Source organism: Phenylobacterium montanum, assembly GCF_018135625.1.
In the GTDB taxonomy this organism is placed as follows: Bacteria; Pseudomonadota; Alphaproteobacteria; order Caulobacterales; family Caulobacteraceae; genus Poindextera; species Poindextera montana.
On sequence record NZ_CP073078.1, the window covers coordinates 3,702,522 to 3,814,182 of the forward strand.

Annotated in this window: 109 protein-coding genes and 1 pseudogene (2 of these 110 only partly in view); 58 read left to right on the forward strand and 52 right to left on the reverse strand. The window is 68.1% G+C overall.

Annotated elements, in window-relative coordinates; genetic code table 11:
- Both KCG34_RS16725 and KCG34_RS16730 read right to left on the reverse strand, forming a co-directional pair.
- On the reverse strand, positions 1-807 hold the 5' portion of the coding sequence (locus KCG34_RS16725) for a pyridoxamine 5'-phosphate oxidase family protein (RefSeq protein ID WP_211936764.1). 108 nt of this gene lie to the left of the window's left edge; 807 of the gene's 915 nt are visible here — the first part of the coding sequence; the start codon lies at positions 805-807; its stop codon lies off the left edge, out of view.
- Between the two features lie 9 nt (positions 808-816).
- Positions 817-1,437 (reverse strand): glutathione S-transferase family protein, encoded by a 621-nt coding sequence (locus KCG34_RS16730; protein ID WP_211936765.1) that lies wholly within the window; start codon positions 1,435-1,437, stop codon positions 817-819.
- Positions 1,438-1,539: 102 nt separating this feature from the next.
- Here KCG34_RS16730 and KCG34_RS16735 point away from each other — a divergent pair, with 102 nt between their 5' ends.
- Positions 1,540-2,436, forward strand: a complete 897-nt coding sequence (locus KCG34_RS16735) for a LysR family transcriptional regulator (RefSeq protein WP_211936766.1) — start codon at positions 1,540-1,542, stop codon at positions 2,434-2,436.
- A 4-nt stretch (positions 2,437-2,440) separates the two neighbouring features.
- Here the strand turns inward: KCG34_RS16735 and KCG34_RS16740 are convergent, their stop codons facing one another.
- Positions 2,441-3,094: a glutathione S-transferase family protein gene (locus KCG34_RS16740; RefSeq protein WP_211936767.1), complete on the reverse strand. Its 654-nt coding sequence runs from the start codon at positions 3,092-3,094 to the stop codon at positions 2,441-2,443.
- Positions 3,095-3,215: 121 nt separating this feature from the next.
- Between KCG34_RS16740 and KCG34_RS16745 the strand changes: the two genes are divergently transcribed.
- The 3 genes from KCG34_RS16745 (at position 3,216) to bfr (ending at position 5,104) form a co-directional block, all read left to right on the forward strand.
- Positions 3,216-4,250, forward strand: a complete 1,035-nt coding sequence (locus tag KCG34_RS16745) for a ribonucleotide-diphosphate reductase subunit beta (protein WP_211936768.1) — start codon at positions 3,216-3,218, stop codon at positions 4,248-4,250.
- Positions 4,251-4,425: 175 nt separating this feature from the next.
- Complete coding sequence (locus KCG34_RS16750; protein ID WP_211936769.1) at positions 4,426-4,611, forward strand: (2Fe-2S)-binding protein; 186 nt, start codon at positions 4,426-4,428, stop codon at positions 4,609-4,611.
- A 10-nt stretch (positions 4,612-4,621) separates the two neighbouring features.
- The gene (gene bfr / locus KCG34_RS16755; protein ID WP_211936770.1) at positions 4,622-5,104 is read left to right on the forward strand and encodes a bacterioferritin; all 483 of its coding nucleotides are present in this window, start codon (positions 4,622-4,624) and stop codon (positions 5,102-5,104) included.
- On the opposite strand, the gene KCG34_RS16760 is transcribed toward bfr, so the two are convergent.
- The 3 genes from KCG34_RS16760 to KCG34_RS16770 form a co-directional block, all read right to left on the reverse strand.
- Positions 5,101-5,298: a DUF6898 family protein gene (locus KCG34_RS16760; protein WP_211936771.1), complete on the reverse strand. Its 198-nt coding sequence runs from the start codon at positions 5,296-5,298 to the stop codon at positions 5,101-5,103. The two genes, bfr and KCG34_RS16760, sit on opposite strands and share 4 nt — an antisense overlap.
- A 4-nt stretch (positions 5,299-5,302) precedes the next feature.
- Positions 5,303-6,508, reverse strand: coding sequence for a hypothetical protein (locus tag KCG34_RS16765; protein ID WP_211936772.1), 1,206 nt, complete (start codon positions 6,506-6,508; stop codon positions 5,303-5,305).
- A 283-nt stretch (positions 6,509-6,791) separates the two neighbouring features.
- Positions 6,792-7,631 (reverse strand): alpha/beta fold hydrolase, encoded by an 840-nt coding sequence (locus tag KCG34_RS16770; RefSeq protein ID WP_211936773.1) that lies wholly within the window; start codon positions 7,629-7,631, stop codon positions 6,792-6,794.
- Between KCG34_RS16770 and KCG34_RS16775 the strand changes: the two genes are divergently transcribed.
- Positions 7,630-8,409, forward strand: a complete 780-nt coding sequence (locus tag KCG34_RS16775) for a tyrosine-protein phosphatase (RefSeq protein WP_211936774.1) — start codon at positions 7,630-7,632, stop codon at positions 8,407-8,409. The genes KCG34_RS16770 and KCG34_RS16775 overlap by 2 nt on opposite strands.
- Positions 8,410-8,541: 132 nt before the next feature.
- On the opposite strand, the gene KCG34_RS16780 is transcribed toward KCG34_RS16775, so the two are convergent.
- The 3 genes from KCG34_RS16780 to KCG34_RS16790 all read right to left on the reverse strand — a co-directional run bounded on the left by KCG34_RS16780 (position 8,542) and on the right by KCG34_RS16790 (position 10,021).
- Positions 8,542-9,240: a glutamine amidotransferase-related protein gene (locus tag KCG34_RS16780; protein WP_211936775.1), complete on the reverse strand. Its 699-nt coding sequence runs from the start codon at positions 9,238-9,240 to the stop codon at positions 8,542-8,544.
- A 39-nt stretch (positions 9,241-9,279) separates the two neighbouring features.
- Positions 9,280-9,729: a hypothetical protein gene (locus KCG34_RS16785; protein ID WP_211936776.1), complete on the reverse strand. Its 450-nt coding sequence runs from the start codon at positions 9,727-9,729 to the stop codon at positions 9,280-9,282.
- Positions 9,730-9,856: 127 nt separating this feature from the next.
- Positions 9,857-10,021, reverse strand: coding sequence for a hypothetical protein (locus KCG34_RS16790; RefSeq protein ID WP_211936777.1), 165 nt, complete (start codon positions 10,019-10,021; stop codon positions 9,857-9,859).
- A 58-nt stretch (positions 10,022-10,079) separates the two neighbouring features.
- Between KCG34_RS16790 and KCG34_RS16795 the strand changes: the two genes are divergently transcribed.
- Positions 10,080-10,262, forward strand: coding sequence for a hypothetical protein (locus KCG34_RS16795; RefSeq protein WP_211936778.1), 183 nt, complete (start codon positions 10,080-10,082; stop codon positions 10,260-10,262).
- 69 nt (positions 10,263-10,331) lie between these two features.
- Positions 10,332-10,673, forward strand: a complete 342-nt coding sequence (locus KCG34_RS16800) for a hypothetical protein (protein ID WP_211936779.1) — start codon at positions 10,332-10,334, stop codon at positions 10,671-10,673.
- On the opposite strand, the gene KCG34_RS16805 is transcribed toward KCG34_RS16800, so the two are convergent.
- A complete protein-coding gene (locus tag KCG34_RS16805) occupies positions 10,670-11,623 on the reverse strand; it encodes a hypothetical protein (RefSeq protein WP_211936780.1) in 954 nt (317 codons plus the stop codon). The two genes, KCG34_RS16800 and KCG34_RS16805, sit on opposite strands and share 4 nt — an antisense overlap.
- A gap of 105 nt (positions 11,624-11,728) precedes the next feature.
- Between KCG34_RS16805 and KCG34_RS16810 the strand changes: the two genes are divergently transcribed.
- A complete protein-coding gene (locus KCG34_RS16810; protein ID WP_211936781.1) occupies positions 11,729-12,748 on the forward strand; it encodes an NADP-dependent oxidoreductase in 1,020 nt (339 codons plus the stop codon).
- On the opposite strand, the gene KCG34_RS16815 is transcribed toward KCG34_RS16810, so the two are convergent.
- Positions 12,734-14,200: an alpha-L-fucosidase gene (locus KCG34_RS16815; protein WP_211936782.1), complete on the reverse strand. Its 1,467-nt coding sequence runs from the start codon at positions 14,198-14,200 to the stop codon at positions 12,734-12,736. The two genes, KCG34_RS16810 and KCG34_RS16815, sit on opposite strands and share 15 nt — an antisense overlap.
- Before the next feature lie 138 nt (positions 14,201-14,338).
- Here KCG34_RS16815 and KCG34_RS16820 point away from each other — a divergent pair, with 138 nt between their 5' ends.
- The 4 genes from KCG34_RS16820 to KCG34_RS16835 all read left to right on the forward strand — a co-directional run bounded on the left by KCG34_RS16820 (position 14,339) and on the right by KCG34_RS16835 (position 20,794).
- A complete protein-coding gene (locus KCG34_RS16820; RefSeq protein ID WP_211936783.1) occupies positions 14,339-16,042 on the forward strand; it encodes an alpha/beta hydrolase in 1,704 nt (567 codons plus the stop codon).
- A 168-nt stretch (positions 16,043-16,210) separates the two neighbouring features.
- Positions 16,211-17,170 (forward strand): dihydrodipicolinate synthase family protein, encoded by a 960-nt coding sequence (locus tag KCG34_RS16825; RefSeq protein WP_211936784.1) that lies wholly within the window; start codon positions 16,211-16,213, stop codon positions 17,168-17,170.
- 110 nt (positions 17,171-17,280) lie between these two features.
- Positions 17,281-19,329, forward strand: coding sequence for a pyrroloquinoline quinone-dependent dehydrogenase (locus KCG34_RS16830; protein ID WP_211936785.1), 2,049 nt, complete (start codon positions 17,281-17,283; stop codon positions 19,327-19,329).
- A gap of 10 nt (positions 19,330-19,339) precedes the next feature.
- Positions 19,340-20,794, forward strand: coding sequence for a c-type cytochrome (locus tag KCG34_RS16835; RefSeq protein WP_211936786.1), 1,455 nt, complete (start codon positions 19,340-19,342; stop codon positions 20,792-20,794).
- Positions 20,795-20,803: 9 nt separating this feature from the next.
- Here the strand turns inward: KCG34_RS16835 and ahpD are convergent, their stop codons facing one another.
- Positions 20,804-21,337, reverse strand: a complete 534-nt coding sequence (gene ahpD / locus KCG34_RS16840) for an alkylhydroperoxidase, AhpD family (protein ID WP_211936787.1) — start codon at positions 21,335-21,337, stop codon at positions 20,804-20,806.
- A gap of 190 nt (positions 21,338-21,527) precedes the next feature.
- Entirely contained in the window at positions 21,528-22,085 is a 558-nt protein-coding gene (locus tag KCG34_RS16845) for a peroxiredoxin (protein ID WP_211936788.1), read from the reverse strand.
- A 139-nt stretch (positions 22,086-22,224) separates the two neighbouring features.
- Here KCG34_RS16845 and KCG34_RS16850 point away from each other — a divergent pair, with 139 nt between their 5' ends.
- Positions 22,225-23,118 carry a hydrogen peroxide-inducible genes activator gene (locus KCG34_RS16850; protein WP_211936789.1) on the forward strand — a complete coding sequence of 298 codons (894 nt, stop codon included), beginning with the start codon at positions 22,225-22,227 and terminating at the stop codon, positions 23,116-23,118.
- A gap of 6 nt (positions 23,119-23,124) precedes the next feature.
- Here the strand turns inward: KCG34_RS16850 and KCG34_RS16855 are convergent, their stop codons facing one another.
- The 3 genes from KCG34_RS16855 to cysQ all read right to left on the reverse strand — a co-directional run bounded on the left by KCG34_RS16855 (position 23,125) and on the right by cysQ (position 26,342).
- Positions 23,125-23,808: a fumarylacetoacetate hydrolase family protein gene (locus KCG34_RS16855; RefSeq protein WP_211936790.1), complete on the reverse strand. Its 684-nt coding sequence runs from the start codon at positions 23,806-23,808 to the stop codon at positions 23,125-23,127.
- Between the two features lie 22 nt (positions 23,809-23,830).
- The gene (locus KCG34_RS16860) at positions 23,831-25,504 is read right to left on the reverse strand and encodes an MFS transporter (protein ID WP_376788199.1); all 1,674 of its coding nucleotides are present in this window, start codon (positions 25,502-25,504) and stop codon (positions 23,831-23,833) included.
- Between the two features lie 67 nt (positions 25,505-25,571).
- Positions 25,572-26,342, reverse strand: coding sequence for a 3'(2'),5'-bisphosphate nucleotidase CysQ (gene cysQ, locus KCG34_RS16865; protein WP_211936791.1), 771 nt, complete (start codon positions 26,340-26,342; stop codon positions 25,572-25,574).
- A gap of 90 nt (positions 26,343-26,432) precedes the next feature.
- On the opposite strand from cysQ, the gene chpT reads away from it, so the two are divergent.
- The 3 genes from chpT (at position 26,433) to KCG34_RS16880 (ending at position 28,500) form a co-directional block, all read left to right on the forward strand.
- Positions 26,433-27,134, forward strand: a complete 702-nt coding sequence (chpT, locus tag KCG34_RS16870; protein ID WP_305825976.1) for a histidine phosphotransferase ChpT — start codon at positions 26,433-26,435, stop codon at positions 27,132-27,134.
- Between the two features lie 170 nt (positions 27,135-27,304).
- Entirely contained in the window at positions 27,305-27,685 is a 381-nt protein-coding gene (locus tag KCG34_RS16875) for a response regulator (RefSeq protein WP_211936793.1), read from the forward strand.
- Complete coding sequence (locus KCG34_RS16880) at positions 27,682-28,500, forward strand: CheR family methyltransferase (RefSeq protein WP_211936794.1); 819 nt, start codon at positions 27,682-27,684, stop codon at positions 28,498-28,500. The genes KCG34_RS16875 and KCG34_RS16880 overlap by 4 nt, the downstream gene beginning before the upstream one ends.
- Before the next feature lie 43 nt (positions 28,501-28,543).
- On the opposite strand, the gene KCG34_RS16885 is transcribed toward KCG34_RS16880, so the two are convergent.
- The 7 genes and pseudogenes from KCG34_RS16885 to cpaB form a co-directional block, all read right to left on the reverse strand.
- Positions 28,544-29,545, reverse strand: coding sequence for a type II secretion system F family protein (locus KCG34_RS16885; protein ID WP_211936795.1), 1,002 nt, complete (start codon positions 29,543-29,545; stop codon positions 28,544-28,546).
- 13 nt (positions 29,546-29,558) lie between these two features.
- Positions 29,559-30,536: a type II secretion system F family protein gene (locus KCG34_RS16890; protein ID WP_211940864.1), complete on the reverse strand. Its 978-nt coding sequence runs from the start codon at positions 30,534-30,536 to the stop codon at positions 29,559-29,561.
- A 9-nt stretch (positions 30,537-30,545) separates the two neighbouring features.
- Positions 30,546-32,144 (reverse strand): TadA family conjugal transfer-associated ATPase, encoded by a 1,599-nt coding sequence (locus tag KCG34_RS16895; RefSeq protein ID WP_211936796.1) that lies wholly within the window; start codon positions 32,142-32,144, stop codon positions 30,546-30,548.
- 9 nt (positions 32,145-32,153) lie between these two features.
- Complete coding sequence (locus KCG34_RS16900) at positions 32,154-34,058, reverse strand: CpaE/TadZ family protein (RefSeq protein WP_376788200.1); 1,905 nt, start codon at positions 34,056-34,058, stop codon at positions 32,154-32,156.
- 11 nt (positions 34,059-34,069) lie between these two features.
- Positions 34,070-34,768 carry a CpaD family pilus assembly protein gene (locus KCG34_RS16905; RefSeq protein ID WP_211936797.1) on the reverse strand — a complete coding sequence of 233 codons (699 nt, stop codon included), beginning with the start codon at positions 34,766-34,768 and terminating at the stop codon, positions 34,070-34,072.
- Positions 34,769-34,982: 214 nt separating this feature from the next.
- A pseudogene (locus KCG34_RS16910) lies at positions 34,983-36,311 on the reverse strand (type II and III secretion system protein family protein); the annotation flags it as partial.
- Positions 36,308-37,159, reverse strand: coding sequence for a Flp pilus assembly protein CpaB (gene cpaB / locus KCG34_RS16915; protein ID WP_249138353.1), 852 nt, complete (start codon positions 37,157-37,159; stop codon positions 36,308-36,310). The pseudogene KCG34_RS16910 and the gene cpaB, both read right to left, overlap by 4 nt.
- Between cpaB and KCG34_RS25945 the strand changes: the two genes are divergently transcribed.
- Entirely contained in the window at positions 37,068-37,286 is a 219-nt protein-coding gene (locus KCG34_RS25945; RefSeq protein WP_249138394.1) for a hypothetical protein, read from the forward strand. The two genes, cpaB and KCG34_RS25945, sit on opposite strands and share 92 nt — an antisense overlap.
- Before the next feature lie 180 nt (positions 37,287-37,466).
- On the opposite strand, the gene KCG34_RS16920 is transcribed toward KCG34_RS25945, so the two are convergent.
- Complete coding sequence (locus KCG34_RS16920) at positions 37,467-37,982, reverse strand: A24 family peptidase (protein ID WP_211936800.1); 516 nt, start codon at positions 37,980-37,982, stop codon at positions 37,467-37,469.
- A gap of 157 nt (positions 37,983-38,139) precedes the next feature.
- Positions 38,140-38,304, reverse strand: coding sequence for a Flp family type IVb pilin (locus tag KCG34_RS16925; RefSeq protein WP_211936801.1), 165 nt, complete (start codon positions 38,302-38,304; stop codon positions 38,140-38,142).
- Positions 38,305-38,620: 316 nt separating this feature from the next.
- Here KCG34_RS16925 and KCG34_RS16930 point away from each other — a divergent pair, with 316 nt between their 5' ends.
- The 3 genes from KCG34_RS16930 (at position 38,621) to KCG34_RS16940 (ending at position 40,306) form a co-directional block, all read left to right on the forward strand.
- Positions 38,621-39,100 (forward strand): pilus assembly protein N-terminal domain-containing protein, encoded by a 480-nt coding sequence (locus KCG34_RS16930; RefSeq protein WP_211936802.1) that lies wholly within the window; start codon positions 38,621-38,623, stop codon positions 39,098-39,100.
- A gap of 118 nt (positions 39,101-39,218) precedes the next feature.
- Positions 39,219-39,746: a TadE/TadG family type IV pilus assembly protein gene (locus KCG34_RS16935; protein WP_211936803.1), complete on the forward strand. Its 528-nt coding sequence runs from the start codon at positions 39,219-39,221 to the stop codon at positions 39,744-39,746.
- On the forward strand, positions 39,743-40,306 hold the full coding sequence (locus KCG34_RS16940) for a TadE/TadG family type IV pilus assembly protein (RefSeq protein ID WP_211936804.1): 564 nt from the start codon (positions 39,743-39,745) through the stop codon (positions 40,304-40,306). Before KCG34_RS16935 ends, KCG34_RS16940 begins: the two co-directional genes overlap by 4 nt.
- 1 nt (position 40,307) lies before the next feature.
- Here the strand turns inward: KCG34_RS16940 and KCG34_RS16945 are convergent, their stop codons facing one another.
- The 4 genes from KCG34_RS16945 to KCG34_RS16960 form a co-directional block, all read right to left on the reverse strand.
- A complete protein-coding gene (locus tag KCG34_RS16945; RefSeq protein WP_211936805.1) occupies positions 40,308-41,099 on the reverse strand; it encodes an aminotransferase class IV in 792 nt (263 codons plus the stop codon).
- 13 nt (positions 41,100-41,112) lie between these two features.
- Positions 41,113-42,552: an MFS transporter gene (locus tag KCG34_RS16950; RefSeq protein ID WP_249138058.1), complete on the reverse strand. Its 1,440-nt coding sequence runs from the start codon at positions 42,550-42,552 to the stop codon at positions 41,113-41,115.
- 77 nt (positions 42,553-42,629) lie between these two features.
- Complete coding sequence (locus KCG34_RS16955) at positions 42,630-43,895, reverse strand: glycosyltransferase family 87 protein (RefSeq protein ID WP_211936806.1); 1,266 nt, start codon at positions 43,893-43,895, stop codon at positions 42,630-42,632.
- Between the two features lie 340 nt (positions 43,896-44,235).
- A complete protein-coding gene (locus KCG34_RS16960; protein WP_211936807.1) occupies positions 44,236-45,150 on the reverse strand; it encodes a LysR family transcriptional regulator in 915 nt (304 codons plus the stop codon).
- 128 nt (positions 45,151-45,278) lie between these two features.
- On the opposite strand from KCG34_RS16960, the gene KCG34_RS16965 reads away from it, so the two are divergent.
- The 3 genes from KCG34_RS16965 to KCG34_RS16975 all read left to right on the forward strand — a co-directional run bounded on the left by KCG34_RS16965 (position 45,279) and on the right by KCG34_RS16975 (position 47,729).
- Positions 45,279-46,085, forward strand: a complete 807-nt coding sequence (locus KCG34_RS16965; protein WP_211936808.1) for an alpha/beta fold hydrolase — start codon at positions 45,279-45,281, stop codon at positions 46,083-46,085.
- Positions 46,086-46,134: 49 nt separating this feature from the next.
- Positions 46,135-46,899, forward strand: a complete 765-nt coding sequence (locus tag KCG34_RS16970; RefSeq protein WP_211936809.1) for an alpha/beta fold hydrolase — start codon at positions 46,135-46,137, stop codon at positions 46,897-46,899.
- Positions 46,900-46,967: 68 nt separating this feature from the next.
- Positions 46,968-47,729, forward strand: a complete 762-nt coding sequence (locus KCG34_RS16975) for an MBL fold metallo-hydrolase (protein ID WP_211936810.1) — start codon at positions 46,968-46,970, stop codon at positions 47,727-47,729.
- A gap of 205 nt (positions 47,730-47,934) precedes the next feature.
- On the opposite strand, the gene KCG34_RS16980 is transcribed toward KCG34_RS16975, so the two are convergent.
- On the reverse strand, positions 47,935-50,223 hold the full coding sequence (locus KCG34_RS16980) for a GumC family protein (protein WP_211936811.1): 2,289 nt from the start codon (positions 50,221-50,223) through the stop codon (positions 47,935-47,937).
- A gap of 320 nt (positions 50,224-50,543) precedes the next feature.
- Here KCG34_RS16980 and KCG34_RS16985 point away from each other — a divergent pair, with 320 nt between their 5' ends.
- The 3 genes from KCG34_RS16985 to galE are packed head-to-tail and all read left to right on the forward strand — an operon-like array spanning position 50,544 to position 53,932.
- Positions 50,544-52,046: a phosphomannomutase/phosphoglucomutase gene (locus KCG34_RS16985; protein ID WP_211936812.1), complete on the forward strand. Its 1,503-nt coding sequence runs from the start codon at positions 50,544-50,546 to the stop codon at positions 52,044-52,046.
- Between the two features lie 7 nt (positions 52,047-52,053).
- Positions 52,054-52,929 (forward strand): UTP--glucose-1-phosphate uridylyltransferase, encoded by an 876-nt coding sequence (locus KCG34_RS16990; protein WP_211936813.1) that lies wholly within the window; start codon positions 52,054-52,056, stop codon positions 52,927-52,929.
- A 22-nt stretch (positions 52,930-52,951) separates the two neighbouring features.
- The gene (gene galE / locus KCG34_RS16995) at positions 52,952-53,932 is read left to right on the forward strand and encodes a UDP-glucose 4-epimerase GalE (protein ID WP_249138059.1); all 981 of its coding nucleotides are present in this window, start codon (positions 52,952-52,954) and stop codon (positions 53,930-53,932) included.
- A gap of 30 nt (positions 53,933-53,962) precedes the next feature.
- Here galE and KCG34_RS17000 read toward each other — a convergent pair whose 3' ends face one another.
- The 4 genes from KCG34_RS17000 to KCG34_RS17015 form a co-directional block, all read right to left on the reverse strand.
- On the reverse strand, positions 53,963-54,184 hold the full coding sequence (locus KCG34_RS17000; protein ID WP_211936814.1) for a hypothetical protein: 222 nt from the start codon (positions 54,182-54,184) through the stop codon (positions 53,963-53,965).
- Positions 54,185-54,404: 220 nt separating this feature from the next.
- On the reverse strand, positions 54,405-54,800 hold the full coding sequence (locus tag KCG34_RS17005) for a hypothetical protein (RefSeq protein ID WP_211936815.1): 396 nt from the start codon (positions 54,798-54,800) through the stop codon (positions 54,405-54,407).
- 22 nt (positions 54,801-54,822) lie between these two features.
- Positions 54,823-55,755 carry an aspartyl protease family protein gene (locus KCG34_RS17010; RefSeq protein ID WP_211936816.1) on the reverse strand — a complete coding sequence of 311 codons (933 nt, stop codon included), beginning with the start codon at positions 55,753-55,755 and terminating at the stop codon, positions 54,823-54,825.
- Between the two features lie 275 nt (positions 55,756-56,030).
- Positions 56,031-59,027, reverse strand: coding sequence for a TonB-dependent receptor domain-containing protein (locus KCG34_RS17015; protein ID WP_211936817.1), 2,997 nt, complete (start codon positions 59,025-59,027; stop codon positions 56,031-56,033).
- A 123-nt stretch (positions 59,028-59,150) separates the two neighbouring features.
- Between KCG34_RS17015 and KCG34_RS17020 the strand changes: the two genes are divergently transcribed.
- Positions 59,151-59,885: a hypothetical protein gene (locus KCG34_RS17020; protein WP_211936818.1), complete on the forward strand. Its 735-nt coding sequence runs from the start codon at positions 59,151-59,153 to the stop codon at positions 59,883-59,885.
- Positions 59,886-59,891: 6 nt separating this feature from the next.
- Here KCG34_RS17020 and KCG34_RS17025 read toward each other — a convergent pair whose 3' ends face one another.
- The 4 genes from KCG34_RS17025 to ykgO all read right to left on the reverse strand — a co-directional run bounded on the left by KCG34_RS17025 (position 59,892) and on the right by ykgO (position 61,317).
- Entirely contained in the window at positions 59,892-60,203 is a 312-nt protein-coding gene (locus KCG34_RS17025) for a hypothetical protein (RefSeq protein ID WP_211936819.1), read from the reverse strand.
- Entirely contained in the window at positions 60,200-60,466 is a 267-nt protein-coding gene (gene gapR / locus KCG34_RS17030) for a nucleoid-associated protein GapR (protein WP_211936820.1), read from the reverse strand. Before gapR ends, KCG34_RS17025 begins: the two co-directional genes overlap by 4 nt.
- Positions 60,467-60,560: 94 nt before the next feature.
- A complete protein-coding gene (locus tag KCG34_RS17035) occupies positions 60,561-61,172 on the reverse strand; it encodes an HAD family hydrolase (protein WP_367576005.1) in 612 nt (203 codons plus the stop codon).
- A 19-nt stretch (positions 61,173-61,191) separates the two neighbouring features.
- Entirely contained in the window at positions 61,192-61,317 is a 126-nt protein-coding gene (ykgO, locus tag KCG34_RS17040; RefSeq protein ID WP_012523667.1) for a type B 50S ribosomal protein L36, read from the reverse strand.
- Positions 61,318-61,500: 183 nt separating this feature from the next.
- Between ykgO and KCG34_RS17045 the strand changes: the two genes are divergently transcribed.
- Entirely contained in the window at positions 61,501-62,766 is a 1,266-nt protein-coding gene (locus tag KCG34_RS17045; protein WP_367576006.1) for a lytic murein transglycosylase, read from the forward strand.
- Here the strand turns inward: KCG34_RS17045 and KCG34_RS17050 are convergent.
- Positions 62,763-64,136 carry an MFS transporter gene (locus KCG34_RS17050; RefSeq protein ID WP_211936823.1) on the reverse strand — a complete coding sequence of 458 codons (1,374 nt, stop codon included), beginning with the start codon at positions 64,134-64,136 and terminating at the stop codon, positions 62,763-62,765. The genes KCG34_RS17045 and KCG34_RS17050 overlap by 4 nt on opposite strands.
- Before the next feature lie 126 nt (positions 64,137-64,262).
- On the opposite strand from KCG34_RS17050, the gene motA reads away from it, so the two are divergent.
- The 7 genes from motA (at position 64,263) to pseC (ending at position 70,991) form a co-directional block, all read left to right on the forward strand.
- The gene (gene motA / locus KCG34_RS17055) at positions 64,263-65,132 is read left to right on the forward strand and encodes a flagellar motor stator protein MotA (RefSeq protein WP_211936824.1); all 870 of its coding nucleotides are present in this window, start codon (positions 64,263-64,265) and stop codon (positions 65,130-65,132) included.
- Positions 65,133-65,428: 296 nt separating this feature from the next.
- A complete protein-coding gene (locus KCG34_RS17060) occupies positions 65,429-65,659 on the forward strand; it encodes a hypothetical protein (protein WP_211936825.1) in 231 nt (76 codons plus the stop codon).
- A gap of 89 nt (positions 65,660-65,748) precedes the next feature.
- Positions 65,749-65,982: a hypothetical protein gene (locus tag KCG34_RS17065; protein ID WP_249138060.1), complete on the forward strand. Its 234-nt coding sequence runs from the start codon at positions 65,749-65,751 to the stop codon at positions 65,980-65,982.
- 92 nt (positions 65,983-66,074) lie between these two features.
- Complete coding sequence (gene mnmC / locus KCG34_RS17070; RefSeq protein ID WP_211936827.1) at positions 66,075-67,892, forward strand: bifunctional tRNA (5-methylaminomethyl-2-thiouridine)(34)-methyltransferase MnmC2/FAD-dependent 5-carboxymethylaminomethyl-2-thiouridine(34) oxidoreductase MnmC1; 1,818 nt, start codon at positions 66,075-66,077, stop codon at positions 67,890-67,892.
- 48 nt (positions 67,893-67,940) lie between these two features.
- Positions 67,941-68,567 (forward strand): glutathione S-transferase family protein, encoded by a 627-nt coding sequence (locus KCG34_RS17075; RefSeq protein ID WP_211936828.1) that lies wholly within the window; start codon positions 67,941-67,943, stop codon positions 68,565-68,567.
- 194 nt (positions 68,568-68,761) lie between these two features.
- Positions 68,762-69,793, forward strand: a complete 1,032-nt coding sequence (gene pseB / locus KCG34_RS17080; RefSeq protein ID WP_211940868.1) for a UDP-N-acetylglucosamine 4,6-dehydratase (inverting) — start codon at positions 68,762-68,764, stop codon at positions 69,791-69,793.
- A complete protein-coding gene (gene pseC, locus KCG34_RS17085) occupies positions 69,786-70,991 on the forward strand; it encodes a UDP-4-amino-4,6-dideoxy-N-acetyl-beta-L-altrosamine transaminase (RefSeq protein WP_211936829.1) in 1,206 nt (401 codons plus the stop codon). Before pseB ends, pseC begins: the two co-directional genes overlap by 8 nt.
- 120 nt (positions 70,992-71,111) lie before the next feature.
- On the opposite strand, the gene KCG34_RS17090 is transcribed toward pseC, so the two are convergent.
- The 3 genes from KCG34_RS17090 to KCG34_RS17100 all read right to left on the reverse strand — a co-directional run bounded on the left by KCG34_RS17090 (position 71,112) and on the right by KCG34_RS17100 (position 73,620).
- Positions 71,112-71,759, reverse strand: coding sequence for a glutathione S-transferase family protein (locus KCG34_RS17090; protein WP_211936830.1), 648 nt, complete (start codon positions 71,757-71,759; stop codon positions 71,112-71,114).
- 81 nt (positions 71,760-71,840) lie between these two features.
- Positions 71,841-72,758 (reverse strand): bifunctional helix-turn-helix transcriptional regulator/GNAT family N-acetyltransferase, encoded by a 918-nt coding sequence (locus KCG34_RS17095; protein WP_211936831.1) that lies wholly within the window; start codon positions 72,756-72,758, stop codon positions 71,841-71,843.
- A gap of 52 nt (positions 72,759-72,810) precedes the next feature.
- Positions 72,811-73,620: a helix-turn-helix transcriptional regulator gene (locus KCG34_RS17100; RefSeq protein ID WP_211936832.1), complete on the reverse strand. Its 810-nt coding sequence runs from the start codon at positions 73,618-73,620 to the stop codon at positions 72,811-72,813.
- 72 nt (positions 73,621-73,692) lie between these two features.
- Here KCG34_RS17100 and KCG34_RS17105 point away from each other — a divergent pair, with 72 nt between their 5' ends.
- On the forward strand, positions 73,693-74,778 hold the full coding sequence (locus KCG34_RS17105; RefSeq protein WP_211936833.1) for a zinc-binding dehydrogenase: 1,086 nt from the start codon (positions 73,693-73,695) through the stop codon (positions 74,776-74,778).
- A gap of 10 nt (positions 74,779-74,788) precedes the next feature.
- Here KCG34_RS17105 and KCG34_RS17110 read toward each other — a convergent pair whose 3' ends face one another.
- Entirely contained in the window at positions 74,789-76,255 is a 1,467-nt protein-coding gene (locus KCG34_RS17110) for a sigma-54-dependent transcriptional regulator (protein WP_211936834.1), read from the reverse strand.
- Between the two features lie 150 nt (positions 76,256-76,405).
- Between KCG34_RS17110 and KCG34_RS17115 the strand changes: the two genes are divergently transcribed.
- Together KCG34_RS17115 and KCG34_RS17120 are read left to right on the forward strand one after the other, a co-directional pair.
- The gene (locus tag KCG34_RS17115; protein WP_211936835.1) at positions 76,406-78,211 is read left to right on the forward strand and encodes a M3 family oligoendopeptidase; all 1,806 of its coding nucleotides are present in this window, start codon (positions 76,406-76,408) and stop codon (positions 78,209-78,211) included.
- A gap of 88 nt (positions 78,212-78,299) precedes the next feature.
- On the forward strand, positions 78,300-78,965 hold the full coding sequence (locus tag KCG34_RS17120; RefSeq protein WP_211936836.1) for a sulfotransferase family protein: 666 nt from the start codon (positions 78,300-78,302) through the stop codon (positions 78,963-78,965).
- 3 nt (positions 78,966-78,968) lie between these two features.
- On the opposite strand, the gene KCG34_RS17125 is transcribed toward KCG34_RS17120, so the two are convergent.
- A complete protein-coding gene (locus KCG34_RS17125) occupies positions 78,969-80,636 on the reverse strand; it encodes an amidohydrolase (RefSeq protein WP_211936837.1) in 1,668 nt (555 codons plus the stop codon).
- A 148-nt stretch (positions 80,637-80,784) separates the two neighbouring features.
- Here KCG34_RS17125 and KCG34_RS17130 point away from each other — a divergent pair, with 148 nt between their 5' ends.
- From KCG34_RS17130 to KCG34_RS17155, 6 genes are all read left to right on the forward strand, one after another.
- Entirely contained in the window at positions 80,785-81,738 is a 954-nt protein-coding gene (locus KCG34_RS17130) for an alpha/beta fold hydrolase (protein WP_211936838.1), read from the forward strand.
- A 177-nt stretch (positions 81,739-81,915) separates the two neighbouring features.
- The gene (locus KCG34_RS17135) at positions 81,916-82,143 is read left to right on the forward strand and encodes an aa3-type cytochrome c oxidase subunit IV (RefSeq protein ID WP_211936839.1); all 228 of its coding nucleotides are present in this window, start codon (positions 81,916-81,918) and stop codon (positions 82,141-82,143) included.
- A gap of 255 nt (positions 82,144-82,398) precedes the next feature.
- On the forward strand, positions 82,399-83,535 hold the full coding sequence (locus tag KCG34_RS17140; RefSeq protein ID WP_211936840.1) for a Re/Si-specific NAD(P)(+) transhydrogenase subunit alpha: 1,137 nt from the start codon (positions 82,399-82,401) through the stop codon (positions 83,533-83,535).
- Positions 83,536-83,554: 19 nt separating this feature from the next.
- Positions 83,555-83,881, forward strand: a complete 327-nt coding sequence (locus KCG34_RS17145; RefSeq protein WP_211936841.1) for a proton-translocating transhydrogenase family protein — start codon at positions 83,555-83,557, stop codon at positions 83,879-83,881.
- 25 nt (positions 83,882-83,906) lie between these two features.
- On the forward strand, positions 83,907-84,272 hold the full coding sequence (locus tag KCG34_RS17150) for a hypothetical protein (protein ID WP_211936842.1): 366 nt from the start codon (positions 83,907-83,909) through the stop codon (positions 84,270-84,272).
- Complete coding sequence (locus KCG34_RS17155) at positions 84,269-85,681, forward strand: NAD(P)(+) transhydrogenase (Re/Si-specific) subunit beta (RefSeq protein WP_211936843.1); 1,413 nt, start codon at positions 84,269-84,271, stop codon at positions 85,679-85,681. Before KCG34_RS17150 ends, KCG34_RS17155 begins: the two co-directional genes overlap by 4 nt.
- Positions 85,682-85,720: 39 nt before the next feature.
- Here KCG34_RS17155 and typA read toward each other — a convergent pair whose 3' ends face one another.
- The 3 genes from typA to mdh all read right to left on the reverse strand — a co-directional run bounded on the left by typA (position 85,721) and on the right by mdh (position 89,447).
- The gene (typA, locus tag KCG34_RS17160) at positions 85,721-87,553 is read right to left on the reverse strand and encodes a translational GTPase TypA (RefSeq protein ID WP_211936844.1); all 1,833 of its coding nucleotides are present in this window, start codon (positions 87,551-87,553) and stop codon (positions 85,721-85,723) included.
- A gap of 383 nt (positions 87,554-87,936) precedes the next feature.
- A complete protein-coding gene (locus tag KCG34_RS17165; protein ID WP_211936845.1) occupies positions 87,937-88,428 on the reverse strand; it encodes a GNAT family N-acetyltransferase in 492 nt (163 codons plus the stop codon).
- Between the two features lie 56 nt (positions 88,429-88,484).
- Positions 88,485-89,447, reverse strand: coding sequence for a malate dehydrogenase (mdh, locus tag KCG34_RS17170; protein ID WP_211936846.1), 963 nt, complete (start codon positions 89,445-89,447; stop codon positions 88,485-88,487).
- A 208-nt stretch (positions 89,448-89,655) separates the two neighbouring features.
- Between mdh and KCG34_RS17175 the strand changes: the two genes are divergently transcribed.
- A complete protein-coding gene (locus tag KCG34_RS17175) occupies positions 89,656-90,099 on the forward strand; it encodes an HIT domain-containing protein (RefSeq protein ID WP_211936847.1) in 444 nt (147 codons plus the stop codon).
- Between the two features lie 64 nt (positions 90,100-90,163).
- Here the strand turns inward: KCG34_RS17175 and KCG34_RS17180 are convergent, their stop codons facing one another.
- Entirely contained in the window at positions 90,164-91,057 is an 894-nt protein-coding gene (locus KCG34_RS17180; protein WP_211936848.1) for a LysR family transcriptional regulator, read from the reverse strand.
- Between the two features lie 94 nt (positions 91,058-91,151).
- Between KCG34_RS17180 and KCG34_RS17185 the strand changes: the two genes are divergently transcribed.
- Positions 91,152-92,144 (forward strand): aldo/keto reductase, encoded by a 993-nt coding sequence (locus KCG34_RS17185; protein ID WP_211936849.1) that lies wholly within the window; start codon positions 91,152-91,154, stop codon positions 92,142-92,144.
- A 7-nt stretch (positions 92,145-92,151) separates the two neighbouring features.
- Here the strand turns inward: KCG34_RS17185 and KCG34_RS17190 are convergent, their stop codons facing one another.
- Both KCG34_RS17190 and KCG34_RS17195 read right to left on the reverse strand, forming a co-directional pair.
- A complete protein-coding gene (locus tag KCG34_RS17190) occupies positions 92,152-92,736 on the reverse strand; it encodes a hypothetical protein (protein ID WP_211936850.1) in 585 nt (194 codons plus the stop codon).
- Complete coding sequence (locus KCG34_RS17195; RefSeq protein WP_211936851.1) at positions 92,736-93,614, reverse strand: HpcH/HpaI aldolase/citrate lyase family protein; 879 nt, start codon at positions 93,612-93,614, stop codon at positions 92,736-92,738. Before KCG34_RS17195 ends, KCG34_RS17190 begins: the two co-directional genes overlap by 1 nt.
- Before the next feature lie 182 nt (positions 93,615-93,796).
- Here KCG34_RS17195 and KCG34_RS17200 point away from each other — a divergent pair, with 182 nt between their 5' ends.
- From KCG34_RS17200 to lpdA, 9 genes are all read left to right on the forward strand, one after another.
- Positions 93,797-97,249: a trifunctional glycoside hydrolase family 18/polysaccharide deacetylase/glycosyltransferase family 2 protein gene (locus tag KCG34_RS17200; protein WP_211936852.1), complete on the forward strand. Its 3,453-nt coding sequence runs from the start codon at positions 93,797-93,799 to the stop codon at positions 97,247-97,249.
- A gap of 143 nt (positions 97,250-97,392) precedes the next feature.
- Positions 97,393-98,562: an ADP-forming succinate--CoA ligase subunit beta gene (gene sucC / locus KCG34_RS17205; RefSeq protein WP_211936853.1), complete on the forward strand. Its 1,170-nt coding sequence runs from the start codon at positions 97,393-97,395 to the stop codon at positions 98,560-98,562.
- A 5-nt stretch (positions 98,563-98,567) separates the two neighbouring features.
- Complete coding sequence (gene sucD, locus KCG34_RS17210) at positions 98,568-99,446, forward strand: succinate--CoA ligase subunit alpha (RefSeq protein ID WP_211936854.1); 879 nt, start codon at positions 98,568-98,570, stop codon at positions 99,444-99,446.
- A gap of 76 nt (positions 99,447-99,522) precedes the next feature.
- Positions 99,523-102,489: a 2-oxoglutarate dehydrogenase E1 component gene (locus KCG34_RS17215; RefSeq protein ID WP_211936855.1), complete on the forward strand. Its 2,967-nt coding sequence runs from the start codon at positions 99,523-99,525 to the stop codon at positions 102,487-102,489.
- A 73-nt stretch (positions 102,490-102,562) separates the two neighbouring features.
- Complete coding sequence (gene odhB / locus KCG34_RS17220) at positions 102,563-103,804, forward strand: 2-oxoglutarate dehydrogenase complex dihydrolipoyllysine-residue succinyltransferase (protein ID WP_211936856.1); 1,242 nt, start codon at positions 102,563-102,565, stop codon at positions 103,802-103,804.
- A 19-nt stretch (positions 103,805-103,823) separates the two neighbouring features.
- Entirely contained in the window at positions 103,824-104,300 is a 477-nt protein-coding gene (locus tag KCG34_RS17225; RefSeq protein ID WP_211936857.1) for a hypothetical protein, read from the forward strand.
- A 55-nt stretch (positions 104,301-104,355) separates the two neighbouring features.
- Positions 104,356-104,652 carry an antitoxin gene (locus KCG34_RS17230; protein ID WP_211936858.1) on the forward strand — a complete coding sequence of 99 codons (297 nt, stop codon included), beginning with the start codon at positions 104,356-104,358 and terminating at the stop codon, positions 104,650-104,652.
- Positions 104,646-105,059, forward strand: coding sequence for a type II toxin-antitoxin system VapC family toxin (locus KCG34_RS17235; RefSeq protein ID WP_211936859.1), 414 nt, complete (start codon positions 104,646-104,648; stop codon positions 105,057-105,059). Before KCG34_RS17230 ends, KCG34_RS17235 begins: the two co-directional genes overlap by 7 nt.
- Positions 105,060-105,154: 95 nt before the next feature.
- Entirely contained in the window at positions 105,155-106,552 is a 1,398-nt protein-coding gene (gene lpdA, locus KCG34_RS17240) for a dihydrolipoyl dehydrogenase (RefSeq protein WP_211936860.1), read from the forward strand.
- A gap of 4 nt (positions 106,553-106,556) precedes the next feature.
- Here lpdA and KCG34_RS17245 read toward each other — a convergent pair whose 3' ends face one another.
- Together KCG34_RS17245 and KCG34_RS17250 are read right to left on the reverse strand one after the other, a co-directional pair.
- Entirely contained in the window at positions 106,557-107,486 is a 930-nt protein-coding gene (locus tag KCG34_RS17245) for a tyrosine recombinase XerC (protein WP_211936861.1), read from the reverse strand.
- Positions 107,471-108,178: a DUF484 family protein gene (locus KCG34_RS17250; RefSeq protein ID WP_367576007.1), complete on the reverse strand. Its 708-nt coding sequence runs from the start codon at positions 108,176-108,178 to the stop codon at positions 107,471-107,473. Before KCG34_RS17250 ends, KCG34_RS17245 begins: the two co-directional genes overlap by 16 nt.
- 125 nt (positions 108,179-108,303) lie before the next feature.
- On the opposite strand from KCG34_RS17250, the gene KCG34_RS17255 reads away from it, so the two are divergent.
- From KCG34_RS17255 to atpA, 3 genes are all read left to right on the forward strand, one after another.
- Positions 108,304-110,463 carry a primosomal protein N' gene (locus KCG34_RS17255; RefSeq protein ID WP_211936862.1) on the forward strand — a complete coding sequence of 720 codons (2,160 nt, stop codon included), beginning with the start codon at positions 108,304-108,306 and terminating at the stop codon, positions 110,461-110,463.
- A 230-nt stretch (positions 110,464-110,693) separates the two neighbouring features.
- Positions 110,694-111,248, forward strand: coding sequence for a F0F1 ATP synthase subunit delta (locus KCG34_RS17260; protein WP_211936863.1), 555 nt, complete (start codon positions 110,694-110,696; stop codon positions 111,246-111,248).
- A gap of 4 nt (positions 111,249-111,252) precedes the next feature.
- Positions 111,253-111,661, forward strand: partial view of a F0F1 ATP synthase subunit alpha gene (gene atpA, locus KCG34_RS17265; protein WP_211936864.1) — the 5' end (the start) only. It continues 1,127 nt past the right edge of the window; only the first 409 of its 1,536 coding nucleotides appear in the window; it begins with the start codon at positions 111,253-111,255; its stop codon lies beyond the right edge, outside the window.

Genomic DNA, 111,661 nt, shown 5'->3' on the forward strand with positions numbered 1-111,661 from the left:
AGGCAGGGCCGCGACGCGAGCCGGATCGAAATCGAGCTGGACGCGGCCGGTCAGCTGCAGCAGGTCGCCGGTCGCGAAGTCCGGGACCAGCAAGCCGGCGCGCGGGTCGAGGGTCAGGTTGCCCAGGGTGTTGAAGAAGGAATTGCCGACATATTCCGGCACGACCAGGGCGCCGTCATCGCCGATCGCGACAAAGCCCGGCCGGCCGCCGCGGTGGGACACGTCCGGCAGCTGACCCTCGCCCGGCGAGGAGGCGATGAACAGGGCGTCGGCGGCGCCGATCAGCCGCCGCTCGGCCGCACCGATCCGCGTGACCGGCTCGACCGCGGAGGGCGCGGCAGCTTCGACCGGGCGATAGTCGCGCCGGGCGATGTATTTTGGGCAGTTGCCGAAGCTCTGCTCCACGTGGAGCACGAAGCCTTCCTCGCCCGCGGCGACGACGCGGCCGTTGGCGCGGTTTCGGCGGCGAGTCGGAAGTTCGATCCCGAGAAGGCCGAGAGCCGCGCCGGGGCGCAGGGCCTCGGCCAGTGGATCGCCCGCTATCGGTCGGGCGCGCACGGCCAGGGTCACCGGATCGGGGCTGTCGATGAAGCCTGGCGGCCCGGCCAGGAGCGAGGCCCAGACCTGGCCCGTCGCGTCGGCCGAACCGACCAGAACGAACGGCAGCTGGGCGAAGAAGGCGCGGTGCTGGTCGGGCATGAAGGGCCTGAGCGCCATCCGTCCGACCGGGTCCATCCGCTCGACCACGCCGAAGCGGGCCTGAACGGCCAACTCGCCGGCGTGCCAGGGTGAGGCCGAGAGGTCCATGGCGGCCGCCTAGAGGCTCGTCGGCATGGGAATGAAGCGGGGCAGGGCCTCCACCCGCTCCAGCCAGGCGCGGATCGCCGGATAGGGCTCCAGCGAGACCTCGCCCTCTGGCGCGACCTTGACGTAGCTGTAGATGGCGACGTCCGCCGCCGTCGCCGCATCGGCGGCCAGGAAGGCGCGGCCGGCCAGCTCAGCGTCCAGCACCGGCAGGAAGGCGTCCGCCGCAGCCACCGCACGGGCGTGGTCGTCCGCCGTCCCGCCGAAGCGCTTGATCACCCGTGCCCGCGCCGGCCCCGCCCACACCGGCCCCTGGGCGATGGAGAACCAGCGCTGCACCCTGGCCGCCGCCAGCGGGTCGGTGGGCAGCCAGCGCCGTTCGGGATCATAGCGCTGGGCCAGATAGGCCAGGATCGCCACTGAATCGGGGATCGCCACGCCCTCGTCGACCAGCACCGGCACGGCGCCCAGGCTGTTCAAGGCCAGGAAGGCCGGCCCCTTCTGTTCTTGCTGCGTCAGGTCCACGTGGCGGAAGCCATAGTCCAGGCCCAGAAGGCTGAGCATCAGCTCGGCCCGATGCGAATGGCCGGACAGCCGGAAGCCGTGCAGCACCAGGGCGGGTTCGGTCGGCATGGGTTGGATCTCCTTTGATCGCCGGCCCAAGCTAAACCCGCGCCCAAGTCGGGATAATCTGTGATATGTTGGAATCTCTATTGCGGATTTCGGGATAATGTCATGGACCGGCTGGATGCGGTCGCCACCTTCGTCGCAGTCGCCGAGGAAGGCAGTTTCGTCGCTGGCGCGCGCCGGCTCGGGCGATCGGCCACCGCGGTCAGCCGCGCGGTGGCGGCGCTGGAGGACCGATTGGCCACGCGCCTGCTGACCCGGACCACCCGCGCCGTGGCCCTGACCGAGTTCGGCGAACGCTATCTGGACCAAGCTCGCCGCGCCGTGGCCGAGTTCGACCGGCTGGAGCGCGCCGGCGCCGCCGAGCGGGCCGAGATCGCCGGCCCCATCACGCTGACGGCGCCGGAGATGTTCGGCCGCCTGCACATCCTGCCGGTGGTGCTGGCCTATATGCGCGCCTATCCCAAGGTCGAGGTGACCCTGCTGCTGCTGAACCGGGTCGTCTCGTTCGTCGACGAGGGGATCGACCTTGGCCTGCGCATCGCCCAGCTGCCGGATTCCGGCCTGGTGGCGCGGCGGATCGGGGCCACGCGGCGGGTGATCTGCGCCAGCCCCGACTATCTGGATCGTTTCGGCGCGCCGGCGCGGCCCGAGGACCTGGCCGATCACCAGACCATCGCCCTGATCCGCGACCGCGCCACCGCCCAGGCCTGGCGGTTCGCCGGCCCGGACGGCCCGGTTTCGGTCCAGATCCGCCCGCGGCTGGCGGTGAATACGGTGCAGGCCGGCCTGGACGCCGCCGCGGCCGGCGGCGGCCTGATCCGCGCCATGTGCTACCAGACAGAGGCGCTGGAGGCCGAGGGGCGGCTGGTGCGGGTGCTGGCCGGCCTCGAGCCGCCGCCCCTGCCGATCCAGCTGGTCTATCCCAGCGGCCGCTATCTGCCGCAGAAGCTGCGCCTGTTCATCGACATGGCGGCGGACGCCCTGGCCGGCCGGTTCGCTTGACGGCCTACCCCTCCCAGCCCTCGACGAACGGGAACCGTTCCACCCACAGCGCCTTCAGCCGCGGGTCCTTGTCGACCCGGCGCACCACCTCGCTCATCTTCGGCGCGACCTCGTAGAAGCGCTTGCGGCGCGGGCCCCAGCGCGACAGCACCGTGACATAGAGGTCCAGCACCTCCAGCTGGTCGCTGAGGATATAGCGGCCGGGGCTGACCTGGGCGTCCATCTTGGCCCAGCATTCGGCGATGCGATCGGCGGTGCGGGCCTTGATCAGCGCCTGCTGTTCCGGGTCGGGGGTGAGGCGCGAGGGATCGTCGCGAATCCAGAACAGCGCATAGATGGCCGAGGAGACGAACGTCATCCAGCGCAGGAAGGCCGGCCGGCGGCGGTCCAGCACGTCGGGCGCCAGGCGCATGGCGGGGAACCGGTCGGCGATCCAGATCAGAATCGCCGCGCTCTCGGTCATCAGCTCACCGTCGGGCAGCAGCATGGCCGGCACCTGGCCCAGCGGATTGACCTTGAAGATCGCCTCGTCCGCGGCGACCTCGGCCAGGGGCGCACGCTCGACAATCTGATAGGGCTGGCGCAGCAGGGTCAGGGCCGCTTCAATGGGGATCGAGCCCGATCCCCTGGCGCCGTAGATCACAAAGGGTTTGTCCACAGCCAGCCTCCATGTTGTGAATTGCGGCCGAATGGCACACTATATGTAGTAGCCAGCCTTGCCGGAGCTGTTACCTTTCGACTCCACCTTAACCCCGGATGCGATTCGAGACGCAGGTTCCATGAGCGCCCACGCCAAACTGCCCGGTCTGATGCTCCCCTCGGCCTACAAGCCGTTCCGCTATCCGTGGGCCTACGAGTTCTGGAAGAAGCAGCAGCAGGTCCACTGGATGCCCGAGGAGATCCCCCTCGGCGAGGACTGCAAGGACTGGGCGACCAAGCTGAACGACAGCGAACGCAACCTGCTGACCCAGATCTTCCGCTTCTTCACCCAGTCGGACATCGAGGTCGCCGACAACTACATGGAGCGGTATGGCCGCATCTTCAAACCCACCGAGGTGAAGATGATGCTGAGCAGCTTCGCCAATATGGAGACCATCCATATCGCGGCCTACGCGCTGCTGCTCGAAACCATTGGCATGCCGGAGAGCGAGTTCGCGGCGTTCCTGGAATACGAGGCGATGAAGGCCAAGTGCGACTACATGCACACCTTCGGCGTCGAGACTAATGCGGACATCGCCCGTACGCTGGCCATGTTCGGCGGCTTCACCGAAGGCCTGCAGCTGTTCGCCAGCTTCGCCATGCTGATGAACTTCCCGCGCTTCAACAAGATGAAGGGCATGGGCCAGATCGTCTCGTGGAGCGTGCGCGACGAGAGCCTGCACTGCGAAGGCGTCATCAAGCTCTACCACACGTTCCGCAAGGAGACCGGCTGCGTGACCAAGGCGGTGGCCGACGACATCGTCGACTGCTGCAAGACGGTGGTGGGCCTGGAGGACAAGTTCATCGACCTGGCCTTCGAGATGGGCCCGGTCCAGGGCATGACCCCGGACGACATCAAGACCTATATCCGCTTCATCGCCGACTGGCGGCTGAAGCAGCTGGAGCTGCCAGCGGTCTATGGCGTCACCGAGAACCCGCTGCCCTGGCTGCAGGTGCTGCTGTCGGGCGTCGAGCACGCCAACTTCTTCGAGGCCCGCGCCACCGAATACTCCAAGGCCGCCACCCGCGGCCGCTGGGACGGGCCGGAGGGCGTCTGGTCGGCCTTCGACCAGATGATGTCCAAGCGCTCCGAAAACCAGCTGCCGGCGGAATAGGGAAACCCCGCAAGGCTTGATCTGCCGCAAGGACGCTGCTCGCCGCGCCCCGCATAAAGGTCTCGATCCTGATGCGGGGCGATGGCCATGCGCCCTGCGGCATATTTGCGAATGAGTTGCAAAAGCGTGCGGGATCGCCTAGATCACGGCCAGGGCATGGCTCGCGGAGCGATCGGTGTACGTCTGCAATTGCAATGGCATTCGCGAGCGCGAGGTCCGCGCGGCCATCGACCAGGGCGCCAGCCGCCCGGCCGAGGTGTTCCGTCATTGCCAGACCCGGCCGCAATGCGCCAAATGCGTCTGCGACATGCGGCGGATGATCGAGGCCCAGAAAGAGGCCTTGCGCTACGCCGCCGAATAGGAGGCGCGCCATGCAGGGCGACCGCGAGATCATCAAGCTCCTGAACAGCGTGCTGACCAACGAGCTGACCTCGGTCAACCAGTACTTCCTGCACGCACGTATGTTCGAGAACTGGGGCTTTCGCCGTCTCGGCAAGCTGATCTACGATGAATCCATCGGCGAGATGAAGCACGCCGACAAGCTGATCAAGCGCGTCCTGTTCCTGGAGGGTTTGCCCAACCTGCAGGACCTGAAGAAGCTCTCCATCGGCGAGACCGTCGAGGAGGCCCTGGGCGCGGACCTGGCCCTGGAAAAGGCCGGTCGCGAGACCCTGGTCCCTGGCGTCATCCAGTGTGAAAAGGCCAAGGACTTCGTCAGCCGCGAACTTCTGGTCGAGATCCTCAGCGACACCGAGGAGCACATCGACTTCCTGGAGACCCAGCTGGCCTTGCTGAAGAGCCTGGGCGAGGCCAACTACCTGCAGAGCGCAGCGGGCGAGCTGGGCGAATCCTAGCCCTTCCGGCTCGCCAGCACATAGGCGAGCTTGTTCAGCGCCATCTGTTTCAGCACGTGCTCGCCCGCGGAGATCGGCCCGGCCAGGCTGACCTCGGTCCCGGTGTCCACATGGATCGCGCTGACCTTCACCGACCGGCCGATCGGGCGCAGCTCGAAGAGGATTTCGCCGGTGGGCGGCGGGATTGCAGCCATGGCCTCAGGCCGAAATCCACGGCAGGTCGGCCGGCGGGCAGTCCTCGGCGCCGACCGGCTTGCGTAGAGGCCCGCACACCGCATAGCCGCTGACGAAGGAGATCGGCTGCTTCAGGCAGTCGGTCAGTTCGGCCTTGGTGCAGACATTGGTGTAGGCGGCGCTGATCTGCAGCCGCTTGAAGGTCGGGCGCTTTTCCGCAAACCGCCGGATCGCCTGCGAGCGGACCATCTCGTTGCCGTCCGGCAGGCGCAGGGTGACGGTGTTGACCGCGCCCGCGGGCACGTTTTCCAGGTCGAAGCCCGGGTCGTTGATCTGCAGGTCGATCTGGGAAAAGTGCGGGTCCAGCATGTCGCGCAGGTTCACGAAGGCGTGGCGCCCGGGCATGCGCGGCACGTCATAGACCGCCGCCACCAGCTGGTAGCGCTTCTCGCGCGGCAGGCGGGCGAAGCCGGCCATGTAGGTGTCGCGCGTCGCCGGGCGCAGCACCGCGACGAAGCTGACCGGCACGAACAGGGCCCCGCTCCAGGGGCGCCCGGACAGGTGGTCGGCGGCGACCTTCAGGCAGGCCATGTCGAACTCGACGGCGGCTTCGCCCGGCAGTTGGTCGGCGTCGCCGAACAGGTTGAAATCCTCGACGGAGGAGGTGATCGGCGCCGAGACCCCGCTGCCGACGAAGCACTGGCTGACCTTGAAATAGACCCCGTGGAACCGCGGCCCGCCGCGGCGCCGGCGCCCCAGCGAGCCGCCGGCCCCCGGCTCGTTGTCGATCCGCTCCCAGCCGAGGTCGGCGCCGGAGCCGGCGAAGGCGGTGCTGAGCTTCAGCACCCGCCCGGCGAAGGGCAGGGGCTGGGACGGGTCGATCGTCACCCGACGCAGGGTCTGGTGGTCGATGGTCACGAACCGGGCGGTCGCGGATTCGTCGCCGTCGTGCAGCAGAAGGGTGACTTCGCCGGTGTCGCTGGAGCCGAACAGCTGCTGCTTCAGCTCGGCCGCCAATTGCTGCAGCCGCATGACGTCCAGCTCATGGGTCTGCGGGTCGGTCAGCATGAAGGAATAGGGGGTCAGGACCACGAACCGCTTAGGCGGCGCCCAGCGGGCCTGCAGGAAGGCGTTGGTGACCCGGGTGACCAGCGGCCCCAGGGCGTCGAGCCGGGCCAGCTTTTCGTCGCTGATGTCCAACAGGATACGCAGGCACGCCGACGCCGCCACTGACGATCCCTCCACTGGGGTCGCCCATCACCCGCAAAGTCGCCGTGCGGCCTATTCTTTGGCGGGGCTGAGCGAGTCCCGATCTAGCGCAGTCACCCCTTCTAGCTGAGTCTGCGAATGCTGATATCTGCTTAATACTGCGACCTGATCGCACGCCTTGTCTGCCTGATCCGGGCTTTCGGCTGGCCAAGCCGGAGTAGAGGCGCTCCGGCACAACCTGAAATACTGCGAAATACCCTTCCGGCGATAGTGTACCGCGTTCAGTTGCTCGGGCCCGGAAACCTCACGCGCGCAGGAAGTCGGTGATCGCCGCCGCCAGGCTGGGATCGGCCACGGCCGAGATGTGATCGCCCCGGACGATCTTCGCCTGGCCATGGGGCAGCAGCGCGGCCAGGTCTTCGGCCGAGCCGTTGTCGTGGTCCTCGGCCCCGCTGACCACCAGCGTCGGGACCGCCACGCCGGCGATGTCCTCGGCCGATGTGGCGACGAAGGACGCCAGCACCCCCAGCATGGCTGCGGGCTTCAGGCCGCGTTGCTGCATCATCGCCTGGACCCGGCGCCCGGAGCGGGGGTCGGCGGCGTCCGGGCCGTTGCGGATGGCGTCCTCGAACATGGCCGCCCGGGCGCCGGCCTCCATTACCCCGCTGGCCCCCATGCCGCCCAGCACCGCCTTGGCCGGCCGCGCGCCACGCACCATCATCCTCACCGCTGTGCGTGCGCCCAGCGAATAGCCGACGAGGTCGTAGTCAGTCAGGCCGAGTTCGGCGACCAGCGCCTCCTGGTCGCGCGCCAGCACGTCCGGCGGCCAGCCGTCCGCCGCCTCCGGCGCCGCAGAGGCGCCATGGCCGCGCAGGTCCGGGGCGATCACCTGGCGGCCCAGGCCAGCTACGGCCGCCGCCAATCCCGGCAGGAACCAGTTCAGTTCGGCGTCGGCCAGAAAGCCGTGGATCATCAGGGTCGGCCGGCCCTCGCCGAGGACGTGATAGGCGATCGGCTGGCGATCGAAACTGGCGAAGCTGCGCTGGACGGAATCGCTCAAGATCGTCTCGCCTTCGTGGAAGATCGGCGCCTCGCGCACCGCGACCTGGATTCTGTCACGTTCCGGCGCTAACCGGAAAGGCATGACCGATCGTATCCTCCCCCTCGAAGGCGTGCTCAACTTCCGTGACTATGGCGGCTACGCCACCACGTCCGGCGGGACCCTGCGCCGCGGCCGCCTCTACCGCTCCGCCCACCACGGCCGCGCCACCGACGCCGACCTCGCGGCCATGGCCGACCTCGGCATCGCCGTGATCGTCGATCTGCGCCGCCCGAACGAGCGTCGCCGCGAGCCCTCGCGCCGGCCGCAGGGCTTCGACGGCCAGGTCATCGAGAGCGATCTCGGCGATGTGGACGACGATCCCTGGTGGAGCTTTGTGCGCCAGTCGGACCTCAGCGAAGAGGCGTTCCGCCAATATCTGATGGACTACTATCGCAACGCCCCGTTCGAGCCGCGCCACGTCGACCTCTACGCCCGCTATTTCCAGGCCCTAGGCGAGGCGGACGGCGCCGTGCTGATCCACTGCGCCGCAGGCAAGGACCGCACCGGCCTGCTGGCCGCCCTCACCCACCACCTGACGGGGGTGAGCCGGGAGGATCTGATCGCCGATTACCTCCTGACCAATGTGGCGATCAGTTTCGAGCAACGCATGCCGCTGATGGTCCAGGCGATCTCGGAAGGCGCCGGGCGCGAGCCCTCGGAGGCCGCCGTGCGCGTGGCCATGGGGGTGGACGAAGCCTATCTGTTGCAGGCCCTGGCCGCGATCGAGGCTGCGCACGGCGACCTCGACGCCTATCTCGAGGCGGTGCTGGGGGTCGATCAGGCCCTGCGCGAGCGGATCAGCGCGCGGCTGGTGGGGTAGAGCGGGATGAGGAAAAGTGCGAAGCGGTTTTCCGCCCGCATCCCGCTCCAAACTTTCAGAATTGATCACGTTTCATGAATTCGAATCGATTCGATCCGAATTCATCGTGATCTAGGCGACGGCTTCCCGCGCCTAACCCGCCTGCAGCAGGAACTTCAGGATCCAGTCGCCGACCCGCTGGCGGTCGTTGGGCCGCGACAGGCTTTCGAGGCCGGCGTCGGCGGTCTCGTCGTCATAGGTCTTGCCGCGGCGCGCCTGGATCAGGGCGGCGGCATAGGCCGGGTCGAACTCCGGGTGACCCTGGAACGAGATCGAGCGGCCGTCGTCATAGGAAAGGCCCGCATAGGGGGTGAAGCCCGAGGCCAGGCTGACCCTGGCGCCGGGCGGCAGGCGCACGACCTGGTCCTGGTGCGAGGCGGGGATGGCGATGGTCGGGGCCTGGTCCATCCACGGCTCCGGCTCGGCCACATCGTAGCGATTGAGGCCGATCGCCCAGCCCTTGGGCGACTTGACCACCTGGCCGCCGAAGGCCTGGGCCATGGCCTGGTGGCCGAAGCAGATGCCGACCATGGGCGCCTGTCCCTTGGCCTCGCGCAGGAATTCCATCATCGGCCCGATCCAGGGCAGGGGATCATAGACCCCGGCCGCCGAGCCGGTGACCAGCCACGCCTGCTGTTCGCCCGCCGACTTCGGCAGGGCGCCGCGGGTCACGTCATAGGCGGTGACCTGCACGGTTTCGCCCAAGAGGCTGGCGAACATCGACGGATAGTCGCCGAACTGCTCGCGCAGCTTTTCGGGGGGCGCGCCGGTTTCGAGGATGCCGAGTTTCATGAGGCCTCCGATATCACGCCTCAGATAGGGGGGTGAGGCTCAGAACGGTAGCGGTTGCAGATTCGGCTCCACCCAGCCGCGCCGGGCCCCGACCGAGAACAGCAGATCCTTGGACCAGTAGGCCAGGATCCAGTCCGGCCGGCCGAGCGGGGTGAGCAGCATGGCGTTAACCGCCTCGTGCAGCGGGACACTGGACGAGAGGCCGTCCAGAAAGGCGCGGGTGGCGCGGACCGAGGCCTGGGTGATGGTCTCGTGATAGCCCTCCGTGTCAGTGTTCCTCCCCCCGCGGGATTCGTTGTAGGCCGCGATCAGCCGGGGCATGTCGCGGGCGGCGTCCAGGTCCGGGCGTCGGCGGATGATCCAGGCCGCCGTGGCGAAATGGGCCGCATGGGTCCACTTCTCCTTGGGCAGCACGCAGGCGATCATGCCCTCGGCCAGCTCGGCGATCTCGGCCTCGCTGTCGAAATGGGCGCTGTAGTCCTTGGTCATGTCGAACTCCTTTTCGGGTTGGGGTCCGGCGGGGCGCGCAATGCAAAGACCCCGCCGAAGGGGGCGGGGCTTGGCCTTGCGTTGAACTCGGTGATGGAACTGAACGGCGCCGGTCTGCGCGCCTGGCTCACCCCACCCCGACCGCATGCGCCAGCACCGCCAGGACCCGTTGGTCCTGTTGCTGCTGGGTTACGGTCATGGTGCGGGTTGCGGCCATGGGCGATGCATAGCGCAGGTCGGCTGCGACGGGAAGCCAGGCCCGGGCGGGTGACAGGCTGAAGCGAGGCGACACAAATCGCGCATGATCCCCAGTCGGCGCGAACCGCCGACCTTCACCGCCGGGGGCGGCCGTGACGGCGGGCGGGAGCGGTTATCGCCGGGGCGAGTGGGACTGCGAACAGCGGGTCGAGATCGAGATGACCGCCGATGCGGCCGCCTTCCATATCCGCGAGCGCCTGACCGCGCTGAAGGCCGGCGCGGTGGTGTTCGATCGCGAGCGGCGGGACACGGTTCCTCGCACGATCATGGAGTGACCTCGGTCATAGAGCCCGTCACAGCCCCGTGCGATCTCGCAGCGTCGCCGGCCGTCGGGGAACGCCGTCATGTTTCGCCATTTCGCAGCCACCGCCCTCGCATTAACCACCGGCCTTGCGGCGCCCGCAGCGGCCCAGACGGCCGTATCCTGCGGCGCCAAGGCCCCGGCCGCCGGCGCCCTGGTGCGCGGGCCGGTGCTGCAGGTGATCGACGCCCGGACCCTGTGCGTCGCGCTGGGCCCCCTGCCCCAGGAATGGCTGCGGTTGAAACTGAGGCCCGCCAATGGCCCTCATGGCGGCGCCCAGGCCCTGTTCGCCCAGACGGTCTCCTGCCGTGTCGCCGCCCACGAAGCGGGCGCGCCATTGGCCGCCTGCGACGTCGTGGAGTCGAACGGAGCGACCCGCTTTTAGCCGCCGTACAGCGCCGCGTGTTCCTCCGCATAGGGCGCGTAGGATTCCTTCATCGACGCCCCGTTCAGCAGCATCGTCGCCAGCACCCGATCGCTCCCTGGCGCATAGAGCCGGGTCTTGACCCACAGGCTCTCTGTGCGGCGGCTGCCGGACAGGGCGACGATCTCGCGCTCCAGTTCGTAGGCCTCGGCGACGAACAGCGGCCCTTCGACCAGACGGATCTCCTGGTCGGCGAACAGGCCCACCACCGGCCCGCGGGTCGGAAAGCCGTCCTGCCGAGCGGTGTGCTGGAGCAGTACGCTGATCATCTCCATCGGGATGATCGGCCGGCCGAAGGGCGAGCCCTCGCCGGTAGCGTAGAGCGGCGAAGGTTCGGTGATCACCTTCAGCTTGTCGGCCAGGCTGAAGGGGTAGAGGGCGCCCATGTGCTGGTCCATGCCCATGGCGACGCTCTGGCGCCCGGTCTTCATGCCGACGTGGACTTCGCGCAGGATCACCGGGTCGGCCAGGGGCTCCAGGCCCGCCAGCCGCACCTCCAGAGCGGTCGGCGCGGCGTCGGGGCCGACCGACGCCGTGCCGCGCAAAACCTCGGTCCCGTCGCGCTTTTCCATGCGGATCGCCACGTGGGCCGCGCCGGCCCGAGGCTTTTCCAGGATGGCGCGCACCTCTTCGCCCTCGAACACGGCGTTGCGATAGTGGGCCGAGATGCAGCCCTGCTCGAACCAGCGCTGGCCCCAGGCCGCCTCGCCCAAGGGCGCGAACTGGCTGAAATGGGTCGGCCCCTCGATCGTGCCGCCCTTGAAGCCCAGCTTCTGCGCCGTGGCGTCGTCATGGATCGAAGCGTGGTGGTCGTATTCCTGGGCCGCCAGCATCTGCCGCGGCGCCCGCCACGGCCCGGCCAGGGCCTCGCCCAGATCCTCGATGGCGCTGTCGAAATGGGTCTGGGTCATAGGTTTCTCCGTCGGGCAGGCAGGGACTTCATTCATTGTCCTTGATGCTGACGCAAGGGCGCCGGCTATGGTTCCGCAAAAGCCGGCCGACAGGAGAGACGCGCCATGAGCCTGACCAACCACCGCTGGGTGCTGCGCCATCGGCCGCACGGCGAGATCAAGCCCACCGACCTCGACTATGTGGCCGAGCCGGTGCGCGACCTGGCCGAGGGCGAGGTCTTGATCCGCAACGTCTATCTGTCGCTGGATCCGACCAACCGGATCTGGATGAGCGACATGGAGCAGTACATGCCGCCGGTGGAGATCGGCTCTCCCATGCGCGGCGGGACCATCGGGGTGGTCGAGGCCTCGCGCTCGGCCCACTTCAAGCCGGGCGACATCGCCTCGCCCGGCCTCGGCGCCTGGGAGGCCTACACCATCGCCCATGAAACCATGGCGCGGCCCATGGCCCCGCCGCCCGGCGCGCCCCTGACCGCCATGATGAGCGTTCTCGGCCTGACCGGGCTCACCGCCTATTGCGGCACGGTGTTCATCGGTGATCCCAAGCCCGGCGAGACCATGGTGGTCTCGGCCGCCGCCGGGGCGGTGGGCTCGATCGCAGGCCAGATCGGCAAGCTGCGCGGCGCGCGGGTGATCGGAATCGCCGGCGGGCCGAAGAAGTGCGCCTGGCTGACCGAGGAGCTCGGCTTCGATGGCGCCATCGACTACAAGGCCGGCGATGTCGGCGCGGCCCTCGACCGGCTGTGCCCGAATGGCGTCGACGTCAATTTCGAGAACGTCGGCGGCGAGATCATGGACGCGGTGTTCTCGCGCATGAACAAGTTCGGCCGCATGGCCCTTTGCGGCATGATCTCGGGCTACAATAGCCGGGAGACCATGCCGGGGCCGAGCGATTTCGGGCGCATCCTGATGCGCAGCCTGACGGTGAAGGGCTTCATCGTCATCGACTACATGCCGCGGTTCGGCGAAGCGATCGCCGAGCTGGCTCCGTGGGTGCTGCAGGGGCGCATCAAGTGGAAGGCGCACGTGGTCGACGGGCTGGAGAACGCGCTATCGGCCCTGAACCGGCTGTTCACCGGCGACCACGACGGCAAGCTTCTGGTGCGGATCTCACCCGAGCCCTGAGGCCACCGCGCCCCTGATCCGCATCACCGGAGCGAAGGCGCCGTCCAGCGGGCGGGCGAAGTCGAGCGCCAGGTCCGGCCCGGCCTGGACCAGTCGAACCGGCGCGCCGCTGTCCAGGCGCCTGACCTCGCCGGCCAGGGTCAGGTCGCGGATCAGGATGCGTTCGCCGGTCGGACGGCCGAGCAGGGTCAGGTAGAGGTCGCCGCTCTTGACCGTGAACCGGACCGGCATGCCCTGGTCGGTCACCGCCTCGGCCCGGACCCAGGGCTGCGAGCCATAGATCGCCTCGCCGTGCGCGCCCAGCCAGTCGCCGAAGGCCTTCAGCCGCCGCGCCTGGGGTTCCGGGATGGTCCCATCGGCCATCGGGCCGACGTTCAGCAGCAGGTTGCCGTTCTTGGCCACCCCGTCGATGAAGTCACTGATCAGGGTCTCGGACGAGGCGTAGTCGTCCTCGGTGTCGTTGCGGTTGAAGCCGAAGGAATGGCTCATGCCGCGCGTCGCCTCCCACTTCTTGGCCTGGATGTCGGGGAAGCGCGCATATTCCGGCGTGCGGAAGTCGCTGTGCGGCACGGGCGGGGGAATGATCCCCTGAACCGCGTCGGGACTTTCCAGCATCCTCTTCTTGATCCGAGCGTCCAGCGCCCGCCGCGCCGGCTTCAGGCGGAGCGCCAGGCTGGCCAGGTCGGCGGCGCGCCAGCGGTCGTTCACCACGCCCTCGGGGACGGCGTTGTAGTAGTCGGCGAACAGGGCGTTCAGCCGGGCCTGGTCGGTGGGCCAGGCGATGTCGTTCCACAGCACGCTGGGCTCGTAGCGCTCGATCAGCTCGCGGGTCTGCGCCTCGGCATAGGCCGGATAGCGGCCGCCGGGCAGAGAGCCCATGAAATCGGCCAGGGTCAGGATCGGGCGGCGGTTGAAGGTCCAGTCGATGCCGCCGGAATAATAGACCCCGAACCGCATCCCCTGGGCGCGGACCGCCGCGGCCAGCTCCCCGACGATGTCGCGCGTCGTGCTCCAGCCTGTCTGCTTGGGATTGCGCACGCCGCTGGGCCAGAGGCAGAAGCCGTCATGGTGCTTGGTCACCAGCACCACATAGAGCGCGCCGGCGTTCCGGAAGCTCTCGGCCCAGGCGGCCGGGTCCCACGCCTTCAGCCCCTCGATGAACGGCTCCCGGAACGCCTCGTAGGGCGCCGCGCCATAGGTCTTTGCATGGAACTCGGCCGAGGGCGTGCCGGGCACCTTGATCGCGTTGGCGTACCACTCGGTATAGGGGGTCATGGCCACCGCGCGGTCGTAGTCGGTCTTGAACGCGTCGGAGATCGAACCCAGCCTGGCGGCGAAGGCCGGAATGGCCCACAGGCCCCAGTGGATGAAGATCCCGAACTTGGCCTGGTCGTACCAGGCCGGCAGCGGCCGCGCGTTCAGCGACTCGAGCGTCGGCGCCCAAGGCCCCATTCTTCCCTCCCTTGCCCGTTCTCGGCCGCGTGAGGGGATTTCCCGCCGCGACGCATTGTGATCATCTGTAATCTTGCCGCCGCGGGGCCGAAAACGGGACCCCAGATCAAAAATGAGCGGCGCGGGGGAGGGGCGGTGATGAAGCGATCCTGGGCGCTGTTTCTGGCCGGCTGCGCGGCGATCCTGTCGGGCTGCTTTCTGGCCCATTTCACCCAGACCGCCGGCGGGGTGCGCATCGAGGACGTGCGCTTCACCGGGACCGGCGGCGCGCCGATGAGCGCCCTGCTCTACATCCCGCCCAACGCCACGCCGAAGACCCCGGCGCCAGGCGTCCTAGCGGTGCACGGCTACATCAATTCGCGCGAGACCCAAGATGGCTTCGCCATCGAGTTCGCCCGCCGCGGCTATGTGGTGCTGGCGCTAGACCAGACCGGCCACGGCTACAGCGGCGGCTTCGCCGGCCAGAACGGCTTCGGTGGGCCGGATGGGCTGAAATACCTGCGCGGGCTCGATGTCGTCGATCCAGCCAATATCGGGCTGGAAGGCCATTCGATGGGCGGCTGGACCATCCTCGCCGCCGCCAAGGCCATGCCGGACGGCTATCGCGCCGCGGTGCTGGAGGGCTCCTCGACCGGCCTGCCCTTCGCCGCCCCCGGAACGCCCGGCTGGCCGCGCAACCTGGCTGTGGTGTTCAGCCGCTATGACGAGTTCGGCTGGCTGATGTGGAACACCCTGCAGCCCGGCCGTGTCGGCGAAAGCCCCAAGCTGATGCAGCTGTTCGGGGCTACAGCGCCGGTTATCACAGGCCGTGACTATGGCGATCTGGCCGCCGGAACCGCGCGACGGCTCTACCAGCCCCGGACCACCCATCCGGGCGACCACTTCTCGCCCGAGGCGATCGGCGACGCCACCGACTGGTTCGCCCATACCCTGAAGGGCGGGACCCCGCGTCCGGCCAGCGACCAGATCTGGCTGTTGAAAGAGATCGGGACGGGAATCGCCCTTCTCGGCGTCGTCGCCCTGATGCTGGGGGCCTTCGACCTGCTCCTGGGCCTGCCGGCCTTCGCCGTCTTGGCCCAGCCGGCGGCCGGGGCGCGGGAGCGACGGGACGGGGCCTGGTGGGCCGCCTTCGTTTTGACCACCGCGATCCCGGCGATCAGCTTCTACGTTTTCATGTTCATCGGCGCCCAGGCTTTCAAGCCGAACGTGCTGTTCCCCCAGAGCATCACCAACCAGATCCTGACCTGGGCCTTGCTCAACGCCGCCATCACCCTGCTCTTGGGCCTGATGCTGCCGCGCGGGGATAAGAGCGCGCCGGACCGCTGGCCGGCGGCGATGGGGATCGCACTCGCCACGGTAGGGACCGGTTACGCAGCGCTCCTGGCCGCCGACTTCCTGTTCAAGCTCGACTTCCGCTTCTGGATCGTGGCGTTGAAGCTCTTGAGCCTCGCCCAGTTCAAGGCTTTCCTGGCCTATCTGGTCCCCTTCACCGCCTTCTTCCTCGTCAGCCTCAGCGCCCTGCAGCGCAGCCTGACCGTGCGCGGAGACGGGCGCCTCGCGACCTACGCCACGGCCATCGGGGCCATGAGCCTGGGCTTTTTGATCTTCGTCGTGGCGCAATACGTCCCGCTGTTTCTCACCGGACACCTGCCGGTCCCGATGGAGGCGCTGAATGCGATCATCTCGCTGCAGTTCCTGCCCGTCCTGGCCGTGGTCGGGCTGATCGCCGCCTTCACCGCCCGTCGTACGGGCTCGGCGCTCCCGGGCGCCCTGATCTGCAGCCTGTTCGTCACCTGGTACGTGGTCGCGGGCACGGCTACCCAATATGGCGGGCCGCTCTGACAGGTATTGCAGGGGAGAAATCCGAATCCGATTGCTTTGCCCAACTATTGAGCAAAACTGTCACACGAGATGACCCGGGCGCGCCGGCCACGAGGACCGGCGCGGACAAGTGGTCACCGATGGGAAGGAACGGTGGAGGGCGCCATGGAGACCACGCGCAGAGAAGCTATGAGTTTGGCGGCGGGAGCGGCGGCGGTCGCAGCTCTGGCGGGTGCAGGAACCGCCGCGGCGGCCCGTGATTTCGGCAGCCCGGTCAAGACCCTGTTCTGGACCGCGGCGATCACCCCCTGCGACAAGAACCTGAAGTTCGATCCCGGCGCCTTCCGCGACGTGCTGGCCTGGTTCAAGCACCAGGGCGCCGACGGCATCGTGGTCTTGGGCACCAGCGGCGAGTACCCGTCCTTCTCCGTGGCCGAGCGCAAGCTGATCGCCGAGACGGCGCTGAAGGATAAGCTGGGGATGAACATCATCGTCGGCCCCGGCACGCCGAACTTCCCTGAGACCCTGGAGCTGGCCCAGCACGCCCAGGACCACGGCGCCGACGGGCTTCTGGTGATCCCGCCGTTCTACTATCCGGACCCGCCGACCGAGGGCCTGGTCCGTTATTATTCGATGCTGTTCGACCAGGTACGGATCCCGATCAACCTCTACCACATCCCCGGCAACAGCCATGTGAAGATCTCACACGACCTGATCCGGGCGCTGATGCACTATCCGAACCTGGCGGGGATCAAGGATTCCACCGGGGATCCGGCCGGCTACGCCGCCTTTGTTGCGGCCTTCCCCGAGCTGAACATGCGCAGCGGCACCGGCAACAACCTGGAGATCGCCCTGGAGCACGGCATGGGCGCCATCCTGATGGAGGGCAATGTCTTCACCAAGCAGTGCGCCGACGTGTTCACCGCCTATAGGGCCAAGCAGGACTACAAGCCCGCCCTGGCGCGGCTTCGCGCCGCCGAGGCTTCCATGCGCGAGGCGGGGATCTATTCCTTCGGGCCGATGAAATACGCCCTCAGCGTCCAGATGGGCGCGCCGCAGTTCTACCAGCGCCCGCCGCACGCGGACGCCACCGACCAGCAGAAGACCATGCTGCGGGCCGCGCTCGACCAGATGAAGAACCTGGCCTGACCAAAGGCCCGGGTGAGCGGGATGAGGAAAAGTGCAATGCGGTTTTCCGCCCGCATCCCGCTCTCAACTCTAGATTCGATCACGCTTCGTGATCGAGGGGGAAGAAGCGTATGAAAGCGACCCTGTTCGGGGGCCTCGCGGCCGCCCTGTTCGCGACCACGGCCCTGGCCCAGACGGCTGCGCCAGCGACGGGAGATGTCGAGTGGACCACCTATGCCGGCGATCTCTCCGGCAGCCGCTACAAGCCGCTGGACCAGATCAACGCCGCCAACTTCTCCAAGCTGGAAGTGGCCTGGCGGTTCAAGACTGACAGCCTGGGCAACCGGCCGGAGTTCAAGCTGGAGGGCACGCCGCTGGAGGTGGGCGGGGTGCTCTACACCACCGCCGGCACCAGGCGCGCGGTGATCGCCCTCGATGCGGCCACCGGAGAGCTGCTCTGGGTCCACGGTGAGCATGAAGGCGCGCGCGGGGCCGCCGCGCCGCGGCAACTTTCCGGCCGCGGCCTCGCCTATTGGAGCGACGGCGACGAGAAGCGGATCCTCTACGTCACGCCGGGCTACCGGCTGATCGCCCTCGACGCCAAGACCGGCCAGCCGGTCCCGGGCTTCGGCGATCATGGCGTGGTGGATCTGAAGCTCGACTTCGACCAGACCATCCGCCCCGACATCACCACCGGCGAGGCGGGCCTGCATGCGACCCCGCTGGTGGTCGGCGACAAGGTGATCGTCGGGACCGCCTTCCGCGAAGGCTTCACGCCCGAGCACATGAACAACAACAAGGGCTATGTGCGCTGCTTCGACGTGCATACGGGCAAGCGGCTGTGGACCTTCCACACCATCCCGAAGAAGGGCGAGTTCGGCTACGACACCTGGCTGAAGGGTTCGGCGGACACCACCGGCAACACCGCGGTGTGGACCCAGATGTCGGCCGACCCGGCGCTGAACCTGGTCTATCTGCCGGTGGAATCGCCGACCAGCGACTTCTATGGCGGCCAGCGGCCGGGGGCAGGCCTGTTCGGCGACAGCATCGTCGCGGTCGACTTGACCACCGGCGAGCGCAAGTGGCACTTCCAGCAGATCCATCACGAGATCTGGGACTACGACAACTCCTCGGCTCCGCTGCTGATGGACATCACGGTCGGCGGCAAACCGATCAAGGCCCTGGCCCAGCCGACCAAGCAGGGCTTCCTCTATGTGTTTGACCGCACCACCGGCAAGCCGGTCTGGCCGATGCCGGAGACGGCGGTGCCGAAGGGCGACGTGCCGGGCGAGTGGTACGCCCCGACCCAGCCGATCCCGACCAAGCCCAAGGCCTATACCCGCAACGGCGTTTCCGAGGCCGACCTGATCGACTTCACCCCCGATCTGCACAAGAAGGCGATGGAGGTGGTCAAGAACTACAAAATGGGCCCCGTCTTCACCCCGCCGGTGGTTTCCAAGCTGCCGGGGCCGCTGGGGACCCTCAACATGTCCGCCTCCGGCGGCACCAACTGGCCGGGCGGGTCCTTCGACCCCGAAACCCACATCGCCTATGTCTACGCCTGCAATTCCTGCATCGAATCCATCGGCATGCAGAAGCCGCCGCCCGGCATGAGCGACATCGATTGGGTGGTGGGCGAGGCCGGCCAGGCGGTGCAGATGATCCGCGGGCCGGGCGAGAACGCCGGCGCCGACGCTCCGCCGCCATCCAAGATCCCCACCGGCGGCGGCTATCACACCCTGAACGTCGACGGCCTGCCGATCCTGAAGCCGCCCTATTCGACCATCAGCGCCATCAACCTCGATACCGGCGACATCCTCTGGCAGATCCCGCATGGGGAAACGCCGGATTTCGTGCGCAACAACCCGGTGCTGAAGGGGCTCAACGTCCCGCGCACCGGCCAGACCGGCTACACCATCGGCACGCTGGTGACCAAGTCGCTGGTGATCGCGGGCGACTCCATGGTCACCACCACGCCGGAGCATCCGCGCGGCGCCATGCTCAGGGCCTATGACAAGACCAACGGCAAGGAGGTCGGAACGGTGTGGATGCCCGCGCCCCAAAGCGGCTCGCCCATGACCTATACGGTGAACGGGCGGCAGTTCCTGGTGGTGGCGGTCTCGGGCGGCAACTATTCGGGCGAATATATCGCCTATGCCCTGCCGGCGGCCGACAAGTAGGACGGTGCGCATGAAACGCCTGGCGAAGGCCGTCGCGCTCGGCGGCGCGGCGGCGGCGGGGGTGCTGGCCCTGGTGGTGCGCGCGCCCCTGGCCGAGGACGGCTCCAAGACCACCTGGGACGGGATCTATACCGAGGCCCAGGCCCAGCGGGGTCAGGCCGCCTATACGGCCAGCTGCATGAAGTGCCATGGCCCGCAACTCACCGGCACCGGCGAGGCCAAGCCCCTGGCCGGGCCGGAGTTCCTGTCCAGCTGGAGCGGGCTCACCATGGGCGACCTGTTCGATCGGGTCCGCACCACCATGCCGCTGGACGCGCCCAAATCGCTGGACGCCCAGTCCTATGCCGACATCCTGGCCTATGTCCTGAAGTTCAACGGCTTTCCTGCCGGCCAGGGCGAGCTGGACCGCCGGGCCGAGGTGCTGGCTGGCGTTCGTATCGAGGCCTTCAAGCCCCAGGCGCGGGCGGCGCCGGCCTCGCCAGTCTCGGCCGCGGCGGCGGACACCCCTGCAGGCGCCAATGACGCGCCCAACCCCTACGTGACCGAGACCGGGTTTCTGCAACTGCCGCCTGGGCGGGCCATGGGCTCGACCAGCGCCGTGGCGGTGGACAGCCAGGGCCACATATGGGTCGCCGACCGCTGCGGGGCCAACGACTGCGCGGGGAGCACGCTCGACCCGATCATGGAGTTCGCCTCCGATGGCCGCTTCATCAGGGCTTTCGGCGGCGGCATGCTGCTGTTCCCGCACGGCCTGTTCATCGACGCCCAGGACCATATCTGGATCACCGACGGCCACGCCGCGCCTGGCAAGGGCGCGGACGTCCTGGAATTCGGCCAGGATGGAAAGCTGATCCGCACCCTCGGCAAGCCTGGGGTCTCGGTCGCCGGACCGGACAGTTTCGCCCAGCCCAATGCGGTGCTGGTGGCGCCCGACGGGACCATCTTCGTCGCCGACGGCCATGATGTAGAGCGGCACGTCGCCCGCATCGTCAAGTTCTCGCCCGATGGCCGCTTCTTGACGCAGTGGGGCGAACCCGGCGCCGCGGCCGGCCAGATGGACGTGCCGCACACCCTGGCCATGGATTCCAAGGGCCGCCTTTTCGTCGGCGACCGCTGGAACAACCGGGTCGACATCTACGACCAGAACGGCAAGCTACTGGACGCCTGGAGCCAGTTCAGCCGGCCCAGCGGCGTCTATATCGACCGCAACGACGTGCTCTATGTCTCGGATTCGGAATCGCGCACGCCCGAGGGCTATGGCCACCACCCCGGGTGGAAGCGCGGCGTGCGCGTCGGCAGCGCCGTGACCGGCAAGGTCACCGCCTTCATCCCCGATACCTACGCCACCCCCGACAAGACCGCCACCAGCGGGGCCGAAGGGATCTGGGTCGACCCCCACGGCGTCATCTATGGCGGCCAGGTGGGGCAGCGGGCGGTGGTGCGCTACCGGTTGGCGGCGCACTGAGGCCTGGGATCAGGCCGCCGCGGCTTCGCCGGCCACCACACGCGAGACGGCGTTGACCACCGAGGCGATGCGCAGCGCCGCCTGGATGGCGGTGTTGGCCATGCCGTGCTTCTTCAGTTCGACTTCGTGGGCGTCGATGCACATGCCGCAGCCGTTGATGGCCGAGACGGCCAGCGACCACAGCTCGAAGTCCAGCTTCTCCACGCCCGGATTGGCGATGATGCTCATGCGCAGGCGCGCCGGCAGGGTGCGGTACTCGGCGTTCTGCATGATGTGCAGCGAGCGGTAATAGACGTTGTTCATGCCCATGATCGCCGCGGCGGCCTTGGCCCCGGTCTTGGCTTCCTCGCTGAGGCCGGCTTCGGCCGCGGCGGCTTCGCAGGCCTTGACCACAGCCGGGACGCCGATCGCATGGGCGGAGGCGACGAAGCAGCCCCACTTCTGCTGGTCGGTCAGCAGGGTCTCGCCCGCCAGGGTCGAGAGGTTCAGGCTGAGGTCCTTGGCGTAGGCCGGCAGGGTTTCGCGAAGCGCGTCGAGGGACATAGGGGATCTCCGGGCGAGACGGTCTTTTCTATGGGGCCATAAGAGCCCTTCCGTCTCGCGCCGGGAAGGGCGGCCGTTCATAGAGCATGATCGGCTCAGAATGAACCATTCCACACAAAATTATTACCTCTATATCGCCGATCATGGGATCAATGACCCCGCGATCGGCGATATCGCAGAAGGCGGCTCCTCAGGCGGCCTTCAAGGTCTCACCGCCCACCGCGCGGTTGCAGGGGCAGAGTTCGTCCGTCTGCAGGGCGTCGAGCACGCGCAAGGTGTCGGCGGGGTTGCGGCCAACGCTGAGGCTGGTGACATAGACGTGCTGCACCACCCCATGCGGATCGACGATCAGGGTGGCGCGCTGGGCCACGCCTTCCTCTTCGTCCAGCACGCCGAGCGCGCGGGCGAAGCGGCCTCCGTTGTCGGCGAAATTCCAGATCGCCAGGTGGTTCAGGTCGGCATGGTCGCGCCGCCAGGCCAGTTTGACGTGTTCGTTGTCGGTCGAGCCACCCAGCACCACCGCGTCGCGGTCGGCGAAGTCCCTGTTCAGGCGGGCGAACTCGGCGATCTCGGTCGGACAGACGAAGGTGAAGTCCTTGGGATAGAAGAAGATCACCTTCCACTGGCCGGGGAAGCTCTCGTTGGTCACCTCTTCGAAGGCGCTGACGCCGCCTTCCTCGTGGCGCATGAACTTGGGCTTCACGCCCACGATCTTGAATTCAGGCAGTTTTTGACCGACGCCGATCATTGGCTCTTACTCCGTGGCTACATTGCGTTTGGGGAGGAGGGCGTCGCCGCCCTGCGCAGGCGTGGAGATAGGGCCGGCCTTGGGATAAATCCAATCGATAATATCTTCCTATTTGATAGATCATATTTATACTGAGGTCATGCTTCCGACCCTGCGCCAGTTGCAATATCTCAAGCTGCTCGACGACCACCGTTCGTTCAGCCGCGCGGCCGAGGCCGCCCACGTCACCCAGCCGACCCTGTCGGCCGGCATTCACGAACTGGAGAAGATCCTCGGCGCCCCGGTGGTCGACCGGGCCCGCTCGGGTGTGATCCTGACCTCGGTGGGCGAGGAGGCGGTGCGCCGCGCCGCCCAGATCCTGGCCCAGGCCGAGGATCTGGTGCAGGCCGCTAGCAGCGCCGGCCAGCCGCTGTCCGGCCGCTTCCGCCTGGGCGTAATCCCGACCATCGCCCCGTTCCTGTTGCCCCGCGCCCTGCCCGTGCTGCGCGATCGTTTTCCCAAACTGCGCCTGTTCCTGCGCGAGGACCTTACCCAGCGCCTGATCGCCTCGCTGAAGGGCGGGGCGCTGGACGCCGCCCTGATCGCCTTGCCCTATGACACCTCCGGCCTCGAAACCGAGCCGGTGGCTGTCGACGCCCTGGTGGCCGCGGTGCCGGCCGACCACCCCTTGAGCCAGCTCAAGGCCATAGCGCCGGAGCGGCTGGAAGGCGACGACCTGATCCTCCTGGAGGACGGCCACTGCCTGCGCGACCATGCCCTGGGCGCCTGCGGCCTGGAGCCGCCCCGCGGCGGGGCGGACGGCGCCTTCGCCGCCACCTCGCTGCCGACCCTCGTGCAGATGGTGGGCTCGGGCCTCGGGGTTTCGCTCTTGCCGGCCATGGCGGTGGAGGCCGGCCTGACCGAGCACGTGCCGGTCAGCATCCGCCCGCTCGACGCCCTCAAGCCCAGCCGCGAGATCGTGGTCTGTTGGCGCGCCGGTTCCAGCCGCCGCAGCGAAGGCAAACTCCTGGCCGAGACCCTGCGGGCGGCCTGAAACCCCTCACGCGATGTGGAAGCTGACGCGCCCCACGTCTTCGATCTCGCCCTCGACCTGATCGCCGGGGTTCAGCGGCCCGACCCCTTCGGGGGTGCCGGTAAAGATCAGGTCGCCCGCCTCCAGGCGCCAGAGGCGTGAGGCCTGGGCGATCACCTCGGCGACGCTCCAGATCATGTCGGACAGTTGCGCCTCTTGCCGCACCTCGCCGTTGACCGAGAGGCGGATCCCGCCCTTCGGGTGGCCGGAGCGGTCGACAGGGCGGATCAGGCCGATCGGGGCCGAGGCGTCGAAGGCCTTGCCGGCTTCCCAGGGCTGGCCCTTGTCCTTGGCCGCGTTCTGCAGGTCGCGGCGGGTCAGGTCCACGCCAGCGGCGTAGCCCCAGACCATGGCCAGGGCCTCGTCGGGCGACACGTCGGCCCCGTCCGCGCCCAGGGCCGCGACCAGCTCGATCTCGTGGTGCAGGTTTTTGGTCAGGCTCGGATAGGGGACAGGCAGGCCCGGCGGGACCAGGGCGTCGGCGGGTTTCTGGAAGAAGAACGGCCGGTCACGCTCGTCTCCGCCCATCTCCCGCCGATGGGCGGCGTAGTTGCGCCCGACGCAGAACACCCGGCGCACCGGGAAAAGGGCGGTCGAGCCCTCCACCGGCAGGGCCGGCTGGACCGGGGCGGGCAGGACATAGTGGGTCATGGAAACGCTCGTCTCAGGAAATTCAGGCGTCCAGCGGCCGGCCGCGGGTCTCGGGCAGCAGGAACAGCATCACCACCACGCTGATGGCGGTGAACACCACCGGATACCAGAGGCCGGCATAGATGTTCCCGGTCGCCGCCACGATGGCGAAGGCCGAAAAGGGGAGGAAGCCGCCGATCCAGCCGGTGCCGATATTATAGGGCAGGGACATGGCCGTGTAGCGGATGCGGGTGGGGAACAGCTCGATCAGGCAGGCCGCCAGAGGGCCGAACAGGGCGGTGGCGGCGACCACGAACACCATCAGGATGGCCAGCATCAGGGGCAGGTTCATCTGCGCCGGGTCGGCCTTGGAGGGATAGCCGGCGGCCTTCAGCGCCGCCTTCAGCCTGCCCTCGACGGCGCCGCGCACGGCCTTGGCCTGGTCCTTGGCGAGGCCCTTGGCGCTGGCCGAGGCGACCTCGACCTTGCCGACACGCACCACGGCGGGCGAGCCGGCCGGCGCCGCCTGGTTGGTATAGGAGACCCCGGCATTGGCCAGGGCGCTCTTGGCGATGTCGCAGGCGGACACGAACGAGGCCTTGCCGACGGGATCGAACTGCAGGGCGCAGTCGGCCGGGTCTGCCACCACCACCACCGTGTTCCGCGCCGAGGCCACGGCCAGGGCCGGATTGGCGGCGCGCTCCAGGGCGCGGAAACCCGGGAAGAAGAACACCAGGGCCAGGGTCATGCCGGCCAGCATCACCGGCTTGCGGCCCAGCCGGTCGGAGACCCGCCCGAACAGCACATAGAGCGGCGCGCTCGCGGCGACCACGACCATGATCACGAGGTTGATCGTCGCCGGGTCGACCTTGAGGAACTTCTCCATGAACACCTGGATGTAGAAGAAGCTGGTGTACCAGACCGCCCCCTGGGCGCTCATCATGGCGAAGAAGGCCAGCAGCACGAGCTTGAGGTTTCGCCACTGGCCGAAGGCTTCGGCATAGGGCGCCTCGCTGGCCTGGCCGGCTTCCTTGATGCGGCTGAAGGCCGGGCTTTCGTGCAGCTTCAGCCGCATCCACACCGAGATGGCCAGAAGCCCCATCGAGACCAGGAACGGAATGCGCCAGCCCCAGGCGGTGAAGGTCGCCTCGCCCAGAAGGTTGCGGCTCAGCCAGATCACGCCCAGGGCGCCGAACAGGCCGAAGGCGGCCGAGGTCTGCACCCAGCTGGTGTTCCAGCCGCGCCGCTCCGCGCGGCTGTGCTCGGCCACATAGACCACCGCCCCGCCATATTCGCCGCCGAGGGCGAAGCCCTGCACCACGCGAAGCAGGATCAGGAGGATCGGCGAGGCCATGCCGATCTGGGCGAAGGTCGGCAGCAGGCCGATGGCGAAGGTCGAGCCGCCCATCAGCGTCACGGTGACCAGGAACGCCCCCTTGCGTCCCAGTTGGTCGCCGATGCGCCCGAACACCAGGGCGCCGATCGGGCGAAAGGCGAAGCCGACGCCAAACAGGGCCAGGGCTGCGATATAGCCGGCGGTCTCGTTCAGCCCGGCGAAGAAGGTTTTGGAGATGACCTGGGTCAGGCTGCCGAAGATGAAGAAGTCGTACCACTCGAAGGCCGTGCCGGCCGAGGAGGCGGCCACCACCACGCCCATGGACGTGGGCGCGTGGCCCTTGTCGTCGACCCCGACCGCCGCCGCAGCAATTTCGGCCATACGCGAACTCTCCCCGTTTTATGCTGCTGTAACATCGGGGTGACGCAGGCGGAAGGCGGGCCGCCGCTCAGCCGCCGCGGGCGACGAACCAGCCGTTCTCGAAGCCCCGGTCCGCCTTGCCATAGCCGAGCGGCTCGCCCTCGGGGGTAGTCAGCGAACCACCGGCGGCCTCGAGCACCGCATGGCCGGCGGCGATGTCCCATTCCATGGTCGGACCATGGCGGGGATACAGATCGGCCCCGCCCTCGGCCACCACGCAGAGCTTGAGCGAGGAACCCATGCCCTGGCGCTCGGAAAAACCGTAGCGTTCGCGAAGCCGCGCCTCCTGTTCCGGCTTGATCGCCGAGGAGGTCAGGGCCACGAGCCGCGCACTCGGGGACCGCACGCGGACCAGCGATCCGCCGGCCTCGCCGGCCTGCCGCTTAAGGGCCCCCTGCGGCGCAGTGAACCAGACCTGGCCGGTGGCCGGAGCCATCACCGCCCCGGCGATCGGCCGGCCGCGCTCGATCAGGGCGATGTTGACGGTGAAATGGGCCTCGCCGCGGACAAAGGCGCGGGTGCCGTCCAAGGCGTCGACCAGGAAGAAGCGCGAGGCGATCGCCTTGGGCGGGCCGCCGGCCGCCGCCGAGGCTTCCTCCGCCACCACCGCCACGTCCGGAAAGTCAGCGGCGAGCGCTTGCAGGATCATCGCCTCGCCGCGGCGATCGGCCTCGGTGACCGGGCTGTCGTCGGCCTTCACGTCAACCGTGACGCCGGTGCGCCAGAAGGGCAGAATGACCGCACCCGCCGCTTCGGCTATCGCCGCCAGCCGGGCGCCCACGCCTTGATCGTTCGTCATAGGACCTCTCGACGCTCGATTTGGCATGTGGTCCAGGTTTGCGAAAGCGGCAAATCAGGACAGGCTTTGCGGCCTCATATGAGTAACGCCATGACCGATCCCATCGCCCCCTCCGCCGATGCCTCTCCTGCGCCCGAACCGCCGGCCCTCCCGGCCGAGGTCACCGCCAACGAACTGGCCTCGCACCTGGCCGCGCGCCTGTGCCACGACTTCATCAGCCCGGCCGGGGCCATCGTCTCGGGCCTCGATCTCCTGGAAGACCCGTCGGCCCAGGACATGCGCGAGGAGGCCATGGGCATGATCGCCGCCAGCGCCAACAAGCTGGTGGCCCTGATCAAGTACGACCGCATCGCCTTCGGCGGCTCGGCGGCGGCCGAGGTCTTCGACACCCGCGAACTGCTGGCCCTCAGCCAGGGAGTGTTCGCCGACATGCGCGCCAAGCTGGACTGGCAGGTGACCCAGCCAGGCCTGGACAAGCCGCCGGCCCGCGCGCTCCTCAACCTCTGCCAGATCGGCGCCGGCGCCCTGCCGGCTGGCGGCATGGTCCGGGCCGAGGCGGTGGAGAGCGACAGCGAAATCACCATCGTCATCGAGGCGTCCGGCCGCGCCCGGCTGCGCCAGGAAGTGATCGACGGGCTGGAGGGTCGACGGCTGTCGGAGGGCCGAACCGGCCACTGGGTCCAGGCCTACTATCTGAGGAAGCTGATCGACGACGCCGGCGGCGTTCTGGAAACCCAGAGCGAGGAAGCCCTGGTCACGCTGAGGGCGCGTTTCCCCAAACTTCTTGGGTAGAGCCAACGCCGGCCAAACCCTAACTTAACCTACCCCAGCCATACTCCCCGGATAGGTCCAGGCCTCGCCGGTTCGGATGAAAGGTCCGAGCCGAACAGGCCTTGAGTCATTCTTTGAGAGCGCGTCTGGCGGCGAAGCCGTGCCCCTGTGCGTTCTGGGAGCGCAGTCCGGTGAAGACCTGTCTGGTCGTCGACGACAGCCGGGTGATCAGAAAGGTCGCCCGCCGCATTCTTGAAGACCTGGGACTCGACGTGTCCGAGGCCGCCGACGGCATGGAGGCCATGGCCTGGTGCCGCACGGCCATGCCCGACGCCATCCTCCTGGACTGGAACATGCCGGTGATGGACGGGCTGTCCTTCCTGCGCGAGTTGCGGGCGGCGCCGTTCGGCGACGAGCCGGTGGTGGTGTTCTGCACCGTCGAGAACGACCCGGAGCGCATCCAAACCGCCCTGGAGGCCGGGGCGAACGAATACATCATGAAGCCCTTCGACGGCGACATCCTGGCCATGAAGATGGCCGAGGCCGGCGTCCTGGCCGAGGTCGGGGCATGAGGCTGGACGAGATCGATGCGGTCTGCCGCGGCGTGCGCGCGCAGTCGGGGGTCGAGCTGGACCCGACCAAGACCTATGTGCTGGAGACCCGCCTGGCGGCGGTGGCCCGGCGCGAGGGCTATGACGGGGTCGGCGACCTGATCGAGGCCATGCGCCTGGACGAGGGCGTGATGTGGCTGGCGACCGAGGCCCTGACCCACAGCGAGACCTGCTTCTTCCGCGACCGCACCCCGTTCCGCCATTTTCGCGACGAGATGCTGCCGAGCCTGATCGGCCGCCGAGACCGCCCCTTGAGAGTCTGGAGCGCGGGCTGCTCCACCGGCCAGGAAGCCTATTCCCTGGCCATGATGATCGACGAGGCGGCGGAGGCGGCGCCGGGGCTCAAGGTCGAGCTGTTCGCCTCGGACCTTTCCGAGCGGCGGCTGGAGAAGGCCCGCAGCGGGCTCTACACCCAGTTCGAGGTGCAGCGGGGTCTGCCGATCCGCCAACTGGTGCGGCGTTTCGAAAAGGTGGACGAGCTGTGGCAGGCCGGTTCGCGCCTGCGCGAGGTGGTCCGCTGGCGCAAGATCAACCTGATGGCCGAACTGAAGCCGGTCGGCCATTTCGACGTGATCTTCTGCCGCAACCTGATCTCGATGCTGGCGCCCGAATTCCGCGGCCCGGTGCTGGAAAAACTGGCCCGCGCCCTGACCGCCGACGGCTGGCTGGTGCTGGGCGCCGACGAGACGCCGAAGGGGCTCACAGACCAGCTGCATCCCGTAGCCGGCTGGCCCGGCGCCTTCGGCAAAAGCGCCGACGTCAGGGCGGCGGCCTGAGGGATCAGATACCGCCGCAGCCGTTTGGGGCGGGCGGCGGGTCTCAGTGAGACGCGGCGGCGTGCTGGGCGGTGACGTTCTGCACTTTGATGATGGCCGGGCCCAGGATCACCACGAACAGCACCGGCAGGAAGAACAGGATCATCGGCACGGTCAGCTTGGCTGGCAGAGCGGCCGCCTTCTTCTCGGCGGCGGCGAGGCGGAGTTCGCGGTTCTCCTTGGACATCACCCGCAGAGCCGCGCCAAGGGGCGTGCCGTAGCGCTCGGCCTGGACCATGGCCGTGCAGACCGACTTGATGCCGGCGTGGTTGACCCGCTTGGCCAGGCCCTCATAGGCAAGCCGACGGTCGGGCAGATAGGACAGCTCTGCGACCAGCAGCGACAGCTCTTCGGCCAGCTCGATCGAAGCCGAACCGACTTCCTGACCGACCTTCTGCAGCGCCGCCTCGATCGACATGCCGGATTCAACGCAGATCAGCAGCAGGTCGAGGGCGTCGGGAAAGGCGGCGACAATCGATTCGCGGCGCTTGGTGGCGATGTTCTTGATGTAGATGTTGGGCGCATAATAGCCCAGCGTCATGCCCCCGACCACGGCGCACAGCTTGGCCATCAGGGTCATGCCGAAGCCGTTGACCACGAAGAGGTAGAAGGCCGCGAACAGGGCGAAGGCGAACGGCGTGACGAAGCGGAAGAAATAGAAGGTGCTTACCGGCCGCGGGCCGCGGAAGCCCGCCTGGGCCAGGCTGTCCACCACCTTGGGATCTTCCAGCAGCCTGCTCAGATCCAGCCGGTCGACGATGGTCTTGTAGAGGCCGCTGTCGGTGCGGCGCAGCGAGTTCGGCTGCTGCTGGTTGCGCTGGGCCAGGGCCTCGCGCGAACGGCGGCGCAGCTCCTCGCGCCGATTGGCCACCGACTTCATCCGCCCTTCGAGGTCCGAGCGGCTCATCATCGGGCCGGCGATGGTCACGCCGGTGGCGAACACCACCGCGGCCGTGACGGCCATCAGGATATTGTCGGGATTGGTGAGGGTCTCGGCTATGCCCATGCGCCTGCCTCCCTCAGAACTTGAAGTTGATCATTTTGCGCATGACGTAGATGCCCGCCGACATCCAGATCGCGCCGCCCATCAGCATCATGTGACCGCGCGGGTCGGTGAACATGACCGACATGTAGGAGGGGGTGGTGACGGTGATCAGCACCACCACGCCGGGCGGCAGGCAACCGATGATCATGGCCGAAGCGGTGGCTTCCGACGACAGGGCCTTGATCTTCTCGCGCATCAGCTTTCGCGCGCGCAGCACGGTGGAGAGGTTGCCCAGGGCCTCGGCCAGATTGCCGCCGGTCTTCTGCTGGATCGCCAGGACGATGGTGAAGAAGCGCAGCTCGGAGGTGGGCATGCGCGCGTACATCTTCTCTAGCCCCTGGTCGATCGCGACGCCCATGGCCAGGTTTTCGACCAGGCCCTGGAACTCGGGGCCTAGGGGGGCGGGGCTCTCGCGGGCGATGATCTTCAGGCAGTCATGCACCGGCAGGCCGGACTTGATGCCGCGCACGATGATATCGATGGCGTCCGAGAAGTGCTCGATGAACCTCTTACGCCGGCGCCCCGCCAGAAAGCCGAGCACCCAGCGCGGCAGGCCCAGGCCGGCGGCCACCGGCGCGCCGAGCATGACGGGCCACGGCGCGCGCATGACGGCTGTGGCCCCGAGCGTGATCAGGGCCATGACGCCGCTGGCGATCCAGAACTGGCGGGCGCTGAACTCCAGGCCTGCCTGCCGCAGCATGCCGTCGATGGAGAGGGTGGCCTTGCGCTGGGCGCGCTCCTGCTCCTTCAGGTTCACCAGCAGTTGCTTGCGCCGGTTGGCCTGGTCGGTGGCCTTGGCCCGCTGGCTGCGCTCGATGCGGGCGCCGCCGCCGGCGCTGACCGCCTGGGCGCGCTTCATGGTCTTGGCGCCCGGCCCGTCATTGCCGGCGAAGGCGAAGCCGAGGCCCGCCACCACGACAAACCCCAGAAGCGCGACGAGGATGGTCAGCAGCATCGGCGCCTACTCCGCCGCGTCCAGAGCTTCGGCCAGTTCCCGCTCAAGACCATAGTAGCGGGCCCGGTCCCAGAACCTGGGACGCGCAATGCCGGTGGAGCGGTGGCGCCCCCGGACCTTGCCGTTCTCGTCCTCGCCGGTGATTTCGTAGACGAACAGGTCCTGGGTGATGATGACCTCGCCCTCTAGGCCCAGCACCTCGGTCACGTGGGTGATACGGCGCGAGCCGTCGCGCAGGCGGGCGGCCTGGATGATCACGTCGATCGAGCCCACGATCATCTCGCGGATGGTCTTGGACGGCAGGCCGTAGCCGCCCATGGTGATCATGGATTCGATCCGGCTGATGGCTTCGCGCGGGGAGTTGGCGTGCAGCGTGCCCATCGAGCCGTCGTGGCCGGTGTTCATGGCCTGCAGGAGGTCGAAGGCTTCCGGTCCGCGCACTTCGCCGACGATGATCCGCTCGGGACGCATCCGCAGACAGTTCTTGACCAGGTCGCGCATGGTGATCGTGCCCGAGCCTTCGAGGTTCGGCGGCCGGGTCTCCAGGCGCACCACGTGCGGCTGCTGCAGCTGCAGTTCGGCCGCGTCCTCGCAGGTGATCACCCGTTCGGTCGGGTCGATGAAGGCGGTCATGGTGTTGAGCAGGGTGGTCTTGCCCGAGCCGGTGCCGCCCGAGATGACCACGTTGCAGCGCGAGGCGCCGATCACACCCAGCACCCGCGCCCCTTCCGGGCTGATCGAGTTGAACTCGACCAGGTTGCGCATGGTCAGCTTGTCCTTCTTGAACTTCCGGATGGTCAGGGTGGGGCCATCCAGGGCCAAGGGAGGGGCGATGACGTTGACCCGGCTGCCGTCGGGCAGGCGGGCGTCGCAGATCGGCGAGCTTTCGTCGACCCGCCGGCCGACCTGGCTGACGATCCGCTGGCAGATGTTCATCAGCTGGGCGTTGTCGCGGAAGCGGACATTGGTCAGCTGGACCTTGCCGCCGACTTCGATGAACACCCGCCCGGCGCCGTTGACCATGATGTCGGCGATGTCGTCGCGGGCCAGCAGCGGCTCCAGCGGGCCATAGCCCAGGACGTCGTTGATGATCTCCTGGACCAGGTGTTCCTGTTCCGCGACCGACATCGACACGTTCTTGATCGCCACCAGCTCGGCGACGATGTCGCGGATTTCCTCGCCCGCGGTCTTGGTGTCGAGCTGGGCCAGCTGGCCCAGGTCGATGGTGTTGATCAGGGCGTTGAAGATCGCCGTCTTGGTGGCGTGGAAATAATCGCTCTGTTCACGGACGATCTCGGTCGCCGCGACGGTCTGGGCGGCGCGCAGCTGCTCAAAGCCGGCGGTGGCCTTGGGGCCTGCGCCGGCCTGGGGCTTGGGACCGGCGGGCTTGGCTGGCGCCGCCTGGGGCTGGGGCGCGGCGCGGGGCGCGGGCGCAGCGGCGGCCGGCGGCGGGGCTTCCGGCGCCAGGGCCTGGCGCGCCTCGGCGGGATCGACCGGCTGAGGTCGGGTGGCGATCGGCGCAGTCGGGGCCACGGCCGGCGGCGCCGCCGCAGCCGGCTTGGGCGGAGGGGTTTGAGATCCGTCGCTCGATCGCTTGCCGAACAAGGGCGCCGCCTATTTCAGCTTGAACAGGGAAGCCAGGGCCGACTTCTTGGGCGCCGGCGGGGCCTCGCGGCGGGCGATCATCTGCGCCAGCACCTGGAAGCTCTCTGCCGGTTTGGACTTGGGCCCGACCTCGCCGACCATCTGGCCGTTGTTGGCCGCCTGGCCGAAGAGCTTGGCGTCGAAGGGCACGATCACCGGATTTTCGATGCCGAGGGCCGAGGCGAAGTCCTTGATCGGGATCTCCGGCCGGCCGGGCACGCCGACCTGGTTGACCACCAGCTTAGGCGGGGTGTCATTGGGCCGGGCCTGGCGCAGAAGGTCGAGAATATTCTTGGCGTTGCGCAGCGAGGCCAGGTCCGGCGTGGCGGTGATCACCACCTCGTCGGCGGCCAGCAGCACCCGGCGCATCCAGTTGGACCACAGGTGCGGCAGGTCGAGCACGATGAACGGCGCGGCGGTGCGCACCTTGGTCGCCACCTCCTCGAAGGCGTCGGCCGAGATTTCGTAGTCGTGGTCCAGGGTCGCAGGCGCTGCGAACAGGCTGAGCCTCTCCGAACAGCGCACCATCATCCGGTCCAGCAGCACCGGGTCCAGGCGCTCGGGCTGGCTCAGGGCGTCGACCACCCCCTGCAAAGGGTCCTGGTTGAAGTCGAGGCCGGCGGTGCCGAACGGCAGGTCGAAGTCGACGATCGCGGTCGATGACTGCATGTGCTCGCTGAGCGCATGGGCCAGGTTGTGCGCCACGGTCGAGGAGCCCACCCCGCCCCGCGCGCCGACAAAGGCGATCTGCCGGCCGACGAAGGGGGCCGAGGGGTCGGCGTAGAGCGTGGTGATGGCCGAGATCAGCTGCAGGGTCTGCAGCGGGGCGACCAGATACTCGCTGACCCCGCGGCGCATCAGCTCGCGATAGAGGGTGATGTCGTTGTGCTGGCCGATCACCACAACCTTGGTGCCGGTGTCGCAGACCTCGGCCAGCTGGTCGAGCTTGGCCACCAGGGCCGGGCCGGGCTCCATGCACTCGACGATCACCAGCGGCGGGGTCGGCTGGTTCTGATAGGCCTGGACGGCCGCGGCCAGGCCGCCGGAGCGGACCTGGGTGCTGGCCCGGGTCATGCGGCGGTCCTTGGAGGACTGCTCCGCCGTCTCCAGGGTGTCGGGGCGCTCGCAATAGATGTGGATGCCGATCCGCGGAACGCTCAGCTCGCCGTGGTGGGCGTGGCCGAAGGCGTGCGGGTCGAAGGCGGGCTCGCTGGCGGCCATGGCCGGCGCAGGCGCGGCCTCGGCCGCCTCGGCCATGACCGGATCAGCCATGACCGGATCAGCCATGACCGTCTCAACTTGAGGCGCGAAGGCCTCCTGCTGCGGCTCGGGCGCGGTCATCTCCGGCTCAGGCTCCGGTTCCGCATAGGCCGGGACGGGCGCGGCTTCCTCAACGATGGCCGGCGCCGCGGGCTCCTCCCCGGCAAAGGCGACAGGTTCGGGCTCTTCGGCGGCGAAGGCCGTGGCTTCGGTCTCTTCCTCCGCGAAAGCGATTTCCTCTACGAAGGCGACGGGCTCGTCCTGATGCGTGACGATCTCGACGGCTTCGTCTTCGACGGCCGCGGCCGCAGCCGCTTCAGCCTGGGCGAGCGCGGCGGCGTTGATCTCCGCCTCGAGCGCCTCCACAGCCTGCTGCAGGGACAGGGGCGTCAGCTGCTCGGCCGGCTCGCTCTCATAGGGCGGCAGGGCGGCTTCGGCGAAGGGGTCGTGGGTCGCGGTTTCGCCGAAGGGATCTTCGAACGGGTCGTCTTCGCCCTCGGGACGCGACAGGGCGGCTGGCGCGCGCCAGGCCTCGCCCACGTCCAGGGTGAACTCGTCGTCCGCTTCGAAGCCCGTTTCGGCCTCTGCGTCGGTCAGGGAGGAAGGCTTGTGCAAGTGATCGCCTCCTATTGCACGACGTTCGAAACGGCGCCGGTGGCCTGCTCGTCCTTGGCCGAGGACGTCACCAGGCCTTGCCGATATTTGTTCAGGACGGTCTCGCGGCGCCCGGCGTCAGCGTCGTCCATGGCCCGTGGCCCAGCCAGATCGGCGGGGTTGGCGACCATGGCGGCGGTGTTGGCGGTGATTGCGCAGCCGAAGTTGGAATTGACCTCGTTACCGCCGGTCTTGGTGAAGTCCTGCCAGTCGCGGCCGCAGCGCGGGCCTTCGGCCTGATAGCGGGTGAAGGCGACCTGGATCACCGGCCCCGTAGCGCCGGCCGGCTGATCGTAGGCGGTGATGTGGATCAGGGCCGGGGCCACGCCCAGGCTCTGCAGCCGCTCCTCGATCGCCATCACGGCGTGCGAAGCGTCGTGGCCATCGCCCGAGGGCGCGCGGATGGTGACTTCGTGCCCGCTGGTCTCGCGCCAGCGCCCGGCGAAGGCCTCCAGCGCCTCGCCCTGGCGTTCGGAGAGGCCGCTGGCGTGGGCCGCCAGCTGGATCTCATCCGGCGACTGGGTCACCGCGATCTTGAAGTTCTGCGTCGGGGTCAGGCCCTTGGCGACCACGGGGTCGGGCTTGGCCGGCGGGGTGGCGCAGGCGGCGGCGCTCGCCGCCAGGGCGATCCAGGCCAGGGTGCGCAGGCTGGGGCGCTTATTCGATGACATAGCCGACGGGTCCCTGATAGTTGCGCGCCGCGGCATCCGCCTCAGGCGGCGCCTTGTAGACCTTGTTCATATGACCCAGCAGCGTGGTCTCCACGTCGCTGGCCAGCTTCAGCCCGTCCGCGGGGGTCTGCAGCTTGTCCGGGCTGGTGGGCTGGGCGATGTAGGGGGTGACGATCACCACCAGTTCGGTCTCGCCTTCCTGGTAGTCGCGCGAGCGGAACAGAGCCCCCAGCACCGGGAGATTCATCAGCCCGGGCAGGCTGTCGAGATCCTGCTTGCTCTCCTCCTTCAGAAGGCCGGCGATCATCATCGCCCCGCCCGAAGGCAGTTCGACCGTGGTCTCCGCGCGGCGGACGTTCAGGCCCGGGATGACCAGGTTCACCCCGCCGGTGGCCAGGCCGAAGGCGCCGAGGTTGCTCAGCTCGGAGACTTCGGTCGACAGCTTCAGCGAAATGCGCCCGCCAGACAGCACGACGGGGGTGAAGCCGAGGCCCACGCCGTAGGGCTTGAAGTCGACGGTCACGCGACCGGTGTTGTCCTCGCCGACGGGCACGGGGTACTCGCCGCCAGCCAGGAACTTGGCCGCTTCGCCCGAGACCGTGGTCAGGGTCGGCTCGGCCAGGGTGCGCACCAGGCCCACCCGCTCGAAAGCCTGGATCGAGGCGTTGGCCTTGTTCAGGCCGGTGCTGCCGGCGGTGGTCTGGATGGTCGAGATGGTGCCCTGGCCGCCGTTGGTGCAGGTGCGGCAGACCACCGGCAGGTCGTAGGAATTGGTCAGCGGGTCCCAGGCCTTGGTCTGGGGTTGCTGAGTGGTGTCCAGGCTGTAGCCGCCGCTGCCGCCGCCGAGGAGCGCGCCGTTGACGCCCCAGGAGGCCGCCTCGGTGATCATGTATTGCGGGCTGCCCAGCTGGCCGAGGGTGGCGCCGAGGTTGAACCCGAGCTGCTTGAGCGAGGCGCGTTGCACCTCGACAATGCGGACCTTGAGCATCACCTGCTCCTTGCCCGCGATTGAGAGCAGGTTGACCACCTGTTCCGGCTTGTCGGTGAACTGCTGGGCGATCTGCACCGCCCGGTCGGCGTCGGCCGCGCTGGCGACGCCGCCGCTCAGGACCACGCTCTTGTTGACGCCCTCCACATGCACGGTCGAGCCGGGCAGGATGCGGTTGATGGTCTGGCCGAGGGCGCTGAAGTCCTGGTCGACCCGAATGCTGAGGGCCAGGATGCGCCGGCCGGCGCCGTCGAAGAACACCGCATCGGTCTGGCCGGGCGAGACGCCGAGGATCGAGATGCTGCGCGGAGAGCGCAGAAGGGCGTCGGCGACCTGCGGATTGGTGACCATCACGTCGCGGGCGTCGACCGGCAGATCGACCATGGCCGACTTGCCCTTGGGTATGTCGATCGTTCGCGCCAGGGCGCCCTGGGTGGACAGGTTCACCCGAAGGACATCGCCGCCGCTGGCAGTCTGGGACCAGGCGGGCGCGGCCAGGGCGGTCAGGGCGCCGGCGGCGAGTATGGCGGCGAGTTTCACGGCGGGGCTGGTCATTGCGACACCGTTTCGTCAGTGGTCTTGCCGGCGCGCACGACGCGCACCGTTCCATTGGCGCCTTGGGATTCCTCTTCGACCCCTCGGGTCGGGGATCCGGCGGCGTCGCTGTAGGCGCGAAGGGCCAGGATCACTTCGCCCTGGGCCTTGGCCCGGGCCAGCACCTCGACGTCGGCCGACGCGACCTCGAGGGTCGCCACGGTGCCGATCATGGATTGTGCATTCTTGGCCGCTTGGCTGGCCTGGTCGATGGCCAGGACCCGGACATTGCGCATCAGGGTGGAGGTAATGAACGGCGCGCGTCCGCCGCCGGCCGGCGCTTCGCCCTGGTGGCTCTGCAGCACGTCCACATGGTCGCCGGGCAGGATGAAGCCGCCCGCGCCGGTGGCGGTGGTGACGGGGATCGAGATGGCGCGCATGCCCTTCTGCACCACGATGGCCATGTAACCTCCCTCGCCGCCGCGCACGAGCTTGCTCTGCACAATCGGCTCGTTGGCCACCAGGGGCACGCGCACGATGGCGCCATAGAGCGCTTCCATCGGCCCGCCGGTGACGGCCGCAGCGGCCTGGTTGGCGACGTAGCTGGCCTTGCGTGCGATCGCATCGCCGGTGGTGGCCGGCGCGGCCTGGGCGGCGCGGCCGTCAGTGATGAAGGCGGCGTTGAGGCTGTCGGCCGGCCAGGCCTGCCAGCCGATGTCGCCGCCGGCCAGGCGCGTGCCGATCGGCAGGTCGCGCTTGGCCACCAGGACCTGGGTCATGGGCTTTATCGCCGCAGGCGCGGCGGCCATCGCCTGGTGCGGCGCGGCCGGCCTGACGGCGATGTTGTGCACGATCAGCGCAATGCCGATCGCGGCGACCGCCGAAACGGCGATGATGATGATTCGCGATGCGCCCATAGGACGGCCGTTCTCCAACCCCGATCGGATAAGGCGCGAGGGGCCGAATCTGATCGATGCGCACGATTTGCGCCGTTAAAGATTGGGCGGGGCATAGTTAACGGGTGGCTAAGCCGGAGCCTAAATCGGCCAAGTCGCCATCATCTGCGACGGCGCCGAGGGGACAGGGCTGCGAACATCTCGCAGGAACCGGTGTTGAAGCGCGCTGGCGGTACCGGGAAACCGCGGCGGGCGGCTCGCAGATCTCGGGAAACTGATTCTAGAAGCCGTGCAGGCCGGCCGCGATCCCGGCGTGCGGAAAGGCGACCAGGGCGCCCGCGGCGATGGCGATGCCGTAGGGAACGTCCCCGCCGGGGGTCACCAGCCGCTCGACCCAGCCGGGCGCGCCAGCCAGGCGGCTGCGCACAAAGCTGGAGCGCGCGTTCAGCAGCAGAACGGCGAGACCGCCGCCGCACAGGGCGGTGACGATCAGGAAGCTCGCCACCGCCGGCCAGCCGAGCCAAAGGGCGGCGACCGCGAACAGCTTGGCGTCGCCGCCGCCGATCCAGCCGGCCGCGAACATGGCCATGCCGGCCGCTAGTGCTGCGACGCCGACGCCGAGGTCGAGGCCGATCTCGCCCAATGGGCGGCCGAGCATCAGGGTCACGGGCAGGAAGCCGGCCAGCAGGACCAGGGACAGGCGGTTGGGAATGGTGAAGCTGGTGGCGTCGGACAGGGCGGCGATGATCATCACCGCTGGGAAGATCGTCAGCAGGATGGCCTGGAAGAGGGGCATGGCGGGTCCGGCGCTCTAGCTCTGGTTCGACGACAATGGGCTTCAGCCGGTGAAGGAAGAGTTGCTCCGGTCTTCAGGCGGCCCGGACCGGAAAAAGAAAAAGGCCGCGACGCTGTCGCGCCGCGGCCCGTTTCGTGGCTGCAAGTTCCCTAAGCGATTAGGGCAGCTTGGTGTTGATCGAACCGAACGCGGTGTTCAGCTTGCTGCCCAGGGTCGAGACAGCGGTGATGATCACGACGGCGATCAGGGCGACGATCAGGCCATACTCGATGGCCGTGGCGCCCGACTCGTCCTTCATGAAGCGGGTGACGAACTTCGACATGATTTTAGCTCCCGTTTTGGCAAGCGGTTGAGTTGGAGGATCAAGCCAACCAACTCGGCCTGCTCGCCCCGAAAACACGAGCATCATGTCGCGACTGCCTTAACATGACATGAAACGAATATGGTTATTTGAATTAAATCAATAGTTTACACCTATTTACCATTACCATCGGTTAACCACGTAGCCAAAACCCCGGCAAATTGGGCGACTTGGCCTCATTAGATTCCCACGCGCGCGTATCGTTCGAGGGATTTCAGACTTTATTGACCAATCCAGCGGACTCTTCGGGGCGATTCCGTCGTGGAGAATTTTCGCCATGGGCCGTCCCGTCCGCGCGATCTGTCTGAGCCTGGTCATGACCCTGGGCGCCGCCAAGGCGTTCGCGGCCACCGCCGATGCGATGACGCTGGAGCTGAACGACAGCCAGCGGGTGGGTCTCTATGGCTCGGCCGCCAGCGTCGTGGTGGGCAATCCCCTGGTCGCCGACGTGGCCATGCTGGACAGCCACAGCCTGGTGATCTCCGGCAAGGGCTTCGGCGCCACCCGCGTTGAAGTCTACGACAGCAACGGCCGCGAGCTGTTCAATCGCCGCGTGGTCATCGTCGCGCCGCAGGCCAACCAGGTGACGCTGTATCGCGGTCCGGACGCGAACGAATTCAACTGCTCGCCCAAGTGCCATGTGGTTGCGGCCAACAGCAGCGGAGGCGGATCTGCGCCCTCGGGCGGCTCGGCGCCGGCGTCCGCGCCGACGACCACCACCATGACGATAAGCCAGACCAGCGTTCCTCAGCATTGAGCAGGGCTGTATCGGCGTGCCGCGTTAACGGGTCCGCTTAAAGCCCGCTTAGTTACGCCCCTCTAGCCTTTGCGGCATGGGGCGAACTTTTCTCCATCGCCAGCGCCTTGCCGATACGGTGCGCCGCTTTTCGCGTGGAGAGCGCGGGGCGGCCGCGGTCGAGTTCGCCCTGATCGCCCTGCCGTTCTTCGCCCTCCTGATGGGGATCATCGAGGTCGGGATGATCTTCCTGATCTCGACCACGCTGGAAGACGCCACCAATCTCGCCGCGCGTCAGATCCGCATCGGCGCCATGCAGAGCCAGGCCACGCCGGAGACCGCCTCGGCCTTTCAGGCGGCGATCTGCAGCCATCTGACTTGGCTCGGCTCGTCCTGCGCCTCGAACCTCGAGGTCGACGTTCGCACCTTCTCCCAGTTCCAGAGCGTGACCCTGCCCAATCCGATCGCCAGCGGAAAGCTGCAGCCCCAGTCGCAGCTGCAGTTCCGGATGGGCGGGCCGGGCGAGATTGTCCTGGTGCGCGCCTATTATCCCTGGAACCTGATCGCGCCGCATATCGACGGCATGACCGCCCAGACCAGCGGCGGCCAGACCCTGATAACGGCCACCGCCACCTTCCGCAACGAACCCTATCCGTCCACGCCATGACCCGGTCGCCGCTGAGCAAAGTGCTGCAGGACCGGCGCGGCGTGTCGGCGGTGGAGTTCGCCCTGATCGCGCCGTTGATGCTGTCCTGCTATCTCGGCGCCGGAATCCTGTGCAGTGCGCTGCTGGCCCAGCGCAAGGCGAACCACGTGGCCTCGGCCATGGGCGACCTAGTCTCGCAGGCGGTGACCCTGGCGCCGGCCGACCTTGCCGACATCTGCACCGTCGCCAATACGGTGATGCAGCCCTACGACACCTCGTCGACCTCGCTGAAGATGCGTGTTTCGTCGATCCAGGAGGACGGCAGCGGCAATGTTACGGTGGGGTGGAGCTATCCCTGCCAGGGCATGGCCCAATTGACCAAGGGCAGCGCCTATTCGGGACCGGCCAAGGCCTACCTGTCGCCGAACCAGAGCATCATCGTCTCGGAAGTGACCTACGCCTGGGCCTCGCCGCTGCAGACCTACAACATCAGCTGGCTGCCGGGCTCGCACACCTTCACCGACACCTTCTTCCTGCAGCCGCGCCAGAGCCAGGCCGTGAACTGCGCGAGTTGCAGCTGAGCTAGCCGGCCATCTCGGCGGCCAGGCGCTCGGCCAGCTGCGCGATCAGCGGATGGGGTTGGAAGTTCCGGTCATCCAGGCGGCGCACGGGCCGAACACTCATCAGGCTGTTGCTGACGAACAGCGCCTCGGCTGCGATCGGGTCGGCGAGCCCGGCCCGTGTCTCGATCGTCGGGACGCCCAGCGCCGCAGCGGCGGCCAGCACCCGGCCACGGGCTATGCCGTCCAGCACGCCGCAATCCAGGGCCGGGGTGAACAGCCGCCCCTCGGCGATCCAGAACAGGTTGGCGACGGCGGCGCAGGCGACCTCGCCGCGGGTATTGAGCATCAGGGCCTCGTCTGCGCCCAGCGCCCTGGCCTCGCGTCGAGCCAGGACGTTGTCGAGATAGGACAGGCTCTTGAGGCGTGAGATCGGCGAGGCGTCGTTTCGGCGGGTGGGGGCGACCGCGAGCGCCAGGGGCGCATCCGCCATCGGCGCGGAGGCGGCGCTGGCCAGCAGGCGCGGCTGCGGCGGATCCGGGCGGTCCAGGCCGCGTCCGCCGGACCCCGCCGTCCAGGTCAGCCGCACAGCGGCCCGCGCCAAGCTCAGGTCCGCTTCGGCGATCGCCGCCTCGGCCGCAGACCTCAGCGTCTCGGCCTCCGGCGCGGGAAGCCCCAGCGCCGCACAGCCGCGGGCCAGGCGGGCGGCATGGGCCTCGAACCAGACCAGCCGGCCGCGATCGGCCAGGAGGGTCTCGAACAGGCCGTCGCCCAGCAGCAGGCCACGGTCATCGACGGGGATCGGCTCGCTCATGCGGCCGTCTATATCAGGAACGGACCGCGTCGCCCCCGCGCACGAACAGGAGGCCGACGAAGCCGATGGCCAGGAGCCCGATGATGGTGGCGAAGCCGCCCTGCTGGGTGTGGGTCAGGTGGGTGCCGAGATTGACCAGGCTGGAGCCCAGCCACACTGTCGCGGTGCCGGAAAGGGCGTAGACCCCGAAGAAGGCGCCGGTCTGCTCGGGCGGGGTCAGACGGGTCAGGAGGGTGCGGCTCGATGCATAGTGGGCGGTGATGAACACGGCATTGGAGAAGCCGATCAAAAGGTAGATCACCTCCGGCAGGGTGCGGAACATCGGCCCGTGCCAGACCGGCGCATGGGCGGCCGGGTCGAAAGGCCAGAAATAGAGGATCTTCTCCGGCCCCATGCCCAGCATGCAGATCACCCCGATCAGGGTCATGCAGATCTCGAGCTGCACCGAGCGCTTGGGCCCGATGGTGGCGTCGAGAAAGCCGCCCAGGAACCCGCCCAGCACCGCCAGGATGCTGAGGATCACGCCATAGGCCAGCATCTCCAGCGCGCCCCACTTCATCACCCCCGAGGCATAGACGCCGGCGAACAGCAGGATGGCGGTCATGCCGTCGACATAGAACATGCGCGAGAGCAGGAAGATCATGGCGTCGCGGTGGCCCTTCAGGCTGGTGACCATCGAGACCAGCTGGCCGAACCCTTCCCTCAGCGCCCGCAGCACCGGGACCTGGCCGCGCTCGGCGTCGGGGGTGAACAGGAACAGGGGCAGGGCGCCCAGGGCGAACAGGCCGGCGGCGATCGGCGCCACCACCCGGTCCGGCTCGTGTGTCGCCGGGTTCAGGCCGAACAGCGGCGCCTTGGGGATGAAGCCCCAGTCGACCTTGCCCGGCAGGGCGAAGGCCCACATCACGAACACCAGGGCCCCGACCGCGAAGGCGTTGCCGAGGGCCAGCGCCAGGCCCGAGGCCTTGTGCGCGCCGGAGAGGCCCGCCGCCCGCACCAGCAGCGAATTGTGCAAAACCTCGGTATAGGAGAACAGCACGCCGATGGTGGTTGCGATGGCGATCACCGCCCCGACCGAGAGGCCCGAATGATCGGCCTTGGTCCGCCAAAGGAGCGCGATCAGCGGGATCATGGCTGCGACCACCACGAACAGCCAGGGCTTGCGCCGGCCCATGCGGTCGATCGAGGCGCCCAGGATCGGGGCCGTCAGCATGACGATCCAGCCTGAATATTGCCCATAGGCCGCCACCGCCGCCTGGCCGCGCACCGGGTCGCCCACCACCACCCGGGCGAAATAGGGCATGAACACATAGATGGTGATCAGGATCACATAGGGGTTGCGGGCGCCCTCGAAAATCGCCCAGCAGATGGCCCCCAGCGAAAGGCGAGCGGCGGGATCGCGCGCGGTTTCGGGAACATCGACGAGGTCGGCCTCGGAAATCAGCTCACTCACGCGCACGCTCCCTGACACGGCCGTCGTATCAGGGTGCGGCCGACCAGGAGGGATCGTACGGAGGTTTCAAACGCTTGTCAGCGAAGAAGCGGCGTGGACGTCCAACGCCGGACGATCAGCCAGAGCACTGCGGCGATCACCAGCGGACTGAGTGGCAGGCCGACACCCGCGGCCAGGGTGCGTGACAGGGCGGGCAGGAGGAAGCCAGCGGCCAGGATCAGCTTCTCCCAAGGACGGAAGCCCGTCTTGAGCCCTTCGGCGGCCAGCCAGGCCAGGGGAATGGCCAGCAGCACGAGGTCGTAGTCCAAGAGGAACGGACTGGCGAGCAGGGCCGCGCAGATCATGGCCGGCCCCTCGGCCGGCGCACGGAAAACCTTGCGCTGGGCCAGGACGAGCGCGGCGCAGACCGCGAGGGCGGCGAGGGCCTGGATGGCGTAGGCCAGGCCCACCCCGCCATGCAGAAGGCGAACGGCGGCGAACACGCTGGCCATCTTTTCATAGCCCACCAGGTTCTGCTCAAGCGCCGCACGCGCTGCGGGCGAGGCGGCCAGGAAGGCGCGCCAGACCCCGGCGCCGAAGACGGCGAAAGAAGCGAGGCAGAGCCCGATCACGGCTGCGGCGGCGCCCAGGATGCTGCGCCAGCGACCGCCGGCCAGGAGGGCGATGGGGATGACGAGCCCCAGGTGCGGCTTGAACACCAGCGAGCCCAGGAGTACGCCGGCAAGGACCGGGCGACGGTCGAGCAGGAGCACGCCACCGCCGAACAGGGCCGCGCTCAGAAAGGCGTTCTGGCCGTGGCCGGCGTTGGCCAGCACGGCGGGGAAGGCCAGGATCGCGACCCAGCCGATGCGGCCTTGGCGCGCGGCATCGCCAAGAAAGCTGCGCACCACCCGGGCATAGGCGAGGCCCGTCACGCCGAGCCAGAGGGCGAGCGAGGCCATATAGGGCAGCAGCGCCAGCGGCAGGCAGAGCAGCAGGAAGACCGGCGGGTAGTAGAAGGCGAAATAGCCCACGTCGCGGCCGAACAGCCGGATCTCGGCCAGGTGGTGCGGCCCATTCAGCGCCGGGTCGTAAACCGCCTGGGCCTGACCGTGCAGGGCCATCTGCGAGGCGGTCCAGAAGCTGGTGAAATCGGTGCCGAGGGCGTGGCCCGCGCGGTCCACCCCACCATGCGACAGCGCGACCCAGACCACGGCTATGACTAGGCTGACCCCGAGCCAGAGTCGGGCATAGTCCCGCGCCCGCTTGCCGGTCAGCCAATCGGCGTCGCGCAAGGCTCGCGCCCACCAGACCCGCTGGTCGGCGGGCGGCGCGGCGTCGTCGGAGGGAAGGGCGAGGCTCATCGCCGCCCAATGTGGCGGCCAGACCTTAACTCTGCGCGAAGGCCGGCGCCTGTTTGCGTGTCACACCCAAGTGATTGGCCCGCAAGGCCCTGTGGAGTCACATTGAGGGCCTGGATGGAGGTCCAAGGTTCCCCCCGCGCCCGTCGCCCGGCAAAAGTCCGGACGGCGGGCGTCCCCTTTTTGGGGTGATCGCTACCCTCAGGGCGGCCCGCACGCCGGCTCCGCCCGTGATCCCCAGGCGTCCCAGTGGCCGAACAGCGGCGCGAACTCCGGGTCCGGCGGATAACGGGCTGACGAGCGTCCATGGCGCTTTGCCGCCCAGGCCGAACGCGGCGTTGGGTCAGCGCTCGCGCCGATCCCAGGGCGGCACGCCCCCGAAGCTGGCGATCAGGTGCTCGACGAAGCTCCGAAGCTTCAGCGAGACGTGGCGCCTGGTCGGGTAGACGGCGTGGATCGTCAGCTCCGTCGGCTGATGGTCGGGCAGGAGGGCGACCAGATCGCCGGCTGCAATGGCTCGGCCGAACACGAAGCTTGGGCCGTAGGTCACGCCGCCGCCCGCCAGCGCTACCGCCAAAAGCATCTCGGTGTTGTTTGCGGCCATCCGGATCGGCCCGTCGATCACGTGCGCCTGGCCGTCGGGATCGCTGAGCGTCCAATCACCGGACGAGATCGCCTCGCTGAAGGCCAGTCGCGGCGCGCGGCGTAGGTCCTGGATGGTCCTCGGAACGCCGTGGCGTTCCAGGAAGCTTGGCGCGGCGCAGATCACCATGCGGCACGGCGCCAGCCTTCGGGCCACCATGTCCGAATCGAGCAGGCGGCCGACACGGATCGCCACGTCGATCCCTTCGGCCAACAGGTCGACATAGCGATCGTTGAGCATGACCTCCACGCCGACACGTGGATGCTGGTCCATGTAGCGGGCCACGACCGGGCCCAGATGCATGGCGCCGAAGGTGATCGGGGCGGCGACCCGCAGCACGCCGTGGACCGATTGCTGGGCGTCACCGGCCTCGCGGTTGGCGTCCTCATACTCCTCCAAGATCCGCTTGCAGCGCGCGTAGTAGGCTTGGCCTACGTCGGTCAGGTGAAGCTTCCGCGTGCTGCGCTGCATGAGCCGGACGCCCAGGTCCGTCTCAATCGACGAGACATGCTTGCCGGCCATCGAAGCCGAGAGGCCGAACCGTCGGGCTGCGCTGCTGAGGCTGCCGTCCTCTGCCGCCGCGACGAACACGGCGATGCTGGTCAAGCGATCCACGCGGTCTCCAATTCGATCGTTCTGTTATCGAGTGATGATAGCAAGCCGCCAATTATCGCTCTAGGGTGCGCGATATACCTTCTTCTCATGCCCGCCAGACACCGGGACTTGGAGAGAAGGACAGCCCTATGAACATCGCCTCGAACGGGATTCGCATCCATGTCGAAGAGCAGGGCCAGGGCGAGTTGGCCCTCGTGTTCCTGCATTATTGGGGTGGCTCCTCGCGGACCTGGCGCCATGTGACCACAGTGCTCGCCTCGTCCTATCGCACTGTCGCGGTCGATCATCGCGGCTGGGGCAAGTCGGACGCGCCATCGGGCGGCTACGGTCTGGAGGACCTCGCCGCCGACGCCCTGGGCGTCATCGAGGCGCTGGACCTGAAGTCCTACATCCTGGTGGGCCACTCGATGGGCGGCAAGGTCGCCCAACTTCTGGCCTCGCGCCGCCCCATGGGCTTAGCCGGCGTGGTCCTGGTCGCCCCGTCGCCGCCCTCGCCGATGGCCCTGGATGGCGAAGCGCGCGAGCGGATGGCCAAAGCCTATTCCAGCCGCGTAGCGGTCGAAGCGACCCTCGATCACGTCCTGACGGCCAAGCCGCTAAGCGCGGCGGATCGCGAGCAGGTCATCGCCGACAGCCTGAACGGTTCGCCTCAGGCCAAGGCGGCCTGGCCGCGTTGGACCAGCCAGGAAGACATCGCCGGTCAGGTCGCCGCCATCAATGCGCCCACCCTGGTCATCGCAGGCGAACTGGACCGGGTCGACAGCGTCGAGACGCTCAAGGCCGAGTTGCTCCCGCTGATTCCCCAGGCCGTCCTGAAGGTCCTGCCCGGGACCGGTCACCTGTCGATGCTGGAATCGCCCCAGGCGGTCACCCAGTTGATCGAAGCCTTCGCCCGATCTCTGCGCGGTGCGACGTGTTCGATCGCCACCGCCTGAGGCCTTCACCCTCGGCCAACCAAACTCGAAACCTCAAGGAGAAACCACTATGGCCAAGTCCAAGCTGCTTTCGGCCGCCGCCATCATGGCGGCAGGCGCCGCCCTCGCGACCAGCCCTGCCCAGGCAAGCGGCCTAAAGCCGAGCGCGGTAAAGAATATCGTCCTCGTCCACGGCGCCTTCGCCGACGGGTCCGGCTGGAGGGCGGTTTCCGACATCCTGACCCAGGACGGCTACAAGGTCAGCATCGTCCAGCCGCCAGAGACCTCGCTCGAGGACGACATCGCCGCCACCAACCGCGTGCTGGACGCCCAGGACGGGCCCGCCGTCCTGGTCGGCCACAGCTATGGCGGGGCGATCATCACCGGCGCGGGCAACAACGCCCATGTGAAGAGCCTGGTCTATGTCGCCGCCTTCCAGCCCGACACCGGCGAGAGCATCGCCTCGCTCGGGGGCGGCAAGCCGCCGGCCGGCTCCCCGCTGAAGCCGTCGGCCGACGGCTTCCTCTACATCGATCCGGCCGTCTTCCACGCCGACTTCGCGGCCGACCTGCCCGCCGCCACGGCCAGCTTCATGGCCCGTTCGCAGGTTGGCCTGTCGGTGAAGGCTGCGACGGCCGGGGCTACGTCTCCCGCATGGAAGACCAAGCCCAGCTTCGCCGTGGTCGCCACTCAGGACCGCGCCATAAATCCCGATCTCGAAAGGTCGATGTACCAGCGCTCACACGCCGTGGTGATCGAACTTCCGTCCAGCCACGCGGTCTACATCTCCCACCCCGCCGAAGTCGCGACCCTCATCGAGAAGGCCGCGCAATGACGCTCGCAACGACGGGGCGCCGCCCACACTTCCGCGCCGCCCAGCCAAACACAGCAAAGGAACTTCCCATGTCTGCAACGCAGATCACCCGCATCCCGATCCTGCCACTGGGCATGGTCAACGCCCATATGATCCGAGCCGACCACGGCGTCGTCCTCGTCGACGCCGGCATTCCCGGCTCGGAAGCAAAGTTTGAACGCGCGCTCGCGCGCCAGGGCCTGAACTTCAAGGACGTCAAGCTGATCGTGGTCACCCATGCCCACACCGATCACGCGGGCGCCGCCGCCCGCCTGCGAGACCTGTCGGGCGCGCCTATCCTGGCGCACGAAGACGACGTCGATTTCTACACCCGCCGCAAGCCGATGACCTTCTGCCCTACCAGCGGGGTCGGCAGGCTGTTTCTGAAGACGCCCGTGCCGCACGAGCCCTATATCGGCTTTGATCCCGACATCATCATGACCAACGGCCAGACTGTCAGCCTCGCGGACTTCGGCGTCGACGGACTTGTTCGTCATACCGCCGGTCACACGCCAGGCTCCATCGCCGTCGAACTGACATCCCAAGATGCTCTGGTCGGCGATCTGATCGCCTCGGGGATTCTGATCGGCGGCATGGCCTTGACCGGCCGCGCCATCCGGCCGCCGTTCGAGGATGACCCGGGCACTGTCGCGCGGGAATTGGAACGCCTGGTCGATAGCGGCGCCAAGCGGTTCCATATGGGTCATGGCGGTCCCCTGGGACCGGCCGAAGTCCTGCGGCACGCCCGCCGACTTTCGAAGATCGCCCCAACGGCGCGCGGGAACGGCCACTGCGGTCATCATGGCCACTGAGGGGCGAAGGCGCGTCGCCGACTAGCGGAAGGCGTGCCTAAGATCCTACCCACTCATGCCCAAGAGCGGCTTTCTGGCACGAACTCGGGGTCCGATGGAGCCGCTCGCTGTCGGGGCGGTAGGATTCGAACCTCCACCCCTGCCCTCAAAGCAGAAGGGCCGCGGATATCTCCGCGGCCCCCTTCGACTGGACGGGTCCGAAACCCTACTGCGTGTAGTAGTCCCGGTATTCCTTGGCGTAGTAGCCGATGTCGCCATAGCCGGAGCGGGCCTGCTCCTTCATGTCGACCTGGGTCAGGGCTACGCCGCTGACCCGGGCGCCGGAGAACTGCAGCATCTTGATCGACTTCTCGACCGCCTGCTGGGCGGTGCGGCGCCAGCGGGCCAGGAGCAGGACCGTATCGCACTTGGGCGCGATCACCCGGGTGTCGGCCACGGCCAGCACCGGGGCGGTGTCCAGGATCACGATCTCGAAGCGCTGGCGCAGGTGCTGCAGCAGGCGCTCGAACGGCTGCCCGGAGAAGACATCGCGCGGCGAGGAGCCGCCCTCGGCCGAGGCGGTCAGGAAATAGGCGTTGGTAAGCTGGTCCTTGATCAGGCCGGCCTCGAGGCTGGCCGAGCCGTTCAGCACTTCCAGCAGGCCCGCCTTGGGATTGAGGCCCAGGTGCATGTTGATCGCGCGGCGTCGCAGGTCGCAGTCGACCACCACCACCGAGGCGCCGGCCATGGCGACAACCCGCGCCAGGCAGATCGAGGTGGTGCTCTTGCCTTCGCTGGGGAAGGAGGAGGTGATGGCGATCACCTGTGAGGTTTCGCCCCCGGCCTTGGAGGCGCCCAGCGCCGCGCGCAGGTTGCGGAAAGCCTCGGCATAGGCCGACAGCGGCCTTTCCACCACATAGTTGGTCGGTGACAGCCGGGCCTTGGCCAGGGTCTTGTCGTTGATGGTCGAGGCCAGCATCGGGATGGAGCCCAGGTCCGGCAGGTCGAACAGGCTTTCGACCTGGTCGGAGGTGAACAGCCGGTTCTCGAACATCTCCAAAAGCAGGATGGCGCCGAAGCCGATCGCGCAGGCGGCGATCAGACCCAGCGGGATGTTGAGGATCCACAGCGGCGACGACAGCTTTGTCGGGGTCTTGGCGCGCGAGATGATGCGGCTGTCCGACTGCTCGATGCCCTGCTGGGCGCTGGTCTGCTTAAAGCGGTCGAGGAAGGTCTGGTACAGGGTCCGCGCCGAGTCGGCGTTGCGCTCCAGTTCGGCCAGCTTGACGCTGGCGGCGTTGTTGGCGACCAGGGTGCCCTTGGACTGCGACAGGCTGCCCGCGATCGAGGCGGTGCGCTGGCGGGCCACCGAAACCTGCGCCTGCAGGTTCGAGATCACCCGTTTGATTTCCGACTGGATCTGGTTGTCGATATCGTTCAGCTGCTGCTTGGCGCGCAGCAGTTCGGGGTGGCGCGGCCCGTAGCGGGCTTCCAGGTCGGCGACCTGGCGGCTGACCTCGGCGCGCTGGGCGCGCAGCTGCTGCACCACCTGGGAGTTCAGCGCCTCGCCGACATCGTCGCCACTGCTGCCGTGGGCGAGCTGGCTTTGGGCGGTGTTCAGCCGGGCGGTGACCTCGGCCTCCTGGACGCGGGTGGCTGCCAGCTGGTTATTGAGGTTGGCGATTTCCTGCTCTGTCAGGCTGTTGCCCTCGGCGCTCAAGAGGCCGTTGGCGGCCTTGTAGCGCTCGACCGCGGCGTCGGCGGCGACCACCTGGTCGCGCAGGCCGGCCAGGCGCGAGTTCAGCCACTGATTGGCGCGCTCGGTGGCGTCGAACTTGGCGTCCAGCTGTTCCAAGAGGTATTTGTCGGCATAGGTGTTGGCGATCAGGGCCGCCTTTTGCGGCGTATCGGCGCGATAGCCGACGTCGATCACGTAGGTCAGGCCCTCGCGGGTGACCTTCAGATTCTTGAGGATCTTGTCGATCACCTTTTCATGGGCGACCTGCGCCTTCATGGCGGCGCTGGGCTCCTGTTTGCCGGTGATGGAGTCGATCAGGCTGTTGATGGCGCCGCTGATGGCCTGCTTGATCGGGCGCAGGAGGCCCGGTGGCCGGGCCTCGGCGTTGAAGAAGGGATCTCGGTCGAGGTTCAGCTGGGTGTCGACCTTTTCGGCCAGGTCGCGCGAGCCCAGCACCGCCACCTCGGTGTCGACGGTGAACGCGTCATTGGGCAGGTCGCCCATCACCTGCTGCTCGTTGACCACCATTTGCTTGTGCTGGTCGACGATCACGGTCGCGGTCCCCGTATAGAGCGGGAACCACAGTTGCATGGCGATGGTGACGGCGATGGCCAGGGCGAACACGGCCGCGGCCACGATGGTGAAGGTCGTCTGACGGCGCCGGAACAGCGCGATATATTTCTGCAGGTCCAGGGTCGGCGCGGCCGGCTTCACATTGTCCAGCAGTCCGGACAGGCTTTGCCTGGCGACGAGGCCTTCGGGCAGGTGCGTGTTCATACGTCGTGACTACTCCAGACCGACTGACCACGAGGTAAACGCCCTTAGGGTCTAGCCGTAGCCTATGCGCGCTACGGTGGGAAGCCGGCAATAGCTTACGTTAGCGAGCCGGGCGATCCGGCCCATGCTGCACAGGTCAGGTCCGACATTGTGCAACGCAACACGCATTAGCAGCATCGCCGGGTCAATTGAACCGTCCCGGCGGCAAGAACCGCGCCAGGGCGGGTACATTTCTGATGGAACGCACTACGCTGTAGCTGGTTTCTTCATTCCCGGCAGTTTATCAGGCGGGCGCCGGGGAGACAGACATCGGAGCTTTCATGTTCGCTGCGCCACGCGCCGACCTTGCCGCCAATACCCTCGCCTATGAAAACACCCCCCTGGTGAAGGCCACGGGCTTTCGCGAATACGACGCCCGCTGGCTGTTCGGGCCGGAAATCAATCTCTTGGGAATCCAGGCTCTTGGCCTGGGCCTCGGGACCTACATTCACGAGCTGGGCCAGTCGAAGATCGTGGTTGGCCACGACTTCCGCTCATACTCCCTGTCGATCAAGCAGGCCCTGACCCTGGGCCTTCTGGCCGCCGGCTGCGAGGTGCTGGACATCGGCCTGGCCCTGTCCCCCATGGCCTATTTCGCCCAGTTCGACCTGGACGCCCCGTGCGTGGCCATGGTCACGGCCAGCCACAACGAGAACGGCTGGACTGGCGTCAAAATGGGCGCCCAGCGCCCGCTGACCTTCGGCCCGGACGAAATGGGACGACTGCGGGACATCGTGCTGGCGGGCGCCTTCGTCGAGCGGCCGGGCGGCAAGCTGACCCGTGTCGATGGGGTGATGGAACGCTTCATCGCCGACGTCGCCGCGCGCCTGTCGCTGAAGCGGCCGCTGAAGGTGATCGCCGCCTGCGGAAACGGCACCGCCGGCGCCTTTGCGCCGGACGCCCTGCGCCGCATGGGCGTGGCCGAGCTGGTCGAGATGGACTGCGACCTCGACTGGAGCTTCCCCAAGTACAATCCCAATCCCGAAGATCACGTCATGCTCAAGGCCATGGCCGAAAAGGTGCGCGCCGAGGGCGCCGACCTGGCCCTGGGCTTCGACGGCGACGGCGACCGCTGCGGGGTGGTGGACGATGAGGGCGAGGAAATCTTCGCCGACAAGATCGGCCTGATGCTGGCCCGGGATCTGGCCCCCCTGCACCCGGGCGCCAAGTTCATCGTCGACGTCAAATCGACCGGCCTCTACGCCACCGACCCGATCCTTGCCGAGAACGGCTGCACCACGGTCTACTGGAAGACCGGCCACAGCTACATCAAGCGCAAGACCGCCGAGATCGGCGCCCTGGCCGGCTTCGAAAAGAGCGGCCACTTCTTCCTCGCAGGGGAACTCGGCCGCGGCTACGACTGCGGCCTGACCGCGGCGGCGGCGATCCTGGCCATGCTCGACCGCAATCCGGGCAAGAAGCTCAGCGACCTGAAGAAGGCCCTGCCCATCGCCTGGACCTCGCTGACCATGTCGCCTCACTGCGCCGACGAGGCCAAGTACGGCGTGGTGGACAAGGTCACCCAGGAATATCTCGCCCTGGCCGAGGCCAAGGGCCAGATCCTGGGCCGCGGCATCCGCGAGGTGATCACGGTCAACGGCGTGCGCGTGGCGCTGGAGGACGGCTCCTGGGTGTTGGTCCGCGCCTCCTCGAACAAACCCGAGGTGGTGGTGGTGGTCGAGAGCACCCGCAGCGAGGACGACATGCGCGCCCTGTTCCGCCAGGAGGTCAAGCCGCGCCTGGCCGCCCACCCCGAGATCGGCGCCTACAACCAGGAGATCTGAGGCCCGCATGAGCCAGAAAATTCGCAAGGCGGTGCTGCCGGTCGCCGGCCTGGGCACCCGGGTGCTGCCCGGGGCCAAGACGGTGGCCAAAGAACTGCTGAATGTGGTCGACCGTCCGATCATCTCCTATGCGGTGGCCGAGGCGCGGGCGGCGGGGATCGAGCACTTCGTCTTCGTCACCGGCCGCGGTAAGCAGGCCCTGGAGGACTATTTCGACCACCATGTCGAGATGGAGGCCCAGCTGAGGGCCAAGGGCAAGACCGAGATCCTGGACGAGATCCTGGCCGAGTTGCCCGAGCCCGGTCAGATGAGCTTTGTCCGCCAGATGCAGCCGCATGGCCTGGGCCACGCGGTCTGGTGCGCCCGCGACGTGGTCGGCGATGAGCCCTTCGCCGTGATCCTGCCGGACATGGTGATGGACGCCCAGCCGGCGGCCCTGGCCCAGGCGGTCAAGGCGCATGAAAAGGTCGGCGGCAACCTGATCGTGGTCGAGCCGGTGCCCGAGAGCGAAACCCATCGCTACGGCATCGTCGCCCTGGAGCCCGGCGAGGGACGCCTGCGCCGCATGACCGGCATGGTCGAAAAGCCGCCCCAGGGAACCGCCCCGTCGAACCTGATCGTCTCGGGCCGCTACATTCTGCAGCCGGAGATCTTCGAGATCCTGGAGACCCAGGAACGCGGCGCCGGCGGCGAGATCCAGCTGACCGACGCCATGGTCCGGCTGATGGCCGACCAGCCGTTCCACGCCCTCGACTACGAGGGGACCACCTATGACTGCGGCGACAAGATCGGCCTCTTGCGCGCCAACGTGGCCATGGCCCTGAAGCGCCCGGACCTCGGCGCCGCGGCGCGGGCGGCGGTGGAAGAGCTGTTGGGTCGGTAACCCTTCAAAGCAGGAGTCAATCGTGGAATCCATCCTCGTCGCCGGCGGGGCCGGCTATGTCGGCTCCCATGCCTGCAAGGCATTGGACCTGGCCGGCTATCAGCCCGTCACCCTGGACAACCTCGCCACCGGCCATGCCGACGCGGTGAAGTGGGGACCCTTCGTCCAGGCCGACATCCGCGACGCCGAGACCGTCCGGCGCACGGTGCGAGAGCATAACATCACCGCCGTGATGCACTTCGCCGCCTCGAGCCTGGTGGGCGAGTCGATGGTGAGGCCCGAGCTCTATTACGAGAACAACGTCATCGCGACCCTGCGCTTCCTCGAGGCGCTGACCGCCGAGGGGATCAGGCAGATCGTGTTCTCCTCCACCGCCGCCGTCTATGGCGCGGCCGAGGCCGAGCTGATCCCCGAGACCGCGCCCCTGGTCCCCACCAACACCTATGGCGAGACCAAGCGGGCGATCGAGGGCGCGCTTTCCTGGATGGCGCCGGTGCATGGCTTCAGCTGGGCGGCGCTGCGCTATTTCAACGCCGCCGGCGCCGACGAGGCGGCCGAGATCGGCGAGCGGCACGACCCCGAGACCCACCTGATTCCCAACCTGGTGCGCGCGACCCTGGGCACGGGCCCCGGCCTGAAGGTTTTCGGCACTGACTATCCGACCCCGGACGGCTCGTGCGTGCGCGACTATATCCACGTGGCCGACCTGGCCGACGCGCACCTGGCGGCGCTGGCCTGGCTGCGCGCCGGCCCCTCGGGTCAGGGCCGGCCGTTCAACCTCGGGACGGGCAAGGGGCTTTCGGTGCTGGAGGTCGTCAAGGCCGGCGAACGGGTGCTGGGCAAGACCCCGCCGCACGAACTGGCCGGGCGACGCGCCGGCGATCCGCCGCGGCTGGTGGCCGATCCGTCCGCGGCTCAGACGGCCTTCAATTGGCGCGCGACCCGATCGGACGCGGAAACCCTGATCCGCACGGCGGCTGCGTTCGAACGCACGCGGATGTGATGAACCTTCTCCCGCAAGGGGAAAAGGGAACTACTCCCGATCCAGAAAGTCCGTCCGCCAGCTGGTCTGGAAAGCCTCGGCGACCTCGGCAGTCTCGAAGCGCACGTGGTGGATCACCTCGGCGCCGGCCGGTTCGGCCCAATGGATGGTGAAGCCCTCGTCGTCGGCGAAGGTGCGGCTGTCCAGGAACCGGTGCAGGCTGCGCTTGAAGTCCGCGGAGGTCTCTGCGGGGGTCCTGATCTCGACATCCACGGCGCATCTCCTGTCGAAACAGAGGTCGCTTGGCGACGGGTTAGGCGGACTGCTGCGGCGATTTCGCACAGTCAGGCTGCCACAACTGGCGCATCTGGCAAGATCTGTGCCAGGGCCGAGTCGCAGTACGAGGATGATGCCTAGCAGCCGGGCGCCGCACGCCGCAAGTGTGCGGACTCTTCCGTTGTGACCCGTGGCGCAGGCGCCACGCCGGTCCGCTTCAGCGAGTCTCGCGAGGATCGAACCAGCTGCGAAACCGCTCGACCACGATCGGCGCCAGGGCGGCCAGGACGCCGCCGATATCCGCCTGCCCCGCCTCCACGGCCCAGGCGCGGTTCTGCGACGGAAGGACCCGCAGCAGCTCCAGCCCGACCGCGAACAGGGTCATGCCGAGGCCGACATGCATCAGCCTGGCGCGGGGCAGGGCGGCGCAGGCCATCACCGTGGCCACATAAAAAGCTGCGAAATGCTCCAGATGCCGGGAGAACAAAAGGCGCGGGACCCACCCCGCCGGCGCCAGGGCGGCGAAGCTGACCGCGACCAGGGAGATCAGGAATCCGAGCCGCGCGGCGACCGCCCAGGGGCCGTTGTCCGGGTAGTAGCTCAGGCGCTGCATCAGCGAGGCCCCATCCGGCGCATCACAGCCGCCGCCAGCCTGGCGGAGTGTGGAACGTCACCTGCCGGCGGCCGAAATCCAGCTCCACGGCGTTGAAGTGGCGCAACACGTCGACCCCCACCAGGATCGAGGGCCGGGTGGACAAGCCCCAGATGTCGAAGGTGTGCAGGTCGGCATAGACGGCGGAAAGGCCGGTCATCTTCAGGCCGCCGAGGCGCAGGCTGGGCAGGAGGCACAGGTCCCCCGGCGCAACCTGGCCGGTGGCGCTCAGGAGTTCGACCTTGAGCAGCTTGGCCACCTGGTCCGGCTTGTGCTCCAGCATCTGCTTGTAGAGGGCCAGATTGGCGACGGTGTTCTGCGAGCCGGAATCGAGGAAGGCGGTCACCGGCAGGCCGCCCACGTCGGCGTCGACGATGATCAATTGCCCGCCACGATAGCGGGCCGGCACCCGCACCCCATCGCTGGTGTCGTCGCTGGCGAAACTCGAGGAACCGCGCAGGCGGTCGCCTCGGGTCACGGAAACGCCGTCGTAGGAAGGCCCGATCTCCAGCCGGTCGTCGTGAAAGTTCAGCACCACGCGGCGGTCGCCGAAGACGTCGACGCCCAAGAGGCCCTGGACGCCCAGGCTGTCCGCCCCGAGCGTGGGCAGGCGCAGCCGCCGCGACGTGACCTCGCCGATGGTCAGGCGGTCGACCAGAACGACACGACTCTGCTCGGCGCCCAGTATGCCATGCACATCCTCCTCTCCCGCCGACGGCAGGGCGAGCGCTGCGGCGGTCTCGCTCGCCACCACCGACCGATTGGCGCCGGTGTCGACGACGAAGGTGAACGGGCCCTGGCGATTGAGCTCGACGCCCACCGACATGCGCCTGGCGGCGTCCTTGCCGGCCGCGATTAGCTCGGGCGAAGCGCCCTGGGGCAGGGGCGCCGGCGTGACTGGGGCGAGGTCCAGCATATTGACCTGAACCTGGACCTGCGCCGGGCGCGCCAGGACGGCGCCCCCGAGCAGGCTGGCGCCGGCTGCGGCCAGTACGCGCCGCCTATGCCACGACTGCTCCAGGGCTCGCCTCCTGTTTGCGGTCTTCGCCGCCCCTATGCTTTGAGTCGCAAGGATAGCGCCTTTTCCTGAGCAAAGAATAACCGCCCGCGGAGGACTCCGCGGGCGGTCGAGATTTTCGACCTCAGGACCAGGACGCCGCGAACGGCGCCTGGCTGAGGGGTTTGTCCAGCTTAGAAGCTGGTCGAGATGCGGCCGTAGAAGAAGCGGCCGACGAAATCATACGGACCGGCGATGCTGTTGCACTTACAGACCGCGTCGCTGTTCAGGAACGGCGGATCCTGGTCGGCGACATTGTCGATGCCCAGGGTCACGCGAGCCTTCTTCATGAAGCCGAAGTCACTGAAGGTATAGCTGGCGCTGATGTTGTTGTACCAGGTGTCCCCGATCTTGTTGCCCTCGGCGGGAGCCGAACCGTCGTTGTTGTGGGTCTGACCAATGTATTGGCCATCCCAGTGCGCGGTCCACGGACCCAAGTGATAGTCGACGGCGGCCGTACCCTTCCACCGGGGCTGAACGAACTCGGCGCTGGTGTTGAACGTTCCGGCGTAGTTGTTGTTGGTGCCGTCGGGGTTCTGAGTCGAGTGCTTCATGAGATTGCTGATCTGCAGGTCGAAGCGGAACGAGCCTGGGATCGGCAGCGTCAGATGGGCGGCCGCAGTGTCATAGTCGAATTGGTAGTCAATACCGCGCACCTTCTCCACCCCGAAGTTGACGTTCGGGCTGGTGATCTGGGTGATGCCGCCAGTAGCGGGGTTACGTGAGATCAGATTGCAGTAGAACTGGTTCTGAGCTGGGCCGTAGCAACCGTTGACCACTACGTCCGGCTGATTGCCGCCGAATCCACCGGTCAGGATCGCGTTGCTGATCCGGATATCATAGTAGTCGATGCTGAAGCTAAAGCCTTCGACCCATCGCGGGGTAAATACCACGCCGAGAGCGTACTGCTCCGAGAGTTCGGGCTTCAGCTTCGGATTGCCACCTTCCAGGACCTGTTGCTGGGTCGCCGATCCCTCGTCGTACGCAGGCTGGAAGTTGGTCACCTTACCGGTTCCGTCGAGGGCACCAGTTACGCCGGCCAGCGCCTTGGCACAGTTGGAGCCTGCGCTAAGCACGCCAACGCCGATGTTCGAGTTGCCACTTGATGCGCCGAACGCGGAGCCACGGCTATCGCAAGGATCGCCATCGACCGGGAGGTCGCTGACGAAGTTGCCACCAAACAGTTCCGCGGTCGATGGCGCCCGGAAACCGGTCGAATAAGAGGCGCGGAAGCGGATGTCGCGGTCGACCTTATATTCGATCCCAACCTTATTGGTGAAGGCAGCGCCGAAGTTGGTGTAGTTATCGTAACGGGCGCTGGGGGTTAGGGTCAGGGACTCGATGAACGGCAGGTCCTTCAGCACCGGGATGTTCAGCTCGCCAAACACCGAGGCCACGTTGAAGCCGCCAGCAGTCGGGGCCGAGGCGTTGGGACCCCAGCCCTGTTGAACGATGTCGCTAGGCGTATTGCTCAGGAATTCTTGGCGGATCTCCCCACCGATCGATCCCTTCAGCTCGCCGGCAGGCAAGTCCCAGATCGGGCCGCTGATATTGGCGTAGCCATAGCTTTCCCGTGCATACGAAAGATCGATATTGTTGAAGGTCGCATAGGCGAGTTGGGCCGGTGTGAAGATATTGTTCGGGCCGCCGAGCCAGTTCGGCATTGTCACCGGAACCGTGCTCGCGGTGCCGTCGATCAAGGTGCCGGGTTTGCAACCGCCAGGAACGTCAACGCAGGCGATCTGGCCGGACAGCTGAGCGATGTGGTTGAAGTTACCTTCATTCAGCGTATCGGCACGGTTATAGTTCTCCTGGAACACATAGCCGGCTTCCCAGTCGTACTTGTCGAACAAAGTCCCCTCGAATCCGGCGCGGACGCGATAGGTCTGAGAGTTCTGACGATAGGTCCGCGGACCGAACTGGTTTGGGGTGAGGTAGAAGAAGTGATTGTCGCTGGCGGCAGGGGCCGCGAAGCCCGCGCTGGTAAACACCGAGTCCGGCAGCTGGAAGCCCGGCCATAGCACGTTGGAGGTGCCCGGCTGGACCGTTGAAATATTGTCGCCCAGCAGCGGCTCGGGACGCAGCGCTTGGTTCGAATCACGGTTGGTAAAGAACCCGTCCATGATGAAGCGTAGATTGTCAGTCAGGTTATAGTGGGCGTTGAAGCTGATCTGCTTGCGGTCGAGCCCGCCGGTCAGAGCGTTCCAGTCGTTGCGACCGGCGTTCATCTTGACCTTGCCGACGTTCGGTAGGTACAGCAGCGACGGGTCGATGGCACCCCAATTCACCGTGCCGTCATGTTTGTTGAGCTGCTGACCATTAGCCCACACTAGGCTACCGGATTCTTCCTGCAGGATGTCCAGCTGGCTTCGGTAGGCCGATCCACCTTCAGCTGGACTGCCGATATGCGGATCGATGGCCCAGTCGCGCTGCCATTGACCAATCGAATCTCGATGGTCCCAGTTCAGGCTGACCATCACGTTGCCGCGGTCGCTGTTGACGCCGATGGCGCCGCCGACGCTGTACACGGCACCGTCACCGTGGCCGCTCTCCCCATAGGAGGCGTCCATTTGCATGCCGCTGAAGTTCTTCTTGGTGATGATGTTGATCACGCCGCCGATGGCGTCGGCACCGTAGATCGACGAAGCGCCATCACGCAGCACCTCCAGGCGATCCACCATGCTGAGGGGTACGGAGTTCAAGTCGGGGGTAGACAGCGAACCGGAATAGACCGGCACCGTGCGCTGCCCGTCAATCAGCACAAGAGCACGCGCCGGGCCGAGGTTGCGCAGGCTAACTTCCGATAGGCCGACGCCGCCGTTGTTGCTGGCGTTGGACAAGCCGCCGGTGAAGTCGGCGCCGGTCATGTGCTGCAGCACTTCTTCGACCGAATCGGCCTTGGTCAGCGAAATCGAGGCGCTGGTGGCGACCGAGATCGGGCTGGCGCTGGTGGCGTTGCTCGCCCCCTTGATGCGCGTGCCGGTGACGATGATTTCGTTCGTGGTCTGAGCCGCCGCGGCGCCTTGGGCGGCCGGCGCCGTCTGCGCCGATGCGGCCGAAGCGGACAGCGCGATCGCCCCGCAAAGCACCGTAGACGCGAGCAGTGCCGCTCGCGTGGTGTTGATCTTCATATGTAGGCCCCTCCGAGGGTACGCCGGCCCGAATGTCCGCCGGCGCTTTCAACTATGATGTGTCTCGGCCCATGGTTCGGGCGCGATTGGGCCGGGAGAGTAGAAATTTGGCCTGGACGGTCAATGCTCGCAGGCCGCGCCGATGCAGATCATTACCTGCATGTCACTTTCGCGACACAGTGCCTTCGAACTTGGAAAATCCTGCCTCGCCTTGCCCTCGATCTCGTCATATTAGGGCGGAAACGGTCGTCCTTTCGCCATTATGAGCGCTATCGATGCCCGAACCTGAGCGGCTGTAGCCATGAATGGAGCGTTTTGATGGCCCGACTTCGGCATTTTTGTCTGGCGATGGCCGGCGTGGCGGGCGGATCCGCGATTCTGCTTGCCGCGCCTGGGGCCGGCGCCGCTGGTGCAGACCGTGCCCAGGTGCTGAAATCGCTGGTCGACTGCCGGGGTATTGCGGACAGCGCCGCGCGCCTCGCCTGCTACGACAAGGCGGCGGCGGATATCGACAAGGCCGAGGCCGGCGGCGACATCGTGGTGGTGGACCGCCAGCAGGCCCGGGCCGCCCGCCGCCAGGCCTTCGGCTTCAACCTGCCGACCCTGTCGATCTTCGACAAGGCGGCGACCAAGGAGGAACTGAACGCCATTGATGGCAAGGTCGCCTCGGCCGGCCATGACGCGACCGGCCGCTGGGTGATCTCCCTGGAGGACGGATCGGTCTGGCATGAGATCGGCGACCAGGAGCCGAACCTCGACCCGCGCCCGGGCAAGGCGGCTCATATCAGCCGCGGCTCCCTGGGTAGCTATTTCATCAAGATCGACGGCGTCTCGACCCGGGTGAAGCGGGACCAATAGCCGGCTTCAGTCCTCCGCCGCCCGCGGCTTGCGCTGACCAAATCGTCGCCCGGGCCGGGGTTCGCCCTTGGCCTTGGCGGTGATCTCCTTGAGCTTGACCGCCTGCAGCATCGACAGCGGCTGGGCCGGCGCGCCCTTGTCCGGGTCGGCGAAGGCGCGGCCGTAGGTCTTCACCCGGTCCTCGACTGAGCCCAGGAACTCGCCTTCCCATTCGCTCAACTCGACCCCGGCGCGCGCGGCCAGCCGCCGGGCCTTGCGCAGTGCGTTCAGCGCCGCGCGCTTGGCCTTTTCTCTATGATCTGGAAGCTTGGACTTCACAGACCCCCGATCGCCGACAGATAGAGGTCGATCAGCGCCTCTTCCTCCTGGCGCTTGGCCTTGTCCTGCTTGCGCATGCGTACGACCTTGCGCAGCACCTTGGTGTCGAAGCCGTTGCCCTTGGCCTCGGCATAGACCTCCTTCAGGTCGTTCTGCACCGCGGCCTTGTCCTCCTCCAGCCGCTCGATGCGCTCGATGATGCTCTTCAGCTGGCTCTGGGCCGTGGCGTTGAGGACGTCGATTTCGGAGGAATCATCGGCCATGGGAGGTGCGGTCTTTCACTGTAGAGGTGGTCCAAAGAGCGGCGGACCCTAGAGGGTTTTTTTGGCGGCGGGAATTGCGGCGAAGGCGAAAATTTCAGAGCAGGCCATGGGCTTCGAGCGCGGGGCGCAAGGCGGCCGGGTCGGCGAAGTGGTGAGTCGCAAAACCCATCGCCGCGGCGCTCTCGATGTTGGCCGCGCTGTCGTCGACGAACAAAAGGCTCTCGGCCGGGCGGCCGATCCGCTCCAGCGCCAGGGCGAACAGGCGCGGGTCGGGCTTGATGAGGCCGTGCTCGCCCGAGACCACGATCACCGCCAGATGCCGGAAGGCCGGGTCCATGGCAAAAGTGCCTGGCGCGGTCTCGACGCTCATGTTGGTCAGGCCGAACTGGGGCACGCCACGCGCCGCTAGGGCTTCGATGGCCCCCGTCGTCTCGGCGACCGGGCCGGAGAACATCTCCCACCAGCGGTCGTTCCAGGCGGCGATGGTCTCGGCGTGTTCGGGAAACTGCGCCGCCAGCAGGGCCACGCCCTCGGCCATCGGCCGGCCGCGGTCGTGCTCGATGTGCCACGCTGGGGTGCAGACCTCGGCCAGGAAGCGCTCACGCTCGGCCGAGTCAGGGAATATCTTGGAATAGAGGGTGCGCGGATCCCAACGCACGATCACATTGCCGACGTCCCACAGGACGCCGGTCGGACGCTTGCTCACCAAAGCCCGAGGGCCTGGATCAGCCCTGCTTGGCCTTGAAGCGCGGGTCGGTCTTGTTGATCACGTAGACGCGGCCCTTGCGACGCACCAGCTTGCAATCGCGGTGGCGGGTCTTGAGCGACTTGAGCGAGCTGCGAACCTTCATGGCGGTCTCTTCGGCGGCGGGTGCGGGGCGGCGCGCCCACCTCCCGTGTGAATTGGAGCGCGGGCGTATAGGCGGCTTGGGCTTCGGAGTCAATTCCGCGCGCGAATTCCTTGACCGGTAAAGGGCGAAACCCGGTTTCGCAACCGCCGGCAAGTCTCTAGATTCAACCGCATGGACCGGCGCATGTTCCTGTTGCTCACCCTGGCCGGCGCGGCCGACCCTGGCGGGCTTCCCCCGCCGCTGGGGCCTGCGCCCACAGCGCCGGACACCCGCATCAACGCCCCGGACCCCACTGGCGACAGCGCCTTCGACGCCTGGCGGTCACAGTTCATGGTCCGCGCCCTGGCCGAGGGCCTGCCGGTCGACGTGCTGGCCCGCGAGTTCGAGGGCCTGACGCCCGACCCCCGCATCCGCGCCCTGGAGACGCGCCAGCCGGAATTCTCCAAGCCGCTCGGCGACTATGTGCGCGGAATCGTCACCGAGGATCGGGTCGAGACCGGCCGGCGCAAGCTGGCGGAGCTCTCCTGGCTGCCCGAGGTCGAGCGCCGCTACGGCGTGCCGGCCGAGATCCTTCTGGCCATATGGGCGGTGGAGACCAGCTTCGGCCAGATCCAGGGGGACTATGACGCCCTGCGCTCCCTGGCCACTCTGGCCGCCAGCGGCCGCCGCGCCGACTGGGCCGAGACACAGCTTCTGGCGGTGTTCCAGATCATCGCCGACGGCGACGCCACCCGCGCGCAGCTCCGCGGCTCGTGGACCGGCGCCCTTGGCCAGCCCCAGTTCGAGCCGACGCAATATCTCTCCACCGCGGTGCATCTGAGCGGCGACGGCCGGCCGGACATCTGGACCTCGGCCGAGGATTCCCTGGCCTCGGCGGCCAATCTGCTGGCCAAGGCCGGCTGGAAGCCGGGCGAGCTGTGGGCGCGGGAGATGACCCTGCCCGAGGGTTTCGACTACGGCTTGGCCGAAGGGCCGGCCCAGCCGCTGGAGGCGTGGGCCAAGCTCGGTCTGCGAACGACCGACGGCGCGGCCTGGAGCAAGGCGGACGCGGCCGAAAACGCGGTGTTGCTGGTCCCGGTGGGCGCCAAGGGGCCGGCCTTCCTGGCCCTGCCGAACCATTTCGTCATCCGGGCCTACAACAACGCCCTGGCCTACGCCCTGGCCGTGGGCCTCCTGGCCGACCGCATCGCCGGCCGCGCCCCGGTGCTGGCGGCCTGGCCGCCCGAGACGCCCCTGTCCCTGGCCGACCGCAGCGACGCCCAGACCGCCCTGGCTCGCCTCGGCTTCGACGCCGGCGCCGCCGACGGCCTGATCGGCGCCCGCACCCGCGCTGCGCTCCGGGCCTGGCAAAAGGCCCGCGGCCTGCCGGCGGACGGCTATCTGTCGATCGAGCTGGTGCAACGGCTACGGGCCGAGGCGGGGGCTTCGGCCCCTGCGCCCCCGGCTTAAGCGCTTCCCGCCTCTTCGCTCTTTTCCAGGATCGAGATGGTCGCCTCGTCCTCGCTGGTGGCGGCTTCGCCGGCGCGGCGCAGGGCGCCGTTGGAATAGGCGAACACCGCCAGGCCGACGAGCACGGCCGCACAGAGCAGGAAGGGCGCCGGCGGGACCATTTCGTATAGCTTCACGAACAGGGGCGCGAGCACGACATTGACCCCGTTGACCGCCGCGATCGCCCCGGCGGCGCGGGCCTGGTCCTCCTGCGGCACGGACAGAGACGCCCCGGCGGTGAAGCCGGGCCGGGCGAAGCTGAAGCCCAGGCTGCACAGGGTGTAGGCCAGGACCACGGTCCAGTAGTCCGGGGCGAAGGCGGTGATCAGATTGCCCGCCGCGGCCAGGCAGACACCCCAGCGCAACAGGTGGCGCGGGCTCATGCGGAACATGCGGATCAGGCCCCACTGGGCCAGAAGCCCGGCGATGGCGCCCATCATCATGGCCATGCGGATATAGTTCAGCGCCGCCGACGGGCTCTCGTGGGTCTTGTCGATGATCAAAAAGCCCAGGGTCTGGCCCATGGCCGTCTGGCAGACCGCGACCAGGAAGCCGTAGGCCAGGAACGGGACCAGCCGCGGGTCGCGCCAGAGGGCCTGGGGCTTCATCGGTGGGACGGGGTCCAACGCAAGGTGCGCGGGCTCCTTTCCCTTGGGTGGCGGCGCTCGCCGCTCCTCCGGCAGCCAGCGCACCACCGCCGCCAGCATGGCTACGGCCATCAGGGCGAAGGCCAGCATGGGGCCGGCCAGACCCACAATGGGCAGGACGAACAGGGTGGCGATCAGGGGGCCGATGATGGTGCCGAGGCCGAAGGCGCCGGCGAGCGTCGACATCCACTGGGTGCGCTCCTCGCGCGTGGTGCGCTCGGCCACATAGGCCTGGGTCGCCGGGTTGGCGGCAGAGCCGAACAGGCCGAACTGGGCCCGCGCCAGAAGGAAAAAGACGAAGATGACCATGGGCGTCGCCAGGTGGCGAAGCCCGGCGCCGACCACGACGCTGCACAGCACCATGGACAGGGCGAAGCCGGCGAGGCCCAAGAGAATCAAGGGTTTGCGCCCGTGTCGGTCCGACGCCCTGGCCCAGATCGGCGAGCTGATCGCCCACAAAAGCGCCGACAGCGAGAAGATCGCCGCCACCATTGGGTCGGGTATGCCGATGGTGCGGCCGATCGCCGGCAGCACCGACTGCATGCCGGTATTGCCGACCGCGGTGATCACCGAGACGCAGAACAGGATGGCGAACGAGCGCGAGCGGACCTGGCCGTCGATCGACCCCGCCTCCGTAGCCGTTCCTCCCTGCGCCCCCGGCGGGAGCGTACTCGGCCTGTTCATGCCCTTGGCGCCATGATCCGCAGATACCCGCGCAAGCCGCACGTCGCAAACGCGGAATTAAGCAATAACGGCGATGCTCGCCGCGGCCAAAACGGGGCCAGAGTACGGGGACTGGCAAGCCTTACAATGTTTCAGATCATCGGCATCGTAGTGCTGTTCGCCATGGTGTTCGGCAGCTTCATCATCTCCGGCGGCAAGATGGGGGTGATCATTGAGGCCGCCCCGCACGAGCTGATGGCCATCCTGGGCGCCGGCGTGGCTGCGTTCCTGATCTCGAACTCCATGGCCACCATCAAGGCCATGGGCAAGGGCTTCAGCAGCGCCTTCAAGGGCCCGAAGTGGAAGGCGCAGGACTACAGGGACCTGTTGTCCCTGCTGTTCCTCCTGACCAAGACCATGAAATCCAAGGGCGTGATCGCCCTGGAGAGCCACATCGAAAAGCCCAAAGAGAGCACGATCTTCTCGCGCTATCCCAAGCTGATGAGCGACCACTTCGCCATCGACTTCATCTGCGACACCCTGCGGATGATGACCATGAACCTGGAAGACCCGCACCAGGTCGAGGACGCGATGGAAAAGCAGCTGGAAAAGCACCATCACGAGGCGCTGGGCCCGTCGCACGCCCTGTCCAACCTGGCCGACGGCCTGCCGGCGCTCGGTATCGTCGCCGCCGTGCTGGGCGTCATCAAGACCATGGGCTCGATCACCGAGCCGCCGGAAGTCTTGGGCACCATGATCGGCGGGGCCCTGGTCGGCACCTTCCTCGGCGTTTTCCTGGCTTATGGCATGGTTGGGCCGATGGCCGCGCGAATGAAGGACGTGGTCGACGAGGAGAGCTCGTTCTACAAGATCATCCAGGCTGTTCTGGTCGCCCACCTGCACGGCAACGCCGCTCAGATTTCGGTCGAGATCGGCCGCGGCGGGGTGCCGAGCCCGGCTCAGCCGAGCTTCCTGGAGCTGGAAGAGGCGCTCAGCACCATCCCGGCCGAAGGCTGATATCGCGGCGCTGGCCCGGCCGGCGCTGCTCCATTCTTCGGGAACGTCAGCCGCCCCTGGGAACCCCGGGGCGTTTCAGGCGCTTGTCAGCCGGTGCGCGCCGAAAATTGGCGGGATCGGCGGCCGAAGGTTCACAGTGATCACGGGCTCGTGAACTTGGTGCTTGCCCTTCTCGCAGATGAAGGCATATTCAACTTCAGCGCACGTGGGCGCGCCGATCCGTCGCAGGTCCTTGGCCTTCGCCGGAGCGACGGGTTTGCGGTCCGGCGCATAAACCTCCTAGAGGGACCTGGGACATGACCTCCGACACGCTTCGTAAGATCCTCGTCGCCGGCGCCGCCGTCGCCGCTCTTTCGGTCGCCGCCTGCAAGAAGCCGGAAGCTCCGGCTGCTTCGGAAGCCGCCGCCTCGGAAGCCGCCGCCGCGGCTTCGGACGCCAGCGCCGCCGCCTCTTCGGCCGCCGCCGCTTCGTCGGCCGCCGCCGACGCCTCGGCCGCCGCCATGTCGGCTGCTCCGGCCAACAAGTAAGGCCTAACAGCCACAGTTCGCGTAAGGGGCCGTCCTGTCCTGGGCGGCCCTAGTTTTTAGCAAGGGACCTTAAGCTCATGACCTCCGATATGCTCCGCAAGATTCTCCTGGCTGGCGCCGCTGTCGCCGCCCTGTCCGTCGGCGCCTGCAACAAGAAGCCGGCCGACGCCGCCGCCTCCGACTCGGCGGCCGCCGCTTCGGACGCCGCCGCCGCCGCGACCGCCGCTTCGGACGCCGCCGTGGCCGCCTCGGCCGCCGCCGCCGCCTCTTCGACCGCCGCCGACGCTTCGGCTGCTTCGTCGGCTGCGCCCGCCAACAAGTAAGATCAGCCTTCTTCAGGCTATCTCGGAAGAGGCCGCCCAGCCGGGCGGCCTTTTTTGCGTTCTGAACGCGCGATTTGCGGCTATCAGGCGCCATGCGCCCCGATGACGACTCCCCGGTCCTGTGGGACGAGAACGGCCTGCCCCGCTCGCGGCTGTTCGACGACGTCTATTTCTCAGCCCATGACGGCTTGGCCGAGACCCGCGCCGTGTTCCTGGCCGGCTGTGCATTGCCCGAGGCCTGGGCCGGGCGGCGGCGTTTCACAGCTGGCGAGCTAGGCTTCGGCTCGGGGCTGAACATCCTGGCCCTGCTGGATCTCTGGGCCAGGACCCGCGAGCCGGGCGCCCAGCTCAGCATCTTCTCCGTCGAGGCCTTTCCCATGCCGGCCGAGGACGCCGCCCGGGTCCTGGCCCACTGGCCTGAACTGGCGTCCCTGGCCGAACGTCTCGTCGCCCGCTGGCCCAGGCGCGCCAGGGGCTTCCACCGCATCGCTTTCGACGAGATCGGCGCGCGCCTGGACTTGGCGGTGATGGACGCCGCCGAGGCCCTGGCCGCCTGGGACGGGCGCGCCGACGCCTGGTTCCTCGACGGCTTTTCGCCGGCGGCCAATCCCGGCATGTGGAGCCCCGAGGTGCTGGCCGGCGTGGCCGCGCACAGCGCGCCAGGCGCCAGGGCGGCGACCTTCACCGTCGCCGGCGCCGTGCGCCGCGGCCTGGCCGAGCAGGGCTTCGCCGTCGAAAAGCGTCAGGGCTTCGGCCGCAAGCGCGAGCGGCTGGAGGCCGTCCTGCCAGGCGCGCCGACGCCCGAGTCCGCCTCGCCCCGCGTCGCCATCGTCGGGGCGGGCATAGCCGGCGCCGCCCTGGCCCGCGCCTTCGCCGCCCAGGGCGCGCAGGTCACGGTGATCGAGGCCGAACGCCCGGGCGCCGGCGGGTCCGGCAATTCTGCCGCGCTGGTGATGCCGCGGCTGGACGCCGGCGGGGCCGCGGTGGCACAACTCTACGCCCAGGCCTTCGCCAGGGCCTGCGATGTCTATGACGAGACGCTTGGCGCGGTCATCGCCCGCGGCGCCTTGCAGTTGGAGACAGGGCCGAAAGACCCTTCGCGCTTCGACCGCATCGCCGCTTCGGACCTGTTTGAAGCCGGCCGCCTGGCGCGGCTCGCCGTGGCCGAGACGGCTGGCGCGCTGGGCGAAGACGCCGAGGTCGGCGGCCTTTTCCTCGCCGACGGCCGGGTGGTCGCGCCGGCCGCCGTGCTCGACGCCTGGCTCGCCGGTGCGAAACAGGTTCGGGCCGAGGTCGCCGGGCTGGAACGCGGCGGCGACGGCTGGCGGCTGATCGGCCCGGATGGCGAGCTGATCGCGTCTGCGGATCGGGTCTGCCTGGCCAATGGCCTGGCCGCCCAGGCCTTCGCGCCGAACCTGCCGCTCTCGCCCGTGCGGGGCCAGATCAGCCTAGTCCGCACCGCCGAGCCCCCGCCCGCGGTGATGGGCGCCGGCTATCTGATCCCGACCCGTGACGGCCTCGTCTTCGGCGCCACCCACGACCGTGACGACACCGACACGGCCGTCCGGCCCGACGACCATGCCCGCAACCTCGCCCTTCTGGCCCAGGTGCGGCCAAGCCTCGCCGCCGAGCTGACCGACCGCCCCTGGGAGGGCCGCGCCAGCCTCAGGGCCGCCTGCCCCGACTTCCTGCCCCTGGCCGGCGCAGTTTCGGGCCAGGCGGGGCTGTTCGTCCTCTCCGGCCTCGGCTCGCGCGGGTTCTGCGCGGCGCCCTTGCTGGCCGAGCATGTGGCGGCCCAGGCCCTGGGCGCGCCCTCGCCTTTGCCCGCCCCGCTGGCGGCGATCGTCGATCCGGCTCGATTTGCAAAAAGATCGGCGCGCCGACGATCCGAACCGGTCGGAGAGGCGTAAGATAGAGTTTGCGCCGACGCCAGAAGCGACCGTCCCGGGAGAGGCCCCATGCTGACCATCCACCACCTGAACAATTCCCGCTCGCAGCGGATCCTGTGGCTGTTCGAGGAGCTGGGCCTGAAATACGACATCCAGTTCTACAAGCGGGACGCGGCGACCAACCTGGCCCCGCCGGAGCTGAAGGCCATCCACCCGCTGGGCAAGTCGCCGGTGATCACCGACGGCGAGATCAAGATCGCCGAGTCCGGGGCCATCGTCGAATATGTGCTGGACAAGTACGGCCAGGGCCGACTGCAGCCGCCGAAGGACAGCGCGGCGCACTGGGCCCATGTGGAATGGCTGCACTATGCCGAGGGCTCGGCCATGCTGCCCCTGATGCTGAACCTCTACACCATGCGCCTGGGCGAGGCCGCTGCGCCCTTGAAGCCGCGCATCGACAGCGAGATCGACAACCACCTGGCCTATGTCGACGCCGCCTTGCAGGGCCGCTCGTACCTGCTGGGCGAGGACCTGACCGGGGCCGACATCCAGATGAGTTTCGTGGGCGAAGTGGGCAAGAACTTCGGCCGGCTGGGCCCGTTCAAGAACCTCGCCGCCTATGTCGAACGCCTGCACACCCGCCCGGCCTACAAGGCCGCGCTGGAAAAGGGCGGGGCGTACGGGATTGGGCAGTAGAGCGGGTTGAGGAAAAGTGCGAAGCGGTTTTCCGCCCGCAACCCGCTCCAACGTCTAGATTCCCCCGCGTCCATCGGCGGCGCCCCAGCCCCTTGAAAGACAGGGGCGCCGAAGCCCTCGATGCGGCAGCATACCGGCCGGCGCAGGTGATTCGCGCCGGCTGAGGAGGGCATGGCTTGCCCCAACATCCGAAACTGCGTTCCTTCGCGCCCAAGACCCCGATCCTCGACGGCAAGGTGGTGCTGATCACCGGCGGCACCGGCTCTTTCGGCCGTCGCTTCGTCCACCGCGTGCTGGCCGAGCAGCAGCCGCGCAAGATCATCGTGCTCTCGCGCGATGAGCTGAAGCAGTACGAGATGCAGGCCGAACTGGCCGAGGCCTTTCCATCGGAAGCCATGGCCAAGATGCGCTTCTTCCTCGGTGACGTGCGCGACCGCACCCGCCTGACCCTGGCCTTCCGGGGGGTCGACGTGGTGATCCACGCCGCGGCCCTGAAGCAGGTGCCGGCGGCCGAGTACAACCCGTCCGAATGCATCCACACCAATGTGATGGGCGCCGAGAATGTGGTCTGGGCCGCCCTGACCAACCATGTGCAGCGCATCGTGGCCCTGTCGACCGACAAGGCCTGCAACCCGATCAACCTCTATGGCGCGACCAAGCTGGCCTCGGACAAGACCTTCGTCGCCGCCAACAACCTGGCCGGCGACATCGGCACGCGCTTTTCCGTGGTCCGCTACGGCAATGTGGCGGGCTCGCGCGGCTCGGTGGCGCCGCTGTTCCAGCGCCTGGCGGCCAACGGCGCCAAGGAGCTGCCGATCACCGACCCGCGCATGACCCGGTTCTGGATCTCGCTGGACCAGGGGGTCGATTTCGTCCTCTCGTCGCTGGAGATGATGCGCGGCGGCGAGGTTTTCGTGCCCAAGATCGGCTCGATGACCATGCCCGACGTCGCTCGCGCGCTGGCGCCCGACCTGCCGCACAAGACCGTCGGCATCCGCCCGGGCGAAAAGCTGCACGAGGTGATGATCTCGGCCGACGATGCGCGCATGACCACCGAACTGGCCGACCGCTACGTGATCGAGCCGGAATTCGTCGAATATACCCGCACCCCCTTCGCCGGCGACACGGGCGAGCGGGTGGCGGACGGGTTTTCCTATTCCAGCGACGCCAACAGCGAGTGGCTGGACGCCGACGCCCTCATGGCGCTGCTGGCCCAGCATGGCTGACGCGCCTTTCCTCGCCTATGGCCGCCAGGTGATCGAGGACGATGACCTGGCCGCGGTGGCGCAGGCCCTGCGCGCCGACTTCCTGACCACCGGCCCGCGGGTGGCGCAATTCGAGGCGGCGTTCGCGGAAAAGGTCGGCGCGCGCCACGCCATCGCCTGCTCCAACGGCACCGCCGCCCTGCACCTGGCCATGCTGGGCCTGGGCGTGGGTCCCGGCGACGTGGTCATCGCCCCCACCCTGACCTTCGCCGCCACCGCCAACTGCGCTCGCTATCAGGGCGCCGAGGTGGTGTTCGCCGACGTCGATCCCGACACCGGCCTGATGACTGCGGACACCCTGGCCGAGGCGATGACGCGCATCGGCGGCCGGCCGCTGAAGGCGGTCCTGCCCGTACACCTGAACGGCCACGCCGCCGACCTGCCGGCGCTGAAGCGCGTCGCCGAGGCGGCCGGCGCCCCCTTGGTCGAGGACGCCGCCCACGCGGTGGGCACGGCCATGACCTTCGACAATGTCCCCGAGCGCGTCGGCGACTGCCGCCATTCGGCCCTTACCTGCTTCTCCTTCCACCCGGTCAAGACCCTGACCACCGGCGAGGGCGGCATGGTCACCACCAACGACGACGCCCTGGCGCAAAGGGTGGCGCGGCTGAGAAGCCATGGGATCGTGCGCGAGCCGGCCGATTTCGTCGATCCGGAGATCGGCTTCGACGGCGAGGCGCCCAATCCGTGGGCCTATGAGCAGCAGGCCCTGGGCTACAACTATCGCCTGCCGGACGTGCTCTGCGCGCTGGGCCTGTCGCAGCTGGCCAAGCTGGACCGGTTCGTCGAACGCCGGCGCCAGCTGGCCCAGCGTTACAATGAGCTCCTGCCCGCCCTGGCGCCGCTGGTGCGGCCAGTCGCGCAACCTTGGACCAGCCGTTCGGCCCTTCACCTCTTCGTCGTCCTGATTGACTTCACCGCCGCCGGCCAGACCCGCCGCCAGGTGATGGAGGCCCTGCGCGCCAAGGGCATCGGGACCCAGGTCCACTACATCCCGGTCCACCGCCAGCCCTACTACCGCGCGCTCTATGGCGAGCAGACCCTGTCCGGCGCCGAAGCCTACTACGCCCGCTGTCTCAGCCTGCCGCTCCAGGCGGGGATGGCGGATGGGGACGTGGACCGGGTGGTGGGGGCGTTGGGGGAGGTGTTGGGGGGCTGAGAGCGGCGGCCGTTGGTTCGATCTCGACCCTAAGAATCCCACGGGCCGGAGCTTTATGATCTGGGTCCCGGCATTCGCCGGGATGAGCGGAATTTTGAGTCCGCGGGAACTCAGTCGCCTCTAAGCCGGCTCATTCTCCCGGAACGTGGCCAACTGAGCCTCCAGCGAGCGCTGGAACGCCGGCCGGCCGGTGCAGCGCGCACGATAGTCCTCCAGCACCGGGAACCGCGCCGCCAGCCCATGCGCCTCCATTTCCCGCAAGACCGTGCTCATGACGATGTCGGCGACGGTGAAGCGGCCTTCCAGATAGCCCTTACCCTCCAGCCAGGCGGAGAGCCCGCCCAGGCGCGACTCCAGCAGCCCCTCCGTCCGCGCGCGGTAGTCCTCCGGCCAGGCGGTGCCCGGCGCGTTGTCCATCTCGATGAACCTCTGGGTGAAGGGCTCGATCGAGTTCAGCGCCGCGATCACCCAGGTGGTGGTCCGCGCCCTTCCGGCGGCGTCTGTGGGCGCCAGCGCGTCCGAGCGCTCCGCCAGATGCAGCAGGATGGCGCCGGATTCGAACATCTCGACATGGCTGTCGCGATAGGCCGGGACCTGGCCGAACGGCTGCCAGCCGCGATAGTCTGCTGACTTGGCGCGTTCGAAGTCGATCAGCTCGATCTCGTAGGGCCAGCCTGCCTCCTCCAGCGCCCAGCGGATGCGCAGGTCGCGCACGAAGCCTTGGGCGAAGGGCGGAACCCAACGAAAAGCGGCCACCTGAATCGTCATGAGCATCTCCCTGGAACACGATATTATGTTGATATCAACATATATCGTCCCGCGCCACCCCGAATGTGGTCGTCCAGAGGTTCAGCCGCCCGTCAGGTCCAACCGCCAGGTCTCGCTCTGCACCGGCGCCCCGAACTCCTCATGCACATGGGTCTCGACGATGCGGAAGCCGTGGGCCGCGTAGATGCGTCGGGCGCTTTCCAGGATGGTGTGGGTCCAGAGGGTCATTTCGCGATAGCCGACCTGGCGCGCGAAATCGATGCAGGTCGCAACCAGGGCCTCGCCGATGCCGAGGCCGCGGGCGAAGGGCTCGACATAGAGCAGGCGCAGGCGACAGAGGCCCTCGCCCTCATCGGTGACGAAGATCGACCCGGCCATCACGCCGTCCACCTCGGCCACCCAGCACTGCTCGCGGCCGGGCTTGAAGTCGCGAAGGAAATTGGTGGTGACCTCGCCCTCGATCACCTCGATCTGCGGCCCCCAGCCATAGACCTCGCGGTAGAGGATCGACTGCCGGGCGGCGATCAGGCCCATGTCGCCGGCGCGGAAGGTGCGCAGGGAGAATTGTCGCTGGGCCTTATCGTCGAGCAGGGCCTTGGCGCAGGCCAAGGCGGCGACCAGTTCGCCCTGCTGGGCCGGACCCAGACGGTCGAGCGTAGCGGCGACCTCGGCGCACTGGCGGGCGTCCATGTCGTCGAACACGGTGCGCCCGGCCGCTGTCAGGGCGATCGGGCGCTGGCGCGCGTCGCCCTCTCCGCGTCCGCGCGTGATCCAGCCGCGATCCTCGAAGCGCTTCAAGACCCGGCTGACATAGGCCGGATCCATGTCGAGGCCGCCCTGCAGGTCCAAGGCCAGAAGCCCGTCGGCATGGGCGATCTCATAGAGCAGCCGCGCTTCGCTGAGGCTCAGGTCCGTGCCCAGGAACCGCGGGTCCAGGGCGCCGACATATTTTGTGAAGAAGCGATTGAAGCTACGGATGCTGTCGACGGCGGTGCTCATGACCGGAGCCTTGCGCCGATAGTTGATAGAGTCAAGTATCTATGCGCGGCGCTCACATCGGCGTGTAGATGATCAGCTTCAGCGCCGGATCGTCGTTGGACTGGAAGGTGGCGTATTCCAGCTGCATCGGACCCTTGACCGGGTGCTCGAGCTGCTTGCGGCCGGCGGCCGGGGCGCGGACGTCGTGGGCGTCCCACCAGACGTCGAACTCTTGGCTGTCGCGGCGCAGACGCCCGACCAGGGCGATGAAGGCCGGATCGCCGGCCCAGAGATCGTAGGTGGCGCGGAACTGGGCGACCATGCGCCGGGCCTCACCCTCCCAGGAGGCGCCGAAGAAGCGGCGGGTCGCAGGGTTGACCAGCATATTGACCAGGGTGTTGCGGTCGGCCTCGGCCAGGCGGCCGAAGGCGAAGATCTCTTCCGCCGCAGCGTTCCAGGCCAGCACGTCCCAGCGGCGGCCGGTGACATAGGCGGGCTGGTTCAAGCCCTCGACCATGCGCCGGATCGGCTCGGGCACGGCCTCTCGGACGAAGGCGCGGGGGTCATCGCCCAAGGCGAGGGCCTTGAAGTGGGCGTGCTCGACTGGGCTTAAGCGCAGGGCGCGGGCCAGGGCGTCGAGGGTGGTCACCGACGGCTTGACGCAGCGGCCCTGCTCCAGTCGCACGTACCAATCGACGCCGATGCCGGCCAGTTCGGCCACTTCCTCGCGGCGCAGCCCGGGCGTGCGCCGGCGCCGGCCGGGCGGCAGGCCCGCCGCCTCGGGCGTCAGCCGCTCGCGCCGGGCTCTCAGGAAATCGCCGAGCTGGCTGTGGCGCAGGTCGGCGGTGGGCGGGCCGGGGGCCTCAAGGTCGTATCCCATCATCCCAGGATAATACCAGGTCTTCCTGGCTTGGGCAGGGTGCGCGAGACTGGCGCATCCAAGGAGATCCTCCCCATGAAAGCCGCCATTCTCGAAGCCTTCGGCTCGCCCCTGGCCCTCCAGACCATCCCCGACCCCGTTCTGGGCACAGGCGAGGTGGTGGTCGACGTGATCGCCACCCGGGTGCTCTCCTACATGGGTGAGATCCTGTCCGGCGCCCGAGGTTACACCCTGCCGCTGCCGGCGGCGCCGGGTGTGGGCGCGATCGGAAGGGTCCGCGCTCTTGGACCCGACGCGACACGGCTAAAGGTCGGCGACTGGGTCTGCTGCGACGCCACCATCCGCTCGCGCGACGATGCGGTGACCCCCGACATCGCGCTGCAAGGCCTGACCACCCGCAGCGAGGGCGGCCTGAAGCTGCAGCGCCACTTTCGCCACGGCTCCTTCGCCGAGCAGATGCTGGTTCCCACCGAGAACGCGATCCCGATCGGGATGATCGAGGCAGAGGAGGCGGGCCGCTGGTGCGGCCTGGGCATGTGCCTGGTGCCGTATGCCGGGCTGCTGGCGGCCGACCTCCGCGCCGGCGAGACGGTGGTGGTCAATGGCGCCACCGGCGGCTTCGGCAGCGCCGGCGTGGCGGTCGCCCTGGCTCTGGGCGCCGGCCGTGTGGTCGCCACCGGGCGCAATGAGGCGGCGTTGGCCGACCTTCAGCGTCGGTTCGACGGCAGGCTGAGGACCGCGCGCATGACCGGCGACGAAGAGGCCGACCGGCAGCGCATCCTGGAAACCACGACCGCCCCGATCGACTGCGTGCTCGACCTCTTGCCGCCGCAGGCCAGCGTGGCCCAGGTCCGGACGGCCGCGCTGGCGGTGCGGCCTGGCGGGACTGTCGTCCTGATGGGTGGGGTCGGCATGGGCGGCGGCGAGCCCCTGGCCTTGCCCTATCCCTGGCTGATGACCAACAACATCACCATCCGCGGCCAGTGGATGTATCCCCGGGATGCGATCCCGCGCATGGTCGGCTTGGTCCGCTCAGGCCTCTTGGACCTCGGCCAGTTCGCGGTGACCGAGTTCGGCCTGGATCAGGTGAACGAGGCCGTAACCCACGCCGCGGCGCACGCCGGCCCGTTCCAGACCACCGTACTGCGACCGGATCGGTAGCACCGAAGCCTCAGACCGCCTCGTCCAGCATGCCGTCCAGCCCCTGTTCGCGCACCTTGCGATAGAGGGTCGATCGGCCGATGCCGAGGCGGCGGGCGACCTCGCTCATGTGGCCGGAATAGAGCTCGATGGCCAGCTGGATCAGGTCGCGCTCGATGTCCTCGAGCTTCCTCAGGTGCCCGCGTTCGTCGAGGATCTTCACCGGGGCGTCGACCGGCATCTCGTCGATCAGCTGCTGGGCCGAGGGGATGGCGTCCATCAGCCGCGGCATGGCGGGCTGGGCCGGCTCGGGCGGCGGCGCCTGGACCCCGGAGATGGCCGGGAAGTCGTAGGGCTGCAGATAGGGGGCGTCGGCCAGGATGATGGCGCGATAGACCGCGTTCTCCAGCTGGCGGACATTGCCCGGCCAGTCGTGGGCGGCCAGGAGGGCCACGGTCTCGGCGGTGGCGCCCTGGACCCGCTTGCCCTCTTCGACGTTGAAGCGGCGCACGAAGTGCTCGACCAGGGCCGGGATGTCCTCGCGGCGTTCGCGCAAGGCGGGGGCCTCGATGGGGAACACGTTCAGGCGATAGTACAGGTCCTCGCGGAAGCGGCCGGCGGCCACCTGCTGGGCCAGGTCGCGATTGGTGGCCGAGACGATGCGCACGTCGACGCGCACGGCCCGCTTGGCGCCCACCGGGTCGATCTCGCTCTCCTGCAGGGCGCGCAGCAGCTTGACCTGCATGTCCAGGGGCAGTTCGCCCACCTCGTCCAGGAACAGGGTGCCGCCATTGGCCTCCTGGAACTTACCCAGGTGCTTGTCGGTGGCGCCGGTGAAGCTGCCCTTTTCGTGACCGAACAGGATGGATTCGACCAGGTTCTCCGGCAGGGCGCCGCAGTTGACGGCGACGAAGGGCTTGCCGGCGCGGTCCGAGCCGCCATGCACGGCTCTGGCGATCAGCTCCTTGCCGACGCCGCTTTCGCCCAGAATGAGTATGGGGATCGAGGATTTCGCCGCCCGCTCGCCCAGGCGCTTGACCATGGTCATGGCCGGCGACGAGCCGATCATCTCGTCGAAGGTGATGCGCCCGCCGGCGCGCTTCTTCAGCCGCTCGACCTCGCCCTTGAGGTCGCCCATGTGCAGGGCGTTGCGGATGGAGACCAGGATGCGTTCCGGCGAGGCCGGCTTGACGAAGAAGTCCTGCGCCCCGGCCTGCATGGCCTGGACCACGGTGTCGATGCCACCGGTCGCGGTCAGCACCACCACCGGCTGGTTGAAGCCGCGGCTGCGCATCTCCTTCAGCGCCGCCAGGCCGCCAAGGCCCGGCATGATCAGGTCGAGCATGATCACGTCGGCCGGCGCGCCGGCCACCAGGCGGTCGATCGCCGCCTCGCCGCTCTCGGCGTGGGCGACCGCAAACCCTTCACGCTCCAGCACGGCCTGGATCAGGCGGCGTTGGGTCGGGTCGTCGTCGACGACGAGAACGGTCTTGGTCATTACGCGCATCCACCGATGGTCGCGCCATTCTGGGCGACTTGATTGACAGTGGTTCTACCGCCAGCAGGTAAAGGCGGGGTTGAGCGGGCGTTTTTGAATCCTTAATCGGGACGATTGCGGGCGGGGCGGCGCCTCTCTAGGTTCCGGCCCATGACCCTGAATGCAAAAGCCGACCTCGCGACCGCCGAGCCCCTGCCGCAATGGCGCCTGGACGACCTGTTCGAAAGCCGCGACGACCCGCGCATCGAACAGACCCTGAAGGCGGCCGCCGCCGCCAACGACGCCCTGGTGCGGCTGAAGGGCGCCTTTGTCGCCGCCCGGGCCGACGCCTCGCGCCTGGGGGCCACGATCGCCGAGGGGGTCTCGCTCTACGAGACCGCGACCAATGGCCTTTGGGCCGTGGGCGCCTACGCTTCGCTGGCGGCCTCGACCATGCGCGACGACGCGGCCTGGGCCAAGTTCGAGGGCGACGTGCGCGCCCGCTCGGCCGCGATCGCCGCCGAGAGCCTTTTCTTCACCCTGGAGCTGAACCAGCTGGAGGAATGGGAGATCGAGGCGGCGATGAAGGCCGAGCCGGCCGCGGCCCGCTATCGCCCCTGGCTGCGCCGCGTGCGCCTGTCACGGCCGCACGAGCTGTCGGCCGACCTGGAGCGGATGCTGGTCGATCGCGCGCCGGCGGTGGCCAACTGGACCCGGCTCTATGACGAGACCCTGAGTCGCCTGGTCGCCCGCTGCGGCAAGGAAAGCCTGACCCTGGCCGAGGCGTTGAACCGGATGAGCGACGCCGATCCGGATCGGCGCAAGCAGGCCGCCGGCGGCCTGGCCAAGGCGCTGGAGGAGCGGACGCCGATCCTCGCCCTCTCCCTCAACACCATCGCCGCGGAAAAGCAGATCGAGGATCGCTGGCGGCGCTACACCGACCCGGCCCAGTCGCGCCACCTGGCCAACGAGGTCGACGCCGATGCGGTCCAGGCCCTCGAGGCGGCGGTGGCCGAGAGCTATCCCAGGACTTCGCACCGCTACTACGCGCTGAAGGCCAAGCTTCTGGGCCAGGCGCACCTGAACCACTGGGACCGCAACGCCCCGCTGGACCGCGCCGAACCGCGCAAATACAGCTGGGGCGAGGCGCAGGGCATGGTGCTGGAGGCGTTCTCGGACCTTGCCCCCGCCTTCGCCGACAAGGCCCAGGTGTTCTTCAGGGAGCCCTGGATCGACGCCCTGCCGCGCCCCGGCAAGACCTCGGGCGCCTATTCGCACCCGGTGACCTCGGACAAGCACCCCTATGTGTTCATGAACTATATGGGCGAGCGGCGGGACGTGCTGACCCTGGCCCACGAGCTGGGCCATGCGGTGCACCAGACCCTGGCGGCGCCCCTGGGGACCCTGCTGGCCGACACCCCCCTGACCCTGGCCGAGACCGCCTCGATCTTCGGCGAGGGGCTGGTGTTCGACCGCCTGCTGGCCGAGGCCTCGCCCGCCGACCGCCGCGCGCTTTTGGCAGGCAAGATCGAGGACACCCTGAACACGGTCTCGCGCCAGATCGCGTTCCATAGATTCGAAACCCGCTTCCACGCAGAGCGCCAGGCCGGCGAGGTCGCGCCCGACAACATCGCCTCGATCTGGCTGGAGGTGATGGGCGAGAGCCTGGGGCCGGCGGTGAAGCTCAATCCCGGCTACGAGGTCTATTGGGCCTATGTCAGCCACTTCGCCCACGCGCCGTTCTATGTCTACGCCTACGCCTTCGGGAACCTGCTGGTCGAAGCCCTGGCCGAGGCGCGGCGCAAGGACCCCAAGGGCTTCGCGCCGCTCTACGAGGACCTCCTGGCCGCCGGCGGCACCCGCACCTACGTCGAGGCGCTGAAGCCGTTCGGGCTGAACCCGCGCGAGAAAGCGTTCTGGGCGAGCGGATGCGCAAGGCTGGAGCGGCTGGTGGACGAGTTCGAGGCGCTGGTCTGAACAGCCGCCATTGAGCCCAGCTTTCTGAAGGCATAGCCTATCCCGACGACCGGCGCGCCACGACGCCGGCGCGAACGGGGGAAATGGAATGGCTCTCAAGGTCATCGGAACCGGGCTTGGCCGGACCGGCACTATGTCGCTGAAGCTGGCGCTGGAGCAGCTGGGCCTCGGCCCGTGCCACCACATGGTCGAGGTGTTCATGCATCCCGAGAGCGTGCCCCTGTGGGTCGCCGCGGGGGCCGGCGCGCCGGATTGGGACGCGATCTTCGCCGGCTATCAGTCGATGGTCGACTATCCCGGCTGCAAGTTCTGGCGCCAGCTGATGGATCACTATCCAGACGCCAAGCTGATTCACTCCCTCCGCGACCCGGCCCAATGGTTCGAGTCGACCCAGGCGACCATATTCGCGCCGGGCGGCCCCGCATCCTCGCCACCGGAGCCGATGAAGGCCTTCTTCAACATGGTGATGTCCGACTTCGGCGGTCGGCAGAACGACCGCGACTTCATGATCGACTATTTCAAGCGCCACACCGACGAGGTGATGCGCACTGTGCCGGCCGACCGCCTTATCGTGTTCGAGGCCACCCAGGGCTGGGAACCCCTGTGCGGCTTCCTTGGCGTTCCGGTCCCGGACACCCCGTTCCCCAAGCACAACACCCGCGAAGAATTCCAGGCGCGCACGGCGGCGCACGCCGGCGCGCCGCCAGACCCGGCCTCGATCAAGGCCGAGCTGGACAAGGCGAAGGGCGCTTAGGCCCTATCCTTGGTGGGCCACCTGGCCGTCGACGATGGTCAAGGTCGCCTTGGCCTTGGGGATCTCGGCCGGATCGACCGTCATCAGGTCCTTGGAGAAGACGCTGACGTCGGCGCGCTTGCCGACCTCGATCGAGCCCAGCTCCTTCTCGCTGAAGATCCCGTAGGCCGCCGCGCCGGTGAACAGGTTCAGCGCCTGGGCCCGGCTGACCGCCTCGTCCAGGCCCCAGTCCGGGCCGGCGAAGCCGTTCAAGGCGTGGCGGTAGCAGGCGGCGTAGTATTCGATCAGGGGGTCGCCCTTCTCCACCGGCGCATCGGTGCCGCCGCAGACCACCGCGCCGGAGGCCAGGAGGCTCTTCCAGGCGTAGGCGCCCTTCAGCCGATCCGGCCCCAGCCGCGCCGGGGCGAAATAGAGGTCGCCGATGGCGTGCGAGGGCTGCATGGAGGCGATCACGCCCATGGCCGCGAAGCGCGGCAGGTCCTCAAGCGACAGGATCTGGGAGTGCTCGATACGCCAGCGGCGATCGTTGTGGCCCGAGCCGAGCACCTCGGCGATGGCGTTCAGGGTGTTGCGGTTGCCGCGGTCGCCGATGGCGTGGGTGGCGACCTGGGCGTTCACCGCCTTGGCCTTCTGCATCGCGCCGACGATGGTGTCGTGCGACATCACCTCGAGTCCCACCGAGCCTGGCTTGTCGGAATAGGGCGCCAGGAGCGCCGCGCCGCGCGAGCCCAGGGCGCCGTCGGCATAGAGCTTGATCCCGCGCAGATGCACGCGCCCGGTGGGGTCGACCGTGGGGCCGGTCCTGAGCACCTCGTCCGCCTGGTCCAGGTCCATGAAGTTGTCGACCCGCAGGCGCAAGGTCCCCTGCCCCGCCATGCCGCGCAGGATGTCGAGTTCGTCCTGAGCCACGCTCATGGAATGGACGCCGGTCCAGCCGCGCGAGCAGTAAAGCTTGTCGGCTAGGCCCAGGGCCTGGCGCTTCATGGCTTGGTCGGGCTTGGGGAACACGGTCTTGACCAGGTCCATGGCGTTGTCGACGAACATGCCGTTGGGCTCGCCGCCCGCCTGGCGCAGGATCTCGCCGCCAGCCGGATTGGGTGTCGAGGCGGTGATCCCGGCCAGCTGGATGGCCTTGGAATTGACCACCACCGCATGGCCGTCGGCGCGTTCCAGCATCACCGGCCGGTCGGCGACCACGGCGTCGAGGTCGGCTCGGGTGGGGAAGCGGTGTTCGGGCCAGTGGGTCTCGATCCAGCCGCGGCCGAACAGGGGGCCGGCCGGCTGCTGCGCGGCGGCGGCCTTGAGCCGGGACTGCACCTCGACGATCGAGGCCGAGCCTTCGAGATTGAGGGTCATCTCGCGCAGGCCGATCTCGGTCAGGTGCGCGTGGCAGTCGACGAAGCCCGGATAGGCGGCCGAACCGCCGAGGTCGATCACCCGCCCGCCCGGCGCGGCCGCCTTGGCCCCGGCGAGGTCGCCGACATAGGCGAAGCGCCCGGCCTGGATCGCCACGGCCTGGACCGTCTGGACGTCCTTCAGTCCGGTGTAGATAGGCCCGCCGGTCAGGACCAGGCCGGGCGCCTGGGCGCGGCCGATCACGGGCGCCGCGGCGACGGCGGCGCCGAGGGCCAGGATGCTGCGGCGGCTGAGATTGGTGTTGTGCTGGTTCATGCCAGTTCTTCCCCCATGATTTTGCAGGTTCGCCGGGGAGTCTGGCATGGCGTGGCCCCAAGCGGAACCATTTGCGGCCTTGCCTTTCGCTTACCGGCGATTAGTTGAGACTGAAGAGCATAGATTTCTGCATTTCGAGCGTGAAGCCATGGCCGACGACCTTTCATCCCTGCCCGAATTCCCCCCGCCGCTGGCGCCCTACAAGGGCGCGGTTCCCGAGGCTCCCACCTGGTTCGACGCCGCCATCGCCAAGGCGCCCGAGCGGAGTATGGTGACGGTCAAGGGCGCGGCGATCGAGCTTCTGACCTGGGGCCAGCGCGGCAAGCCGGGCCTGCTCCTGGTGCATGGCAACACCGCCCATGCCGACTGGTGGAGCTTCATCGCCCCGATCCTGGCCGAGGACTACCGGGTGGCGGCCATCTCCATGTCGGGCATGGGCGGGTCAGACTGGCGCGAACGCTACGATTTCGAGACCTATGCCGACGAAATGTTCGAGGGCGCCAAGGCGGCGGGCCTGTACGACGATGGGCAGAAGCCGATCTATGTCGGCCACTCCTTCGGCGGCGCCCAGGTGTTCTATTCCGCCACCCGCCATGCCGACCGGATGCGGGCCGCGATCCTGGTCGACACCGGCTTTGGCGGCCCGCCCCCGGCCGAAGAGGGCTTTCGTGCGCCGGAGACACGGCCAAAGCAGAACCGCGCCTACGCCACCCTGCCCGAGGCCCTGGCCCGCTTCCGGCTGATGCCGCCGCAGAGCTGCCGCAACACCTATATCGCCGACTTCATCGCCCGGCGCTCGCTGAAGGCCGTTCCCCTGGACGGCGGCGGCGAGGGCTGGACCTGGCGTTTCGATCCGCAGCTGTGGAACAAGCTCGACCGGGTCGGGCTTTCGTCCCTGACCGCTCCGCCGGGGCCGCACGCGCCGATGGTGCATGTCTATGGCGAAAACTCGGCCATCATCCAGCGGATGCAGGCCGCAGAGCGGCGGGTGCCGGCCGATGTGCCCAGCTTCGCCATCCCCGACGCCGAGCACCACGTGATGATCGACCAGCCCCTGGCCCTGATCACGGCCCTGCGCGGCCTCCTGGTCTCCTGGCCTTGAGACCGCGCACGTTTGGATTGCCCGCCGGGCGGCCAACCACCGGCGGGATCTGTGCGGATTCGCTCAGGGACGATTGACCGCGCCTGTCGCAGGCGCGCGCACCCTTGAGCCTACGGCCAGGTTCGTATACTCGGCCCCACACGGCGGGAACAGCGCACTCATAAGGACGATCAAGGCATGGCTTCCGAGTATCATCGCGGCGAAATGGACATCCGCGAGCAGGCGGCGACCTTCAAGGGCGTCATGGCGGCGACCAAGTGGGGCTCGCTGGCCGTCACCGTCGGCGTGCTGTTCTTCACCCTGCTGTTCTGCACCCAGACCGGCTTCGGCGGTTCGGCCGGCGCGGCCCTGGCCCTGCTGGTGCTGGGCGTGGTCGGCCTGCGCGAGCGCGCCGCTGCGCACTGACGCTCCGTCGCTGGCCAGCTAATGCCGGCGACAGAATTTCTGCAAACAATTGTTTGAATCGGCCGAAGCGGCCAGCCCGCTTCGGCTTTTTCCGTGCCGGGGCGCCTATTTCGTCGCCTCAGGTCAAAAGGATGACGCCTGGCCGCTGGACAAGCGCGTCCCCCTCCCGCAACTAATGCGCCAAGCGTTCCCCTGAGCCGGTTTCCGCGAACGGGAACAGAGCGATGGGGCGGGCCAGCGGGGGATCTTGCACGGATGACAGCGCGTATTGCGGTCACGAAGGAACGTCGCGCGGGTGAGACGCGGGTTGCGGCGACGCCGGACAGCGTCAAGAAGCTGATCGGGCTGGGCTTTTCCGTGATCGTGGAGACGGGCGCGGGACTTGCGGCCTCGTTTCCAGATGCCGATTACGCCGCTGCGGGGGCCGAGATCGCGCCCACGGCCGAGGCGGCCCTGGCGGGCGCCGACATCCTGTTCAAGGTCCGCGCCCCCGCCGATGAGGAGATCGCCGCGCTGAAGAGCGGCGTCCTCCTGGCGGCCCTGCTCAACCCTTACGGCGACAAGGCCGTCGTCGAGGCCCTGGCGGCCAAGGGCGTCTCAGCCTTCGCCATGGAGTTCATCCCGCGCATCACCCGGGCCCAGGTGATGGACGCCCTGTCCAGCCAGGCCAACCTGGCCGGCTATCGCGCGGTGATCGAAGCGGCCGAGGCCTATGGCCGGGCGTTCCCGATGATGATGACCGCCGCCGGCACCGTCGCGGCGGCCAAGGTGTTCATCATGGGCGTCGGCGTCGCCGGCCTGCAGGCCATCGCCACGGCGCGCCGGCTTGGGGCGGTGGTCACCGCCACCGACGTGCGCCCGGCGACCAAGGAGCAGGTCGAAAGCCTCGGGGCTAAGTTCCTGGCGGTCGAGGACGAGGAGTTCAAGAACGCCCAGACCGCCGGTGGCTACGCCAAGGAGATGAGCGCCGAATACCAGGCCAAGCAGGCGGCCCTGGTCTCCACCCATATCGCCAAGCAGGACATCGTCATCACCACCGCCCTGATCCCGGGCCGGCCGGCGCCGAAACTGGTCTCGGCCGAGCAGGTGGCCTCGATGAAGCCGGGCTCGGTCCTGATCGACCTGGCCGTCGAGCAGGGCGGCAATGTGGTCGGGGCCAAGGCCGGCGAGGTGGTGATCACCGACAATGGAGCCAAGATCGTCGGCTACACCAACCTGCCGGGCCGGCTGGCGGCCGACAGCTCCAGCCTCTACGCCAAGAACCTCTTGGCCTTCGCCGGCCTGCTCCTGAACAAGGAAGGGGCGCTGGCCCCCGACCTCGAGGACGAGATCCTGAAAGCCGCCCTGGTCGCCCAGGGCGGGGCCATCGTCCATCCGTCCCTGAAGTCCTGATCGCCTCGGAGCATCCGAAATGGAAACCGTCGACCCGACCGTGTTCCGCCTCGCCATCTTCGTGCTGGCGATATTCGTCGGCTATTACGTGGTCTGGAGCGTGACCCCGGCCCTGCACACGCCGCTGATGGCGGTGACCAACGCCATCTCCTCGGTGATCATCGTCGGCGCGCTGCTCGCTGCCGCAGCTCATGGCGTCGAAGGCTCCGCCGCCGGCGGCTCGGTGTGGATCTCCAAGGGCGCCGGCGCGCTGGCCGCAGCCCTGGTCTCGGTCAACATCTTCGGCGGCTTCCTGGTCACCCAGCGGATGCTGGCCATGTACAAGAAGAAGGACCGGGCGAAGTGATCGAAGCCGCACAAAGGCGCGATCCATGATGCTGTCAGATACCGCTCTGGGCCTGGTTTCAATGATCGCCATCGCGGTCATTCCATTCGGCTTCTTCTTGCTGCTCCTGCGGGAACGCAGCTCGAGGCCGGCCAACTTCACGGGCCTTGAGCGCTGGGTTTTCAAGCCGTTGATGTGGGCAGCTCGCGCATTTGCGGCCGCTCTGTTGGCGTTCGACGGCTATCAATGGCTGCAACGCGCCTGGCGAATGCAAAATTGGCCTTTGATCATCTTGCTCGGTTTGGCCTCGGTGATCGCCGTAGCCTCCTGGCTCGTTCCCGACAAAGTCCTGACAAATCTGAGAAGGCGCGCGTCCGGACGGATGAAGCGCCGGATGGGGATCGCTTTATGAACGCCAATATCGCCGCCATCGCCTATCTGATCTCGGGCGTGCTGTTCATCCTGGCGCTGAGGGGGCTGTCCAGCCCCGAGACCAGCCGCCGGGGCAACCAGATGGGCATGCTGGGCATGGCCATCGCCGTCAGCGTCACCCTGATGACCCTGGCCTCGCAAGCCGCGCTGGACCCGGTCACCATCGGCCTGATCTTCGCCGGGGTGCTGATCGGCGGCTCGGTCGGGGCGCTGATCGCCCGCCGGGTGCCGATGACCTCGATGCCGCAGCTGGTGGCCGCCTTCCACAGCCTGGTGGGCCTCTCGGCCTGCCTGGTGGCCGTGGCCGCCCTCTACACCCCGGCCGCCTATCACATCACCACGCCGGACGGCGGGGTGAAGCTGGAGAGCCTGATCGAGCTGTCGCTGGGCGTGGCCATCGGCGCCATCACCTTCACCGGCTCGGTGATCGCCTTCGCCAAGCTGAACGGAAACATGAGCGGCGCGCCGATCCTGCTGCCCGCCCGCCACCTCTTGAACATCGCCATCGGCGTCGCCGTCGTGGCCCTGATCGTAGTGCTGGTGATGAGCGGCGGCTCGGCCAAGTGGGCCTTTTGGGGGATCACGGCCCTGGCGCTGACCGCCGGGATCACCCTGATCATCCCCATCGGCGGCGCGGACATGCCGGTGGTGGTGTCGATGCTGAACAGCTATTCCGGCTGGGCGGCGGCGGCCCTGGGCTTCACCCTGGAGAACACCACCCTGATCATCACCGGGGCCCTGGTGGGCTCCTCGGGCGCGATCCTGTCCTACATCATGTGCAAGGGCATGAACCGCAGCTTCGTCTCGGTGATCCTGGGCGGCTTCGGCGGCGACGTGGCGGCAGCCGGCGGCAAGGTCGAGACCCGGCCCGTCAAGCAAGGCAGCGCCGACGATGCGGCCTTCATCATGAAGAACGCTTCGAAAGTGATCATCGTCCCCGGCTACGGCATGGCGGTTGCCCAGGCCCAGCACGCGCTGCGGGAAATGGCCGACAAGCTGAAGGAGGAGGGCGTCGAGGTGAAATACGCCATCCACCCCGTCGCCGGCCGCATGCCCGGGCACATGAACGTGCTGCTGGCCGAAGCCAACGTTCCTTACGACGAGGTGTTCGAGCTGGAGGACATCAACGCCGAGTTCCCCACTGCCGACGTGGCCTTTGTCATCGGCGCCAACGACGTCACCAACCCGGCGGCCAAGACCGACCCGCAGTCACCGATCTTCGGCATGCCGATCCTGGACGTGGAAAAGGCCCGCACCGTCCTGTTCGTCAAGCGCGGCATGGGCTCGGGCTATGCCGGCGTCGAGAACGAGCTGTTCTTCAAGGACAACACCATGATGCTGTTCGCCGACGCCAAGAAAATGGTCGAGGGCATCGTCAAGGGGCTCTGAAGAGCCCCTTTCCCTCGATCCTAAGGCAGAGCGTCTGACTTAAGCGTCTTCGCGCATCCGTTTCTTGCGGAAGCTCGGGTTCAGCACCGCCTTACGCAGGCGGATGGCCTTGGGCGTCACCTCGACCAGCTCGTCCTCTTCGATATAGGCGATGGCCTGCTCCAGGGTCAGGCGGCGCGGCGGGGTCAGCTTGACGGCTTCGTCCTTGCCCGAGGCGCGCACGTTGGTGAGCTGTTTGGCCTTCATCGGGTTGACGTCCAGGTCGTCAGCGCGGCTGTTCTCGCCGATGATCATGCCCTGATAGGCCTTTTCGCCCGCGCCCACGAACATGGTGCCGCGCTCTTCCAGGTTCCACAGGGCGTAGGCCGCCATGTCGCCGTCGGAGTTGGAGACCAGGACGCCGTTGCGGCGGCCCTCGATGGCCCCCTTGTGCGGCTCATAGTGCGAGAAGATGCGGTTCAGGACGCCCGAGCCGCGGGTGTCGGTCAGGAACTCGCCCTGATAGCCGATCAGGCTGCGCGAGGGGCTGACCAGGGTGATGCGGGTCTTGCCGGCGCCCGAGGGGCCCATGTCCTTCAGCTCGGCCTTACGGGCCGACAGCTTTTCGATGACCACGCCGGAATATTCGTCGTCGACGTCGATCACGACTTCCTCGATCGGCTCCAGCCGCTCGCCGTTCTCGCCGGTCTGGTAGACCACGCGGGGACGGCTGATCGAAACCTCGAAGCCTTCGCGGCGCATGTTCTCGATCAGAACGCCCAGCTGCAACTCGCCGCGCCCGGCGACCTCGTAGGCGTCCTTGTCGGCGGTTTCGCTGACCTTGATGGCCACGTTGGATTCCGCCTCGCGCAGCAGGCGCTCGCGGATCACCCGGCTCTGCACCTTGTCGCCGTCGCGGCCGGCCAGGGGGCTGTTGTTCACGGAGACGGTGATGGAGATGGTCGGCGGGTCGATCGGCTGGGCCGGCAGGGCCTCGGTGACCTCCATGGCGCACAGGGTGTCGGCCACGGTGGCCTTGGAGAGGCCCGCGACCGCGACGATGTCGCCGGCTTCGGCTTCCTCGATCGGCTGGCGCTTGAGGCCGCGGAAGGCCAGGAGCTTGGTCACCCGGCCGCGCTCGACCTCCTTGCCGTCGCGCGACAGGGCATGGATGGCCATGCCGGGCTTGAGCACGCCCGCGTCGACGCGGCCGGTCAGCAGGCGGCCCAGGAACGGATCGCTCTCGATCAGCACCGCCAGAACCGCGGCCGGCTGGTCGTGACGCGCCTCGGCGGCCGGCGGGGGCACGTGCTCGACGATCAGGTCATAGAGCGGCGCCAGGCTCTCCTGCGGATCCTTCATGTCCACCACCGCCCAGCCCTGCTTGCCCGAGGCGTAGAGGTGCGGGAAGTCCAGCTGCTCGTCGGTGGCGCCCATGGTGGCGAACAGGTCGAAGGCGTCGTTCAGCACCCGGTCCGGGTCGGCATGGGCGCGGTCGACCTTGTTCAGGACCACGATGGGGCGCAGGCCCATCTTCAGCGCCTTGCCCAGCACGAACTTGGTCTGGGGCATGACGCCTTCCTCAGCGTCGACGAGGAGGACGCAGCCGTCCACCATGCCCAGAATCCGCTCCACCTCGCCGCCGAAGTCGGCGTGGCCGGGGGTGTCGATGATGTTGATGCGGGTCTCGCCCGCCTTGCCGTGCCACAGGACCGAGGTGCATTTGGCGAGAATCGTAATGCCGCGCTCGCGCTCCTGGTCGTTGGAGTCCATGGCCCGCTCGACCGTCGCCTCGTTGGCGCGGAACACGCCGGACTGGGCCAGGAGCTGATCCACCAGAGTGGTCTTGCCGTGGTCGACGTGGGCGATGATGGCGATGTTACGGAGCGACATGGGAGGGGGTAGGCCTTTGGGAGGAGGGGCGCGGGGCTTTTACGTGACGGCGGGCCGAATAGCCAGCCGTACCGCCGGGGACCCGGCGGCCGCTTAAACCCCTGGGGAGTGAAATGAATTCGAATTGTGCGGCGCAACATGCGCGTTTTGTCGCGGTCTAGGCCTAAAGGCTTAGGAAATCAAGGATTCTGGCGGCCGAGGGAGAAAAACTGCGCCTCACCTGTAAAATTGCGCTTGATGAATTGTGCGCTGCACCGTATACCAGAGCTGTGAAACGTCCCTGACGTTTCTGCCCTTCCTGGGCGTTTCCTCCCTATAAACTTGGCCGCGCTGTCTAGCGCGGCCATTTTTTTGGCCGCGCCCCGCGGAGACGGGACAGGTTCTCAAGCGCCCTTGCGCGCCCGCCATTGTTCGCGGGTCTGGCTCCAGATCTCGACCGGATCGTCTTCGTAGGGCGGCGGCAGACGGCCCGGCCGGCGGGTGGTCGAGCCAAGCCGGATCGCGACCCTCTGCGAGGCTTTATTCTGCGGGTCTATGGAGTGGATCACCTCGCTCCAGCCTAGATGTTCGAAGGCCCATTCGATCGCGGCCGCTGCGCCTTCGGTGGCGTAGCCCTTGCCCCAGGCCTCGCGGACGATGCCCCAGCCCACCTCGGTTCCGGGCCAGCCCTCGGGGACCCAGGGGCCGAGGCGGCCAATCCAGCGCCCAGTGTCCTTTTCGATCACCGAGAACATGGCGAAGCCCTGGATGGTCCAGGCCCCGACCACGGATAGGAATCCGCGCCAGGCCACGGCGCGCGGCTGGGGTCCGCCGATGAAGCGCGTGGCCACCTCATCGGCCATGAAGTCCGCCCAGGGCTCGAAGTCCTCCGCCATGGTGGGGCGGAGGATCAGTCGGGCGGTCTCGAGCGTGGGGCCTATTTCCCTGGGCCTTATTTTAGCGACGGCTCGATCCCCTTACAGGCTTCCATCAGGCCCTTCACCGAGTCGACCGACTTGGCGAACATGGCCTTTTCCTCGTCATTGGTCGGGAATTCGATCACCCGCTCGACGCCGCCGGCGCCGATCACCGCCGGCACGCCGACATAGAGGCCCGACAGGCCGTACTGGCCGGTCAGGTGCACGGCGCAGGGCAGGACCCGCTTCTTGTCCTTCAGGTACGAGGTGGCCATGGCGATGGCGCTTTCGGCCGGGGCGTAATAGGCCGAGCCGGTCTTCAGGAGGGCCACGATCTCGCCGCCGCCGCCGCGGGTGCGCTTGACGATCCCGTCCAGCTCTTCCTGGGTCATGAAGCCCTGGTTGACCAACTCGGGCAGCGGCAGGCCGCCGACCGTCGAGTGGCGCACCATCGGCACCATGTCGTCGCCGTGGCCGCCCAGGGTCCAGGCGTGGATGTCCTCGACCGAAACCCCGGTCTTCTCGGCCAGGAAGTAGCGGAAGCGGGCCGAGTCCAGGACGCCGGCCATGCCGATGACCTTGTTGTGCGGCAGGCCCGAAAACTGCTGCAGCGCCCAGACCATGGCGTCCAGGGGGTTGGTGATGCAGATGACGAAGGCGTTCGGGGCGTGGGCCTTGATGCCCTCGCCGACGGCCTTCATGACCTTGAGGTTGATGCCCAGGAGGTCGTCGCGGCTCATGCCGGGCTTGCGCGGCACGCCGGCGGTGACGATGCAGACGTCGGCGCCGGCGATGCCGGCATAGTCGTTGACGCCCTTCAGGGCCACGTCCGTGCCGAACACCGGCGTGGCCTCGGCGATGTCCAGCGACTTGCCCTGGGGAATGCCCTCGACGATGTCGAACAGGATCACGTCGCCCAGTTCTTCGCGCGCCGCGACGTGGGCGAGGGTGCCGCCGATCATACCGGCGCCGATGAGGGCGATCTTCGCACGAGCCATATTGGGGGCCTCCGGGGCTATTCAGGTGCTTGCGGGGAGAAACTGGCCTGCGGTCTAGCCCCCAAGTCGGGCGCTCGCAAGCGGTGGACAGATGATCGGCGCCGCTCGCCAGGGCCGTCCGGCCCTGCTATGGGGCGCCGCCCTCGGGCGAAGGCGTTTCCGCCAAGGCCGCCCACCGGGGTCGATGCACCCAATCTGGAGTCCTAGTGTGGACAAGTTTTCGATCGCGCCGGATTTCCTGCGCACGTCAAAGCCCCTGGCGTCCCTGGCGCTCTGCGAGGCGAGGCTGCAGGCCGACGCCCGCTGGCCGTGGATCGTCCTGATCCCCCGCCGCTTCGGCGCGCGCGAAATCGAGCACCTGAAAGCCGCCGACCGCGCCCAGCTGATGGAAGAGGTAGTGCTGGCCGGCGCCGCCGTGCGGGCCATCGGTTCAGCCCTCGGCCGCCCGGTGGAGAAGCTGAACGCCGGCATGCTGGGCAATATCACGCCCCAATTGCACGCCCACGTGGTCGGCCGCCGCGCCGACGACGCCGCATGGCCCGGCCCGGTCTGGGGCGCGGGCGAGGCTGTGGCCTATGACCCGGCCGATCTCGCCCATGCCCTGGAAGCCGCTCAGCTGGTGCTGGGCGGGGTTGCGGTTCGAGGGGAATAGCGGTCGCCCGGCGCACCATGCCCTACTTGGAGGTCGTCATCGCAGTCCGAGTTCAAAATGCCGCTCACGCCCTGAACCTCAGCGCCTCCACCAGCAGGGCGAACGCCGGTGTCGGTTGGCGGCGGCTCGCATAGTAGAGGTGATAGCCGGAGAACGGCGGGCACCAATCTTCGAGGACTCGCGCCAGGCGGCCGTCGGTCAGCGGATCCTTGACGTGATCCTCCAACACGAACGCCAAGCCCAGCCCCGCGCAGGCCGCCTTCAGGATCAGCCGGGTCTCATTGAAGATCAGCTGCCCTTCCACCCGGACATGCAGTTCGCGCCCCTCCTTCTCGAACTCCCAGGCATAGAGGCCGCCTAGGGTCGGGAACCGCAGATTGATGCAGTCATGGCCGGTCAGATCGTGCGGCGTGTGCGGCCGCTCATGCCGCTCGAAATAGGCTGGCGCGCCCACCACGGCCATGCGCAGGTCCGGGCCGATACGGACCGCGATCATGTCCTTGTCGACCTGTTCGCCCAGGCGCACGCCGGCGTCGAAGCGATCGGCCACGATGTCGCGAAAGCCGGTGTCCACCGAAAGCTCGACGTTCACGTCCGGATAGTCGGGCAGCAGCCGTTCGAGCACAGGCCACAGGACGGTCTCAGCGGCATGTTGGCTCGTGGTGATGCGAACCGGACCGGCCGGCTTGTCCCGCAGTTCGGTGACGGCGGCAAGCTGGGAGCCAATCTCATCGAAGGCGGGCCGCAGGTTGGCCAGCAACCGCTCGCCAGCCAGGGTCGGCGCAACGCTGCGCGTCGTGCGGGTCAGCAAGCTCAGACCCAGCCGGGTTTCGAGGCGGCGGACCGTCTGGCTCACAGCCGACTGCGATGACCCAAGGCGGGCCGCAGCGCGCGTGAAGCTGCGCTCCTCCGCCACCACGAGAAAGGTCGTCAGGTCGCCCAGGTCCTCGCGGCGCATTGATTAGTCCTGCTGATAGGTTCATGCGCATCTTAGCGTCTAATCGGCGCCTCGCGCGCGTCCTACCTTGTGCTCCGCAGACGAAGGAGCCGACATGAACAAGCGCAAGCTCGGAACACTCGAGGTTTCCGCCCTCGGATATGGCTGCATGGGCCTTTCCTCGGGCTACGGCGAGCCGACGCCCGCCGCCGAGGCCATCGCGATGATCCGCGCCGCGTTCGACCGCGGGGTGACCCTGTTCGACACCGCCGAAGCCTATGGCCCGTTCGCCAACGAGGCGCTGGTGGGCGAGGCCGTGGCGCCGTTCCGTGACCAGGTGGTGATCGCGACCAAGTTCGGGTTCGACATCGACCTAGAGACAGGCGCTCGAACCGGCGGGCTGGACAGCCGTCCCGAGCATATCCGGGCCGTAGTCGATGCAATGCTGAAGCGGCTGCGGACCGACCGCATTGACCTTCTCTATCAGCACCGTGTGGATCCGGCGGTTCCGATGGAGGATGTCGCCGGCGCGGTGAAGGACCTGATCGATGCCGGTAAGGTGAAGCATTTCGGGCTTTCGGAAGCCAGCCTGGCCTCGATCCGCCGGGCCCACGCGGTGCAGCCGGTCACGGCGCTGCAGAGCGAATACTCGCTGTGGACCCGGGATGTGGAAGCGAACGGCGCGCTCGCCCTGTGCGAAGAACTGGGCATCGGCTTCGTGCCGTTCAGCCCGCTAGGGGCCGGCTTTTTGACTGGGAAGATCGACACCACCACCGAGCTTGCGCCCACCGATTTCCGCTCGATCTCGCCGCGCTTCGCCGCCGACGCACGCGCCGCCAACATGGCCATGGTCGAGCTTCTCAAGCAGATCGCCGGCCGCAAGCAGGCCACGCCAGCGCAGATCTCGCTCGCTTGGCTGATGGCGCAGAAGCCGTGGATCGTGCCGATCCCGGGCACGACCAAGTTGCATCGCTTGGAGGAGAACCTTGGCGCCGACCGGGTCGAACTCACGCCCCGGGACCTCGCCGCCATCGACGAAGCGGCCTCCAAGATCAGCATTCAGGGCGCGCGCCTGCCGGCGGCCGTGCTGGCACAGACCAATCGCTGAGCGGCCTCTACGGCCGCTCCAGGAACACGATCGTCGTCGCCCCGACCTCGGCCAGCTCGCCGATCCAACCGCCGTTGGTCTCGGCGTGCAGGATCGCCTGCATGGGATGGGCCGCGTCCCGCTCGTGGAAGCTGATCACCAGCTTGTCGCCGTCGCGGACGACCTGATCCACCACCCCGTCGCCGCCCAGGGCGCCCTCGCGGCGCAGGTCGCGCCAGGCGCCCTCGATCTGGGGGCGGGCGGTGTCGCTGGTGCGGGGTGAAGGCTTTTCGCCTGGATCGGTCAGTTGGAAATCGAACAGCGGGACACCGGCGGCGTCGCTGAGCCGCCAGCGGCCGTCGAGCGCGCCCTGGCGGGCCTCGGCCGAGGCGTAGGCCTGGTCGACCGTGGTTCCCTTGGCGTCGTCGGCCAGGGGTTCGGGCGGCGGCGCATCCTCGCCGGCCTGGGGCGGCGCCGGCGCGCCCGGCGCGCCCGGCTGCAAAGGTGACGGCGGCGGTTGGGTCTGGGTCGCTGCGGGCGGCGTCGTCGCGGGCGCGGCGTCCGGCTGGGCGGCGCCGAGGGCCAAGGCGAGCGCTGCGCCGGCCGGGTGCATCAGCGGACGGCTTCCCGCGCAGTGATCGCCTCGGCGCGGGCGACGAGGGCCTCGGCCTGGGCCAGGTGCAGGCGCTCGGCCAGACGCCCCTCGACCCGCAGCGCGCCCTTGCCGCCGTTTTCGGGTACGTTGAAGGCGGCGATCACCGCCCGCGCCCACTCGACCTCGCCCGGATCGGGGCCGAAGACGCGGTTGCAGGCCTCGATGTGGCTGGGATGTATGATGGTCTTGCCGTCGAAGCCGAAGTCGGCGCCCTGGCGGCAGGCAGCCTCCAGGCCCTCGAGATCGTCGATACCGTTGAACACGCTGTCCAGCAGGGTCAGGCCGTAGATGCGGCCGGCGGCCACCGCCAGGGTCAGGACGGCCAGGAACGGCTCGCGCCCCGGGGTCTGACGGCAGTTCATCTCCTTGGCGAGGTCGTTGAGCCCCAGGCAGAAGGCGCGAAGGCGGCTGGCCTGAGCCATGGCCGCGATCGGCTCCAGGGCGAACACCGCCGGGCAGGTCTCGATCATGGCCCAGAGCTCGGTTTTCGCCGGCGCAGCCGCGAGCGCCGCGTCATAGGCGGCGATGTCGGCCGGTCCCTGGATTTTGGGGACCACCACCGCGTCCGGCCCCGCCCGCGCCGCCGCCTTCAGGTCTTCCTCGCCCCAAGGGGTGGAGAGGGCGTTGCATCGGATCACCACCTCGCGCTGGCCGAAGCCGCCCGCCTGAACGGCGGCCACCGCCTGGGCGCGGGCCTCGGCCTTGGCCTCGGGGGCGACCGCGTCCTCCAGGTCCAAGATCACCACATCGCAGGCCAGGCCCTTGGCCTTTTCGATCGCCCGCGCGTTTGAGGCGGGCATGTAGAGGACGCTGCGGCGAGGGCGATGGCTGCTCATTTCCGGTCTCCATCCCGCCTGATTTCGGCCGCGGCTTGCACACAGGATCAAGCGTCAGCGGCGCGGGGTGTCAACCCGGCGCCGGAAGGGTATAGGCTTGCGCAGAGTAGTGATAAGCGTGCGCCGGCGCCGAGCGTCGGCGCCCTTGATTCGGGGACCTTCGGGCCGGCCAATCCCTCGCCATGACGTCAGATTCCCCTTCCCAGGAACCGCATAGCCTTGAGTCCGCCCCCGAACAGCCGGGGCGGAATGGCCATGACCGCTTCGTATTCCACGACCCCTCCGGCAAGCGGGCGCGGCGCGCCGGCCAGTTCGGCGGACTTCTGCTGTCGCTGCTGGCGGCGATCGTCGCCGGATTCCTGGCCACATTGGCTTTCGCCCCGCGCCTGCCCACCATCGAGATGCAGGACCCCCGAGTGCTGCAGGGCCTGCATCAGGAGACGGCCAAGCGCTTCCTGAAGGGGGCCAAGCCGGCCTGGACCCGGATCATCCAGCGGCCGCGGGCGGCGGCGACCAACAAGGCCATCCGGCCCCTGACCGTCGGCTTCTATGTCAGCTGGGACGCCGAGGCGCGCCAGTCGCTGAAGGATCATGCGAGCCAGCTGGACGTGGTGGCGCCGCAATGGATCGCCCTGCACGACGCCCAGGGCGACGTCGACCTCACCGACGACGCCGAGGCCATGTCGGCGATCGCGGCGCAGCAGAAGCCGCCGGCGATCATGGCGGTGGTGCACAACGCCCACGAGGCGATCTTCGACACCGCCATCGGCGACGGGATTATCCTGAACAAGGGCGCCGAGGACAAGCTCCTGGCCACGCTGGTGGTGCAGGCCGCCAAGCACAACTACGCCGGCTACTGCTTCGACCTGGAGAACCTGTCGCCGAACGCCATCGCCGCCTATCCGGCCTTCCTGCGCCGCGCCAAGGCCGCGCTGGCCCCGCACAAGCTGGAGGTCTGGGTCACCGCCCCGTTCGACGACGAGGATCAGCCATTCCGCGCCCTGCAGGACGCCACCGACTCGCTGGTGCTGATGGCCTATGACCAGCACTGGAGCACGGGCAGCCCCGGCCCGGCCGCCGGCCAGGACTGGTTCGAAAAGAACCTCGACCTGCGCATGTCCAAGCTGGATCCGGAAAAGACCATCATGGCCTACGGCTCCTACGGCTATGACTGGGCCGCGCGCGACGCCTCGGGCCAGGGCCGGGCCGACGTGATCGACTTCCACGAAGCCATGCAGATCGCCCGGGATTCGTCGGCGACCATCCGCTACGACGACGACGCCCTGAACCCGACCTTCAGCTACACCGACGAGGACAACGGCGGGATCAAGCACACCGTCTGGTTCCTCGACGCCACCACCCTGTTCAACCAGGTCAAGGTCACCGACCCCTGGCGGGTGCGCGGCTACGCCATGTGGCGCCTGGGGGCGGAAGACCCCGGCATGTGGAGCATCCTCGGCAAGCCGTATGGCCAGGTCGATTCCTCCAACCTGACCCGGATCAGCACCGGCCAGGGCGTGGATTTCGACGGCACGGGCGAAGTGCTGCACATCACCGCCACCCCGACCCTGGGCCACCGCAGCCTGACCTTCGACCCCGACACCGGGCTGATCGCCGACCAGAGCTACGACAAGCTGCCCAGCGCCTACGAAATACAGCGCTACGGGGCCAAGAAGGGGCTGGTGGCCCTGACCTTCGACGACGGGCCCGACCCGCGCTGGACGCCCAAGATCCTGCAGATCCTGAAGGACAAGGACGCGCCGGCGACCTTCTTCGTCATCGGCATGAACATGCAGAAGCACCCCGAGCTGGTCGAGCGCGAGGTGCGCCAGGGCATGGTGGTGGGCAACCACACCTATACCCACCCCAATATCGGCCTTCTGCCCGTGCCGGAGACCGACCTGGAGCTGAACGCCACCCAGAGGCTGTTCGAGGTGATCACCGGCCGGTCGATGCGCTTCATGCGTCCGCCCTACTTCGGGGACGCCGAACCATCGACCCCGGCCGAGGTCGACCCGCTGGTCGACGCCCAGAAGCTCGGCTACCTGATCGCCGGCCTGCGCATCGACCCGGACGACTGGAAGAAGCCGGACCCGGCCCTGATCGTGCAGCGTTCGCTGGCCCAGCTGGCCGATCCCGGCACCATCGACCGGCCGCCCGGCCAGGTGATCCTGCTGCACGACAGCGGCGGCGACCGCAGCCGCACCATCGAGGCCCTGCCCAACCTGATCGACCAGCTGAGGGCCCACGGCTACCGCCTGGTGAGCCTGGCCGAACTGGCCGGCATGCCGGTCGAGCAGGGCAATCCGCCGACCCAGCGCCAGTGGCTGGAGCTGACCCTGGACCGGCTAGGCTTCGGCATCTTCCGCGAAGTGAATTTCGCGCTGGAGGCCCTGTTCATCACCGCCATCACCCTGGGCATGTTGCGGCTGGTGTTCCTGGCGGTGCTGGCCCTGGTTCACCGCTTCCGCGAGGGCGGGCGCGAGCCGAAGGAGCTGGACCCCGAAACCGGCCCGCTGGTCAGCGTGCTGATCCCCTGCTTCAACGAGGAAAAGGTGATCGCCGCCTCGGTGGCGCGGATCCTGGAATCCCGCTGGACCCGGCTGGAGGTGCTGGTGCTGGACGACGGCTCGTCCGACGGCACCTCGGCCGAGGTCGAGAAGCATTTCGCGAGCGACCCGCGCGTGCGGCTGATGCGCTTCCCCAATGGCGGCAAGGCCCTGGCGCTGAACCGGGGCTTGGACCAAGTCAAGGGCGAGATCGTCGTGGCCCTGGACGCCGACACCCTGTTCCCGCCCTCGACCATCCCGCGCCTGGTGCGCTGGTTCGCCGATCCCAAGGTGGGGGCGGTGGCCGGCAACGCCCTGGTGGGCAACCGGCGCAACATCGTCACCCGCTGGCAGGCCCTGGAATACGTCACCGCCCAGAACCTGGAGCGGCGGGCGCTGGCGGCCCTGGGCGCGGTGACCGTGGTGCCGGGGGCGGTCGGCGCCTGGCGGCGCGCAGCCCTGGAGCAGCTGGGCGGCTATCCCGCCGACACCCTGGCCGAGGACCAGGACCTGACCATCGCCGTGCAGCGCGCCGGCTGGCGGGTGGAGTTCGACCCCGACGCTAGAGCCTATACTGAGGCGCCCGAAACCGTGCAGGGCCTGCTGAAACAGCGCTTCCGCTGGTCGTTCGGCACCCTGCAGTGCATCTGGAAGCACCGCGAGGCCACGTTCAGCAGGAAGCGCCCGATCCTGGGCTTCGTCGCCCTGCCGCAGATCTGGCTGTTCCAGATCGTCCTGGCCACGGCCGCGCCGCTGGTGGACCTGGCGGTGGTCTGGAGCCTGATCGCCGCCGGCCTCGACCACGTCTTCCACCAGGCCGAGGCCGAGACCGACAGCCTGGTGCGCTCGCTGCTCTACTGGGCGGTGTTCATCTTCGTCGACCTGTCGGCGGCGGCGCTGGGCATGGCGCTTGAAAAGCGCGCGCCGTGGCGCGAGCTGCCCTGGCTGCCGGTGCAACGCTTCGGTTATCGCCAGCTGATGTATTATGTGGTGCTGAAGGCGGTGATCACCGCCGTCCGCGGCCCGATCGTCGGCTGGGGCAAGCTGGAGCGGCGGGCGACGGCGGCGGTGGAAAGCCATACCTGACCACCCATTGGGCGGAACGCGGATATGTCGGTTTTGAAACCGCTTTCCGCCGCGTTCTGGCGTTGCCCTCCCGGGACGGGGCGCCTATAAGGCCCCCGATCCGAAGTGGCTCCTCACGCCCTTCCGCCCAGCGACGGGACCCCATGAATATCCACGAGCATCAAGCCAAGGCCGTCCTCAAGGAGTTCGGCGTTCCTGTTCCGCGCGGCCAGGCCGCCTTCAGCGTCGACGAGGCGGTCAAGGCCGCCGAGGCCCTTGGCGGGCCGGTCTGGGTGGTCAAGGCCCAGATCCACGCCGGCGGTCGCGGCAAGGGCGGCGGGGTCAAGGTGGTCAAGTCGCTGGACGACGTGAAGGCCGAGGCGACCCGCATGCTGGGCATGACCCTGGTCACCCACCAGACCGGCCCCAAGGGCCGCATCGTCCGCCGCCTGTATATCGAGGAAGGCGCCCAGATCGCCCGCGAGCTCTACCTGTCGCTGCTGGTGGACCGCGAGACCAGCTGGGTCTCGGTGGTCGCCTCCACCGAAGGCGGCATGGACATCGAGGAGGTCGCCCACAAGACCCCGGAAAAGATCGCGACCTTCTCGATCGACCCGGCCACCGGCGTGTTCCCGCATCACGGCCGCAAGCTGGCCAAGGCCCTGGGCCTGAGCGGCGACCTCGGCAAGCAGATCGGGGCGCTGCTGCCCAAGCTCTATGCCGCCTTCGTCGCCAAGGACATGGCGATGCTGGAGATCAACCCGCTGATCGTCACCGGCTCGGACGAGCTGCGCGTCCTGGACGCCAAGGTCAGCTTCGACGACAACGCCCTCTATCGTCACCCGGACGTGCGCGAACTGCGCGACGAGACCGAAGAGGACGAGAAGGAGATCGAGGCTTCCAAGCACGACCTCTCCTACATCGCCCTCGACGGCGAGATCGGCTGCATGGTCAACGGCGCGGGCCTGGCCATGGCGACCATGGACATCATCAAGCTCTACGGCGCCGAGCCGGCCAACTTCCTCGACGTCGGCGGCGGCGCCTCCAAGGAGAAGGTCACCGCGGCCTTCAAGATCATCACTGCCGACCCCAATGTGAAGGGGATTCTGGTCAACATCTTCGGCGGCATCATGCGCTGCGACATCATCGCCGAGGGCGTGGTGTCGGCGGTCAAGGAGGTGGGGCTGAAGGTTCCGCTGGTGGTGCGCCTGGAAGGCACCAATGTCGATCTCGGCAAGAAGATCATCAACGAAAGCGGATTGAACGTCATCGCGGCCAACGACCTGTCGGACGGCGCCGAGAAGATCGTCAAGGCGGTTAAGGGGGCGGCGTAAGCGTCATGGCGATTCTGATCGACAAGAACACCAAGGTCATCGTCCAGGGCATGACCGGCGCCCAGGGCACCTTCCACACCGAACAGGCCCTGGCCTACGGCACCCAGATGGTCGGCGGCACCTCGCCGGGCAAGGGCGGCTCGACCCACATCGGCCTGCCGGTGTTCGACACCGTCGGAGAGGCGGTCGAGGCCACCGGCGCCAGCGCCAGCGTGATCTACGTCCCGCCGCCGGGCGCGGCCGACGCCATCCTGGAAGCCATCGACGCGGAAGTGCCGCTGATCGTCTGCATCACCGAGGGCATCCCGGTGGCCGACATGGTCAAGGTCAAGCGCGCCCTGTCGGGCTCGAAGTCGCGGCTGATCGGCCCCAACTGCCCGGGGGTCCTGACCCCCAACCAGTGCAAGATCGGCATCATGCCGGGAAATATCTTCAAGGCCGGCTCGGTGGGCGTTGTCTCGCGCTCGGGCACGCTTACCTATGAAGCCGTGTTCCAGACCACCCAGGTCGGCCTCGGCCAGACCACGGCGGTCGGGATCGGCGGCGACCCGGTCAAGGGCACCGAGTTCATCGAGGTCCTGGAGATGTTCCTGGCCGACCCTGAGACCAAGTCGATCATCATGATCGGCGAGATCGGCGGTTCGGCCGAAGAAGACGCTGCCGAATTCATTAAACAATCCAAGGTTAAGAAGCCGATGGTCGGCTTCATCGCCGGCCGCACCGCGCCGCCGGGACGCCGCATGGGTCATGCTGGCGCCATTATTTCGGGCGGTAAGGGCGGCGCCGAGGACAAGATCGCGGCCATGGAGGCGGCGGGAATACGGGTTTCACCTTCGCCGGCCAAACTCGGCGAAACTCTGGTAGAGGTGCTGAAAAGCGCCTGACGTTAGGTTAAGTAGGGCGGCCGCGCTCAGCTCCTTATCCAGAAGCTCCGCGGCGTAACGCCGGGAAACGGAGACTATGGCGGACGACTCCAGCATCGCCCCGGGGCGATTGAACCAGGTCCTCAGCGCGACCTCGTTCCTCTACGGCGGCAATGGCGCCTTCGTGGAAGACCTCTACGCTCAGTGGGCGCAGAACCCGGCCTCGGTCGAGCCTTCGTGGCGGGCCTTCTTCGCCTCGCTGCGCGACCAGACCGACGAGGTGAAGCGGGCGGCGGAAAAGCCGAGCTGGACGCCGAATAGCATCGCCCCCTCCCGCCCCGACTGGCTGTCGGCCATCGACGGCCTGTGGCCCGCGGTCGAGGCCAAGCTGGCGGTGAAGGCCGCCGAACGGGCGCCGGCCGCCGACGCCGACGCAGTCCGCGCCGCCACCCTGGATTCCCTGCGCGCGATCATGATGATCCGCGCCTACCGCATGCGCGGCCACCTGGCCGCCAATCTCGACCCCCTGGGCCTGGCCGAGAAGGAAGACGCCAGCGAACTCGATCCGGCCAGCTATGGCTTCGCCGAGAGCGACTATGACCGGCCGATCTTCCTCGACTATGTGCTGGGCCTGGAAACCTCGACCATCCGCGAGATCCTGACCATCCTGCGGCGCACCTACTGCGGCGACGTGGGCGTGCAGTACATGCACATCTCCAGCCCCAACGAGAAGGCCTGGCTGCAGGAGCGGATCGAAGGCCGCGACAAGGAGATCGTCTTCACGCCCGAGGGCAAGATCGCGATCCTGAAGAAGCTGATCGAGGCGGAGACCTTCGAACGCTTCCTGGCCAAGCGCTTCCCCGGCACCAAGCGCTTCGGCCTCGACGGCGCCGAGGCCACGGTCCCTGCGCTGGAGCAGATCATCAAGCGCGGCGGCGCCCTGGGCGTGAAAGACATCGTCATCGGCATGCCGCACCGCGGCCGCCTGAACGTGCTGGCCGCCGTGATGGGCAAGCCCTATCACATCATCTTCCACGAGTTTCAGGGCGGCTCGTCCCTGCCCAGCGACATCGAGGGCTCGGGCGACGTCAAGTACCACCTGGGCGCCTCGTCGGACCGAAGCTTCGACGGCAACAGCGTCCACCTGTCGCTGACCGCCAACCCCTCGCACCTGGAGATCGTCAACCCGGTGGTGCTGGGCAAGGCGCGGGCCAAGCAGGCCTTCCTGCTGCGGGACGACCCCAGCGCCGGCCGCGGCCATGTGATGCCGCTGATCCTGCACGGCGACGCCGCCTTCGCCGGCCAGGGCGTGGTGGCCGAGTGTTTCGCGCTGTCGGGCCTGAAGGGCTATCGCACCGGCGGCACGGTGCATTTCATCGTCAACAATCAGATCGGCTTCACCACCAACCCGCGCTATTCGCGCTCCAGCCCCTATCCGTCGGACTCGGCGCTGATGGTCGAGGCGCCGATCTTCCACGCCAACGGCGACTCGCCGGAGGCGGTGGTGTTCGCCGCCAAGGTCGCTACCGAGTACCGCCAGAAGTTCGGCAAGGACGTCGTGATCGACATGTTCTGCTACCGCAGATTCGGTCACAACGAGGGCGACGACCCGACCATGACCCAGCCGCTGATGTACGCGAAGATCAAGCCGCATCCATCGACCCGCGAGCTCTACGCCCAGCGGTTGGTGGGCGAGGGCGTGGTCACCCAGGCCGAGGTCGACGCCCTGGTCGCCGACTTCGAGGCCTTCCTGGAAGCCGAATTCGACGCCGGCAAGACCTATCAGGCGGACAAGGCCGACTGGCTGGACGGCAAGTGGTCGAGCATGGGCGCCGCCGAGGGCGAGGAGCGCCGCGGCGCCACCAGCGTCCCGCTGCAGAAGCTGAAGGAGCTGGGCGGCAAGATCACCGTGATCCCGTCGCGCATCAACGGCCACAAGACCGTCAAGCGCGCCATCGACGCCCGCCACGAGGCGATCGCCAAGGGCGAGGGCATCGACTGGGGCACGGCCGAGCACCTGGCCTTCGCCAGCCTGCTGGACGAGGGCTATCCGGTGCGCCTGTCCGGCCAGGACAGCGTGCGCGGCACCTTCGTGCAGCGCCACTCGGACATCATCGACCAGACCAACGAGGAGCACTACACGCCCCTCAACAACATCCGCCCCGGCCAGGCCCATTTCGAGGTGATCGACTCGGCCCTGTCGGAAGAGGCGGTGCTGGGCTTCGAATACGGCTTCTCGCTGGCCGACCCCAACACGCTCACCCTGTGGGAGGCCCAGTTCGGCGACTTCGCCAACGGCGCCCAGGTGGTTGTCGACCAGTTCATCTCGTCCGGCGAACGCAAGTGGCTGCGTATGTCCGGCCTGACCATGCTGTTGCCGCACGGCTACGAGGGCCAGGGGCCGGAGCACTCCTCCGCCCGCCTGGAGCGATACCTGCAGCTCTGCGCCGAAGACAACATGCAGGTCGTCAATTGCTCGACCCCGGCCAACTACTTCCACGTCCTGCGCCGCCAGATGCACCGGCCGTTCCGCAAGCCGCTGGTGATCATGACGCCCAAGTCGCTGCTGCGGCACAAGAAGGCGGTCTCGCACCTTTCGGACATGGCCGAGGGCTCGTCCTTCCACCGCGTCCTGTGGGACGATGCGGAGCTGAACCGCGGCCTGACCACGCTCAAGCTGAAGTCGGACAAGGATATCCGCCGCGTGGTCCTGTGCTCGGGCAAGGTCTATTACGACCTGCTGGACGCCCGCGAGGCCGAGGGCAAGGACGACGTCTACATCCTCCGCCTTGAGCAGTTCTATCCCTGGCCGATGCGGTCCCTGACCACCGAGCTGAACAGGTTCGCCAACGCCGAACTGGTCTGGTGCCAGGAGGAGCCCAAGAACATGGGCGGCTGGACTTTCGTCGATCCCTGGCTGGAGCTGACCCTGGCCCGGATGAAGATCGCGGCCAAGCGCGCCCGCTATGTGGGCCGCCCGGCCTCGGCCTCGACCGCCGCCGGCCTGATGAGCCGCCATACCAAGGAGCTGAAGGCCTTCCTCGCCGAGGCCCTGGCCGAGTAGCGGCGCCCGCTTAAAGCCTGTTCGAGATGAGACCGGGGGGCTAATAGCCCCCGACCAAGGAGCACGACCCGATATGACCGACATCATGACCCCGGCGCTCGGCGAATCCGTCACCGAAGCGACCGTGGCCCGCTGGGCCAAGAAACCCGGCGAGGCGGTCAGGAAGGACGAGGTCCTGGTCGAGCTGGAGACCGACAAGGTCTCGCTGGAAGTGGTGGCCCAGGAGGACGGCGTCCTTTCAGAGATCGCCTTCGATGAGGGCGCGACCGTGACGCCCGGCGCCGTGCTCGGCCGCATCTCCGCCGGCGGCGCGGCCGCAGCCCCGGCCAAGCCGGCCCCGAAGGCCCCTGAACCCGCGCCGTCGCCCGCCCCGGCAGCGCCTGCACCGACTCCCGTCGCCGCCGCCCCCGCACCGGCCGCCTCGGCCTTGCCGCTGTCGCCCTCGGTGCAGCGCATCGTCGCCGAGAACAGGCTCGACCCGGCCGCGATCGCCGGCAGCGGCAAGGACGGTCGCATCACCAAGGGCGACGCCTTGGGCGCCATCGAGGCGGCGGCGGCGATCCCCGCCGCCGCCCCGGCTCCGACCCTGGTCGCCGCCGAGCCCCGCGCCCTGGCCGACCGGGAAGAGCGGGTGCGCATGACGCGCCTGCGCCAGACCATCGCCCGCCGGCTGAAGGAGGCGCAGAACACCGCCGCCATGCTGACCACCTTCAACGAGGTGGACATGAGCGCGATCATGGCCCTGCGCAATCAGTACAAGGACGTGTTCGAAAAGCGCCACGGGGTGAAGCTCGGCTTCATGAGCTTCTTCGTGAAGGCCTGCATCGCCGCGCTGAAGGACGTGCCGGACGTCAACGCCGAGATCGAAGGCACGGACCTGATCTACAAGAACCACTATGACATCGGCGTCGCCGTCGGCACCGACAAGGGCCTGGTGGTGCCGGTGGTGCGCGATGCCGACGCCCTGAATCTGGCCGGGGTGGAAAAAGCCATCGGCGCCCTCGGCAAGAAGGCCCGCGACGGCCAGCTGGCCATGGAGGACCTGCAGGGCGGCACCTTCACCATCTCCAACGGCGGGGTCTATGGCTCGCTGATGTCGACCCCGATCCTGAACGCGCCGCAGTCCGGCATCCTGGGCATGCACAAGATCCAGGAGCGGCCGATGGTGGTCGGCGGCCAGATCGTGATCCGCCCGATGATGTACCTGGCCCTTTCCTACGACCACCGCGTGGTCGACGGCCAGGGCGCGGTGACCTTCCTGGTGAAGGTCAAGGAACACATCGAAGACCCGCAGCGGTTGCTGCTGGACCTCTGATACCGCTAAGCTCGCCGCCATGGCCCTGGCTGTGGTGGCGACCTTCACCAATCTGCCGGAGGCGCAGGTCGCCGCCAGCGCCCTGCGCTCGGGCGGTATCGACGCCATCGTCATGGACGAGCATTTCGGCGTGGCGATGTGGGTCGAGCAGTTCGCCCTCCAGGGCTTCCGGGTAGCTGTGCCTGGCGACCAGCTCACCGACGCGCGCGCCTTCTTCAAAGAGTTGACGCCGCCCCGGCCGCGCCGCGCGCCGCCGCGCTCCCCTGTCCAGAAGGCTGCGGGCGCTGGCTGGCGCCTTGGCTCCGTGCTCACAGCCTTCTTTCTGTTCCCCTATGCCGGCTGGCTGATCGTCGGCGCCGCGCATCGGCGTCCGAAAGGATCCGTCGCCGCGATGCTGACGGGGACCTTGCTCGTGGCTGGAGCCGCCATCGCCGCCATTCTGCTGCTCCGCCTGCTGATGGGGCTGTTTCCCAACCTCGCCGCGCCACCCTATTGAACGTCGGCTGGCGCACACGTATCTACGTCTTGTATCTACAAAAGCGAGGCGTCCCATGCCCGGCGTCAAGGAAGAGGGCCGGCCCTTCGAAGGCGAGCCTGCCCGCGCCAAGCTGTTCCAGCATGGCGGCAGCCAGGCGGTGCGCCTGCCAAAGGCGTTCCGGTTCGAAGGAACGGAAGTGTCGATCCGAAAGGAAGGCGAGGCCGTGATCCTGGAGCCGGTTCCGCCGAAGCGGAGGCGACCCCGTACGAAGGAAGAGATGGAAGCGTTCTGGGCCGAACTCGACAGCTATGGCGACGCTGATTTCCCGGATCGGGATCAGCCGCCGCTTCAAGAGCGCGACTGGTGGTGACGCTCGCGCTCGACACCAACGTCATTGTCGACATCGTCCGCGCCAGGAGTGCTGCAGTTCGTAAGCGTTTCGACGCGGCTGTGCTGGGCGACCAGAGGCTGGTGGCGTCACTGGTCGTGCTGCACGAACTGGAATTCGGTTGCCTGAGACACCCAAAGCCTGACGCCGAACGCGTCAGGGTGCGTTTCGCGCTCAACGATATCGACTTGGAACCGTTCGACGAGACCGACGCGATCGTCGCCGCCAAAGTACGCGCAGACCTGGCCAGGATCGGACGGCCGATCGGCGCGTACGACCTGCTGATCGCTAGCCAGGCCCTGGCGCGCGACTGGACCCTCATCACCGCCAACACCCGCGAATTCAGCCGCATCGAGGGCCTGAAGGTCATCGACTGGAGCGTGGTCTGATTGAGCGGAATGCGGGCGGAAAACCGCTTCGCACTTTTCCTCATCCCGCTCTAAGGCTAGACGACAGCCGCGCTTTTCGAAGAGGATTTGCACACATGGCCGCTTACGACGTGGTGATCATCGGGGGCGGGCCCGGCGGCTACAATGCGGCGATCCGCGCCGGGCAGCTGGGGCTGAAGGTCGCCTGCGTCGAGGGGCGCGCGACCCTGGGCGGCACCTGCCTCAATGTCGGCTGCATGCCGTCCAAGGCGCTGCTGCACGCTTCGGAGATGCTGGAAAGCGCCCAGAAGGACTTCGCAGGCCTGGGCATCGACGCGACCGTGGCCCTGAACCTGCCCAACATGATGAAGCAGAAGGACGACAGCGTCGGCCAGCTGACCAAGGGCATCGAGTTTCTGTTCAAGAAGAACAAGGTCGATTGGATCAAGGGCTGGGGCAAGATCGCCGGCGCCGGCAAGGTCGAGGTGGCCGGCGGGGACGGCCAGGCCACGACGCTGGAAGCCAAGAACATCCTCATCGCCACCGGCTCCGAGCCTTCGCCGCTGGCGGGGGTCGAGGTCGACCAGAAGCGCATCGTCGATTCCACCGGCGCCCTGTCGCTGCCGGAGGTTCCCAAGAGCCTGGTCGTCATCGGCGCCGGCATCATCGGCCTGGAGCTGGGCTCGGTCTGGCGCCGCCTGGGCGCCCAGGTGACGGTGGTGGAGTTCCTCGACCGCATCTGCCCGGGCATGGACGAGGAGACCGCCAAGACTTTCCAGCGCTCGCTGACCAAGCAGGGCATGACCTTCAAGCTGGGCGCCAAGGTCACCGGGGCCAAGACCTCCAAGTCCGGCGTCAGCCTGTCGGTCGAGCCGGTCAAGGGCGGCGAAGCCGAGACCCTGACCGCCGACTACGTGCTCTTGGCCATTGGCCGGCGGCCCTACACCCAAGGCCTGGGACTGGAGAGCGTCGGCATCACCCCCGACAAGCGCGGCTTCATCGAGACCGACCATTTCAAGACCTCCGCGCCCGGCGTCTGGGCCATCGGCGACGTCACCCACGGCCCGATGCTGGCGCACAAGGCCGAGGACGAGGCGGTGGCGGCGATCGAGGTCATGGCCGGCAAGGCCGGGCACGTGAACTACGACGTCATTCCGGGCGTGGTCTATACGCACCCCGAGGTGGCCTGGGTCGGCAAGACCGAGGAGGAGCTGAAGGCCGCGGGCGTCGCCTACAAGGCCGGCAAGTTCCCCTTCACCGCCAATTCCCGCGCCAAGATCAACCACGAGGCCGAGGGCTTCGTGAAGGTGCTGGCCGACGCCAAGACCGACCGGGTGCTGGGCGTGCACATGATCGGCCCCCAGGTCGGCGAGATGATCGGCGAATACTGCGTGGCCATGGAGTTCGCCGCGGCCTCGGAAGACGTGGCCCGCACCTGCCACCCGCACCCGACCCGTTCCGAGGCCCTGCGCCAGGCGGCCATGGGCGTCGAAGGCTGGACCATGCAGGCCTGATCCTTCAGGCGTGCGGATGAGCCTTGGAATAGGCCGCCAATAGTCCGGCCGCATCCACGTCGGCATAGCGCTGGGTCGTGGACAGCGAGGCATGGCCGAGGAGTTCCTGGATCGCCCTCAGGTCCGCGCCGGCGCCGAGGAGGTGGGTGGCGAAGCTGTGCCTGAGGGCGTGCGGCGTCGCGCTGTCGGGCAGGCCGAGCCGGCCGCGCAGGCGCTGCATCAGGGCCTGGGCGTGGCGGGGGCTGTAGGGGCCGCCGCGGGGCGCCCGGAAGAGGACGTCCTTGGGGCCGAGCGCGAAGGGCTGGGCGGCGGCATAGCCGGCGATGGCCTCGCGCACCACCGGCAGCACGGGAACCAGCCGGGTCTTGCCGCCCTTGCCGGTGATGCGCACCGTCTCGCCCAGGGGCGTATCGGCGAGGGTCAGGGACAGGGCCTCGGAGATGCGCAGGCCGCAGCCCCAGAGCAGGGTGATCAGGGCCCCGTCGCGGGCGATCTCCCATTCCGGCAGGTCGCTGTCGAAGCCCGCCTCCTCGATCAGGCCGTTGGCCTGGTCCTCGCTCACCGGCCGCGGGACGCCCTGGGGCAGGCGCGGGCCGCGCACCAGGGTCACGGCGGCGTTGGGCGTGTCCAGCCGCCGGTCGAGCCAGCGATGGAAGGCGCGGATGGCCGACAGGGCCTGCGATACGGACCTCGGCCCCAGCCCCTTCTCGCCGCCACGCCGAAAGGCGAGGTAGGCGCGAAGGTCGCCGCCCGACACCTCCGCCAGGCCCGGAAGGCTCAGCGCGCCGCCCTGGTGCTGTTCGAGAAAGACGATGTAGGCGCCGACACAATCGCCATAGGCGCGGACCGTCCGCGGCGAAGCGCGGCGCTCCTGTTCCAGATAGGTCAGCCAGGCGGCCAGGGCCTCCCGCGCGGTCTTTACAGCACCGGCCATCGCTCGGCCGTGCGTTCGACCACCCGGGCCAGGAACGAGACCAGCTCGGTCCCCATCTGCGGCAGAAAGCCGACCGGATCGGAAGAGCCGAACACCAGGACGCCCTCACGGGCCGGGTTCCAGAGGGCCAGGCGCACCATGGCGGTGCTGGCGATCTGGTCGGCCTGGTCGCCGAACAGGGTCTTGGCCGCCAGCACCGGTCCCATGCGCGCCGGGCCGGTCAGGCCCAGCAGCTCATCGACAGCCCCGCCCCGCAAGGCCTTCCATCCGGCCGGCACCCCGCCGGGACCTTCCAGCCCGACCACCCCCGCCACCAGGCCGAAGCGCAGGCGGGCGGTCTCGTCCACGCGCCGGGCCAGGTCGGCGTGGTTGCGCGCCTCCAGAAGGTCGATCACCGCTGCATGGGTCTGGGCCTGGGCGGCGAAATTCGCCCGCGCGGTCACCTCCAGGTGACGGCGCGCCGCCTTTTCCCGAGACTTGTCTGCCGAGAGGCGCGCCAGGGCCGCGGGGCCGAACTCGATGATGTTGTCCGCGCGTAGCCAGAGGCCGAGCACCGACAGCAGATCGGCATCGCCGCGGATCAGGTTCGGATGCTCGCGCAGGAAGGCCGAGACCACCTTCCAGTCCTTCGCCAGGGCCTCTTCCAGCTTGGCCTTGGCCGCATCCGTCGGCGTCTTCGGCTGCTCGCTCACGACCCCTCTCACCCCCAACTCGAACCCGCCGTCCCGTATGGCGCCCGGGATGGTTAAGAAGCGATTCACGCCGTTCTCGAATCGCTCGCGAAGAGCGGCGCAAATCTGCTCTAAGCTCCCTCGCCATGCCGAGAGTCGCAAGCATCCTTCTGCCCCTGCCGCTGCCCGAGGCGTTCGACTACGCCGAGCCGGAAGGGATGGATCTGGGCCTCGGCGACATCGTCGTGGCGCCCCTCGGCCCCCAGCGGCTGATCGGAGTGGTGACGGGCCTGAAGGAGGGGGCCGGGCACAACCGGCCGCTGAAGCCGGTGTTGGACCGGCTGGCCGAACCGCCCCTACCCAAGAACACCCTGGCCTTCATCCAATGGGCCGCGCGCTACAGCGTCGACGCCCCAGGCGCGCCCCTGGCCATCGCCCTGCGCGGCGCCCGCGCGCCACGGCCGAAGCCACAGCGGCTGTTGTTCGCCACCGGCGCCGCGCCGGCCCGCGCGACGCCCGCGCGGGCGCGCGTGCTCGAGGCCGCGACCGGCCCCATGAGCGCCACCGCCCTGGCCGAGGCGGCCCAGGTCTCGGCCTCGGTGCTCAAGGGGCTGGTTGACGAAGGCGTCCTGGAAGCGCGGCTGGTCGAGCCGGAAACGCATTTCTCGACGCCCGATCCGGACCACAAGCATCCGGCCCTCAACCCCAGTCAGGCGGCGGCGATGCAGGTGCTTGCGGGCCTGGCCGAGGCTGGTGGATTCCAGGCGGCCTTGCTGGACGGGGTCACCGGCTCGGGCAAGACCGAGGTCTATCTGGAGGCGGTCGCCCAGGTGCTGGCCCAGGACCCGGCGGCCCAGGTCCTGGTCTTGCTGCCCGAGATCGCCCTGACTCAGGCGGTGATCGCCCGCTTTACCGACCGTTTCGGCGCCGCCCCGGCCGAGTGGCACTCGGGCATCACCCCGGCCCAGCGGCGGCGAGCGTGGGAAGGCGTCGTCTCGGGCGAGGCGCGCATCGTCATCGGCGCCCGCTCGGCCCTGTTCCTGCCCTTCGCCCGCCTGCGCATGATCGTGGTCGATGAAGAGCACGACGGCTCCTACAAGCAGGAGGAAGGCTTCATCTACCAGGCCCGCGACCTGGCCGTGGTCCGGGCCAAGATCGAGGGCGCGCTGGTGGTGCTGGCCTCGGCCACCCCCTCGCTGGAAACCCTTTGGAACGCCGAGGCCGGGCGCTATCGCTGGCTGCGGCTGACCGACCGGCATGGGATCGCGGAGCTGCCCGAGGTCTCTCTGGTCGATCTGCGCGAGACCCCGCCCGAGCGCGAGCGCTGGCTTTCGCCGCCCCTGATCAAGGCCCTGGCCGAGACCTACGCCAAGGGCGAACAGAGCCTGCTGTTCCTCAATCGCCGGGGCTATGCGCCGCTGGTGCTCTGCCGGGCCTGCGGCGAGAAGCTGACCGCGCCGGACACCGATTCCTGGCTGGTCGAGCATCGCTACACCGGCCGGCTGATCTGCCACCTGACCGGCTTTTCCATGAAGAAACCCGAGGCCTGCCCCCACTGCGGGGCCAAGGACAGCCTGGCCTCGATCGGTCCCGGGGTGGAGCGGGTCGAGGAGGAGGCGCGCGAGTTGTTCCCCGAGGCCCGCATCGCCGTCTTCTCCTCCGACACCATGTGGGACCCGGAGGCGGCCAAGGCGATGATCGTGGCCATGGAGGCGGGCGAGATCGACATCCTGGTGGCCACCCAGGCTGCGGCCAAGGGTCACAACTTCCCGAACCTGACCCTGGTGGGCGTGGTCGACGCCGACCTGGGCCTCAAAGGGGGCGACCTGCGCGCCGCCGAACGCACCTTCCAACTGCTGGCCCAGGCCGGAGGGCGGGCCGGGCGGCATGAGCGGCCAGGCAGGGTGCTGCTGCAGACCTATGCGCCGGAGCACGCGGTGATGCAGGCCCTGGCGGCCCAGGACCGCGACGCCTTCGTCGCCGCCGAAATGGAGGCGCGCCAGCTCTCCGGCCTGCCGCCCTATGGTCGGCTCGCGGCGATCATCCTGTCGGGTCCAGATGCGGCCGCACTGGACGCCTTCGCCCAGGGCCTGGCGGCTGTGGCGCCCAATGCCGAGGGGATCGAGATCTACGGCCCGGCCGACGCGCCCCTGGCCCTGGTGCGGGGCCGCCGGCGCAAGCGGTTCCTCATTCGCGCGGATCGCAAGGTGGATCTGCCGGCCTTCCTGGCGGCGTGGCGGGCCAGGGTGCGGGTTCCCGGCTCGATCCGCATGACCATCGACGTGGACCCCTACAGCTTTCTCTAAAGCCGGATGCCGTAACGGCAGGGACCTAAGCTGCGGGCTCTATTGGCCAAAAGGCCTGGATTCCGTCGGTTGCGGCGCCGAAGAACGCGTGCTATCAGGCGCGCGGCTTCGGGCTGGGGGCTCTGAGTACGCCCTTTCGTCCACGTGCTTTCCTAAGCGCAATCAAGCCTTTCCAGCCGTCGCGGGGCCTCTCGCGGCTGGCGCGACCGACATAATTGGTGGGTTTCAACTTGGCGGACGATTCCAAGGTTACGGATGTGAGCGCGCGGTATGCGCAGGCTCTGTTCGATCTGGCGAGCGACAATGGTCAGATCGCGAACGTGGACGCCGACCTGAAGTCCCTCAAGGCCATGATCGCCGACAGCGCCGACCTGCGGACCCTGCTGGCCTCGCCGGCCTTCGATTCCGAAGCCAAGGGCAAGGGCTTGGCCGGCATCGCCGACGCCGCCGGCTTCCACGCCCTGACCAAGAAATTCCTGGCCTTCCTGGCCCACCAGCGCCGCGCCAACGCGCTCGGCGGCGTGATCACCTCCTACGAGGCCCTGTCCGCCGCCCACCGCGGCGTGGTTTCGGCCCAGGTGACCAGCGCTGTGCCGCTGACCGCCGCCCAGACCAAGGGCGTCGCTGCGGCCCTGCGCCAGTCGCTGGGCAAGGACCCCGAGATCGAAACCCGCGTCGACCCCGCCATTCTCGGTGGGCTGAAGGTGCGTGTCGGTTCCCGCCTGTACGACGCTTCGCTCAAGTCGAAGCTCGATTCCCTCAAGTTCGCCCTGAAGAGAGCGTAAGCCCATGGACATCCGCGCCGCCGAGATTTCGGCCATCCTCAAGTCCCAGATCGCCAATTTCGGCGAAGAAGCCGACGTTTCCGACGTCGGTCAGGTGCTGTCCGTCGGTGACGGCATCGCGCGCGTGTTCGGCCTGGACAAGGTCCAGTCGGGTGAAATGGTCGAGTTCCCCTCGGCCGGGGTCAAGGGCATGGCCCTGAACCTGGAGCGCGACAATGTCGGCGTCGTGATCTTCGGCGACGACCGCGCCATCTCGGAAGGCGACGAAGTCCGCCGCCTGGGCGAAATCGTGGACGTGCCGGTGGGCAAGGGCCTCCTGGGCCGCGTGGTCAACCCGCTGGGCGAGCCGATTGACGGCAAGGGTCCGATCGTGAACGTGGCCGAGCGCCGCCGCGTGGACGTCAAGGCGCCGG

Excerpts from the sequence above, each read along its gene's own strand:
- KCG34_RS16730 (WP_211936765.1), bottom strand. The coding sequence starts at position 1,437 with ATGCCGACCGAACCCGCCCTGGTGCTGCACGGCTTCCGGCTGTCCGGC.
- KCG34_RS16735 (WP_211936766.1), top strand. The coding sequence starts at position 1,540 with ATGGACCGGCTGGATGCGGTCGCCACCTTCGTCGCAGTCGCCGAGGAA.
- KCG34_RS16745 (WP_211936768.1), top strand. The coding sequence starts at position 3,216 with ATGAGCGCCCACGCCAAACTGCCCGGTCTGATGCTCCCCTCGGCCTAC.
- bfr (WP_211936770.1), top strand. The coding sequence starts at position 4,622 with ATGCAGGGCGACCGCGAGATCATCAAGCTCCTGAACAGCGTGCTGACC.
- KCG34_RS16760 (WP_211936771.1), bottom strand. The coding sequence starts at position 5,298 with ATGGCTGCAATCCCGCCGCCCACCGGCGAAATCCTCTTCGAGCTGCGC.
- KCG34_RS16775 (WP_211936774.1), top strand. The coding sequence starts at position 7,630 with ATGACCGATCGTATCCTCCCCCTCGAAGGCGTGCTCAACTTCCGTGAC.
- KCG34_RS16770 (WP_211936773.1), bottom strand. The coding sequence starts at position 7,631 with ATGCCTTTCCGGTTAGCGCCGGAACGTGACAGAATCCAGGTCGCGGTG.
- KCG34_RS16780 (WP_211936775.1), bottom strand. The coding sequence starts at position 9,240 with ATGAAACTCGGCATCCTCGAAACCGGCGCGCCCCCCGAAAAGCTGCGC.
- KCG34_RS16785 (WP_211936776.1), bottom strand. The coding sequence starts at position 9,729 with ATGACCAAGGACTACAGCGCCCATTTCGACAGCGAGGCCGAGATCGCC.
- KCG34_RS16800 (WP_211936779.1), top strand. The coding sequence starts at position 10,332 with ATGTTTCGCCATTTCGCAGCCACCGCCCTCGCATTAACCACCGGCCTT.
- KCG34_RS16805 (WP_211936780.1), bottom strand. The coding sequence starts at position 11,623 with ATGACCCAGACCCATTTCGACAGCGCCATCGAGGATCTGGGCGAGGCC.
- KCG34_RS16810 (WP_211936781.1), top strand. The coding sequence starts at position 11,729 with ATGAGCCTGACCAACCACCGCTGGGTGCTGCGCCATCGGCCGCACGGC.
- KCG34_RS16815 (WP_211936782.1), bottom strand. The coding sequence starts at position 14,200 with ATGGGGCCTTGGGCGCCGACGCTCGAGTCGCTGAACGCGCGGCCGCTG.
- KCG34_RS16820 (WP_211936783.1), top strand. The coding sequence starts at position 14,339 with ATGAAGCGATCCTGGGCGCTGTTTCTGGCCGGCTGCGCGGCGATCCTG.
- KCG34_RS16825 (WP_211936784.1), top strand. The coding sequence starts at position 16,211 with ATGAGTTTGGCGGCGGGAGCGGCGGCGGTCGCAGCTCTGGCGGGTGCA.
- KCG34_RS16830 (WP_211936785.1), top strand. The coding sequence starts at position 17,281 with ATGAAAGCGACCCTGTTCGGGGGCCTCGCGGCCGCCCTGTTCGCGACC.
- KCG34_RS16835 (WP_211936786.1), top strand. The coding sequence starts at position 19,340 with ATGAAACGCCTGGCGAAGGCCGTCGCGCTCGGCGGCGCGGCGGCGGCG.
- ahpD (WP_211936787.1), bottom strand. The coding sequence starts at position 21,337 with ATGTCCCTCGACGCGCTTCGCGAAACCCTGCCGGCCTACGCCAAGGAC.
- KCG34_RS16845 (WP_211936788.1), bottom strand. The coding sequence starts at position 22,085 with ATGATCGGCGTCGGTCAAAAACTGCCTGAATTCAAGATCGTGGGCGTG.
- KCG34_RS16850 (WP_211936789.1), top strand. The coding sequence starts at position 22,225 with ATGCTTCCGACCCTGCGCCAGTTGCAATATCTCAAGCTGCTCGACGAC.
- KCG34_RS16855 (WP_211936790.1), bottom strand. The coding sequence starts at position 23,808 with ATGACCCACTATGTCCTGCCCGCCCCGGTCCAGCCGGCCCTGCCGGTG.
- KCG34_RS16860 (WP_376788199.1), bottom strand. The coding sequence starts at position 25,504 with ATGGCCGAAATTGCTGCGGCGGCGGTCGGGGTCGACGACAAGGGCCAC.
- cysQ (WP_211936791.1), bottom strand. The coding sequence starts at position 26,342 with ATGACGAACGATCAAGGCGTGGGCGCCCGGCTGGCGGCGATAGCCGAA.
- chpT (WP_305825976.1), top strand. The coding sequence starts at position 26,433 with ATGACCGATCCCATCGCCCCCTCCGCCGATGCCTCTCCTGCGCCCGAA.
- KCG34_RS16880 (WP_211936794.1), top strand. The coding sequence starts at position 27,682 with ATGAGGCTGGACGAGATCGATGCGGTCTGCCGCGGCGTGCGCGCGCAG.
- KCG34_RS16885 (WP_211936795.1), bottom strand. The coding sequence starts at position 29,545 with ATGGGCATAGCCGAGACCCTCACCAATCCCGACAATATCCTGATGGCC.
- KCG34_RS16905 (WP_211936797.1), bottom strand. The coding sequence starts at position 34,768 with ATGTCATCGAATAAGCGCCCCAGCCTGCGCACCCTGGCCTGGATCGCC.
- KCG34_RS25945 (WP_249138394.1), top strand. The coding sequence starts at position 37,068 with ATGGGCTTTATCGCCGCAGGCGCGGCGGCCATCGCCTGGTGCGGCGCG.
- KCG34_RS16920 (WP_211936800.1), bottom strand. The coding sequence starts at position 37,982 with ATGCCCCTCTTCCAGGCCATCCTGCTGACGATCTTCCCAGCGGTGATG.
- KCG34_RS16925 (WP_211936801.1), bottom strand. The coding sequence starts at position 38,304 with ATGTCGAAGTTCGTCACCCGCTTCATGAAGGACGAGTCGGGCGCCACG.
- KCG34_RS16930 (WP_211936802.1), top strand. The coding sequence starts at position 38,621 with ATGGGCCGTCCCGTCCGCGCGATCTGTCTGAGCCTGGTCATGACCCTG.
- KCG34_RS16940 (WP_211936804.1), top strand. The coding sequence starts at position 39,743 with ATGACCCGGTCGCCGCTGAGCAAAGTGCTGCAGGACCGGCGCGGCGTG.
- KCG34_RS16945 (WP_211936805.1), bottom strand. The coding sequence starts at position 41,099 with ATGAGCGAGCCGATCCCCGTCGATGACCGTGGCCTGCTGCTGGGCGAC.
- KCG34_RS16955 (WP_211936806.1), bottom strand. The coding sequence starts at position 43,895 with ATGAGCCTCGCCCTTCCCTCCGACGACGCCGCGCCGCCCGCCGACCAG.
- KCG34_RS16965 (WP_211936808.1), top strand. The coding sequence starts at position 45,279 with ATGAACATCGCCTCGAACGGGATTCGCATCCATGTCGAAGAGCAGGGC.
- KCG34_RS16970 (WP_211936809.1), top strand. The coding sequence starts at position 46,135 with ATGGCCAAGTCCAAGCTGCTTTCGGCCGCCGCCATCATGGCGGCAGGC.
- KCG34_RS16975 (WP_211936810.1), top strand. The coding sequence starts at position 46,968 with ATGTCTGCAACGCAGATCACCCGCATCCCGATCCTGCCACTGGGCATG.
- KCG34_RS16980 (WP_211936811.1), bottom strand. The coding sequence starts at position 50,223 with ATGAACACGCACCTGCCCGAAGGCCTCGTCGCCAGGCAAAGCCTGTCC.
- KCG34_RS16985 (WP_211936812.1), top strand. The coding sequence starts at position 50,544 with ATGTTCGCTGCGCCACGCGCCGACCTTGCCGCCAATACCCTCGCCTAT.
- KCG34_RS16990 (WP_211936813.1), top strand. The coding sequence starts at position 52,054 with ATGAGCCAGAAAATTCGCAAGGCGGTGCTGCCGGTCGCCGGCCTGGGC.
- KCG34_RS17005 (WP_211936815.1), bottom strand. The coding sequence starts at position 54,800 with ATGCAGCGCCTGAGCTACTACCCGGACAACGGCCCCTGGGCGGTCGCC.
- KCG34_RS17010 (WP_211936816.1), bottom strand. The coding sequence starts at position 55,755 with ATGCTGGACCTCGCCCCAGTCACGCCGGCGCCCCTGCCCCAGGGCGCT.
- KCG34_RS17015 (WP_211936817.1), bottom strand. The coding sequence starts at position 59,027 with ATGAAGATCAACACCACGCGAGCGGCACTGCTCGCGTCTACGGTGCTT.
- KCG34_RS17020 (WP_211936818.1), top strand. The coding sequence starts at position 59,151 with ATGCTCGCAGGCCGCGCCGATGCAGATCATTACCTGCATGTCACTTTC.
- gapR (WP_211936820.1), bottom strand. The coding sequence starts at position 60,466 with ATGGCCGATGATTCCTCCGAAATCGACGTCCTCAACGCCACGGCCCAG.
- ykgO (WP_012523667.1), bottom strand. The coding sequence starts at position 61,317 with ATGAAGGTTCGCAGCTCGCTCAAGTCGCTCAAGACCCGCCACCGCGAT.
- KCG34_RS17045 (WP_367576006.1), top strand. The coding sequence starts at position 61,501 with ATGTTCCTGTTGCTCACCCTGGCCGGCGCGGCCGACCCTGGCGGGCTT.
- KCG34_RS17050 (WP_211936823.1), bottom strand. The coding sequence starts at position 64,136 with ATGAACAGGCCGAGTACGCTCCCGCCGGGGGCGCAGGGAGGAACGGCT.
- motA (WP_211936824.1), top strand. The coding sequence starts at position 64,263 with ATGTTTCAGATCATCGGCATCGTAGTGCTGTTCGCCATGGTGTTCGGC.
- KCG34_RS17060 (WP_211936825.1), top strand. The coding sequence starts at position 65,429 with ATGACCTCCGACACGCTTCGTAAGATCCTCGTCGCCGGCGCCGCCGTC.
- KCG34_RS17065 (WP_249138060.1), top strand. The coding sequence starts at position 65,749 with ATGCTCCGCAAGATTCTCCTGGCTGGCGCCGCTGTCGCCGCCCTGTCC.
- mnmC (WP_211936827.1), top strand. The coding sequence starts at position 66,075 with ATGCGCCCCGATGACGACTCCCCGGTCCTGTGGGACGAGAACGGCCTG.
- KCG34_RS17075 (WP_211936828.1), top strand. The coding sequence starts at position 67,941 with ATGCTGACCATCCACCACCTGAACAATTCCCGCTCGCAGCGGATCCTG.
- pseC (WP_211936829.1), top strand. The coding sequence starts at position 69,786 with ATGGCTGACGCGCCTTTCCTCGCCTATGGCCGCCAGGTGATCGAGGAC.
- KCG34_RS17090 (WP_211936830.1), bottom strand. The coding sequence starts at position 71,759 with ATGACGATTCAGGTGGCCGCTTTTCGTTGGGTTCCGCCCTTCGCCCAA.
- KCG34_RS17095 (WP_211936831.1), bottom strand. The coding sequence starts at position 72,758 with ATGAGCACCGCCGTCGACAGCATCCGTAGCTTCAATCGCTTCTTCACA.
- KCG34_RS17100 (WP_211936832.1), bottom strand. The coding sequence starts at position 73,620 with ATGATGGGATACGACCTTGAGGCCCCCGGCCCGCCCACCGCCGACCTG.
- KCG34_RS17105 (WP_211936833.1), top strand. The coding sequence starts at position 73,693 with ATGAAAGCCGCCATTCTCGAAGCCTTCGGCTCGCCCCTGGCCCTCCAG.
- KCG34_RS17110 (WP_211936834.1), bottom strand. The coding sequence starts at position 76,255 with ATGACCAAGACCGTTCTCGTCGTCGACGACGACCCGACCCAACGCCGC.
- KCG34_RS17115 (WP_211936835.1), top strand. The coding sequence starts at position 76,406 with ATGACCCTGAATGCAAAAGCCGACCTCGCGACCGCCGAGCCCCTGCCG.
- KCG34_RS17120 (WP_211936836.1), top strand. The coding sequence starts at position 78,300 with ATGGCTCTCAAGGTCATCGGAACCGGGCTTGGCCGGACCGGCACTATG.
- KCG34_RS17125 (WP_211936837.1), bottom strand. The coding sequence starts at position 80,636 with ATGAACCAGCACAACACCAATCTCAGCCGCCGCAGCATCCTGGCCCTC.
- KCG34_RS17130 (WP_211936838.1), top strand. The coding sequence starts at position 80,785 with ATGGCCGACGACCTTTCATCCCTGCCCGAATTCCCCCCGCCGCTGGCG.
- KCG34_RS17135 (WP_211936839.1), top strand. The coding sequence starts at position 81,916 with ATGGCTTCCGAGTATCATCGCGGCGAAATGGACATCCGCGAGCAGGCG.
- KCG34_RS17140 (WP_211936840.1), top strand. The coding sequence starts at position 82,399 with ATGACAGCGCGTATTGCGGTCACGAAGGAACGTCGCGCGGGTGAGACG.
- KCG34_RS17145 (WP_211936841.1), top strand. The coding sequence starts at position 83,555 with ATGGAAACCGTCGACCCGACCGTGTTCCGCCTCGCCATCTTCGTGCTG.
- KCG34_RS17150 (WP_211936842.1), top strand. The coding sequence starts at position 83,907 with ATGATGCTGTCAGATACCGCTCTGGGCCTGGTTTCAATGATCGCCATC.
- KCG34_RS17155 (WP_211936843.1), top strand. The coding sequence starts at position 84,269 with ATGAACGCCAATATCGCCGCCATCGCCTATCTGATCTCGGGCGTGCTG.
- typA (WP_211936844.1), bottom strand. The coding sequence starts at position 87,553 with ATGTCGCTCCGTAACATCGCCATCATCGCCCACGTCGACCACGGCAAG.
- KCG34_RS17165 (WP_211936845.1), bottom strand. The coding sequence starts at position 88,428 with ATGGCGGAGGACTTCGAGCCCTGGGCGGACTTCATGGCCGATGAGGTG.
- mdh (WP_211936846.1), bottom strand. The coding sequence starts at position 89,447 with ATGGCTCGTGCGAAGATCGCCCTCATCGGCGCCGGTATGATCGGCGGC.
- KCG34_RS17180 (WP_211936848.1), bottom strand. The coding sequence starts at position 91,057 with ATGCGCCGCGAGGACCTGGGCGACCTGACGACCTTTCTCGTGGTGGCG.
- KCG34_RS17185 (WP_211936849.1), top strand. The coding sequence starts at position 91,152 with ATGAACAAGCGCAAGCTCGGAACACTCGAGGTTTCCGCCCTCGGATAT.
- KCG34_RS17190 (WP_211936850.1), bottom strand. The coding sequence starts at position 92,736 with ATGCACCCGGCCGGCGCAGCGCTCGCCTTGGCCCTCGGCGCCGCCCAG.
- KCG34_RS17195 (WP_211936851.1), bottom strand. The coding sequence starts at position 93,614 with ATGAGCAGCCATCGCCCTCGCCGCAGCGTCCTCTACATGCCCGCCTCA.
- KCG34_RS17200 (WP_211936852.1), top strand. The coding sequence starts at position 93,797 with ATGACGTCAGATTCCCCTTCCCAGGAACCGCATAGCCTTGAGTCCGCC.
- sucC (WP_211936853.1), top strand. The coding sequence starts at position 97,393 with ATGAATATCCACGAGCATCAAGCCAAGGCCGTCCTCAAGGAGTTCGGC.
- sucD (WP_211936854.1), top strand. The coding sequence starts at position 98,568 with ATGGCGATTCTGATCGACAAGAACACCAAGGTCATCGTCCAGGGCATG.
- KCG34_RS17215 (WP_211936855.1), top strand. The coding sequence starts at position 99,523 with ATGGCGGACGACTCCAGCATCGCCCCGGGGCGATTGAACCAGGTCCTC.
- odhB (WP_211936856.1), top strand. The coding sequence starts at position 102,563 with ATGACCGACATCATGACCCCGGCGCTCGGCGAATCCGTCACCGAAGCG.
- KCG34_RS17225 (WP_211936857.1), top strand. The coding sequence starts at position 103,824 with ATGGCCCTGGCTGTGGTGGCGACCTTCACCAATCTGCCGGAGGCGCAG.
- KCG34_RS17230 (WP_211936858.1), top strand. The coding sequence starts at position 104,356 with ATGCCCGGCGTCAAGGAAGAGGGCCGGCCCTTCGAAGGCGAGCCTGCC.
- lpdA (WP_211936860.1), top strand. The coding sequence starts at position 105,155 with ATGGCCGCTTACGACGTGGTGATCATCGGGGGCGGGCCCGGCGGCTAC.
- KCG34_RS17245 (WP_211936861.1), bottom strand. The coding sequence starts at position 107,486 with ATGGCCGGTGCTGTAAAGACCGCGCGGGAGGCCCTGGCCGCCTGGCTG.
- KCG34_RS17255 (WP_211936862.1), top strand. The coding sequence starts at position 108,304 with ATGCCGAGAGTCGCAAGCATCCTTCTGCCCCTGCCGCTGCCCGAGGCG.